This window comes from Marinobacter sp. B-21 (genome assembly GCF_056857895.1).
This window is the reverse complement of record NZ_JBSXNZ010000088.1, coordinates 1-113,574: the sequence shown is the minus strand read 5'-3', so window position 1 is coordinate 113,574 and position 113,574 is coordinate 1. Positions and strand designations below refer to the sequence as shown.

Sequence of the window (113,574 nt, the reverse complement as noted above, 5' to 3'; positions counted from 1 at the left end):
TCAGGACGTAACTGCCGATGCGACCAAAATTGAAGGCAAGCAGCATGACCGACTGCCGAAGCCGGAAGCCCCTGCCAACCGGCAGGGCCATGGAAAGTGAGGCACTGATGCCTCCGCACATTCCCAGGCAGTGAGTGCTGCCGAGCAGGCCGATCAGGAAAGCGCTTGGATAGCTGAGGTAGAGTTCCGGGCTCATCCTTGTTTCGGCTCATCCTCTCCTGATTTGGTCTTTGCGCCGGCCTCGGTTGTCTGCCCGGTGGTTTTTTTGTCCGCCGGCTTATCGGTCCGGGCTTCGTCCGGAATCATGTCCTTGTCATCATCGTAGAGTATCCGGTGGGCGGGACCTTCAAGGTCGTCATACTGGCCGTTTTTGACGGCCCATGAGAACAGTGCGATCCCCAGCGTCACCAGTATGAGCATTACCGGAACCAGGAACATTACGATTTGCACGGGTTAAACCTCGCGGAAAAGAGTATAGGGGCACGTTATCAGGCCAGCGTCCGGGCGCCAACCGGGCGATTGTCCGGATGTCCCTCGCCAGGGGCTTTGCCGAGTCTCAGGGCGTTAAGGACAACGACCAGTGAACTGAGCGACATGCCGATCGCGGCCAGCCAGGGCGGCACCATGCCAGCCGCAGCGAGTGGCAGTGCGAATACATTGTAGCCAAGGGCCCACCACAGATTCTGGCGGATAACCTTGCGGGTCTGGCGGCTGGTTTTCAGGGCTTCAACCAGCTGTAATAGTTGGCCGTTGAGCAGTACTGCATCGGCTTTCAGCTGGGTCAGGTCTGCGGCGGTGCCCATCGCAACCGAAATGCCGGCTCCGGCCATGGAGGGCAGGTCGTTCAACCCGTCCCCCACCATCATGATCTGTCGCCCCTCGGCCCTCAGCTTTTCAAGCACTGCGAGCTTATCTTCCGGGGAGGCCTGGCCGACGGCTTCATCAATCCCCAGAAGGGCGGCAATCCGATCGACATGGCCCGAGCGGTCGCCGCTCAGGAGCAGTGTGTGAATGCCTTCCTTCTGCAAAGCCCTGATGGCTGAGCGGGCATCGTCACGGGGTTGATCGTCCAGCCTGAAACAGGCCAGCCATTCCTTGTCAGACGCCAGCCAGACTTCCATACCCCTGTGCTGCCCGGTATCCGGGAAAGGCGCCCCAGTATGTTGTTCTACAAATCCCCGGTGGCCAATAAAAAGTGCGAGATCTTCCAGCTTTCCGGAAAGTCCTCCGCCAAGGTGGTTCTCCACGTGTCCGACCGCGGCGGCGGTTCGTTTATGGAAAACCCTGGCAATCGGGTGTTCGGAGTATTTTTCCAGCCCGGCAGCGAGCCTGAGGCAGGTTTGTTCGTCCATGCTGCCGACAATGTCGGTTTCCACGAGGCTCAGCTCACCCCGGGTCAGGGTCCCGGTTTTATCAAATACCACGGTATCAACGGTGTTCATCGATTCCAGGGTATGCCCCCGGGTTGGCAGGAAACCAAGGCGGCGAAGCTTGACTGTTGCCGAGGTGATGGCGGTGGGTGTTGCGAGCGACAATGCGCAGGGACAGGTAACGACCAGGACTGAGAGGGTAATGTCGAAAGCATTATCGGCACCGGCCAGCCACCAACCCACCCAAACAATGGGCGCGAGGATCAACACCCGGCCAACGAACTTGCTCGCCATTCTGTCGGCCATCCTCGCTACCTGGGGTTTCTCTGACTGTACCCGGTCCAGAATCCTCAGAATGCCGGAGAGGCGGGTCTGGGAGCCGGCTTTCACCACCCGGATGTCCAGGGGGTTTTCACCGTTGACGCTGCCGGCATGGACCGGGTCCCCGGGGAACCGGGTCTCCGGCAGATACTCGCCGGTCAGGGCTGCCTCGTTGAGGGTTGACTGGCCCCGGACAATCTCGCCATCAATAGGCAGGGTTTCTCCCGGCCGCACGCGGATCGTATCGCCTGGTTTTACCTGGTGGGCGGGCACAATCTCCGAATCATCACCCGTCACCAGCGTCGCCACGGTTGGCTGGAAGCCGGCAAGAGCATTGCCTGTCAGCCCGGCGCGATAGCGGGCCTGAACCTCAACGTAGCGTCCCAGGAGCAGGAAAAAGGTGAACATGACCACAGACTCGAAGTACACCTCCTCGCCACCAAACACGGTTACCCAGGCGCTGGCGAGATAGGCAAGACCGATGGCGAGAGCAACGGGTACATCCATGGTCAGTTGCCGGCTCAGGATATCGCGCCGGGCGTTCCTGAAAAAAGGCGCGGCACTGTAGAAAACCACCGGTGTGGCGACCAGCAGACTGAACCAGCGGAAGAAGCTGACAAACTGCGGGGACAGGTCGTTAACCAGCTCAAAATACAGAGGAAACGCCAGCATCATGCTCTGGAAGGAGCCAATGCCGGCAATCGCGAGCCGGATCAGCATGGAACGGTGTTCGGCCTTGAGGGCCTGTTCAGCTTCGTCTGCCTGGTAGGGGCGGGCGGTATATCCCAGTTCGTGGATGGCAATCAGCAGGTCGCTCAGCGGCGCCTGATTCTGGGACCAAACCAGCCTTGCCCGCTGAGTGGTGTGATTGACCGAGAAGGACACTACGCCCGGCTGCTTTTTCAGGTGGTTTTCCAGTAGCCAGATGCAGGCAGCGCAGGTAATACCACCGATCAGTAACTGGGCTTCCTGGGCGCCTTTGACGGGAGCAACAAACGATGCCTGAACCAGTGGATGGTCCATTTCTCTCAGGCGGCTCACCTCTGCAGGAGTCAGCTGCTTTGGGGTAACCGCAGCCTCTGTCCGGAATTCGTAGAACCCGGTCAGACCCTCATTGTGGATGGTCTGGCAAACCGCCTTGCAGCCCTGGCAGCAAAAATGGCGGGTGGTACCATCGAGTTCAAGGGTGATGGGCGGCTCACCGTCGGCTGGCTCGCCGCAATGAAAGCAATCCAGGGTGGTCAACCTTGGGCATACTCCGCAGCTTTGACCGTGATTCCGCTTTTCGAGGGTAGCTGGGTTTCGCCCTTCAGGCGCCATTCATTGGCTGGCCCCCGAAGGTCGTAGTACCAGCGGCCTTTAATGTCTTCATGAAGCTGGCCGACGAACTTGCCCGGGGCAATCTGTTTGAACTGGACGATACGGTCCTGGCCCGACAGAGTGGGATGAAACAGGTTAAGGACGAGATACGGAAAATCCGCAGGGCCATCAGCGGTATTCAGATTGATGGTGACGTTCCGTTTGTTGAAATCAATCTGGGCTTCCATACCCAGATTGGCAGCTTTCTCGTCCCGTGCGATGGACATATTGATACCACGACCTTGCTTGGACCAGTCGTCCGTCACTAACGAATTATCCATATTCAGGGAAACCGTAATCGCGATGGCGCAATAAACGATTGACGCAGCGGGGAACATAAGCAGGAACCAGAGCCAGGGTTGACGATACCAGGGGCCTGTTTGTGTTTCAGCAGTCATATATCAATGTCCCGTTTTAAAAATTGGAATCGCCGCGAAATGAAGGGTCAGCGCGTTGGACCAACAAACCGGCTTTCAGTTTCAAGGTTCAGAGAAGTATCTGTTTCCGATTGGGCCCTGAACAGGATTTCGCTATTCGATTCCATGATGGATTCCGGCGGCACGTCAACAACCGTAGGCACTGACCGGTTTTCCCCGTTTTCCACCGTGACTTTGGTTTCGGTAAGAATCCGGATACCTTCCATGCCGGTCACGGACAGGGAGAAGGTCTGGGGCACCTCGGACATGTTCGAAAGTTTCAGCGTGTAGGAGTTTTCAATCCGGCCTTCGCCGTTAAAGCTATAGAGGGCGCCGCGGTCACGCAGTACATCCAACTGGGCCGGAACCCGGGTTGCAATGGTAAAGATAATCGCCGCGATCATCAATGACAGCACTGCGCCATAACCAAAGGTGCGAGGCCTCATGAGCTTTGACGCCTTGCCTTCCAGTTGGTTCTCTGTGGTATAGCGAATCAGTCCCCGCGGGTAATTCATCTTGTCCATGATTTCGTCGCAGGCATCAATACACAATGCGCAGCCGATGCATTCGTATTGCAGCCCGTCCCTGATATCAATGCCTGTGGGGCAGACCTGCACGCACTGACCGCAGTCAATGCAATCACCCAGGCCGGCTTCTGCAGGATCAACGCCCTTCTTGCGGCCACCCCTTGGCTCGCCCCGGTTCGGGTCGTATGAAACGACACGGGTGTCGGGGTCAAACATCACCGACTGGAAGCGGGCATATGGGCACATGTAGAGGCAAACCTGCTCCCGCATCCAGCCCGCATTCAGGTAAGTGGCAACGGTGAAAAAACCAATCCAGAAGTAGGCCCAGCCATTTGCCTGCAATGTGAAAAGGTCGCCCAGCAGCTCGCGAATAGGGTAGAAGTAGCCAACAAAGGTCAGTCCAGTGGCAAGGGCGATCAACAGCCAGACGGCGTGTTTGGCAGATTTTTTGACCAGTTTCCCGGCTGATCGGGGAGATTTGTCCAGCTTCATGCGCTTGTTACGGCTGCCCTCGATCCGTTCCTCGACCCACATGAAGATAAAGGTCCAGACGGTTTGCGGGCAGGTATAGCCGCACCAGACCCGGCCGAACAGAGTTGTGACGAAGAACAGACCGAAGGCGGCGATAATCAGCGTGCCCGAAAGCAGAATAAAGTCCTTGGGAAAGAAGGTAACGCCGAAGAGGTGGAATTCGCGGGCTGGCAGATCGAAATAAATCAGTGGTTGCCCGTCAAGCGTAATCCAGACAAACAGGAAATACATGCCCATCAGCATGGTCAGGCTGACATTCCGGATTCGCTGAAAGGAGCCTTTAACTTCCTTTACGTAAATTTTCTTGCGGCTGGCGTAGAGTTCGACGGTTCCGGATTTATTGTTGTCGCCGGAGGGATCAGAGGATGGGTCAACCTGTTTGACCGGGATCTCACTGCTCATCGTTACCTCCAGAAAAACGGTAATGCGGGACAACAGGCCCTGGGACTGCTGATCTTTTCAAGCCTGTGCCCGCAGGGCAGACACAGGGTTGAAAAGACCGGACCGGGGCAACCCCCGGCCGGGTGACTCAGTTAGACAGGCTGTATACGTAAGCTGCCAGAATCTGAATCTGATCGTCTGAGAGGCGACCCTGCTGAGCGGGCATCTGATTCTGACGGCCATTCATCACGGTTTCCTTGATCCACTCGTAGTTGGATCCGTACAGCCAGGTGTTGTCGGTCAGATTGGGAGCGCCAACCGCCTGATTACCCTTGCCGTCAGCTCCATGACAGGCAACACATGCCTGAGCGAACACGGCCTTTCCTGCCTCGGCAGCCTCGGCGTCTTGTTCACGACCGCTGAAGCTGAGGACATAATTGACCACCTGGTCGACCTGCTCATTGGTCATGCTGGGCATAACGCCTTTCGCTGGCATGTTACCCATCCGCCCATTGTGGAGGGTCTCCAGAATCTTTTCGGGAGTTCCGCCGTACAGCCAGTCATTGTCGGTCAGGTTGGGAAAGCCAACCTGACCGCGGGCTGCAGAGCCGTGGCAGACCGAACAGTTGTTGGCAAACAGGCGCTGGCCGATTTTCATGGCATCGCTGTTTTCCGCCAGCTGCGGAACCGGCGTCTGGCCGAACTGGGCATAAATCTCGCCGTACTTGTCTTCAGCGGCGGCAACTTCGGCTTCCCACTGATTCGTGGAAGTCCAGCCCAGAAGGCCTTTCCAGTTGCCAAGACCAGGGTACAGGGCAAGGTAGCCGAGCGCGAAAATACAGGTAGCGAGGAACAGATAGAACCACCACTTGGGCAGGGGATTATCGTATTCCTCAATGCCATCAAAGGAATGGCCCATAGTACGGTCGGTTTCGCTATCGGTCGTCTGGCTTTTACGGGTTGCCCAAAGCAGCCACCAGCAGCCAAAAACGGTACCGAGCACGATCACACTGATCCAGATGCTCCAGAAGGTACTCATTGTTTCTTCTCCGTTTTTTCCTGTTCGAGCGTACGCTTTTCCACGTCGTCATCGTCGAAGGGCAGATGGGCTGCCTCCTCGTTGGCCTTCTTGCGGTGGGCGCTGTAGGCCCACCAGACGATTCCAAAAAAAACCGCCATTACCAGAAGAGTGTGAATGCCGCGTAACTCATTAATATCCATGGGTTCACCGTTTTTCTGAAATCACTGTACCCAGCTGTTGCAGGTATGCGACCAGAGCCTCAATTTCAAATTTGCCTTCAACCTGAGCGGATGCGTTGGTAATCTGCTCGTCGGTGTAGGGCACGCCCAGAGTCTGGAGAGTCTCCAGCTTCGCGGCGGTCTTGGTATGGTCTACCTGGTCCTCAAACAGCCACGGGAACGCTGGCATATTCGATTCGGGCACCACACTGCGCGGATTGTAAAGGTGCTGGCGTTGCCAGGCGTCGGAATAACGACCACCTACGCGGGCGAGATCCGGGCCGGTACGTTTGGAACCCCACAGGAACGGGCGGTCGTAAACGAACTCGCCCGCGACAGAGTAATGGCCATACCGCTCGGTTTCCGCACGGAACGGGCGGATCTGCTGGGTATGGCACACGTGGCAGCCTTCACGGATATAGATATCCCGGCCTTCCAGCTCAAGCGCGGACAGGGGCTCAAGGCCCTCCACTGGCTCATTTACGCTCTTCAGGAAGAACAGGGGGACTACTTCGGCAAGAAAGCCACCGCTGATGGTCAGGACGATCAGTACGATCATCAGACCAATATTTTTTTCAACAATTTCGTGTTTCATCTGATCTCTCTCCCGTTACGCAGGCTGTGTTGCCGCATTGTCCTGCGCAACCGCGTCTTTCTGGCGCACGGTCATGTAGACGTTATAGGCCATAACAAGCATACCGCTCAGGAAAATAACGCCACCGAGGAAGCGGACGAAGTAGCCCGGGTACGAGGCTTCCAGGGCTTCAACGAAACTGTAGGTCAGCGTGCCGTCCTGGTTAACTGCACGCCACATCAGGCCCTGCATGATGCCGTTAACCCACATGGCGACGATGTAAAGCACGGTGCCTACTGTCGCAAGCCAGAAATGAGCGTTGATCAGGCTGGTGCTGTACATGGCCCGGACTCCCCAGAGCTTGGGAATCAGGTGGTAAACCGCACCGATACTGATCATGGCAACCCAGCCCAGGGCACCGGAGTGAACATGGCCGATGGTCCAGTCAGTGTTGTGAGAAAGCGCGTTCACCGTCTTGATGGACATCATCGGGCCTTCAAACGTAGACATACCGTAGAAGGACAGGGAAACCACCAGGAAACGCAGGATCGGGTCGGTGCGCAGTTTATGCCAGGCACCTGACAGGGTCATCATGCCGTTGATCATGCCGCCCCACGAAGGCGCAAGCAGGATCAGGGACATCACCATGCCCGCGGTTTGGGCCCAATCCGGCAGGGCAGAGTAGTGCAGGTGGTGACCACCGGCCCAGACATAGGTCGCGATCAGTGCCCAGAAATGAACGATGGACAGACGGTAGGAGTAAACCGGACGGTTGGCCTGCTTGGGGACGAAGTAGTACATCATGCCCAGGAAGCCGGCGGTCAGGAAGAAGCCCACGGCGTTGTGACCATACCACCACTGCATCATGGCGTCGGTGACACCGGCATAGGCAGAGTAGGACTTGAAAGCACTGGCGGGCAGCGCCATGTTGTTGCCAATATGCAAGGCAGCAACCGTGATGATAAACGCACCGTAGAACCAGTTGGCCACATAGATGTGCGGGGTGCTGCGCTTGATGATGGTTCCGAAGAACACCAGAGCGTAACTGACCCAGACAACTGCGATGGCAATATCGATCGGCCATTCCAGTTCAGCGTATTCCTTGGAAGAGGTAAGGCCAAGCGGCAGAGTGATGGCTGCCGAAACGATGATCGCCTGCCAGCCCCAGAAGGTGAACGCTGCCAGTCCATCTGAAATCAGGCGGGCCTGACACGTACGCTGCACCACATAATAGGCGGTGGCGAACAAGGCACTTCCACCAAAGCCGAAGATGACGGCGTTGGTATGCAGCGGCCGGAGACGGCCGAAGTGGGTAAAGGGCAGGTCGAGGTTGAGGGACGGCCAGACCAGCTGTGCTGCAATCAGCACACCCAGCGCCATACCTACAATACCCCATACCACTGTCATGATGGCGAATTGTCTCACCACCTTGTAGTTGTATGTCAGGTTTGCATTTACTGTGCTCATAGCCTTACCAATGGGTTTAAAGTGGGGAAATATGCGGGCGCAAGTATGGAGAAACCATTACCTGTTTGCAATGACTCAGGTCAACTCCTGACATCCGTCAAATGCGCCGGAATCAGCAACATGGCTTCCTTTTTTTATGCCGTTATTGGAGTTGTTCAGCGCTCGGAATGTGTGTTGCCTGGTTTGCAATGATAGACCCTCAAACAGCAGAGGTGAATTCTGTGAGATTGATTAAGATCAAAGGTTGTGGAAATCGTCCGGAAGTCGTGCTTGTTTTGGCGCACGTGCCGGTGCACCGGCCCGGGAAACGCGGCTATTTGTTGATGAGTGTCTGAATGCCTGAGGGCTACGCCAATTCGGTTGCTTCAGAAAACAGCGCGCGGTTGCGGCCCTCACTTTTCGCGGCATAGAGGGCTTCATCTGCCCGCTCGAAAAGCTGATTCTGGCTTTCGCCGGCACTCAGGGAGGCAATGCCCGCACTTAGGGTGATCCTGATCTCGGTTCCATCGGGTGATGTCAGTGGTGTATTGGCGATGTCTGCGAGCAATGTCTCGCAGACTTTTCGTGCTCCGGCCGCGTCTGTTTCCGGCAGCAGGAGCGCGAACTCCTCGCCGCCAAACCGGATAGCAATATCCCGCGGGCGTTTCACATGCCGGGTCAGCATTTCGGCAATAAACTGAAGGCAGGTGTCTCCAAAGCTGTGGCCCCAGGTGTCGTTGATTGTTTTGAAATGATCGGCATCTACCAATGCCAGGGTCAGTGTATGGCCCGTGCGGCGCGCCTCGGCACATAATTCAGGGAAAATGTTATCCAGGTGCCTTCGGTTGTGCAGGCCGGTCAGGGCATCGTTCGTGCTCAGCGCCGACAGCTGGCGGTTGGCCTTTTCAAGCTCCCGCATGATGCTCCTCAGTTGTGCGGTACGCTCATGCACTTTGAACTCAAGCTCGGTGCGTGCGTTATGCTCCACTTCCAGCAACTTCTGATTGAGCAGCCGCCACCGTTGCACCATGGCATAGTTCAGAAGAATGACCTGTCCACCGACCGCAAACTGCATCAGCGCTTCCCGGGCCAGGAAGTCGGTCAGATAGCCGAACGCCGCCAGTGCATAGATCAGCCCGCCAATCAGCATCACCAGCCAGGCCAGCAGGTACCACAGGGCCGGCTGATAGCCCTGTTTCCAGCGAACAGCAGCGATGACAAAGAGGCTTGAAATGACGGTCAGTGCCAGCACGGTGTTCAGCACAATGGTTTTGCTATACGGCAGAACCAGCGTCAGCGTAAGAAATCCGACGCAGGACCAGGCCAGGGTTTTCAGCGCGGTTTCCGAGGTGGTTCCCCTGGAGACTTCCAGGAATGAACGGCCAAAAAGTGTCATGGCCAGCGCGGAAAGGGTCAGGGACAGGGGAATGGACGTGTTGGCAAAGCCAGTACTATTGGGCCAGAAATACTGATTGGCAAACCCGCCCATGGCAAACAGAAACAGCCCGAGGGCGGCCATATAAAAGGCGTTGTAAAAGTAGTAAGCCGTTCCGGAGCTGAAGAAAAGCAGCAGATTGAACACGGCAAACACCAGTAACGCCCCGTAGAACAGTCCGTGGGTCAGGGTCAGGTGATTGCTGCCGGCAATCACTTCCGCCGGGGTTTCCAGGCTCAGCGGAACATTCAGTGCTCCGCTGCTGTGAACCCTGAGGGTAATCGAGCGGGTTTCGCCGGCATCCAGTGTGACGGGCAGCAGAAAATACCGGTAGTCTATCCCACGAGAAGAAAACGGGTGCTCATCCCCGGTTACGATGGACTCTGTAGTATCATCCCCCGTTTGCCAGAAGGTGATTTCATCGAGCAGGGGGTAGTTGAGCTTCAGGTACCACAGGCTACGCTCCGCCCCGGAGTTCCGGATATCCAGATGAATCCAGTACACCGATTTCGTGGCGCTGAAGACCAGGTCCCGGCCATGTGCCGGTGTCCATGCAAGATTCTCCGGAAGTTGCTCGGGCCTGGATGCATTGTGGGCAGGTTCGCCGGGCGGCGCACTGTAGAAGCAGATGTACTGCATCAGCGAATTGCGCGCTCCGCTGTCCGTTGCCTCAAGCGTCGGACACCCGGTCCTGAGTGAGCCGGAATTTGCCGTTGCCAGGGCAGGGAACAGCGAAAGACTCAGGATGGCAAACAGGCGCATAATCAGCGACATTTGGTACTTCCTGCGGATATCAGAGCAGGAAGTGTAGCCTGAGAAGACAATCAGCGCTGTTAAACAGATTCAACTTTTGCGGGTTGGCTTTCAGTTCGTATCTTTCAGGTATTGCATGGAACAGATTCTCCAGTTTTTTGCCAGCCCGGGTTCGAAATCGAAGCCGGCCGTGAAATGGCAGACTCAGCTGCCGATGAAGAAGCGCTATGACGAGTGGGTGATCTGCCGTGATATTCTGGTAAACGGGCTCAGGGAGGCGGGCATCGGTTTTCGTTTGAAGGCCCGCCATCCCTACCATGATCGTGAGGAAACCACCTGTTTCATTGAGCGGACAGGTTAAAAGACGCTCTGCTCCAGAACAGTAATGTGCTCCTCGTGGTCCATCATGGGAACTAATTCAAGCATGAGGTCACGGCGTTCCTCGGAGTGAAACCAGCGGTCCCAGTCTGCCTCGGACCGCCAGTTTGCCAGGGTAATGCGGTGATTGGGGTCGTGACTGTCGATCAGTGTTTCTCCCGAAATGAAGCCGGGGGCGCTGACCGCCTGCTGCAAAACCATGCGAGAGCGCTCTTCGTAGGCTGATTCCAGTGATTCAGCAATGTGACGTTCAATCAGAACCCGGATCATGGCAAACCTCCACGTACTTTAACTGTTATAAACAATAATTTAGCAGGTATTTCCAAAAAATCAGCTCAAACGACAGGAGATAGGGCTTGAGAGCATCTGAGTACGACGCTGAACTGGACGCCCGTGGTCTTTTCTGCCCGGAACCGGTGATGATGTTACACAATCGCATAAACGATGTGGAGCCTGGTGGCGTCTTGCGGGTCGTTGCCACGGATCCCTCCACCACACGGGATATTCCAAGATTCTGCCAGTTCCTGGGGCATGAATTGGTCGGTCGGGCGGAGTCCGGCGATCTGTTCATCTACCTGATACGCAGAGGCACATAGAGAGGCCAATAAAGCGCGCCTTTAGACTTCCGGGCGCAGCTTCCGGAGGTGGCTCAGGAACTCGTCGCGGTTCATCTCACCCAGCACCCTCCGTTGGGGCAACTCCTCGCCGTCGCTGCGGTAGAACAGAATAGCCGGCGGCCCGAACAGGCCCAGTTCATCAAGCATGGCCTGCTGCTCGGGCGTGTTGTCCGTTATGTCGATCTGCAGCAGCGTGAAGGGGGCGAGAGCCTGAATGACATCCGGCTGGCTGAAGACGTTGCGCTCCATGACCTTGCAGGAAATGCACCAGTCGGCGTAGAAGTCCAGTACCACCGGACGTTCCTGCTCCCGGGCTTGTCTGAGCATGGCCCTTATTTCAGCAGGCTGTTCCACCCGCTGAAAATCCGCGTGCTGCGCACTGGCCGTGCCACCGTATCCGGCGGATGCGCTTGCCGTGGTAAAGGGTGCCAGTGGTTTGAACGGGTCGTTGGCGCCGCTGACCGCACCGGCAAGCAGGGCCAGGCCGTAGGCAAACAGAACCAGGCCAAGGCCTTTGCGCGTGCGTTCCCAGCCTGCCTTTGCCGCATCAAACGCCCCGATCTGAACACCGGTGATGGCAATCAGCAGCCCCCACAGCGTCAGCGCCAGCCAGCCCGGCACCAGGCGTTCAACCAGCCAGATCGCCACCGCCAGCAACATAACGCCATAGAAGTGTTTTACCGCCGTCATCCAGTGCCCGGTGGTTGGCAGCACTTTTCGGCCGCCAACAGCAACCAGGATCAGTGGAATCCCCATCCCGAGGCCAAGCGCGAAGAGCGCGATACCTCCGATGACGGCATCCTGGGTTGTAGAGATATAAAGGAGGCTGCCGGCCAGCGGGGCCGACACGCACGGAGAAACGACCAATGCCGACAGTGCGCCGATGCCGAATATGCTGACAACCCGGCTGCCCGTGAGACGATGGCTGGCATCGTTGAGAGGTTCGCGGATAAACCGGGGCAGCTGAATCTCGAACAGATCGAACATGGAGAGCGCAAATATCACGAACATCAGGGCGAATATGCTCAGCACCCAGGGCGATTGCAGTTGCGACTGCAGGTTAAAGCTGGCACCGAGCAAGCCGGTCAGAACCCCGGCTGCGGCATAGGTCAACGCCATACCCAGAACATAGCTGCATGAAAGGAGCAGGGCATGGCCGGTGGTAGAGGTATTTCTGCCGGAAACCAGCGTTGAAATGATCGGCACCATGGGCAGAACACAGGGCGTAAAAGTCAGCCCCAGGCCAAGGAGCAGAAAGACGCCGGCAATCACCAGGGTGGACTGCCCAGCGAGGAAGCCCGCAAGGCCCGTCGCGGTCTCGGTGTTCACCGGTCCCTGGTTTGCGGTGCCGTCGACACCTCCGGTGGAAACAGTCTGGGATCCGGCACTGGGGCTACCCCGGTAGAACAGGACGTCCCGGGTCTGGGGCGGGTAACACAAGCCGGCCTTTGCGCAACCCTGATAAGTCACCTGCAGTTGGGCTTCCCGAACGCCTTCGGGCAGCGTGACCGGAACCCGGGCTTCCACCGGGTCAAGGAATACGGTGGATTTTCCAAAAAAATCGTCTTCAATGTCCGTGCCGGGCCTTGAGTATACCGGGTCGCCAATGCGGACGCCCGGGTCCGTGGCCTCAACGCTGATCCTGTCACGGTATAGGTAGTGGCCAGGGGTGATTTCCCAGGTCAGCACCACGCTGCCATTGTCGGTTGCGAAGCTGAATGGCAGAGCTTCGTCTACCGGGAGAAAATCGTTGCCCTGACCGCCGAACAGGGAACTCCCGCCGGTGCCCAGTGCCCAGGCCGGGTTGGCTGTTGACAGGAACAGGGCGAATGCCAGGATCAGAGTTAGTGGGTTCGCCCATTGGCGTTTCATCTTCGTTACTGCAGAGAAAGCCGTCATTGATCGTAGAAATTCCAGGTTAGTGTCTGATTCGGCCGGACTGTCGCGGTGCGATTGCCACTGGCAGGCCGGTTTGCCACGCCTGCTGTGGACACGGGGCACCTGTCAAAGTTCCCTCTGGTATTGGCGGCAGTAAAGCCGCACAATAGCCAGCCAATGAACCACAGTCCAGATGATCTTATCATGCTGTTTAATGACCTGTTCCGGGAAGCATACCGGACCGAGTTGGTTAAAGGCAGCGATGAACCTGAATACATACCGGAGAGCGGGCCGAACCGGCCGGCACGGGTCGTTTTTGCTCACGGCTATTATGCCAGTGCTTTGCATGAAATAAGCCACTGGTGTATTGCTGGTGAGTACCGGCGCACACTTCATGACTATGGTTACTGGTACTGTCCGGATGGCCGTACACCGCAACAGCAACAGGCATTCGAGCAGGTGGAAGTGAAACCCCAGGCCATCGAATGGTTGTTTTCCCTGGCCTCGGGGTCCCGCTTCCACATCAGTGTGGACAACCTTTCCGGAGGTGGCGCCTCAAATGAAGAGCGCTTCCGCCGGAATGTGCGGGCGCAGGCGAGCGAGTTCCTGGAACGCGGGCTGCCGACCCGTGCACAGGCTTTTTTGGGTGCGCTGGCAACATTTTATGGAACCGGAGAAATCCTCGGGGAGCGCTGGCGTGAAGATGCCCGGCGCATCGCTCCGCTATAATATTCTGAATCAGGACATTTGCAGGAAAACTGAGACTCTATGACATCTGACCCAAAACACACCGGCGATCTGAGATTCAGTGATCTGAACCTCGACAAGCGTTTGCTGGATGCGATTACGGCCATTGGTTTTGAATTTTGCACCCCGATTCAGGCAGAAACACTGCCCTGGACACTAGCCTGTGAAGATCTGATCGGCCAGGCTCAGACGGGTACCGGTAAGACAGCAGCCTTCCTGATCACGGCTATCCAGAGTCTTCTGGAAACGCCGATTCCGGAAACGGACCGGTGCGCCTCAGAGCCCCGGGTTCTTGCCCTGGCGCCAACTCGCGAGCTGGCCATGCAGATTGCCAAGGACGCTGAGCAGCTGTGCCAGCACACCGGCCACAACGTAGTCACGGTGGTGGGCGGCATGCACTATGACAAACAGCGCGATCAGTTGCAGAATGAGATTGTCGATATTCTCGTTGCCACCCCCGGCCGCCTCATTGATTTCCTGGGCTCCCAGGACGTGTTCCTCGATCAGATCGATATCCTGATCCTGGATGAAGCCGACCGTATGCTCGATATGGGGTTTATTCCGGATGTGAAGCGGATTATCCGCAAGTGCACGCCCAAGGACGAGCGCCAGACACTGTTGTTCAGTGCCACCTTTAACCAGGATGTGCTGAACCTTGCATCAATGTGGACCAGCAATGCCGAGTTCGTGGAAATCGAGCCCGAACAGAAAACGGCCGAGCGGGTAGAGCAGACGGTTTACCTGGTGGGCGATGACGAAAAGCTGCCGGTGTTGGTGAATTTCCTCAAACGCCCGGAAGTGGAAAAAGCCCTGGTATTTGCCAACCGGCGTGATCAGTGCCGCGACCTGGAAGAAGATCTCAGGAATCAGGGCGTGAAAGTGGCCCTGATGTCCGGTGAAATTGCTCAGAACAAGCGCCTCAAAACCCTCGATCAGTTCAAGAAGGGCAGTATTCAGGTGCTGGTTGCCACCGACGTTGCTGGCCGTGGTATTCATGTGAACGGTGTCACCCACGTTTTCAACTACAATCTTCCGGACAATGCCGAGGACTATGTCCATCGCATTGGCCGCACCGGCAGGGCTGGCAAGCATGGGGTTTCAATCAGTTTTGCCGGTGAGGATGACTCTTTCTCACTGCCGGCCATCGAGACTTACATCAGCCAGAAGCTGAAAACCGCTGTGCCTGATGAAGCGCTCATGGCGGCCATGGACAATCCGCCGATTACCCGCAAGCGTGGTCGCCGCCCTCAGGGGCAGGGTGGCCGCGGTGGTCAGGGCGGTCGCAATCAGCGTCAGCGCAGGAACTGACAGGCCGGACATCATTATGTTGATCGTAGCAGACGAAAACATTCCGTTACTGGACTCCTTTTTTGGCGATATCGGTGAGATCAGACGTGTTTCCGGCCGCTCCATGACTGCCGGCGAGGTCCGCGCTGCCGATATCCTGCTGGTCCGTTCCGTTACCCGGGTAAACCGTGAGCTGCTTGAAGGCAGCCGCGTGCGTTTCGTGGGTACGACCACGATTGGCACCGACCACGTGGATCGGGACTGGCTCGAACAGCAAGGTATCCGGTTTTCCGCAGCGCCCGGCTGCAATGCCAACAGTGTTGCCGAGTACGTGCTGTCTGTTCTGTCTCTTTATGCCGAGAAGCGGGGGCTGATCGACTGGTCGCGGCTCAGTGTCGGTATTGTCGGTGTGGGTAACGTTGGTGGCGAGTTGGCGCGTAAACTGGAACGCCTTGGCTTTGACGTGCGGCTTTGCGATCCGCCAAGAGCAGACCTGGGCGAAGAAGGCCAGGAGTTTGTGTCCCTCGAAGAGGCCATGAAGTGCGATGTAGTTACCTTGCACACACCGTTAACCCGTGAGAGTAACCATCCGACGTTCCACATGGTTGGCGAACAGGAGCTGGATAGTCTGGGTGCAGGTCAGTTGCTTATCAACGCCGGCAGAGGCGGGGTTATCGACTCATCAGCCCTGCTGGCGCGTCTCGGTAAGAGCAATGTGCCCACCGTGGTACTGGATGTCTGGGAGCAGGAGCCAAGAATCCACCCTGAACTCGTTGATCAGGTATGGCTGGCAACACCGCATATCGCCGGGCACAGCCTGGAGGGGAAGGTTCAGGGCACGGAAATGATTTATCAGGCGCTGAGCCAGTTCCTTGGGTTGCCGGTTCGCAAAAAGGCGGGCCAGTTTCTGCCGGAGCCGGCACTTAGCAAAATTTCTTTTACCAGCTCCGCGGAGGAGGAAGATGCAATCCGCATTGCATTGAGGGCATGCTATGATCCCCGCCGGGACGATATCCGGCTTCGGAACGCCATGAGCGGTTCGGTTGAGGAGCGAGGGGCGGCATTTGACCGACTTCGTCGTGACTACCCGGTGCGTCGGGAGTGCTCCAGCCTCAAGATCCAGCTGAAGGGAACGAGTAAATCCCTGCAGGACAGTTTCCGGGCCATAGGGTTCAAGCTGAAGATCTGATCAGTAGTGTTGGCAGGAAAGAAAAAACCGGGGCAGTGCCCCGGTTTTCTGTTTACAGCTTTGCGCTCTGCAAGGCCTGGATGCGGTCTTCCAGCGGAGGGTGCGTCATAAAGAGTGCGCTCAATCCGCCCCGGGCGCCGCGGTTGATGCCGAACGCCTGCAGGGTGTCGGGCATCTGGTCCGGGACCTCACTCTCCTGCCTGAGCCGCGCCAGTGCGCTGATCATCGCCGAGCGCCCGGCCAGTTGTGCTCCAGCGATGTCGGCCCGGAACTCCCGGCGGCGCGAGAACCAGAACACAATGGTGCTGGCGAGGATCCCCAGTACGATTTCGGCCACGATACTGACTGCAAAAAAACCGAGACCATAGCCGCTCTCATTCTTGAACACCACACGGTCAACGAAAGAACCTATCACTCGTGCCGCGAATATTACGAAGGTGTTCACCACCCCCTGAATCAGCGCCAGGGTCACCATATCACCGTTGGCTACATGGCCGATTTCGTGGCCAAGCACTGCCCGGATCTCATCTTTGTTGAAGCGTTGCAGCAGGCCTTCGCTCACTGCCACTAACGCGTCATTCCTGTTCCATCCCGTGGCAAAAGCATTCGACTGTGACGCCGGAAAGATGGCCACTTCAGGCATGCCAATACCGGCGTTTTTGGCCATTTCAGCGACCGTCCCGACCAGCCAACGCTCGGCGGGTGTTCTCGGAGATTCAATGACCTTCGCCTTGGTGCTCCACTTGGCCATGGGCTTCGATAGGAGCAAGGAGACGATGGCGCCGGCAAACCCGAAGATAGTGGCGAAAGCCAGTAGCGAGCCATACTGAATGCCGTTCTGGGCCAGGTAGCTGTCCACCCCCAGCAGTCGCAGCGTGAAGCTGGCGACAAGGATCACGGCAAGGTTAGTTGCCAGAAACAGCAGAATACGCATGTTAGGTCCCTGTTCTGTCCGTCACGAAAAAAAACCGGTGTTCAGACCGATATATATGGCTCGGGTTCAATCAATCAACGCTCTTACGTCGATTTAATAATTGCCACTGTCAGCAAAGAAGACCGCCTGCATTGCCTGACTGATGCGGCCGGAGTTGCCGCTTCTGAGTACGGTGCGCACCAGGTGGATATGGGTGGAAAGATCGTCCTGAACCGAGGGGGGCAGGGTGCTGACGGATCCCCCATCCGCAATTCCCAGTTCCCGGGTCAGAGACGCCGGTGCCGGAGCGCTCAGGCGGATAAACGCACCCCGTGTCAGGACCGCCTGGTCCAGCGCTTCCTGACGAATGGTATCAACATACCGAAGCAGGCCTTCCTCGGCGAGCCAGAGCAGCGCGCCAAAGCAGGCCATATGTCGCTTGCTGTGCAGGCCGAACTCGTCGGGTTCATCGGGCCCGGCAATATCTTCAACAAACAGGTTTATTCGCCTCGGGAAGGCGCCATAAAGTTGAACAAGAGCAATTGCAGCATCCTTGTAGAATTCCTCGACGTGAAGATCCGCCATGATGAGCCCCGTTACTGCTGGTATTTGCCCAGGAAGTTTCCGAGCCGGCCCATGGCGTCTTCCAGGGTGTCCTCCCGGGGCAGGAAAACCACCCTGAGATGCTGCCTGTCATCGATATTGAACGCTGAGCCCTGTACCAGAAGGATTTTTTCCTGCAGCAGAAGATCCAATACCAGCTTTTCATCATTAACGATGGGGAAGCGCTTGGGATCCAGCTTCGGGAACAGATAGAGCGCGCCCTGGGGTTTGACGCAGCTTACGCCCGGAATATCGTTGAGCATCCGCCAGGCCGTCTCCCGTTGCTCGTAGAGCCGTCCGCCCGGGGCTACCAGGTCGTTGATGGACTGATACCCGCCCAGTGCAGTCTGGATGGCCAGTTGGGCGGGCACGTTGGCACACAGGCGCATGTTGGAGAGCATCTCAATGCCCTCGGTCAGGTCCTTGGCGCGGTGTTTGGCACCGCTGACAATCATCCAGCCTGAGCGGTAACCGGCCGCCCGGTAGTTCTTTGAAAGGCCGTTATAGGTGAAGAACAGAACATCGTCGGCCAGTGAAGCGGTGGAAATGTGCTGAGTGCCGTCGTAGAGAATCTTGTCGTAGATCTCGTCGGACAGAACGATCAGGTTGTGCTCGCGGGCAAGCTCGATCACCTGTTCAAGCAGTTCTTTTGAGTAGACGGCACCGGTCGGGTTGTTCGGGTTAATCAGCACAATTGCCCGCGTACGACGGGTAATCTTTTTACGAATATCGTCAATATCCGGGAACCAGTCCTGCTGTTCGTCACAGCGATAATGCACCGGTTTGCCGCTGGACAGGGTAACAGCCGCTGTCCAGAGCGGGTAATCCGGTGCCGGGATCAATACTTCATCGCCAGTATTGAGCATCGCCTGCATGGTCATGACAATCAGTTCGCTGACGCCGTTGCCAAGAAAGATGTCGTCAATATCGACCTTGTCGATACCTCGCTGCTGGCAATAGTGCATCACAGCCTTGCGGGCGGAGAACAGGCCCTTTGATTCCACGTAGCCCTGGGCCAGGTGCATGTTGTAGATAACGTCCTGCTGGATTTCTTCCGGCACATCCAGCTCAAATGTGGCCGGGTTGCCAATGTTCAACTTGAGGACGCGGTGGCCTTCTTCTTCCAGTCGACGTGCTTCCCGCAGAACTACGCCACGTATTTCATAACACACGTTATCCAGTTTGGCGGATTTATAGTAGTTCTGCATAGGACCCGGGCTTCCTTCTTGTGAGATCGGAAAATGACGCCTGCCAAAACGACAGGCCTTTATTCTAGCGGAGCGACGGTCGGCGGCAACAGGGGAATTATGATGAATTGTGTCGTGTTCAGGCAGATTTACAATGCAAAGCTGAACCGGTTTGTAAAAGTGCGTCCCGGGAGGCCTGCACGGACATGGTTTTTTTAACTAAATTGTGCACAATATAAATGTGGAAAAGATAAATTCATTATGGGAGAGTCTGATGGCTGGCAACACGATATACGACTTCGAAGTACGGGATATCCAGGGCAATGAGAAAAGCATGGCAGACTATCGGGGAAAGGTGCTCCTGATTGTTAACACCGCCAGTAAATGTGGATTCACACCGCAATTCGAGGGTCTGCAATCGCTCCATACTGAGCTGGGGGGTAAGGGGTTCGAAGTGCTGGGCTTTCCCTGCAACCAGTTCCTTAACCAGGATCCGGGTGATGACGACGCGATCAGCCAGTTCTGTAGCCTGAATTATGGGGTGGATTTCCCGATGTTTTCCAAGATTGAAGTCAATGGCGATGGCGCCCATCCGCTGTTCCGGTTTCTCAAGCGCGAGGCCAAAGGCCTGATGGGGTCAGAAAACGTGAAATGGAACTTCACCAAGTTCCTGGTCGGCCCCGATGGAAAGGTAGTCCGCCGCTATCCGCCCACAACCAAACCCGAGGATATTCGGGCTGACATCGAGAAGTTACTGCCGGCATGACAGCACAGAGTGACCCGTTGAGCGACATGCTGAGTGTCGATAACCAGATCTGCTTCGCATTATACGTTGCAAACCGGGCGGTAACCGCTCGTTATCGTCCACTGCTGGTGGACCTTGGCCTCACTTATCCGCAGTATCTGGTGATGCTGGTGCTTTGGGAGCAGGCAAGAAACGGACGGCTAACGAGGGTTTCTGATCTGGGAGCGCGGCTTCGACTGGACTCGGGAACCCTGACACCGTTGCTGAAGCGCCTGGCGGACCGTGGGCTGGTCATCCGACAACGGAACCTGGATGACGAGCGGGTGGTGACGGTAGCGTTGACCAAAGCTGGGCATGACTTGCGAGAGCAAGCCGGGCAGATTCCCGGGCGCCTCTTGTGCGGTATTGATGTCGAGCCGGGCCGGCTGGTTGCGCTCCGGGATGAGCTCAGGCAGGTCCTGAGTGTTCTGGAGCACCAGGTGGGCGCCAGCGATTGATCACTGCCCTGAGCTCGTCACATTTATAGGGCTTGGTGATGTAATCATTCATTCCTGATGCCAGGCAGTCCTCCCGGTCTCCCTGCATCACGTTGGCAGTAACGGCAATGATGGGCAGGTTCTTCCAGTCCGGGTTCTGGCGTATCCGTTGCGTTGCCGCATAACCGTCCATCACGGGCATCTGACAGTCCATCAGCACCATGTCATAATGCTTTCGCTCCAGCGCATGGATGGCTTCCTCGCCATTCTCTGCGTGGTCTGTCCGGTGACCAAGCTTTTTGAGCAGGCTCGTGGCCACCAGTTGATTGACCTGATTGTCTTCTACAAGAAGAATCGACAGCGGCTGATCGGTGTCGGTTTGCGATGGCTCCGGAGTGATGCCGAGACGGTTTTTCGGGGAAGCCACGCTTTCAGCGTCTGCTGGCCCGGCATCATGGACCGCCAACGGCAGGATAATGGTGAAGTGGGTGCCGCTGCCCTCCCGGGAGTCCACCAGGATCTGGCCATGCATTCTTTCCACCAACTGGCGGCAGAGCGCCAGCCCAAGACCGGTCCCGCCATAAAGTCGGGTGGTGTCCGCGTCGGCCTGGGAGAAAGGTGAGAATATCCTGTCCAGACCCTCTTTTGACATGCCAATCCCGGTATCTACCACGCCGATTCTGAGACTGCCGCCAGAATAGCCCGCCCGGATTCGGACGCCGCCCTCGTCAGTAAATTTGATGGCGTTGCTCAACAGGTTATTGAGCACCTGCCGGACCCGGGTCGGATCGCCCAGAAAACTCTCCGGGAGATCCGGATCTATTTCGTTAATCAGGTAAATATTCTTGCGACGGGCTTGTTGGGTATGGAGCGTTGCGCATTCCTCGATCAGCTGCCGGACGCTGAACGGGATGTTTTCGAGGCTAAGCTTGCCGGCTTCAACTTTCGAAATGTCCAGTATATCGTTCAGAAGCTCCAGCAGGTTCTCTCCGGTATTCAGGGCGATCTCCAGTCGGTTGCGCTCAGCGGAATCAAGATCTCCCTCCAATGCCAGACCAAGCAGCCCCAGAACGCCATTCAGGGGAGTACGGATCTCGTGGCTCATGCTGGCCAGGAAACTGGCTCTCGCCCGGGCGCGGCGTACGGCGTCTTCCTTGGCTTTCACCAGGGCGCTGTTACCCCGTTGCAGGGCCTGATTTTTCTCGGAGATTTCCCGGGTGCGGTCTTCAACTTCCTGCTCAAGCTGAGTGGAGTAGTTCTTCATGGCGCTCTCGGCATGCCGGAGTTGCGCCAGACTGGCATCCATGGTTTCAAGGTGCTGGTTGATGACGCCAACCATGGTTCCGATCTCGTCCTCCCGATGGTTGTGCGGTATTGGCAACCTGACTTTCTCCGGAGAATTTGCGCGCACCTGGCTGAGGGCACTGATGACATTGAGCATGGGGCGGGTGAGCACGAAATAGAAAATCAGAAACAGCGCGGCGGATAGGATGAGGCTTTTGAATAGCCCGCTCATGAGAGTGTAGCCGGCCCGCTCAAGAAACTGAGCGCCATAGTGGAAGGTATCGATGGTGACAACGAGTTCTCCGAGGGGCAGATCCTCAAGCTGAGGCACTCTCAGCTCATGCCTGAAAACCCGGTCTGAGCCGAACAGAAGATCGCTGACCCAGCGGTAGGGCGACGTCGGGCTGCTTTTGCTGGAAGCCGCCATGGGCTCGTTGTCGCTGTCGATAATTCGGGCGTCGATTGTCGCCGGGTGTCTGAGCAGGCCATCCAGTAATTCTTCCGCCAGCCGGATGTCGATGTTGTAGGCAATCTGGGACGCCGGGCTGGTACTGATGTCCATCAGGGCGTGGATTTCGCTTTCCAGGGATTCCCTGGCGCTAAAATAATCCAGGGTGATCTGGATAAAATTGAGCACCAGCCCCAAGGCCATGGCAACCAGTACGGTGTCACGGGTGAGTCGGTAGGAAAGCCGCTGCTTGAAGCGTTTGCTCACGGGTATGCACTGTCCCTGTTGGCGGGCCGGACCTATTAACGACCCGGTCTGTGCCTTCAGTCGTCGTAGTCGGCCTTTTTCTTCCACTCATCATCGTGGAGGAAGGTGTCCCATTCCCGGTCCAGCTGGGACTGGGATTCATGGTACTGGCCATCCTTGCCTTCTGCGCTCATTGCCTCCAGTTCCTTGATACGTGTCCGGAAGCTCTTGACCGCTTTCATGGCAAGGGGATTGTCACGGGACTTGCCCATTTCGGTGCTGGCCAGGTGATAGGCGTGGATGGCTTTGCGAATCTGGTTCTGGCGGACATAATCCCGGGCCTGGAACACATGCAGGTCCGCGTGGGTCTTGTGAACCAGAAACAGGACATACCTGAGGTTCTTCTTGGCCGTGCCAGCGTCAATCCGCCCGCTTTTATGCATCGCCTCAATCATTTTGAACAGATTCTGAAGCAATTCCTTGACGTAATTGGATTTTTCCGGGGAGTCGATCTTTACCGGCACGGTGGTGTCACGTTTTTCCATGACCTGTTTTTTCAGATCGGTTGCCGAATCCTGCCACTGTTTGACCGGGAGGCCGGACTTAAGCCCCGCGAGTTCATTACACGCTTCTTCCATGCGTTTGATCAGCACGAGCTTAAGGTCTGCGGTCAGGTACTGACCGGGGATCTCCGAGAGCAGCCGAAAGGCGCGGTTGTACGCGTCCTCCTGTGCGGTGATTTTCCGGGCCCGCTCGATTCGGGCCCGCTCTCGCATCTGGCTGATCACAATAATGACAATCGAGACGGTAACGATGGCGGCCAGCACAAGGACAATCGTAGTGGTATCCATTTTGTCAGTAACGACTCCGGCTTCAGGATCAAAGGACGGCGGGAATGCAGGCCCGGCCTCAAAATACCGATATTATTCAGCAAGTATCCGAAAGACTAACAGAAATACGGCGTTGAATCCGTTTTCAAATGTGAAAGTTCGTATTGCACATTGATTACGTGAATTTTCCGTATCATGTATATTGTCCCCGTGAATGAAGGTTCTTTTACCCCGTTATTATGGCGTTCCGGAGTTGTCTGTGGATATTTCCCGTGTTGATCTGAACCTGCTCGTTTATCTGGACGTGCTCTTGCGCGAGCGGAATGTAACCAAGGCAGCCAACCACCTGGGCATCACCCAGCCTGCCATGAGCAATGGGTTAAGGCGGTTGCGTGATCTGTTCAGCGATCCATTGCTGGTGAGAACCAGTGAAGGTATGACAGCCACGGAGCGCGCCCGGGAGCTTCAACCGCTGGTACGCGGGATCCTTTCAGATATCGAGCAGGCAGTGCAGGAAAAGACGCCGTTCTCGGCTCTCGAAAGCCAGCGGGTGTTCAGGATTATGGCCAGTGATTACGCCGAGTCCTGTTTGATGCCCCGCGTGCTCCGCCGCATCCGGCAAGAGGCGCCACAGGTGACGCTGGACGTCCTGACCCCGAGTGACGTCAGTTTTCTCGACGTCGAGCAGGGCAGGCTGGACATGGCCATTAACCGGTTCGACAAGATACCCCAGTCGTTCCACCAGAAAACTCTCTGGACCGAATATTTCGCCTGCCTGATGAATGCCCGTAATCCGCTGCTCAGGGAGCCGTTTACGCTCGATACCTACCTGGATGCCAGTCACATCTGGGTCAGTAAGACCGGCTTTGGCGTTGGCGTGGGTGTAAATCCCAAGGACGTCCAGCGCCTGGGCTGGGTTGACGAAGCCTTGTCCAGAATGGGGCGCAAGCGTCAGATTTCCGTCTTCACACGGCATTATCAGGTGGCAATGCTGCTCGCTGAGCAGCATGACCTGATTGCCACATTGCCCTCCCGCGCCGCCTGGCTTCAGAGGGACAATCCGAATCTTGTCGTCAAGGTGCCGCCGTTCGAGATTCCGCCCTTTGAGTTGAAAATGGCCTGGAGTCCGTTGCTGCAACACAATGCCGACCATCAGTGGCTGCGCAAGCTGATCGCTGAGGTTGCCAGTGAGGTGGATGCCGAATTTGCCCCGTTCGGCGCCAAGTTTGAAGCGCCGGACGCGCCACAGGCTCATCACTCAGAGCGGTAATTCCCGCAATTCCAGGGAAGGGCGGGCGGCATCCCACATTCGCTGGAAACTCTCCGAGAGCAGTTTCACCCGGCCACCGTCCGAAAACCTGGCGAAACCCTCCGGCTTGTAGAAGTCATGCCGGTACACCACACCTTCCCGATCCGCCAGAATGAACGGCTGATCCTCCACCGGGTAATCTTCATTGACCAGGCGCAGTTCCATCCGACTGGGTAACCGACGCATGAGCTCGACCAGTTTGTGGCGACGCTTCACCAGCGGTTTGTCGTCATGGATCAGCAGCCTGACCTCACTGAGCCGGTGCCGACGGGCGAGGGCGGAGATCAGCTCCCGGAAACGATGGCGGTCGTACAGATCGTGTTCCAGCAGGCGGTCGTAAAGCCAGATTCGCTGACCTGCCTGGCCAACCACGGAATCCATCAGGCCCAGGAGCCTGGCCTCGGTATCAAACAGCCAGGACTCCGTGTCATTACCCAGAATCATCGGCTGGTCTTTGCCGGCAAGGGCCTCGGCCGCGAGATCCGGTGCCAGGCAACGCATATCAAAGTGAGGAATGCCGGCATCGTCGTAGACACCCGAGCAGACATGAAAGCCTGAACGCTGGTAGAAGGGGATAGCGTGTTCCTGGGCAGAGAGCCTGAGCTCTGAAAACCGTCCCGCGGATTCATTGATCAGGTGTCGCAGCAATGCCTCGCCAATACCCTGTCCGCGGTACTCCGGCGGTATCGCCATGCGACCAATGTGGCCGGTTTCTTCCAGGGCCGGGAACAGCCGGGCGACGCCGGCGGGCGTGTTGTCAGGCAACACCGCCAGGTAATGATCGGCAATTTCGTCGGTTTCATCCCACTCCAGCTCCGGAGGGACCTTTTGTTCGTCAATGAACACCTGCTGACGAATTTCCCGGATTGATGCTGGAGCGAGTTGCCAATCGTATTTTCTGAATCGGATATTCATGATGATGCCTGATAAGGCGAGCGGGTAAGCCCTGATAAAACCGTGCGGAGCCATGGGTGAAGTGCAAAGCACTTCACGGGAAAGCCATGGACGGCTTGCCCCGGACCTTTAGCGCGACGCAGGAGCGATAAGCGCTAAAGGGCGGAGCCGAGCGTACACGGATGTATTCACAGCGTGTTTTATCAGGGCTTACCCGCTCGCCGATACCTCGACCGCCTATGTTTACTCGAAATAGACAGAGCCCTGATTGTAGAGCGTGGTCAGAAGCCCAAGCAACGCTTCGTCGTCGGCAAATCCGGCCAGTGCCGCCATATCGATGCGGGCGGAGGAACATAGCAGCGGGGCCAGAGGCCGGGCCTCACCTTTTAGCAGGAATTGTTCGCCGTCCACGAACAGCGCGGTTTCGCTTTCAAAATCGTAATAGGCGAAGCGCGAGCCTTCATTCCAGCGCATCTGCTCGCCGGCCTGAATCGCTTCCGCAATATCCCCGGCATCGGCCGGTTCGTCGGCAGGGACTACGATGTCCATACTCTTCGGAGCCGTGGAATATTGACCAAACCAGAGAGTCAGTTGCCGGCGATCACCCAGTTTCTCCCGAATAACACCTTCCAGGCGGTCCACAACGTTGGGCCGGATAGTGCCCGGGTTATCCTGAACCTGCAGGTCCGGGTCGTTGAGATGCTCGGAGGTATCGGACTGGCTGGCCAGAAAGTCGGTGAACCCGGTAAGAATGTCGTCGATGGTCGGCGCCCGGAAACCCACTGACAGGGTGATGCAGTCGTCCTCGGCAATGCCATGGTGTCCGATGCCTGGCGGCAGGTACAGCATGTCACCGGGGGACAGGGTGACGGTTTCTTCTCCATCCCAGCTACTCAGAATCCGGAGCGGGGTGCCTTCCACTTGTGGAGAGGCGTGGTCGCAGTGGCCGCCAAAGGTCCAGCGCCGGTGCCCCTGGGCCTGAAGCAGAAAGACATCATACTGGTCATAGTGAGGGCCAACGCTGCCGCCCTTGGGGGCGTAACTGGCCATGATGTCATCCAGGCGCCAGTTGGGTATGAAACGGAAGTGCTCCAGCAGATCGGCAATGTCCGGCACCCAGTGGTCCAGGCCCTGAACCAGCAGGGTCCAGTCCTGCTCTGGTAAAGCGCTGAACCGGTCCGGAGAGAAGGGGCCGTTGTGGAGCTGCCAGGGTTTGCCATCGTCGTTTTCAATGACAATCCGGGACTCCACGCCTTCTTCGCAGGCGAGGCCCGCGAGCTCATCGGCACTGACCGGGCACCGGAAACCTGGAAATGCCTGACGGATGACAAGGGGCTTCTTCTGCCAGTAGTCCCGCAGAAATTCAGAGGGTGTCAGTCCGCCAAGCATGTCCATGGGCGTGCTCCCGGTTTCAGATGTTTTGTGCTTGATCAATGGCGTTGCCGATGTAACTGCCTGGTGTCAGCGCCATCAGTTCTGCCTTGGCTTGCTCCGGAATCTCAAGGGTCTCAACGAAATTCTTGATCACTTCCGGGGTCATTGCCTTGCCGCGGGTCAATGCCTTGAGCTTTTCATAGGGCTTTTCGATGTTGTAGCGGCGCATCACGGTCTGGATCGGCTCGGCGAGTACTTCCCAGGCGTGGTCAAGGTCGTCATCAAGACGGGCCGGGTTGATTTCGAGCTTGCCCAGCCCCTTGAGGCTGGCCTCATAGGCGATCAGGCTGTGGGCAAAGCCAACCCCCAGGTTGCGGAGAACTGTTGAATCAGTCAGGTCCCGCTGCCAGCGTGAAATGGGGAGCTTGGCAGAGAGGTGGCTGAACAGGGCATTGGCGATACCAAGGTTGCCTTCGGAGTTCTCGAAGTCGATCGGGTTGACTTTGTGGGGCATGGTGGAGGAGCCCACTTCGCCTTCCACGGTCTTCTGCTTGAAGTAACCCAGGGAAATGTAGCCCCAGATGTCCCGGTCCAGGTCGATCAGAATCGTGTTGAAACGGGCGACGGCATCGTACAGTTCGGCAATATAATCGTGTGGCTCGATCTGCGTGGTGTACGGGTTCCAGTCAAGGCCGAGACCTTCGATGAATTCCCGGGCATTCAGCGCCCAGTCAATGTCGGGGTAGGCTGAAATATGGGCGTTGTAGTTGCCAACCGCGCCGTTGATCTTGCCCAGCAGCTCGGTTTCACGGATCTGTTTGACCTGCCGGCGTAACCGGTAGACCACATTGGCCAGCTCCTTGCCCACGGTTGTGGGTGAAGCGGTTTGCCCATGGGTACGGGAGAGCATCGGCTGGGATGCGTGATCGTGTGCCAGCTGTGCCAGCTTGTCGACAACCCGGTCCATGGCGGGCAGCATGCCGTGATCCAGACCCTCCCGAAGCATCAGCGCGTGGGACAGGTTATTGATGTCTTCCGAGGTGCAGGCAAAGTGGACAAACTCGGTCACCGCGTGCAGTTCCGGAACGCTGGCGATTTTCTCCTTGATGAAATACTCCACCGCTTTCACATCGTGATTGGTGGTGCGTTCGATTTCCTTGATACGCTCGGCGTCCTCCAGGCTGAATTCGCTCACGATGCGGTCGAGCACGGCATTGGCTTCAGTGGAAAAAGCAGGCACTTCGGTTACGCCGGGGTGAGCGGCCAGTTTCTGCAGCCACCGAATCTCGACGGTCACGCGGTTCCTGATCAGGCCATATTCACTGAAGATTTCACGGAAGACGCTGACTTTACTGCCATAGCGTCCATCGACCGGGGAAATGGCGGTCAGGGCGGTGAGTTCCATCGAAAACCTCTCAAGTCATCAAAGAATTGTGTCAAAAGAAAATCAGGGGGTGCCTATCATACACCAGCGCAGGCACTGAATCAGCGCTGTCAGTGGTACAGGGAGCGATTCGCTTCCTCGGCCAGTTCCCGGGCCAACAGGATGACCTTCTTGCGGGAAAAAATCAGTTGCCAGCGACGCCCGCCGGTCTGGCGCCAGAGCACCGCCGACCGTATACCCGCCAGCAGAAGAGCCCGAACCTTGGCGGCGTTCTCTTCCTGCTGCAGGACTGAGGGATTGCCGCTCACCTGGATGCGCATCCGGAAAGTGCTGATGGTATCGGCGTATACCGAGGCCAGGTTGCTGATCAGGTTGGGGTGGGTATAGCCGAAGTGGCTGGCGGTATGCCGCGCCTGGTCGATCCTGCTGCCGATGACGTCCAGCATGTCTGACCGGCGGTTCAGCCTGGATTCCAGGTGAACCAGGTTAAGGGCATAGCGAAGCACTTCGATATCCTGCTGCTTGCTCTGCTGGCTGAGCACGGAGGAAAGCGTTACCAGGCCCTCCCGGATATCCCGGAGTTCACCACCGTAAACGTCCAGGGTGTTCTCCGGATTCGTTGCAAACAGGGAGCGTATGGAGGTTTCCAGACTGGCCTGATTACACTGGCCGCTGTGGGCAATCTGCTGAACCAGGTTAGCGGCCTGGAAAACCCCGGCCAGGGCCAGGGTCTGGTCTTTCAGAGAGCGGCTCATACGGATTCTTCCTGAGTCCGGGAACCGGTCAGGCGGGCCGGCAGGGGCTCGCCATCACGCCAGGTTTCCTCAATGACACCACCGCCGAGACACACCTCGCCGTCGTAGAAGACAACCGATTGTCCCGGCGTGACCGCCCGTTGGGCATCCTCAAAATCGACCCGCAAGCCACCGTCAATGACAGAAACCTGACAGTCCTGATCCGGCTGCCGGTAGCGGGTCTTCGCCTTGCAGCGGAAGGACTCTGCGGGAGGCTGGCCGGCGACCCAGTCAATCGGACCGGATACCAGGCCCCGGGAGAACAGCAGGGGATGATGCTTGCCCTGAACGGCAATGAGCACATTGCGACTGAGGTCCTTTTCCGCCACATACCAGGGCTCATCGCCAAATTCACTGAGGCCACCGATGCCGAGGCCCTGGCGCTGGCCAATGGTGTGGTACATCAGGCCCTGATGGCGCCCGATCTTCCGGCCATCCGGTGTTTCGATATCGCCGGGCTGGGCGGGCAGGTACTGTTTCAGAAAGTCCCGGAACTTGCGCTCACCAATAAAGCAGATGCCCGTGGAGTCTTTCTTGTCGTGGGTCACGAAGCCCTGCTGTTCGGCAATCCGGCGCACTTCCGGTTTCTCGAGTTCGCCCACGGGGAACAGGGTCCGTGCGATGCGGTCGCCTGAGACCGCGTGCAGGAAATAGCTCTGATCCTTGTTCGGATCCAGGCCTTTTAGCAGCTGGGCCTTGCCCTGGGAGCCGGCAATGGGGCGCTGGCGGGCGTAATGGCCGGTGGCAATATAGTCAGCACCCAGGGTGATGGCGTAGTCCAGAAAGGCGCGGAATTTGACTTCCTTGTTGCACAGAATGTCGGGGTTCGGGGTGCGGCCTGCCTGGTATTCCGACAGGAAATGCTCAAATACCCGATCCCAGTACTCGGCGGCGAAGCTGGCGGTATGCAGTTTGATGCCGATGGCATCGGCAACGGCCCGGGCGTCCGCCAGGTCGGTCATGGCGGTGCAGTATTCGGTGCCGTCATCCTCATCCCAGTTCTTCATGAACAGGCCTTCAACCTGATAACCCTGATCCTTGAGTAGCCAGGCGGCCACGGAAGAATCCACACCGCCGGACATGCCGACGACAACGCGGGTGTTGGTTGGGCTGGTTGAAGAATGAGCTTCAGATGCGTTGGTCATTACAGCGTTGCTACCGGTTAAAAAACCGCGAGTTTACCATTTTCCTAGTACGCCGTCTTTGAATCGACGACGACGTCCAGCGGGTATTGGCGGCCGTTTCGGTAATCTTCTATGCACCGCAGTACAAGCGGGCTGCGAAGTTTTTCGCCGAGGCCACGAATCTCGTCAAGGGTCAGCCAGTGGGCGGCAATGATGCCGTCGTCCAGATGGTCTGAAACCTTCGCCCCGGCTTGGGCGACGTAACAGAAGCGATAATAGGTAACGTCATTTGCCGGCGCCTTGTAGGTGTAGATGCCCAAAAAGTGTATCGGGTCAATCTCCCAGCCGGATTCCTCCAGGGCTTCCCGGCGAACGGCATCGAGTATGGCCTCGTTTTCCTCGATATGGCCGGCGGGCTGGTTGAACACAACCTTGCCACCGCTGAACTCCTCCACCATGAGAAAACGTCCTGTCTGATCTTCAACAACAACCGCTACAGTGGCATGGGGTGTCCAGGTCATGACTTTCTGGTTCTCCGGGGTCGGGCCCCGGGTCCGGCACGACCGGGGCGGGATTTGGTGTTTGAGCTGGCCGGCAGGTTGACGGTGACTGTCCGGTGTTCACCGGATTTCAGGCCAGCCAGGGTCCAGTCGCCAATGCGGTAACGGATCAGTCGCAGCGTCGGGAAGCCGACCGCGGCAGTCATTCGCCGGACCTGCCGGTTCCTGCCTTCGGTAATGGTCAGCTCCAGCCAGCTGGTTGGAACGGTATCGCGGTGCCTTACAGAAGGTATCCGGGGCCAGATGGCCGGCGCGGGCATTCTTGTGGCTTTTGCCGGCCGGGTCAGGCCATCTTTCAGCTCAACGCCTTCCGCCAGACGTTTCAGGGCGTCGTCTGAAATCTCGCCTTCTACCTGCGCCCAATAGGTCTTGGGCATCTTGAGCGCCGGCGACGCAATCCGGTGCTGCAAGGCACCCTCGGATGTCAGCAGAAGCAGGCCCTCGGAATCATAATCCAGTCGACCGGCCGGATAGACGCCGGGAATTCGCAGGTAGTCCGCCAGCGTCGCGCGCGGCGAGTCGCCTCCAGCGGCACCATCGTCAGTAAACTGGCTCAGGACCTGAAAGGGTTTGTTGAAAAGAATGAGCTCAGCCATGCAATCGCACGTTTCCAGAAGTTGCAGAGTGCTTCAGAGAGAGTAGGGTACTTCAAAGGTAAGGAGTGACAAAGTCAGATTGCGGCGTCAAGTTGCAGCCGTTAGCAGGATCGTCAGGTTTTCAGAGAAAAAATAACACCTCCCACCAGCTTTCGCCGGTGGGGGTGTCAGGCTCCCGACGCCAGACAGGTCAGCCGTTTACTGCACGGGGCGGATAACCGTCCCGGCCGGATTCCTGTTGCCCCGATTCTTCTGCAGCGTCGCCTCCGGCACCAGTCTGGGCCTTGCTGGCGGGCTGCTCATCCGGAATGATGTTGACTGCGTGAATGCCCTTGTCGCCTGGCTTTTTATCAAAGGATACGGCCTGACCGGCTTTCAGGGTCTTGTAGCCGTCCATTTGGACCGATGAGAAGTGAGCAAACAGGTCGTCACTGCAACCATCCTCGATGATGAATCCGTACCCTTTGGCATTGTTGAACCACTTGACTTTGCCTCTTGGCATGATGAACTCCCCTGTTCTTTTGCTGTCACTGTTCTTATTCGTGGTGTTTGCCTTTCGGCCGTCGCACTTTCCGTCCGAATTACCGTCGGAATCGCGTTACACAAACATTGCATGGATTTACATTATTTTACAATGCTATTTAACTTTCGGCCAATCGTAGCGTCGAGTCAATAGTTTCTATGCCGGGAATGTGTGGTTGAACGCAGTCTGGAAGCGGTATCATGTTTGTATCAGTAAATATCCCACACGTCCTGCTTGAAAAGCTTGGGGCCGACATCCACATTTAGACAGGAGCACCGATAAACCGGTAAGCAATGATGCGGACTATCGAAAATTCTCTACTAGTATTAAATCAGGGGGAGGACGAACAGCCGGGGCGGCAGGATGGCCTCAGCGTTGCTCCCGAAAAGCCTGCTCTCAAGCGCCCGGCGCGATACAGGGTAGTGCTCCTGAACGACGATTACACACCCATGGATTTCGTGGTGGATGTGCTGATGACGTTCTTCGGAATGAACGAGGAAAAGGCGACGCAGGTGATGCTGCTCGTCCATACGCAGGGAAAAGCTGTATGCGGGGTATTTACCCGGGACATCGCGGAAACAAAGGCGGCACAGGTGAACCAGTATTCCTCGGAATGCGAACATCCGCTCCTTTGCGAGATTGAACGTGCGGACTGAAAGACGTTGGGGTGGCCCATGCTGAGCAAAGATCTGGAAATTACGCTGAACACGGCCTTCAAGAATGCCCGCGATAAGCGTCATGAGTTCATGACTGTGGAGCATTTGTTGCTGGCCCTGCTCGACAACGAATCGGCGGTGGGCGTTCTGAAGGCCTGTGGTGCAGACCTCAAGCGACTTCAGGAGGAACTGGTCGAGTTTGTTGACTCAACAACACCATTGATCCCGAGCAGCGACGGTGAGCGGGAGACCCAGCCCACGCTGGGTTTCCAGCGAGTGCTGCAACGGGCGGTGTTCCATGTGCAGTCCTCGGGCAAGAAAGAGGTAACCGGGGCCAATGTACTGGTCGCTATCTTCAGCGAGCAGGAAAGCCAGGCAGTTTATGTGCTCAAGAAACAGAGCATTGCCCGCATTGATGTGGTCAATTTCGTCTCTCATGGAATCTCCCGGGTTCAGGGCGCCGAAGATCAGGAAAGTCATGATCAGGCTTCCCATGATGAAGCCGGAGAGGAGGGTGGCCATTCCAAGCCACTGGAAAGTTACGCAACCAATCTCAATGAGCAGGCCCGCCAGGGCCGGATTGATCCACTCATCGGGCGCGAGCACGAGGTTGAGCGGGTGGTACAGATTCTGGTGCGCCGTCGCAAGAACAACCCGCTGCTGGTCGGTGAGGCCGGCGTAGGCAAGACCGCCATCGCTGAAGGGCTTGCCAAGCGAATCGTGGATGGTCAGGTACCCGACATCATTTCCGATGCCGTGGTCTACTCGCTGGATCTCGGTGCCTTGCTGGCGGGTACCAAGTATCGCGGTGATTTCGAGAAGCGCCTGAAAGGGCTGCTGGCGGAACTCAAGAAAGAGAGCCACGCGATTCTGTTTATCGACGAGATCCACACGATTATCGGTGCAGGTTCTGCATCCGGTGGCGTTATGGACGCTTCCAACCTGTTGAAGCCGATGCTGAGTTCCGGGGAGATCCGTTGCATCGGCTCCACCACGTTCCAGGAATTTCGTGGCATCTTCGAGAAGGACAGCGCGCTGGCCCGCCGCTTCCAGAAAATCGATGTCAACGAGCCCAGCGTTGAGGATACCTACCAGATCCTCAAGGGGCTGAAGCCGAACTTCGAGAAGCACCACGATCTCAAGTACACGGACAAGGCCTTGCAGGTTGCCGCGGAGTTGGCAGACCGGTACATCACCGATCGTCATCTGCCGGACAAGGCTATTGATGTGATTGATGAGGCGGGCGCCCGGCAGCGGTTGCAGCCGGAAGGCAAGCGCAAGAAGACCATCGACGTAACTGATATCGAGGATGTGGTAGCGAACATTGCCCGCATTCCGCCGAAGAATGTCTCCACCAGCGATAAGGACCTGCTTCGCAATATCGAGCGGGACCTCAAGATGGTGGTGTTTGGTCAGGATCCGGCCATCGAGTCCCTCGCTACTTCCATCAAGCTGGCCCGTGCCGGCCTGAAGGCGCCTGAGAAGCCGGAAGGTGCGTTTCTGTTCGCGGGGCCGACAGGTGTCGGTAAAACCGAGGTCACCAAACAACTGGCCAAGGTTCTGGGAATCGAACTGGTGCGCTTCGACATGTCCGAGTACATGGAGCGCCACACTGTCTCAAGACTCATCGGTGCGCCGCCGGGCTATGTTGGATACGACCAGGGAGGCCTGCTGACGGAGTCTGTCACCAAGCACCCCCATTGTGTGTTGTTGCTGGATGAAATCGAAAAGGCCCATCCGGAAGTCTTCAACCTGCTTCTGCAGGTCATGGACCACGGTACGCTGACTGATAACAACGGCCGCAAGGCGGACTTCCGCCACGTGATCCTGGTTATGACAACCAATGCCGGCGCAGAAAGCATGGCCCGTCGTTCGATTGGCTTCAGCGAACAGGACCACAGCACCGATGGCATGGAGATTATCAGCAAGACCTTCACGCCGGAGTTCCGCAACCGTCTGGACGGTATCATCCAGTTCGGCGACCTTCAGAAGGACACCATCACCCATGTGGTGGACAAGTTCCTGACCGAACTGCAGGCGCAGCTGGACGAGAAGCATGTTGTGTTGCATGTGGATGATGCTGCGAAATCCTGGCTGGCAGACAAAGGCTACGACGTCACCATGGGTGCCCGTCCGATGTCCCGTCTGATTCAGGACAAGATCAAGCGGCCGCTGGCTGAGCAGATCCTGTTCGGACGCCTGTCAAAGAAGGGTGGAGATGTGTACATCCATCTCCGTGACGATGAGCTGGTGTTTGAGTACGAGGACGAACCGGCGGAAGCCGTCTGAGGTGCTGACGTAAAGAAAAACCGCTGTCCGGTTGCCCGGACAGCGGTTTTTATGACCTGACAAAAAAAGCCCCCGAAGGGGCTTTTCAGATGTCACGTGAGCCTTAACGGGCGCGGTACACAATGCGGCCCTTGCTCAGGTCGTAGGGAGTCAGCTCAACCTTGACCTTGTCACCTGTCAGGATGCGGATATAGTTCTTGCGCATCTTGCCGGAGATGTGAGCTGTGACAACGTGACCGTTGCTCAGCTCAACGCGGAACATGGTGTTTGGAAGGGTGTCGATAATAACGCCTTCCATTTCAATGACATCTGATTTCGCCATTCAGTAGAAACCTCGTTTGGATATGCTTCTCGTGATTTTAAATTGCGCAATTCTGCCTGATTTATCCGCGTTTGGCAAAGTCAGCCGGCACTCAGTTCTCGCCAGTGCCCGTCACGGAGGGCCTCAATGGGGCGGAACCGGGATTTGTAGTTCATTTTCCGGCACTGTTTGATCCAGTAACCGAGATACAGATGCGGCAGGCCCTTGCGGCGGGCCTCGTCAATTTGCCACAGGATGGCAAAAGTACCAAGGCTGCGATCCTCCATTTCAGGTTCGAAAACCGTATAGATGGCAGACAGGCCGTCATCCAGCAAGTCGACGGCGGCCAGACCCACCAGATTATTGTCCTTGCGGATCTCCAGAAACCACGAATCGGTCGCACCTTCCACCAGAAACGAGGTGAACTGCTCCCGGGACGGCGGGTACATATCGCCGTCCTGGTGCCGCTGCTCGATATAGGTGGCGTAAAGTTGATAATACCGTTCGGAAAAGGTGGCGGGCACCAGGGTGCACTCCAGATCCTCGTTTTTCTTCAGTACCCGTCGCTGGCTGCGGTCGGGTTTGAAATCATCGACCTTCAGGCGAACGGGAATGCAAGCGTTACACTGCTCGCAGTGGGGGCGGTAATAATGGGATCCGCTGCGGCGAAAGCCTAGGGCGGTGAGCTGGCTGTAGAGTTTTTTGTCGATATGGGCCCGCGGATCCACGAACATGGTGGTTGCCTCCCGGTCTGGCAGGTAACTGCAATCGTGTGGCGGGGTTGCAAAGAACACCAGGGTTCTGAGATTGCTCATTCACGCCTCCGGCCCGGGCCATTGCCAGCGGAAGGTCCAGTCGGTTTGATCCGGTTTCTGATCGATGCTCATCCTGAGTATAGATAAAAACTCTTCCCGGGGAATAGTTTTGGCACCCATGGTCAGTAGGTGGCGGCTTTCCACCTGGCAGTCCATAACCCGGTAGCCCCAAGCCTGGAGCTGATGGGCAAGGTGGACCATCAGGACTTTGGAGGCGTTGGTCTCCAGGGAGAACATGGATTCGCCGAAGAAACACCGGCCGATGGCCAGGCCGTACATCCCGCCAGCCAGGTCACCGCGGCGGTTCCAGACTTCAATAGAGTGTGCCGTGCCCATTCGGTGCAGTTCGGCGTAGCTGGCGATCATTTCTTCTGTGATCCAGGTGCCTTCGGCCCGGGTGGAGGCGCACAGGCGGATAATTCGCCCGAAGGCCTGATCGGCGGTGACCTGAAAGCGTTGCTGGTTCAGGGTGCGGCGGAGGCTTCGGGATACGTGGATGTCGTTAGGGAACAGCACGCATCGGGGGTTGGGGGACCACCAGAGTATGGGTTGTTCGTCGCTGTACCAGGGGAAGATGCCGTTCCGGTAGGCGAGCATGAGTCTGTCTGTGGACAGGTCGCCGCCGAGTGCCAGGAGGCCGTCCGGGTCGTCCAGGGCTTCGTTGGCTGGGGGGAACCAGAGTTGGTCAGGGTCTAGCCAGGGTAGTGAGGTCATCCTGATCCGGTTGTTGCTGCGAATGTTGCGTTGGTCGCGTGTCGACCGGGCCTGGGAGTCGCGCCCGGGAGGGCCAGCCTTCTGAAACACGCTGTGAATACGTCCCTGTACGCTTGGCTCCGCCATCCATGGCTCCGCACAGTTTCAGAAGGCTGGCCCTCCCGGCCTCGATCAGCTTCCGCGTTGTCTTCTAAAAGACTAGATCAATCTTGTTGATCCAGAAACTTTTCCGCATCCAGGGCGGCCATGCAGCCGAAGCCGGCGGAGGTGACGGCTTGGCGGTAAACGTGGTCGGCTACGTCGCCGGCGGCGAAGACGCCGGGGATGCTGCTCTGGGTGGCCATGCCTTCGAGGCCGGAGCGGATGCGGATGTAGCCGTTTTCCATATCGAGCTGGCCCTGGAACAGGTCGGTGTTGGGTTTGTGGCCGATGGCGATGAAGACGCCTGCCAGTTCCCTGTCCTGAGTCGAGCCGTCTTTCATGCTTTTGATGCGCATGCCGGTGACGCCGGTGCCGTCGCCCAGGACTTCGTCGAGGGTGTGGTCCCAGACGATGTTGACGTTGCCGTTTTCGGCTTTCTCGAACAGTTTGTCCTGGAGGATTTTTTCGGCCCGGAGGCTGTCGCGGCGGTGGACCAGGGTGACTTCGTCGGCGATGTTGGAGAGGTAGAGCGCCTCTTCAACGGCGGTGTTGCCGCCGCCGATGACGGCGACTTTCTGTTTTTTGTAGAAGAAGCCGTCGCAGGTGGCGCAGGCGGAGACGCCCTGGCCTTTGAATTTCTCTTCGGATTCGAGGCCGAGGTACATGGCGGAGGCGCCGGTTGCGATGATCAGGGCGTCGCAGCTGTATTCGCCGCCGTCGCCCTTGAGGCGAAAGGGGCGGTTGCGCAGGTCAGCTTCGTTGATGGTGTCATAGACGATGCTGGTTTCAAAGCGCTCGGCGTGTTTGAGCATGCGCTGCATCAGTTCCGGGCCCTGTACGCCGTCATTGTCGCCGGGCCAGTTGTCCACGTCGGTGGTGGTGGTGAGCTGGCCGCCGACTTCAATACCGGTAATCAGGGTCGGGTTCAGGTTGGCGCGGGCTGCGTAAACAGCAGCGGTGTAGCCTGCGGGGCCGGAACCGAGGATGATCAGTCGGGAATGTTTGGTGTCGCTCATTGAAGGTCTCTCACTGAAAAAGCCGTACATTGCCCGGCCCGGTGTTCAGGGCCAGACGCTTCGGGGAAAGGTGGAAAGGCTAACATGAAAGAAGCGGCCTGCCATTCGTTTTGGGTAATACCGCTTATAAAACCTTGCTATTTACTCAAGCACTGAAACGGTGGCAAGCAGTTGTCTGACACGTTCGGTGCTTTTGCCGGATTCGCCCTGCTCCAGGCGATGTTCCGCTACTGCCGGGAAGACGGCCTGGATATCATCCGGCAGTACGTGATGCCGGCCCTCCATCAGGGCCCATGCCCTGGCAGCCCGCAGCAGGCCGAGTCCGGCTCTTGGCGAGAGCCCGTACAGCAGCCCCGGCATTCTGCGGCTTTGCTCCAGCAGGCGTTGAATATAGTCCAGCAGGGCCGGGCTGGCGGTTATCCGGGTTACGGCTTCCTGAAGGGTCTTCAGATCCTCCCGGGAGAGCAGGGTGCCAAGCTTTTCGGTCAGCACACGCCGGTCTTCGCCCTCCAGCAGTTCCCGCTCGGCTCTGGGATCAGGATAGCCCAGGCGCAGGCGCATCAGGAACCGGTCCAGTTGTGATTCCGGTAAGGGATAAGTGCCACCCTGTTCGGTCGGGTTCTGGGTCGCAATCACGAAGAACGGGTGGGGCAATGGCCGGGTTTCGCCCTCGATGGACACCTGGCGTTCTTCCATGGCTTCAAGCAGGGCGCTCTGGGTGCGTGGTGATGCCCGGTTGATTTCATCGGCCAGTACTACCTGGGCGAAGATCGGGCCTGGGTGGAAAACCAGGCTGCCGGCCTGTTTGTCATACATGGAGTAGCCAAGCACATCGGCCGGCAGCAGGTCGTTGGTAAACTGGATGCGCTGGTAGCTGAGCCCCATCACTTTGGCCAGGGCATGGGAGAGGGTGGTTTTGCCCATGCCGGGAATGTCTTCAATCAGCAGGTGGCCCCGGGCCAGAAGCCCACAGAGAGCGAGGCGAACCTGTTGATCCTTGCCGAGAAGTATCTGGTTCAGTTCACTGACAACGGTATCGACCAGTTTTTTCATTCCGGGCTCAGTCCCTCACGCGTTTGAGAATATCTCCGTAGGCGTCAATCCTGCGGTCTCTCAGATACGGCCAGATGCGACGAACCGATTCACTGCGGTTGCGATCAAGTGTTACGGCCAGGATGCATTCGGAACTGTCATCGGCCCGGGCAAGAAATTCGCCCTGGGGTCCGCAAATGAAACTGTTACCCCAGAAGCGGATGCCATCGCTCTGGCCGGAAGGATCCGGTTCGGTGCCGACGCGGTTTGGCGCCACCACAGGCAGATTGTTGGCGACGGCATGGCCTCGTTGCACGGTTACCCAGGCTTCCAGCTGCCGGGCCTGTTCGTCCGGTTCGTCGGTGACATCCCAGCCGATGGCAGTCGGATAGATGAGTATCTCGGCACCGGCCAGGGCCATCAGCCGGGCCGCTTCCGGGTACCATTGGTCCCAGCACACCAGGACGCCCAGCCTGCCCACGGAGGTATCTATGGGAGTAAAACCACTGCGGCCATCGTTAAATTGGGCGTCACCGGGGGTGAAGTAGAACTTTTCATAGAAGCCGGGATCATCCGGAATGTGCATTTTACGGTACAGCCCGGCCATGGAGCCGTCCTTCTCAAACACCACGGCGGTGTTGTGGTAAACACCGTTCATTCTCCGCTCAAAGATGGAGCCTACCAGGACAATATCCAGCTCAAGGGCGAGATCAGAGAGTCTCTGGCTGGTGGGCCCGGGTATGGACTCCGCCAGTTCAAAAACCGAGGTGTCTTCGGTCTGGCAGAAGTACAGCGTGGCGTGGAGCTCCTGCAGAATGATCAGATCGGCCCCGTTTGCTGCGGCTTCCCGTACCAGTTTTTCCGTGGCGGCGAGGCTGGCGGCCTTGTCCGGACTGCAGGCCTGCTGAATGGCCGCGATGGTGATCCGGTTGTTGCTTGAATTAATGCTCATCAGGTAACGACTCCGGCCGGAATCTGCATGGTGACACAGTGAAGGCTGCCATGCTGATGAATCAGGGCCCGGCAATCAATCGGCACAATGTCCCGGCAAGGGAAGATCTCCTTCATGACCGCAATCGCCTCGTCGTCCTGGGCAACGCCATAGACGGGAAGCAGAACCGCACCGTTAATAATCAGGAAATTCGCATAGGTGGCAGGCAGGCGTTGTCCGTCTTCATCGTGGATTGCTTCCGGCCAGGGCAAAGCTGTCAGCTTGTAGGGCGTGCCGTCGGGCTGGCGGAATTCCTGCAATTCCTCCTCCATGGCAGCCAGGGCGCTGTAGTGTTCGTCGGCGACATCCGGGCAAGCCACATAACAGATGTGGTCCGGGGCGCAGAATCTGGCCAGTGTATCGATATGGCTGTCGGTGTCGTCGCCTTCAAGATAGCCGTGGTTAAGCCAGAGAATGCGGTTGACGCCCAGAACCTCGGCCAGCAGCTGCTCAATCGCGGTCCGGTCCACGGAGGGATTTCGGGAAGGAGTCAGCAGGCACTCCGAGGTGGTCAGCAGGGTGCCCTGGCCATCGGATTCGATGGAGCCGCCTTCCAGTACAAAATCGACTTGCTGCATCGGAGTGGCGCCAAATACGCCGGCGTTGGCCAGATGCTGGTTGAGGGCGTCGTCTTTTTCGAAGGGGAACTTCCCGCCCCAGGCATTAAAGCGGAAATCGAGCAGCGCCGGGCCGTCTTCGGTTGCGATGGTAATCGGGCCATGATCCCTGGCCCAGGTGTCGTTTGCCGGTGCCGGAACGATGCGTACCCGACCCGGAAAGTCGTTTTCCTCAGCGTACCGGTTCAGATCCCGGTCAAGTTCCTGCAGGCGGGCGACGTACTCGCAGCTGATCAGGAGGTTCTCGTAGCGAAGTACGGCCCTGGCAATGTCGAGGAATACCGGCTCGACCTCATCAAGTATATCCGCCCAGTCTGTTCCGGGGTGAGGCCAGGTCAGCATTATGGCACTCTGGGGAGCCCACTCTGCGGGCAATACGCGTCTGGTTGTCACTTCGCAGCCACCTTAAATCACAAAAGACGCCATTCTAACCAAAGGTCGGCTGAACGTCAGGACATGAGTGGGGAAATTCGGGCCTTTGAGGGCCGCTATCGGCTATATCAGCGATTGTGCTTGAGAACGGTATGGATTACCCGATCATTTTCGAAATAAACGACAAAAGTCGGGTAGTGCCACTGGCTGATGGGAGGTTGGCCAACCGGACCCTGAATTTCCAGGGGGGCGCCCCAGGAAGCCCGCACCAAAGCCTGGCTCATTCCGGTGCCAGGAACGTTTGCCTGGTCGCGATCTGCCTGGGTTCCCACCGGTACGCGGATTTGCTCTGCAACCGCAGATGCGGCCGGGAAAAGGGTCAGGGTGGTAGACAGAGCCAGTACGCCGAGCAGGATTCTGTTTTTTTTCATTGATCGATCTCCATGAAGGCTAACGTCCTCTGAAAGTTTGCTCCGGAGGACATGGATAAAGCGTAATATCCGAAAAAGATTAGTAAAAGTCACCCGTTTCCCTCAGTCTACTCTTTTTGGCGCTGGCGAATCTGCCACCGCATCACATGCCGCGCGATCTGCTGCCGGTCGCCGTCATCAATCCGGGCAAACTCGGTGTGGACCCTTGCCCCACCTGAGGAGTCGGGGTGTACCTCCAGTACCCGGGCGATAGCCTGAGGCTGGAAAAGCTCTGGCGGAAGTGTCATGCGAACGGCAAGCCGGTCCCCCGGTTGCCAGGCAGGCGTACTGCTTGAGAATGACAGGCCGCCCTCGCTCAGGGTCACATCCTGCCAGTCCTCCGGTTGCAACGGATTTTGCTCAAAGGCCATAATGCGCGCAAGCATATCCAGCTTGCCGTTCAGGGATTTGATCAGTCCGGTAAGTAGCCGGTCTCTTTCGGCAAGGCTGGCAAGCTGGGACTTCACGTCCTGGTCCAGCCGCCTGAACTCCGCTTTCAGGCTCTCAAGATGGTCGCCGTCGAAAGCATCTGCATCCAGGGGTGTGTCGGGCGCAAGCTTGCGGATTTCCAGGCCGATTCGGTCTTCAATGCGGAAAAAGTCCCGGCGCTCGGGTGAATAATCCGCCGGTTCGCTGGGGATGTTGGATGACGGCATCTCGGCTCCGGAAAACTGAAATTTTATTGATACAGAGTAGTTTAGCAGTTTCCCTCTGTGCTGGAAGGTGCCAGGGAAAACCAGACCACGACAGACCTGAAGGTAGCAACAGGCTCCTCTCCATGTTCAGACCCTTATCGTTTTATATAGGCTTGCGATACACGGCGGCCAAGCGCCGGAATCACTTCATTTCCTTTATCTCCCTGACGTCGATGATCGGGTTGATGCTGGGTGTTGCGGTCCTGATTATTGTTCTTTCCGTGATGAACGGATTCGACCGGGAGCTTAAGCAGAGAATTCTCGGTATGGTGCCCCACGCCACGATTCAGGGCACAGGCCCCCTGGACGACTGGAAATCCGTGGATGCCCGGGTTGAGAAGCATCCCCGCGTGCTGGCAGCTGCTCCCTTTATTCAGGGACAGGGCATGGTCACTGGCGGTGGGAATGTCCGCGGCGTGGTGCTCAATGGTATCCTGCCGGAAGAGGAGCGCACCGTCTCCATCATTGAAAATCACATGATCGAAGGCAGGCTTGATGACCTGGTGTCCGGTGAATTCGGCATTATCATCGGTCGGCTGATGGCAGCCAGTCTGCGCCTCCAGGTAGGTGACAAGGTCACGGTGGTGCTGCCAGAGGCATCCGTAACGCCTGCGGGCGTACTGCCGCGGATCAAGCGATTTACGGTAAAGGGCGTGTTCAGCGTCGGGGCGGAGCTGGATGGCAATTACACCCTGATCCACATGGACGATGCCTCGAAACTCATGCGCACCGGAGGCAAGGCGGAAGGCATTCGCCTGCTGGTGGATGACCTGTTTGCAGCTCCCCGGGTAGCGGAAGAGGCTGCGAAGCAGCTTGGCGGGCGTTATTACGTGTCCGACTGGACCCGCACCCATGGCAATCTGTTCCAGGCCATCCGCATGGAGAAAACCATGATCGGTCTGCTGCTTATGTTTATTGTCGCCGTGGCGGCGTTCAATATCGTGTCCACGCTGGTGATGGTCGTCACCGACAAAACCGGTGACATAGCCATTCTCAGGACTATGGGGGCGACTCCGGGCCGGATTATGCGGATTTTCATTGTTCAGGGTGCGGTGATCGGTATCTTTGGCACGGTCATAGGCACCTCGCTGGGTGTGTTTGGCGCGCTCAATATCAGTACCTTCATTTCCTGGCTTGAAGGCGCGTTGGGGCACCAGTTTCTCAGTGCCGACGTCTATTTCATCAGCTACCTGCCTTCGCAGCTGCAATGGCAGGATGTCTTAATAATCAGCGGCGCCGGCCTTGCCATGAGTCTTCTGGCAACCATCTACCCGGCCTGGCGGGCTTCGAGAGTGGATCCCGCGGAGGCGCTTCGCTATGAGTAAGGAACATTCGGCTATGGTGGATTCATCCCTGGTGATTGACTGTCGGCAGGTGACCCGTACCTACAGTGAGGGCCCCGAAAAACTCACCATTTTTTCGGATATTTCTCTGGAAGTGGCGCCCGGAGAAACGGTCGCCATTGTTGGCAGCAGTGGCGCCGGTAAAACCACCCTGCTCAACCTGCTTGGCGGGCTGGACAAGCCCTCATCGGGCCAGATTTCCATTTGCGGCAAGGATATTCACCGGCTTTCCGAAGCCGGCCGCGCCAGGTTCCGTAACCGTTACCTTGGGTTTGTGTACCAGTTTCATCATTTGCTGCCGGAATTCTCGGCACTGGAAAACGTCATGATGCCCTGCGTACTGGGTGGCATGGCGGTCGCTGACGCCCGGAAGAAAGCGGAAACGCTGTTAGGCAGAGTTGGCCTTGCTGCGCGACTGACCCACAAGCCGGGTGAACTGTCGGGCGGCGAGCGTCAGCGGGTGGCCATTGCCCGGGCACTGGTCAATGAGCCGGATTGTGTATTGATGGATGAACCAACCGGCAACCTTGACGAGCACACGGGAGAAGGGGTCAGGTCGCTGATCGAGTCTCTTCGGGATCAGCTGGGCATTGCATTTGTCATGGTTACCCATGACATGAAGATGGCCCGGAGTCTGGGGCGGGTATTACGGCTTGAACAGGGTCGGCTGATTCAGGAAGTCTGATCGGTCTCCCGACGACGTTTCCGGCGATTGATCCGCCGCACCTGCCAGTCTGTGCGTATTTTCCGGCGCCACAGGAACTGGATGACCAGGTAAGCGAGGCAGGCTGACACGGTCGCAACAATGAGGGATCCAAGATACAGAGGGATGCCTATGTCCATGAGCCGTTCAGTGATCCAGGACCATGACAGCTGAAACTCGAAACTGAGAACCGGGCGGCTAAGGGCCCAGGCCCCGACTTTGTAATTGAAGTAGAAAATCGGTGGCATGGTTACCGGATTGCTGATCCAGACCAGAACAACCGACAGCGGCAGATTGGCGTTGAACCAGATCGCGAAAAATGCAGCAGCAAGCATCTGGAAGGGCATGGGTATGAAACAGAACCAGACGCCGACGAGAAAGGCGCGGGCAACACTGTGGCGATTGATATGCCAGAGATTGGGCTCGTGAAGGATATCGCCCAGAAAGCTCAGCGACTGCATCGCTTGCACTTTCTCTGGTGAGGGCAGATAGCGTTTCATGAACTTCTTCGGCATTGGAAGTTCTGCCTATAAACGGAGTTAAAAAACCGGCACATCGGATGTCGCCGGTGAATGTGACATACGGGAGGACAAGGATTGTCCGGAAGTCTGAACCGCTCGCCGTACCCGCCGGGCAGGCGCGGTGCCGCAGTCCTGGGCGTTATCGCCTTCTCTGGTGGCGTCATCTTACTGTATTGGCTGTCGATACTGCCACCTCCGCAGTGGCTGGCAGCACCCGGACTTCTGCTTTTTTTGACCCTTTGCCGTCCGGCGTCTGTCATGATCCGCCGGTTAACGGTGCTGGCTCTTGGCTTTCTGGTGGGACTTTCCTGGGCAGCGTGGCATGCCCGGAGCCAGCTTTCGGAAGTGTTGCCGCCTGAAGCCGAGGGGAAACGTCTGTCGGTATCCGGTTACCTGTGTGATATCCCGTCACCGGGAAGTTTCGACAGTTTGCGTTTCAGTTTCTGTGTTACCCGTTGGCATAACCTTCCCCCGGTAAACGTCCCGGGCACGCGTCCGCCCGAGTTGCTGCGGCTGGCCTGGTATGGTCACGCAGCAGAGAGATTACCGGGGGCCCGTTTGCGCCTGGAGGTCAAGCTCAAAAGACCACACGGGAACCTCAACCCGGTGGGTTTCCGGTATGAAAACTGGCTGTTCCGCAAAGGGTACCGGGCTACCGGAAATGTCCGTAGTGTTCAGGTGGATCCAACTGTGCCTTGTTCCCTGCACTGCCAGTACCGGAGTGCACACCTGTCGCTGGGCGACTGGGTGCAAAACCGGTTCGGCGGCACCGAACACTTCGCGCTGGCTTCCTCGCTGTTGATTGGTGATCGCGGGTACATGACACAGAAGCACTGGGACGTTCTGAAAGCAACGGGAACTATTCATCTGGTCGCGATCTCCGGTTTGCACCTGGGGCTGGTCGCTCTGGGTGCAGGTTTTTTGTGTCGGCGCCTCTTGCTGGCCTGGCCGGCCCGCCGCGTGAGCGAACTCAATGGGCGCCGGATTGTCTTTGTTTTCGTGGTGGTATCTTGCCTGGCCTACGCTCTTGCGGCCGGTTTTACCGTGCCCACCCGCCGGGCACTGGTTATGGTGATCGTGGGCGGCTGGCTGCTTCTGTTGGCCCGACAGTCATCCGTCTGGCAACCGTTTCTGGTTGCTCTGGCGGTGGTTTTGCTGCTGGATCCTCTTGCACCCCTGGGCCAGGGATTCTGGCTATCGTTCGCTGCCGTCGCGGTACTCATCGCTGTATTCTCAGCGCGGCTGGCAGGAGCCGGGTGGTTGGGTAGCCTGTTGGTTGCCCAGATCTCGGTGTTTGCTGGCTTATGGCCAGTTCTGGAAACCTTCGGGCAGGGGCAGCCCCTGGCGGGGTTGCTGGCAAACCTGATTTCCATTCCCTGGGTATCCCTGGTGGTTATGCCTCTGCTGGTCACGGGCGGGTTGATTACTGCCGCTATTCCGGAAGCGGCGAACCTGTTCGGGCCCGCATTTGATCTGGTGCTCGGTCTGCTCTGGCATTTTCTGGACTGGCTCGCACGCTGGCAGGTGCCCGAAATCGCTGCCAGCGCCGAAGAAATCGCTGCTTTATCGATGCTGTCAGTGTTTATGGTGCTTGCGCCATTCACCGGGTTTCGGCTGGTGGCGGTTGTGTCGGCGCTCGTGTGGCTGGGATCTTCATCCTCGTCGTTACCGCAGAATTCCCGGGTGGCTCAGCCCGAAATCCGGGTTTGGGATGTCGGGCAGGGCTTGTCGGTGCTTGTCCGTCACGGCCGGGAGGTCCTTGTCTACGACACCGGGCCGGCCGTGCCCGGGGTGTTTTCAGCCGTTGAGTCGACGCTGTTGCCAAATCTGAAGGCAGAGGGCATCCACAGAATCGATACCCTGGTGATAAGCCATGGGGACAGTGATCATGCCGGAGGCGTATCAGAGCTCGCGGAGCAGATCGAAATCGGTCGCGTTGTTGCCGGTGAAACCGGGGCAGTCAGGAATCGAATTCCGGATGTGCCCACCGTACCCTGTGAACGGGCCACTGAAACCTTCGGCGCCCTGACCATCGACTACTGGCAAGGGGAGGGTGTTTCCGAAGGCAACGATGCGTCCTGTGTAATCCGGATCCATCATCCCGAATCGGGTATTGAATGGATACTGCCCGGGGATATTACCGACCCCATGGAGTCGCAGTATCTGGCCTTTCTTTCGGCCGGCGGGAAATTGCGTCATTCGGGCAGTCGGGTGGTCCTCGCTCCCCATCATGGCAGCAAGACATCCTCTTCTGAAGCCTGGGTTCAGGGGCTTGATCCCGACTGGGTCATCTACACCGCCGGATACCGCCACAGGTATGGTCATCCCCATCAAATGGTAACCACCCGTTACCGGCGCTCTGGTGCGGTCTCACTGAACACCGCCTGTTCCGGCAGCGTATTGATGACTATTGCCGATAACCGGTTGGTGTTAAAGGAAATGCGGCGTGAGGCGCCGTTCTGGATAGGTGGCCCGGGACTGACCCGTGACCAATGTAAAATACCGTGACATTCCAGCTGTGGCCTCCACGGGTAGCTATGCTAAAGTAGCGCGGCTTGTAAACAATCAGGGAGACCAAGCGTGTTCGAGCTGTTGAAAGCCGGTGGCATTCTGATGGTGCCAATTGTTGCCTGTTCCGTACTTGCACTTGCCATCATTCTGGAACGTTTCTGGACCCTTCGTCCTTCCAGGGTTGCGCCGTCGCAGACCATTAACGAACTGTGGCGCTGGATCAAGAAAAAAGAACTGAATGGCCGGAAACTGAAAGCCCTGCAGGGATCATCTCCCCTGGGCCGGATTCTGGCCGGCGGCCTGATCAATGCCAAGCATGGCCGCGAAATCATGAAAGAGAGTATTGAGCACGAAGCCAGTCAGGTGATTCATGACCTGGAGCGCTTCCTGAATCCGCTGGGCACCGTGGCCACCATCACACCGCTGCTGGGGCTTCTGGGCACGGTCATCGGCATGATTAAGGTGTTTGCCGAGATTCAGCTGGCCGGTGTCGGTAACGCAGGCAACTTGGCCGGTGGTATTTCCGAGGCGCTGATTACCACGGCTGCCGGCCTGAGTGTGGCCATCCCTGCGTTGATCTGTCACCGCTACTTTATCCGCAGGGTAGACGAGCTGGTGGTCGGCATGGAGCAGGAAGCCATCAAGCTGGTTGAGGTTGTGCACGGAGACCGCGAAATCGACGTGGAAGGAGCCTGAACACCGTGAAGTTCAAGCGCCAGAGAAGCCAGGAAGTCGGGGTTGACCTGACACCATTGATCGATGTGGTGTTCCTGCTGCTGATTTTCTTTATGGTTTCCACAACCTTTACCCGGGAGAGCCACCTTCAGGTGGAGCTGCCGGAGGCAAACGGGGAACCCGCGGAGGCCTCAGAGGTCAAGCAAATTGACGTGGTGATCAATGCCGAAGGGCAGTACATCCTGAACGACCGCACGCTGGTCAATAACCGGCGTGAAACCCTGGAGCGGGGCGTGCGTGAGCTGGCGGAGGGTAACAGCTCGATGCCGTTTATCATCACGGCGGATGCCCGCACCCCCCACGAATTTGTGGTTCGTGCCATGGACGTTGCCGGCCGCCTGGGGTTTGCAAAGCTGAGCATCACCACGGAGCGGGAGGCTGAGAGTCAGTGAGGGTAACCGAGCCTCTGCCTGATCCCTCTCCGGCAGTGCCGGCCGGCAGTTGGGAAACCTACAAGCGTTTGTTGGCGTACGTGAGGCCTTTCTTGCTGGCGTTCTCCCTGGCTGTGGTCGGCAACATCATTTACGCTGCTGCATCAACTGGCATGGCGGCCGCCATGGAATACGTGATTGCGGCCATCGAGAACCCCACCGAGCAGAACCGTCTGATGCTCACCCTGGTCATCGTCGGGGTATTTTCGTTCAGGGGCCTGGGCACCTTCCTGAGCCAGTATTTCATCAGCTATGTTGGTCGTCAGGTTATCAACTCGCTGCGCAATGATGTGTTCAATCGCCTGATGACATTGCCGTCCCGGTATTTTGATGACAATGCGGCCGGGCGTCTGGTCTCCAAGCTTACCTTCAACGTCGAGCAGGTGGCGGAAGCCACCACCAACGCCGTCACCATTACCCTTCGGGAAGGTCTGACCATCATCGGTCTGCTAGGCTACATGTTTTACACCAACTGGAAGCTTACACTGATATTCCTTGCCGTCGGACCGCTGATCGGTGCGGTGGTGAGTTATGCCAGCAAACGTTTCCGAAAAATCAGTAAGCGGATTCAGGGGTCCATGGGAGACATCACCCATGTGGCCTCCGAATCCATCACCGGATACCGGGTGGTGCGGACCTTCGGTGGTGAAGACTACGAACGCCGGCGTTTTCGGGACGTTAACGACAAAAACCTCAAGCAAAGCCTCAAGATGGCATCGACTCAGGCGATCAGTGTTCCTGTGATTCAGGTACTCGTGGCCATCGCGATCGCCGGTCTGGTGTGGATGATGCTGGCCCCGGAAATCCGGGGTGGCATGACCACCGGCCAGCTCGTGGCCTTTATCACGGCGGCAACCACCATGGCCAAGCCCATCCGGCAGGTGACGTCGGTCCACGCCAAGATACAGAAGGGCGTGGCGGCGGCTTACGATGTGTTCGAAACCATTGACGAATCGCCGGAGCCGGACCCGGGCAGCTACTCCCCCGACCGTGTCGAAGGCAAGATCGAGCTCAATGATGTGTCTTTCCGGTATCGGGACCAGTTGGACAACGTACTGGAAGGCATCTCGCTGCAGATTCCCGCGGGGCAGAGTGTTGCGCTGGTCGGCCGCTCCGGAAGCGGAAAATCCACACTGGTAAGCCTGTTGCCGAGGTTCTATGAATTTACCGGCGGTGATATCCGCATCGACGGCCATTCGCTGCGGGATTTCTCGCTGAAGGCGTTGCGGGCGCAGATCGCTCTGGTCACCCAGAGCGTTGTGCTGTTCAACGATACCATCGCCGCCAATATCGCCTATGGTGCCCTCAGGGATTGCAGTCGCGATGAAATCCGGGAGGCAGCGGCCAAGGCCCATGCCCTTGAGTTCATTGACCGGATGCCCGAAGGCCTGGACACCATGATTGGTGATAACGGTGTGATGCTTTCCGGTGGTCAGCGCCAGAGGCTCGCTATTGCCCGGGCATTGCTCAAGAATGCACCGATTCTGATCCTGGACGAGGCCACGTCTGCGCTGGATACGGAATCCGAACGCCACATTCAGGATGCCCTTGAAACCGTGATGCGGGGACGTACCACCCTGGTGATCGCACACCGTCTGTCCACCATCGAAAAGGCAGACCGGATACTGGTGATGGAAAACGGTCGTATTGCTGAATCCGGCCGTCATGATGAACTTCTTGCCGCCGGTGGCGCCTACGCGCAATTGCACCAGATGCAGTTCAGTGAGCAGTCATGAGCTCGTTGGTAGATCGTCTCTGGTATGGCAGAAATCGTCCTCTGGGGTTTCTTGCACCTCTTTCCTGGCTATACCGCGGCCTCTCGGAAGCCCGCCGCCGTTCTGCGTGGGAGGCCCGGGATGTCTCGCTGCCGGTTCCGGTTGTGGTTGTTGGCAATATCACCGCAGGTGGTACCGGCAAATCGCCCCTGACCGCCTGGCTGGTTTCGGAACTGATCGGTGACGGGTGGTGTCCGGTGATCCTCAGCCGCGGGTATGGCGGCAAGGCCGCTGACTACCCCCTGGAAATTAATGCCCGAACCAGCCCCCTGGAGGCCGGCGACGAGCCTGTAATGCTGGCTCTCAGCACCGGGTGCCCGGTTGTTGTGGACCCCCGGCGCCGGCGTGCGGCGGAATATGCCCTGGACAATAATCTCGGAAACCTGTTGGTCTGTGACGACGGTCTCCAGCACTACAAGCTGCCCCGGGATGTGGAATTGTCGGTGTTCGATGGCAAGCGTGGCATTGGCAACGGTGCCCTGATTCCGGTCGGACCACTGCGCGAACCGCTCTCCCGGCTCGCCTCCGTGGATTTTGTTATTGTTAACGGCACGGATTATTCCGATCAGGTCATGGGGAGTTTTGCTGGTATAGAGCACCCACAGATCTATTCAATGGTACTCGAACCCGGAACCCTGGTTCACGTCAGGACCGGTAAACCCCGGCCCATCTCCGATCTGAAAGGGCTGTCCGTAAGGGCCGTGGCGGGAATCGGCAATCCGTCCCGTTTTTTCGATACACTCAGGGCACTGGGCGCCGTGGTTACCGAGGCAGCTTTCCCGGATCATCATCGCTTCCGCGTTGCCGACCTGAATGCCTGCCCGAATGATTTGATCGTTATGACTGCGAAGGACGCGGTGAAGTGCCGTGGCTTCGCTCCCGACAACGCCTGGAGCCTGACCGTTGAGGCCAGGTTGCCGGACCGGTTCCGGGACGCTCTTCTGGCCCGGGTTCGCCAGTGCTCCGAACAGTTAACTTCTTGATAGCGAGTGAGTAAACACCATGGATAAAAAATTGTTGGCAATGCTGGCCTGTCCGGTCTGCAAGGGAGATCTGAAGCTCAACGACGCCCGAACCGAGCTGATCTGTTATCAGGATGCCATGGCGTTCCCGATCCGTGAGGGGATTCCGGTGATGCTGGCCAGCGAGGCCCGGACGCTCTCCACCGACGAGCGCCTGCACAAGCGTTGAAACCAGAGGTCATCAGGGTAGCTACACCATGTCTTTTACTGTTGTGATTCCGGCCCGGTATGCCTCCACCCGCCTTCCCGGAAAGCCGCTGGCGGATGTCGCCGGAAAGCCCATGATTCAGCATGTCTGTGACCGCGCCGGCGAAAGTCGGGCAGGGCGGGTGGTTGTCGCGACCGACAACGAACGTATCCGGAGCGTCTGCGAAGGCTTCGGTGCGGAAGTGGTCATGACATCGCCAAACCATGCCAGCGGTACTGACCGGCTGGAAGAAGTTGCCCGGGCGCTCGGTTTTGAACCGGACCATCGTGTCGTTAACGTGCAGGGTGATGAGCCCCTGATTCCGCCGGAACTGATCAACCAGGTGGCGGACAATCTGGAGTTTTACCCGGAAGCCGCCATTGCCACCCTGTGCGAGCGCATCCACGACCCAGAGCAGGTTTTTAACCCCAACGTGGTCAAGGTGGTGTTCGACCATCAGGGCATGGCCCATTATTTCAGCCGTGCGCCCATTCCCTGGGCCCGGGACCATTGGCAGGGTGGCACGCCTTTGACCCGTGTCGACGTTTCCATGCCTGATAGCATCGGTTACTTCCGGCACATCGGTATCTACGGTTACCGGGTCTCGGTACTGGGGCAATTTGTCCGCTGGGCGCCCGCGCCCACGGAGATCACCGAATCCCTTGAGCAACTGCGGGCCCTGTATAACGGCGCCCGGATCCACGTGGATGTGGCGTCGGTGAACCCGCCCGCCGGTGTGGATACCGAAAGCGATCTGCAACGGGTGAGGGAGTGGCTGGAAAGGAGGAGCAACGATAATGGCTGAACCGGTAAAGGTGCTGTTCGTTTGTCTGGGCAATATCTGTCGGTCGCCCAGTGCAGAGGGCGTCTTTCGTGCCCTGGTTGAGCAGGCAGGGCTGGCTGAAAAGATCGACATCGATTCCTGTGGTACCGGTCACTGGCATATCGGCAAACGCCCCGATGCCCGGGCCCAGGAAGCGGCAAGGCGACGTGGCATCGATATCAGTGGTTTGCGGGCTCGCCAGTTCAGCCCGGGGGATCTCGATAGTTTCGACTATGTGCTGGCAATGGACCACCAGAACCTTGCGGACATCAAGGATGTCTGGCGTCAGAACGGGGGCACCCGGCCAGCGTTATTCCTGGAGTATGGCAGCTCCAAGCATGATGAAGTCCCGGATCCCTACTACGGTGGTGCAGACGGCTTCGAGGTGGTTCTGGATCTGATCCATCAAGCCGGAGAGGGTTTGCTGGCCGATATCCGGGGGCGGCTGACTTGAGACGGAATCCGGAGATCCGGGAGGATGTTGAGCTGGAGGCGCTGAACACGCTTCACGTGCCTGCCCGGGCCCGTTTTTATGTCGAGGTCGAAAGCGCTGCCGGGTTGACCTGGTCCCTGGAGTGGGCAGCGAAAGGGCAGTACGAGACCCTGATTCTCGGCGGTGGAAGCAACCTGGTGTTTGCCGGTGATTTCCGGGGGCTGGTTGTTCGCATGGCCATCCGGGGGCGGAGCTGGGAGCGAGTGGTTGATCACCGGGCCACGCTGGTTCTGGGAGCCGGAGAGAACTGGCATGAGGCTGTCCTGTATGCTGCCAGAGCCGGTTATCGCGGTCTTGAAAATCTGGCCCTGATTCCGGGCACTGCAGGTGCTGCCCCGGTTCAGAATATTGGCGCCTATGGGGTTGAGCTATGTGACTGCCTGGAATCGGTCACGGCACTGGATCGCACCACCGGTGAGTTGGTTGCCCTCAACAATGCCGAGTGCCGCTTCGGCTATCGCGATAGCCTGTTCAGGCACACCCCCGGTCGTTTCGTGATTACGGAAATCCGCCTGGGGCTATCCCGTAACAAGCCCCTGGCACTGGGTTACCGTGACCTGCAGGAGTATCTCGGCGATACGCCGGACTCTGCTCTGAACGCCCTGGATGTCGCCGAGGCGGTCATGGCGATCCGGAGGCGAAAGCTGCCGGACCCGGCCATCATTCCCAACGCAGGCAGCTTCTTCAAGAACCCGGTGGTGGATGTGGCGCAGTTCGATTCGCTCAGAACGCAACATCCGGATATTGTCGGTTACCCTCAGGAGCATGGCATTAAACTGGCCGCGGCCTGGTTAATTGACCAGAGTGGCTGGAAAGGTTTCCGGAATGCCCGGGTGGGTGTTCACAACCGTCAGGCGCTGGTTCTCATTAATCACTCCGGCGGCAGTGGCAGAGACATTCTGGCGCTGGCGGAGGAGATCCGGAAATCCGTTGAGAAGCGATTCGGAGTTTGTCTGGAAATGGAACCCGGCATTGTTGCCGGGGCCGGGAGCCTCTGACGGCACTCGTTCGGTAGTACCGTCAGCGTTTCAACCCGTCGTCCGACGGGTCGGGATTAAAGCCCTTTACGGGGCGAAGCATTCACCAGGAAAGGCAGTGCTTCAGCCACCGGGATATCCTGTTTTTCCTCATCCCGGCGTCCCTTGTACTCGAGGGTGCCCGCCGCAAGGCCTCGCTCTGAGACCACGAACCGGTGCGGAATACCAATCAGTTCCATATCGGCAAACTTCACACCCGGGCGCTCGTTCCGGTCATCCAGCAGGACGTCATAGCCCGCCTGGCGCAGCTGTTCATACAGTTTCTCGCCAGCTTCGGCAACCGTGGGTGATTTGTGGGCGTTGAGTGTGATGATGGCCACCTGGAACGGGGCAATGGCGTCCGGCCAGATGATGCCCTTATCGTCGTGGTTCTGTTCAATGGAGGCGGCGACGATCCGGGATACGCCGACACCATAGCAACCCATGTCCATGATCACGCTTTTGCCGTTCTCGTCCAGGACCGTCGCGTTCATGGCGGTGCTGTATTTGTTGCCGAGCTTGAAGATATGGCCAACCTCGATGCCCCGGCGGATTTCCAGGGTGCCCTTGCCGTCCGGGCTCGGGTCGCCTTCGACGACATTGCGCAGATCCTCCACGCGATCCACCGGGACGTCCCTTTCCCAGTTCACGCCGGTCAGGTGGAAGCCGTCCCGGTTGGCGCCGCAGACAAAGTCCGCCAGGTGAGCGGCACTGCGATCAACAATCACCGGTACGTTCAGCTTGACCGGGCCAATGGAGCCGGCCTTGCAGCCAATGACCTGCTCGATTTCCTCATCCGTAGCCATGGTCAGCGGCTCAGCCACGCCTGCCAGGTTCCCGGCCTTGATCTCGTTCAGGGTGTGGTCGCCCCGGAGGATCAGTGCCACCAGGCCTGAGTGGCCTTCCTCATCGGCCTCGGCCTTGACCAGCAGGGTCTTGACCGTGCGCGTGGCATCAATGCCCAGGAATTCAGACACCGCGTCAATGGTTCTCTGGTCCGGAGTGGCGACCTCTTTCAGCGCTTCAGCAGGCGCCGGGCGCTGGCCGGCAGGGGCCACGGCCTCGGCCTTTTCGATGTTGGCGGCGTAGTCGCTGTCGGTGCTGAAGACGATGTCGTCCTCACCGGAGGAAGCAAGCACATGGAATTCATGGGAGGCACTGCCGCCAATGGCGCCCGAATCAGCCTGTACCGGGCGGTAATCCAGCCCCAGGCGATCGAAAATCGCGCAGTAAGTGCGGTGCATGAGCTGGTAGGTCTCATCCAGGGACCCGGCATTGATATGGAAGGAGTAGGCGTCCTTCATGATGAATTCCCGGGCACGCATCACGCCGAACCGGGGACGGCGCTCATCCCGGAATTTGGTCTGGATCTGATAGAAGTTGGCCGGCAGTTCCTTGTAGCTCTTGAGCTCGTTGCGGATCAGGTCGGTAATGACCTCTTCGTGGGTCGGGCCAAAACAGAAGTCCCGGCCGTGACGGTCATTCATCCGCAGCAGTTCTCCGCCATACTGGGTCCAGCGGCCGGATTCCTGCCACAGTTCCGCGGGCTGAACAGCCGGCATCAAAACTTCCTGGGCACCGCTCCTGTCCATCTCTTCACGAACAATCCGTTCAACCTTGCGCAGAGTCCGTAGCCCCATCGGCAACCAGGTGTATAACCCGGCAGCCAGTTTGCGGATCATGCCGGCGCGCAACATCAGCTGGTGGCTGATGATTTCCGCGTCGGCGGGGGTCTCTTTCTGGGTGGCAATCAGGTAACGGCTTGCTCGCATCGTGTCTTCCGTTTGTCAGAAATCTGGAGTGTTAGACTAATGGACAGTCGGCGGTTGCCCCGCCGCAGCCTTTATTTGTCGTAAAGTGGTCGTTATTGTACGGAGCCTGTTGCACAAGGTACAGATGATGACCGACGAATCCATTGATGTTGCCCCGCGGCGTCGGCCGGTCCAGGCTCGCAGCCGAGCCTGCGTTCGCGAACTGGTGTCCTGAATCAGGACAGGTAGCCCAGGGGCAGGGCGGTACTGTCTGTTACCCGTCGAAGCACAAAGCTTGAATGTACACCACTGACCCCCTGAATCCGGGTGATCCGGTTGAGCAGGAAATGGTGGTAGTGGTCCATATCCGGAACCACGACTTTGAGCATGTAATCGGCATCCTGTCCGGTGATCAGGTAGCACTCCTGCACTTCCGGGTATTCGGCAACCTGTTCTTCGAAGGTGGCAAAACGCTCTGGCGTGTGTCGGTCCATGCCGATCAGTATGATCGCCGTGAGTGACAGGCCCAGCTTCTTGTGGTCCAGGATGGTCACAGTCCTGACAATGATGCCCGCTTCCTCAAGGGCCCGAACCCGGCGCAGGCAGGGAGAGGGAGAAAGCCCCACCTTTTCCGCCAGTTCCTGGTTGGTCAGGGAACCGTCGTTCTGGACCTGTTCGAGGATCCGCCGGTCAATTTTATCGATTTTGATGAGATTTTTCTGATTATGTGGCATAAAATTCCATTAATATTGTATAAATAGCAATTAATGAATTAAAAAGTACGCTTTTCAACCAAACTTCGCAATCAAATATCAACGTTATCGCGTTAACCTGTACGCACTGAGAATTTCACCCCCGAAACCGCAAGGAATAACACGCATGGCTTTCGATCATCGCAAATACGTTGCGTTCAAACCTGTTGCCAAAACCGATCGCCGCTGGCCCGACAAGGTCATCGAAAAGGCGCCGGCCTGGTGTGCGGTAGACCTTCGGGACGGTAACCAGGCGCTGGTGAAGCCCATGTCGGTTGCCCAGAAGCAGCGGATGTTCGATTTACTGGTCAAGCTGGGCTTCAAGGAAATTGAAATCGGTTTTCCTGCTGCGAGTCAGCCTGACTTTGACTTCTGCCGCAAGCTGATCGAGGAAAACCGCATTCCCGAGGATGTAAAGATCCAGGTACTGACCCAGGCCCGGCCGGAGCTGATCGAGCGCACCTACGAAGCGCTCTCTGGTGTCCGCAAGGCCATCGTGCATGTCTATAACTCGACATCGACCGTGCAGCGGGAGCAGGTGTTCGGGCTCGACCGCGACGGCATCCGTGATATTGCGGTAAATGGCGCGAAGGTGGTCAGGGACATAGCGGCACGCCATCCGGAAACGGAATGGACGTTCCAGTATTCACCGGAAAGTTTCACTGGCACCGAGCTGGATTTCGCGGCGGAAGTGATCGATGCCGTGAGCGACGTCTGGCGTCCGGACCAGGGGCAGCCGATGATCATCAACCTCCCAGCGACCGTTGAAATGGCTACGCCGAACGTGTTTGCCGACCAGATTGAATGGATCTGCGACAACATCAGGCGTCGTGAGCACATCAGTATCAGTGTGCATACCCACAACGACCGCGGCTGCGCCGTGGCGGCTGCGGAACTGGCTGTGATGGCCGGTGCCGACCGCGTTGAGGGTACCCTGATGGGTAACGGGGAGCGTACGGGGAATATGGATCTGGTCACCATGGCGATGAACCTCTATTCCCAGGGCATTGACCCCACGCTGGATCTTTCCGGAATGGCGGAGATCAGCGAGCTGGTTGAAGCCTGTACCGAGATCTCCACCCATCCCCGCCACCCCTACGCCGGGGAGCTGGTGTTCACCGCCTTCTCGGGCAGTCACCAGGATGCCATTCGCAAGTGTCTGGCGCGCCGGAAAGAAGGGGAGACCTGGAATGTGGCCTACCTGCCCATTGATCCGTTTGATGTAGGCCGCCGCTATGAGGAGGTTGTGCGCATCAACAGTCAGTCTGGCAAGGGCGGTGTCGCCTATGTGCTGGAGCGGGATTACAACATCAGCCTGCCGCGCTGGCTGCAGATCGAGTTCAGCAAGGTGGTGCAGAGAGAAGCCGAAACCAACGGCGGCGAGATCGATTCACTGACCATTCACCGGCTGTTCGAGGACCGTTACCTGAAGGTTCATGCTGACTGGGCATTGAGGTCCTACGATCTGCACCGGGACGAAGAGGGCGTTCGCGCCGAAGTGTCCGTTGGCAGTGAGTCTGCACCAGTGCGCCTGGACGGCCGCGGCCTGGGTGCCGTGGAAGCGGTGTCTGAAGCCCTGGAAGGCCGGTTCGGACTCTCCATTGCGGTTGAAGCGTATGACGAGTTTGCCCTGGGCGAAGGCACCAATGCCAATGCCCTGGCCTGTATCCGGCTGACTGCGAATGGCAAGCACTGCAGTGCGGCGGCACTGGCGGAAGATACCACCTCTGCGACGCTGCAGGCGCTGTTCTCGGCCGTGGCACAGGCGGTGGGAGCCGAAATGCCGGAGCCGGCGAGGGAGGCCGAGGTTGCGGGCGCCTGAGCCAGACCGGCGCCCGGAACGACACAAGCCGGCACGAATGCCGGCCTGTTGATTTTCCAATGCCCGTGAGGGGCAAAGGACGGAACGGAAACCCTTAGACGGGGGTTACGTTTTCCGCCTGGGGACCTTTCGGGCCCTGTGTAACGGTAAACTGTACCTGCTGGCCTTCGGTCAGGGTACGGAAACCGCTTGAATTGATTGCGCTGTAGTGAACAAACACGTCACTGCCACCGTCCTGAGCGATAAAGCCAAAGCCTTTGGACTCGTTAAACCACTTAACGTGGCCAGTTTTAGTATCGGACATTGATCTTTCCTGTCTTTCTGTAATTTGCCCTCACGGGACCTTCAAATTCCATGTGGAACCGGTGCTGAGAAATCCAGAGAGTACTGAGGAAAGGGGCAACGAAGAGCACTTCGGCAGGACGTTGAAACGCATTCACCAAATACCGCTGTATGTTCACAGCATTTTCAGTATAGACCGAGTTCGGGGGCCGTCAACGAAATTTTCAACCCTTTCATGCAGGTTTTAATTTGCCTGGAAACAACGGGTTGTGAGTCAGGACATACAGACCCATCGTCCCCGGTTTGACCGGGGACGATTACCGGTTGCCGACAGGCTGCTAGTGGCGGAATTGCTCGCTGATTTCCTCCAGTATGGCCGGGTCGTCAATGGTGCTGGGAACGGTGTATTCCTCGCCATCGGCAATCTGCCGGATCACCCGTCGCAGGATCTTGCCGGAGCGGGTTTTCGGCAGGCGTTCGACCACCAGGGCCCGCCGGAAACAGGCAATGGCACCGATCTTGTCACGCATCATCTCCACCAGCTCATCTTCCAGCTCATCGTGGTCAATGGTCGCACCATCCTTGATCAGCACGAGACCAATGGGAATCTGTCCTTTCATGTCATCGTGAGCACCCACCACGCAGCACTCCGCGACGGCTGGATGGGAGGCCACCACTTCTTCCATCTCGCCGGTAGACAGGCGGTGGCCGGCAACGTTGATCACGTCATCCGTGCGGCCCATGATGAATACATAGCCGTCATCATCAATGAAGCCGCCGTCGCCGGAACTGTAAAACCCGGAAATGGGTTCCAGATAGGTTTTGCGGAAGCGCTCGTCGTCGCCCCAAACGGTCATCATGCAGCCCGGTGGCAGTGGCAGTTTTACGGCAATCTGCCCCTGTTCGCCCGCGGGTATCTGGCTGCCGTTCCTGTCCACCACCTGAACGTTGTAACCGGGTGAGGGTACAGTCGCAGAGCCGGGTTTGGTGGCCATCATTTCGATGCCGACCGGATTGCAGCAAATGGCCCAGCCGGTTTCGGTCTGCCACCAGTGATCGAGAACCGGCAGGCCGGTATGTTCCTTCAGCCATTCGTACGTCGCCGGGTCCAGCCGCTCGCCGGCCAGGAACAGGCGCTTGAGAGAGCTGATGTCGTAGCGGGAAAGCTGGTCCGCCTCGGGGTCTTCCTTGCGAACCGCCCGGAAGGCCGTCGGAGCGGTGAACAGCATGTTTACCTTGTGATCCTGAACCACCCGCCAGAATGCGCCGGCATCGGGCGTTTTTACCGGTTTACCCTCGTAGAGAATGGTGGTGCAGCCCGCAAAGAGCGGGGCGTAGACGATGTAGCTGTGGCCGACTACCCAGCCCACGTCCGAGGCGGCCCAGTAAACATCGCCGGGTTTGGCGTCGTATACCAGGTTCATGCTGTAGTTCAGGGCAACCGCGTGGCCGCCATTGTCCCGGACCACGCCTTTCGGCTTGCCGGTTGTGCCGGAGGTATAGAGGATATAGAGCGGATCGGTTGATTTGACGGGCACCGGGTCAGCCGGTTCGGCGGCCGCCATCAGTTCGTTCCAGTCGAAATCACGGCCCGGGCTCAGGTCTGCCTTTGCCTGGGGTCTCTGGTAAACAATGCAGGTTTCCGGTTTGTGGCTGGCCTGGTCGATGGCCTTGTTCACCAGTGGCTTGTATTCGATGACGCGAGTCACTTCGATACCGCAGGAGGCGGTGATAACCGCTTTGGGTGTGGCATCATCAATGCGAACCGCCAGTTCGTGGGCGGCAAAACCGCCGAACACCACCGAGTGAATCGCGCCGATGCGTGCGCAGCCGAGCATGGCGATAACGGCTTCAGGAATCATCGGCATGTAGATGATGACCCGGTCACCTTTGGTGATGCCACGATCCTTGAGGGCGCCGGCGAAACGGGCCACCTCGTCGGTGAGTTCGTTGTAGGTGTAGGAGCGCTTGGTGTTGGTGACCGGTGAATCGTAGATCAGGGCTTTCTGGTCGCCCCGGCCGGCCCGGATGTTGGCATCCAGCGCCACGTCACAGGTGTTCAGGGTGCCGTCGGGAAACCACTGCCCGTGGCCGTTGTCGGTCGGCTGCCAGATGGTTTTCGGCGGTTCGAACCAGTCAATTTTTTCCGCCTGTTCACGCCAGAAGTCGTCCGGGTTGTCTATTGACCGCCGGAATTCTGAGTGGTAGTCCATATATTCCACCTCATCGTGCCTGTTGTTGTTTTAGTGCGTTTCCTGACAACTTTAGGCCGTTTGAAATCACGGACTAGTAGACCATTGGCTTAGTCTGGCCGGTTTATGGCTCCGTTTCCTCCGCAGATTTGACCGATGTCACCTTTGCCGTCAGCTCACCCTTGGCAACCCGGGCAGAAACGGTTTCCCCGGCACTGACCGCCGATGCCTCCCGGATGATCCTGCCATCACTATCCCGCACGATGGCGTAACCACGGCCCAGGGTCGCCAGGGGGCTCACGACATTGAGAGTCTGTGCCGCGTGTTCCAGGTTTTCCCGCCGATACCTGAGGCCCTGTTGCATCAGCGAGACCAGTTGATCGGTAATGCGGTTCACCGTAGCCTGGTTTTGCGAAAGCTGCCGGCCAGGTGATTGCATCACCAGCCTCTGGCGCAGGTGGTCATTCCTGGTACTTACCGTGCTCAAGCGCTGTCGGATAGCCTTTCCAAGCCTCAGCTCCAACTCATCCATGCGCTGGGCCTTTTCAAGCAATTCCCGTCTCGGATCCCGCAGTCGCGCGGCCAGGTGCCCGAGCTGGGTGTTGAGGCGTTTCAGGGCAAGCTCCATGGCGTTGGAGAGCCGGAACTCCCGCTCACGGAGCTGCTTCAGCCAGTCGGACTGGTCCGGTGAGATTTTTTCGGCAGCGGCCGAGGGCGTCGGGGCCCGCAGATCGGCAACGAAATCAGCAATGGTGACATCCACCTCGTGACCGACCGCGCTGACGGTGGGGATTGTGCAGGCTGCAATGGCCCGGGCCACGGCTTCTTCGTTGAAGCACCAGAGGTCCTCCAGAGATCCGCCACCCCGGCCGATGATCAGTACATCGGCAACGCCATGGGCCTGGGCCCGTTCAATGGCACGGACAATATCGGAGGTTGCTGCCTCGCCCTGCACGGCGGTTGGATAAAGGGTAACCGGAATGGCCGGGCAGCGACGTGCCAGTACCGTGAGGATGTCGTGAATGGCCGCGCCGGTTGGAGAGGTAACCACACCAATGTGTTTTGGTAGTGAAGGTAACGGTTTTTTTCGGGCGTTATCGAACAGGCCTTCGGCGAGAAGTTTGCGCTTGAGCTCATCAAAGGCCTGCTGCAGTGCGCCGAGGCCGGCCGGCTCTATATGCTCGACGATAATCTGGAAGTCGCCCCGGTTCTCGTAGAGGGTGACTTTGCCGCGGATGCGTACCTGGTCGCCTTCTTTTGGCAATGTGCGGATTCGCTGGTTCAAACCGCGGAACATGGCGCAGCGTACCTGGCATTTTCGGTCCTTCAGGGAAAAGTACCAGTGCCCGGAGGAAGGCCGTGAAAATCCCGACAGTTCACCTTCCACCCACACCTGCATAAAACTGGATTCCAGCAGGTGCCTGGCCTGGTGGTTCAGTTCGCTGACGCTGAGTGCCCGGGGGCGGGTGTCCTGAAGGGGAGATGTCACCGGTCTGACTCCGTCGTTATGCATACGCAAAAGCCGAAAAATGGGAGGTTAAAAATAGCGAAATTTCAAAAAGATGCAATCGAACGTTGAAAACGGCGCGGTTTACTGTCCCCGAGAGCCCCTTTATAATGGATCGATTAAGGATTTTGCTTTGTTGTACCGCCGCGGGTACAGCACGGAAATTCCCAACTTAGCACGTTCAAAAGGCGGATCCCAATGCTGCGAATTGCCGAAGAAGCCCTCACATTTGATGACGTTCTGCTGGTTCCCGGATATTCAGAAGTTCTTCCCCACCAGGTTAGCCTGCAGACCCGGTTGACCAAAGGTATCACTCTGAACATTCCGCTGGTGTCTTCCGCAATGGATACCGTTACCGAAGCGGACCTGGCCATCGCCATGGCCCAGGAAGGCGGAATTGGCATCATGCACAAGAACATGACCGTTGAGCAGCAGGCAGCAGCGGTTCGGAAGGTCAAGAAGTTCGAAAGCGGAGTGGTGAAAGACCCGATTACCGTGACACCGGATACCACCGTCCGCGAGTTGGTGGATATCACCATGGCCAACAACATTTCCGGCCTGCCGGTGGTCGATGGCCGCGATCTGTTGGGCATTGTCACTGGCCGCGACATCCGGTTTGAAAGCCGGATGGACACCCCGGTGCAGGACATCATGACGCCCAAGGATAAGCTGGTCACGGTGAAAGAAGGGGCCTGCCTGGACGACGTCAAGGAGTTGCTGCACCGCCACCGCATCGAAAAGGTGCTGGTGGTCAATGACAATTTCGAGCTGCGTGGACTGATCACCGTCAAGGACATTCAGAAGGCCAAAGACTACCCGCTGGCCTGCAAGGATGACCAGGGGCGGTTGCGTGTCGGTGCCGCTGTCAGTACCGGCGGCGACACCGAGGCGCGGATTACGGCGCTGGCAGAGGCCGGCGTGGATGTGCTCGTGGTTGATACCGCCCACGGTCATTCACGGGGTGTGATCGAGCGTGTTCGCTGGGTCAAGCAGAACTTCCCGGAAGTTCAGGTGATTGGCGGTAACATTGCAACCTCCCAGGCGGCTCTCGCTCTGGCGGACGCCGGTGCCGACGCCGTGAAGGTGGGTATTGGTCCCGGTTCTATCTGCACTACCCGCATTGTCGCCGGCATTGGCGTACCCCAGATTTCAGCGGTCTCGAACGTGGCGGCTGCCCTGAAGGAACGCGGCGTACCGCTGATTGCCGACGGTGGCATACGATTCTCTGGCGATATCGCCAAGGCCATAGCCGCCGGTGCCCATTGCGTCATGATCGGCAGCCTACTGGCCGGTACCGATGAAGCACCCGGCGAGGTTGAGCTGTTCCAGGGCCGCAGCTACAAGGCATACCGTGGCATGGGCTCAATCGGCGCTATGGGGCAGGGCTCCAGCGACCGTTACTTCCAGGATGCCAGCAAGGGTATCGAAAAGCTGGTGCCCGAGGGCATTGAAGGCCGTGTCGCCTGCAAGGGGCCAATGCGCAACATCGTTCACCAGCTGATTGGCGGCCTGCGTGCTTCCATGGGCTACACCGGTAGCGCCACAATGGAAGAGATGCGTACCAAGCCGGAATTTGTGCGCATCACCAACGCTGGTATGCGTGAGAGCCACGTGCACGATGTGACCATCACCAAAGAAGCGCCAAACTACCGTATCGGTTAATCATTGCCTGACCAGACGCGGCTCCCCTGAGGGCCGCGTTGTTCATTTAGCTCCGAGGACTCCATGGCCCAGAACATTCACGACCACCGCATCCTGATTCTCGATTTCGGTTCCCAGTACACCCAGCTCATTGCCCGCCGTGTACGGGAGATTGGCGTCTACTGTGAGATCAGGGCGTTTGATATTACCGAGGAAGAACTCAACGAGTTCAACCCGAAAGGGATTGTTCTTGCCGGTGGGCCTGAGTCGGTCACACAGCTGGGCGGCCCCCGGGCGCCGGAAGGCCTGTTTGATCGCGGCATTCCGGTCCTCGGTATCTGTTACGGCATGCAGACCATGGCGGAGCAGCTCGGCGGCCGGGTTGCCAGTTCCGAGAAGCGGGAATTTGGCTACGCCCAGGTGAAAGTGCGCGCCACCGGCCCGCTGCTACGGGATATCACCGATCACCTGACCACCACCGGCGATTCGTTGCTGGATGTCTGGATGAGCCACGGTGACAAGGTGGTGGCTATGCCAGAAGGCTTCGAGCTGCTGGCGTCTACCGAAAGCGCCCCCATTGCCGCCATGCAGGACCTGAGCCGGAACCTCTATGGTGTTCAGTTCCATCCGGAAGTGACCCATACGCTTCAGGGCAAGCGGATTCTCGAGCATTTTATTCTGGACGTGTGTGGTTGCGAGGCGCTGTGGACGCCGGCGAAGATCGTGGACGACGCGGTTCGGCAGATCCGGGATCAGGTAGGCAGCGACAAGGTGCTGCTGGGCTTGTCCGGGGGTGTCGACTCCTCCGTGACTGCTGCGTTGCTGCACCGGGCGATCGGTGACCAGCTGACCTGTGTGTTCGTGGATAACGGCCTGTTGCGTCTCCACGAAGGCGACCAGGTGATGGACATGTTTGCCCGCAATATGGGCGTGAAAGTAATCCGGGTGGATGCAGAAGACCTGTTTCTGTCTAAACTCAAGGGCATCAATGATCCTGAGCAGAAGCGCAAGATCATCGGCAACACCTTTATCGATGTATTTGACAGCGAAGCGGCCAACATCCGCGATGTGAACTGGCTCGCCCAGGGCACCATTTATCCGGACGTAATCGAGTCAGCCGCCTCCAAGACCGGTAAGGCGCACGTCATCAAATCTCACCATAACGTGGGTGGCCTGCCGGAAACCATGAAAATGAAGCTGGTGGAGCCGCTGCGGGAACTGTTCAAGGATGAGGTGCGCCGGATTGGCCTTGAGCTGGGCCTGCCTTACGATATGGTCTATCGTCACCCGTTCCCGGGTCCGGGCCTGGGCGTGCGCATTCTCGGTGAAGTGAAAAAGGAATACGCCGATATCCTGCGCAAGGCAGACGCCATCTTCCTGGAAGAGCTCCACCGTGCCGATCTCTACCACAAGACCAGCCAGGCGTTTGCCGTGTTCCTGCCGGTCAAGTCGGTAGGCGTGGTTGGCGATGCCCGCCGCTACGAGTACGTGGTGGCCCTGAGAGCGGTTGAGACCATCGACTTCATGACAGCCCGCTGGGCACATCTGCCGTACGACCTGCTTGAAACGGTCTCCAACCGGATCATCAACGAGATTACCGGTGTGTCCCGGGTAACCTACGACGTATCCTCCAAGCCGCCGGCGACCATTGAGTGGGAGTGACAAAAATTTTAACACATTGAAATATAATAATAAAAATTACCTAATCGATAATGCAATCTGCATTATCAATGGCATTTTTCATGGTATTATCAAGTAAGAGAAGCGTAAACTGATATCATTCCATAAGTAAATGCCGGCGGGAATGTGTTTTGGGCAGGCGCCGCAGACTATGCCTGTAGCCAGTTCTCCACTTTCAGCCCTGGCACCCGGGAGAATTCCCTGACATTGGCGGTTATAACTGTAAGGTCATTTGCGAGTGCATGTGCAGCAATCAGCAGATCATTTGGCCCAATGGGTGTTCCCTGACGTGTGAGGTGATGGCGTAATGATGCGTACTGGTGGTCGGCGGGTGTTTCCAGTGGCAGGATTTCCAGTGCCGAGAGGATCATGTCAATGCGCTCTGCAAGTTTTGCAGAGTTTGACGTGATTGCGCCATAGCGGAGTTCCGCGGCTACAATGATGCTGGTGCAGACAGTATCCTCGCCTGCCTTGGTGATCTGTGCTGCTACCACGCCTTGCGGATTGCGGACAAGATCGGACAGGATGTTGGTATCCAGTAAATACGCCAGGGATCCATTCATAGCTGCACGTCATCCAATGGAGGCAGGTCATCATCGATATCGGGGAAGGGTTCAGTCAAGGGATCCAGAGAGGCTAGCAGCGCCAGCAGCCTGCCTTTACGGATCGGCTCCACAATCAGCCGGTCACCCTCCTTGTGGATGAGTGCTTCCTCACCCTCCAACTCGAACTCGCGAGGGATGCGTAGGGCCTGGTTGCGCCCGTTGCGAAAGAGGCGTACATGGCGTTCAGAAGTTGACATTCGAATATCCTCCGGCTTATAAGGCATATGTCAAAGCATATGCCTAGGAGTCCGGTAAGTCAACCGATCCTGTAAGTGTGCGGCGTGACAGCGTTATCCCGGTAAGTTACAAGGTGATTAGCAGCACAACTGTACATGGTATCTGTCATGGTAATGTCACTTACCAATATGCTTAAGCTATTGAAAATAAAGTATAAAAATGACCAGTTTGTAATTGAGTGGGAGTAGGCCAGATCTGGCACTGGCAGGCAACAGCAGGCATGTCACCCTTAATACCTGATTGTTCAGTCAGGTAGAAAATAAGTAATGATATCCATCTCCTTGTGCGGGACGCCGATAATATCAATGCCTTTTTCACCAATCAGGTAGAAGACAACATGCTCGCCTTGAGGGAAACTGTAATAGCCTTCAGCCACATCCAGGCGATGTTTGCCCAACCGTGGATTTTCTGCTAACCAGCCAAAGCGTTTTTCGAGTGCTTTCAGGTAATTATTTCGTTGGCGTTTACCCCAGTGCTGCTCTGTATATCGGCCGATGTTTTTTAAGTCATCCTGAGCCCTCGGGGTAACTCTGAATCCGGGCATCAGACTTCGTTATCCAGATCGTTGATCAGTGTGTCCATTTTGAAATTATCAATGAACTCACTGGCTCTGGCCTGTTCAACGCCCTGCGCCAAATGACTTCGTAAAGCGTCAAGTTTGCTTTTGCGCTCTTCCATTGAGCGTAGGGCATCCCGGACAACTTCACTGGCAGAGCCGTAACGCCCGCTGGCAATCTCATTCTTGATGTAAACTTCCCAGTGCTCACCTAGGCTGAGACTTGTCGTTGCCATATTGCTCTCCAAATATTCATAATTAACAAATATGAATATATATCAAGCTGGAAAGAGAGGCAACCGTTGTTTGATCCGTCAGTTTTTCGAGTGATTAGCAACAATTTCTGAACATGATATTTTTCATGGTATTAACATTAACGGAAATCGTAAGAGTATGAAAATAAATACAAAAAACTGCTCGTTTGTAATTGAGTGGGAATAACCGGAGTCCGCATGAACAAGGGGTCAGAAGAAGGCTTTCTTCTGACCCCGGCTTAACTGACGCCAGGCCCGAAAAAGCAATGTCCCGGACAGGCGCCGATCAATATTTGAGCAGAAAATAAATCTGGGTGTCTCCTTTTCCTTTTTTTGGTCAGGCATGAGCTTGAGGCGGTTTGATCAGCGATTCAGCCGGAATACCCAAGCCTTCGTGGAGCTTCCAGATCATCTTCAAAGTCAGCGAGCGCTTGTGATTTAGGATCTCGTACACGCGATTACTTTTGCCGATCATCGGCTCCAGGTCTTTAGCGGTTAAGCCCTTGCGTTCCATTTCGAACTTGATCGCCTCAACAGGATCAGGCAAATCCATCGGGAAATGCTTGGCTTCATAAGCCTCGATCAGTGTGACCATGACATCCAGCTTTTCGCCTTCTGAGGTGTCTGGTCCAGCCATCATCAGGCTTTCAATTTCTTTTAATGCCGCTTGGTAGTCGGTATCAGTTTTAATCGGTTTGATATCCATCGTTAATCCTCCGGCAGTTAAATCGTTTGCACATCAATCTTGTCATACTGTGAGTGGGTGCCAATAAAGCGGATGTATACGACGCGATAGGCGTAGCTTATCCAGACCACAAGTCGATACTTGTTCCCCGCAATATTGAACACCACCCGGCCATCCTTGAGGATGCTTGCGTTCCTGAAGTCCTGCTTTACCTCTGCAGGTGAGCTCCAATCGGCATGTTGGGTATGACGGTGCCAGGCCAGTGTCGGCTCTTTGGCATCCTGGTACTCCGGGTTTTCTTCCCAGAAGGCTTTCAGTGTCGATAGTGCGATGATTCTCATGCTTAAAACGTTAGTCCCAATACGGGACTATTACAACAGTTTTTGGATGTACCCTAATTTGGCTGACGACCTTGGTCGTTATCCCCATACTGGAAACAAGGAATGACTCGTCCGGCACATCCGAAGAAAGAGATTGAAACCGCGCTCAAGCATGCGGAAGAGGAGGGCTGGCGAGACGGTACCGGAGGATTGATCTATGGAATACATTTTTACGCTGAAGTACTAACTGTCCGACCGCGACTGTGACCCGGATGCGCTGGTGGAGCGCCTGATCGAGGCCTCGCCGGATCTTGTCGGCTTGACGGATGTGGCGGACGTCGTGGGCGTTCTCACGTCAAGTCCCGTGAACAAGGGGTCAGAAGAAAGCTTTCTTCTGACCCCGGCTTAACTCAGGTCGTCAAAGCTGCTGGCGGCCGGATTGCCATGATTCAGGTATATGGTGCGGGTCTTCTGCTTGAGCTAACAGGTTATTGCCCGGCATCGGAGAACTGAGTATGATCCCGAAACCATGCATCGATCACAATTAACCACGCTCACGAAAATCTTCTGGGTAGCCTACCTGGCTATCGCCCTGGTGTTTATCCAGGGCGCGCGGTTGCACATGCATACTTACGATCATGAGTCGACCACGTCGGAACATGCGCATCAGGAACATGGCCACGTCGACTACGGAGTTTCGGCTAAGAAACATCCTGACCAAGTGGGTCAAATCGACCTGTCTCAACAAGGAGTCCTGAAAAAACTGCCGCCTGGATCGCTGGTCATCGCTTTGTTTTCGGCAGTGATCCTGCTTCTGCCGAGACGGCTTTGCTCCCGGATATCGTGGCGCCTCTATCGCCATGCACCATTCCTCTCTTCCGCTTTCAGTCTAAGACCGCCCCTGCGCGCACCCCCGCTCTGAGACTCTGAGACTTCCCTTTAGATGGTTTTGCCTGCGAAGACCTGCCGTTGGTCTGTGCTGAGCAATGCCGCATGGCTTTTTATCTTGAATGCTTTTCCGCGCGTGTCGTATCACCGACGCAGCGCTCAGGAGTGGGTAATGTTCAATGTTTTGTTCTTGGCGCGCCGAAAAAACCGGCGAGCGGTAGTACTGTGGTTCCTGCTGTCCTGTACTGTGCCGGTATCGGCCATGGGTCAATCGCAGGGTATATGGACACTGGAAGACAGTATCCGGCGCGTGGTCGAGATTGCGCCGGAAATCCGTGGTGCGCAGGCGGCGGTCGGTGCCCGCCAGGGTGCACTGCAACAGGCCGGTGTGTGGCCGAACCCGCAGATCGAATTGCGTGCCGACGACAGTATCGGCAAGGACGCGGGCACCGGAGGCACTGATTTTACCCAGTTTGCGATCAGCCAGCCGCTGCCGCTGAGCGGTCGTCTTGGACACCAGCAAGCGGTCGCCGGGGCGGCCCTGGACGCTGCCCGTGCTGAGCAGAGCTATCAGCAGGTCCGCCTGGAAACCCAGGTGGCGCAGCGCTATCACAGCCTGCAGCTGGCTTTGGGGCGCCTGCGCCTGGCACAGCAGCGCCTGCAACTTGCCGATGACCTGCAGAACACCGGGCGCCGCCGCGCCCAGGCCGGGGAGCTTTCCGAGCTGGAGCGTCTGCGCATGGATCTGATCCGGGAAGCCGCGCAACAGGCATTGAATAGTGCCGAAGGCGCCTATAACGAAGCGCTGAGCAGATTTCGTGTCTACTTGGGGCTATCCGGCGAGACGACACCTCAATTGACTTCCCTTAAACCGTTCGGCCTCGTCCCCGCGCTGGAACAGTTGCAAGCCGGTCTGGCGAACCATCCGGCGCTGCTCGCCGCGAAACACCGAGTCGAGGCGGCGCGATCAGGTGTGGACCTGGCCCGTGCCGAGCGCTTGCCGGATCTTAGCCTAAGTGTGTTTCGTGAGCAGGATTTACTCAACGGACGTCGCCAGGATGTCACCGGAATCGGCCTGGGTATCACCATACCTCTCTGGGACCGAAACAGCGGTCGCATCGGAGAAGCCCGGGCTCAAGTCATTGAGGGCCAGTCGGAACTGCAGGTGCTGGAACGGGATTTGGATAGCCGCCTGCGGCAGAGCTATCTGAATCTGAATCAGCTCGTTAAGCAGGGAGAGCATTACCGCACGCGGGTGTTCCAGCCTGCGCAAAAAGTATTCGAGCTGACGCGCAAGGCATATGCCAGCGGTGAGGTGGAGATCCTCTCGGTGATCGATGCCAACAACACCTATTTTGACGCCCACGAACGCTATTTGGAACTGCTGCAAGAGGCGTGGCTGGAGGCCGCGGATCTGCGCCTGGCCGCCGGTCGTGCCCTTGTCGCCACTGAACAGGATACTGATAATGAATAAGCCTTTAGCCACTCTGTTTTTCCTGCTAATCCCGGCGCTGGCGCCGGCCGCTGAACTGGTATTGACTCAGCAGCAACTGGCCAGCGCCCAGCTTGCCACCACTACCGTGACTGCCCGTGAGCTGAAACCACGCCTGGATCTGACCGCTACCCTCACCGCTGACCGGCGCAAGAGCCACCGTGTTACACCTGTCGTGGATGGCCTGGTGACCGAGTTGCTGATGGTGGAGAATGACACGGTGCATAAGGGACAGGTACTGGCCCGGTTGCGTAGCAATAGCCTGGGCCAGGCGCAGGCGGATTACCTGGAGGCATTGGCCCGCTTCGATCTGGCGCGCGCCGAGCGCGCCCGCATCGAGGGGTTATGGAAGGACGGCATCGTCGCGGAAAGCCGCTGGCTCGCGGTGGACAGCGAATACAAGCGTGCCCGTGCCACCCTGGATGCCCGCCGTCGCTTGTTATCGCTGGCCGGGTTGTCGGACGACCAGATACAGGCGCTGGCGCAAAAGCCCGACCGCCTGGCGGAGTTCGAGCTGATCAGCCCGATTGATGGCATGGTCACCGGTGTCGAGATCGAGTCGGGGCAACTGGCTACCGCTGGCCAGGCCGCTTTTCATGTCGACGACCTGTCCAGCCTGTGGGCCGAGGTACGGGTGCCGGTGGCAAGCCTGCCCCGGATCGAGCTGGGAGCGGAAGTCCTGATCCAGGTTGAGGCCAGCCCCGGGCGTGAATACCGCGGGCGGCTGCAATCTCTGGGCGGGGAAGTGGAGCGTCAAAGCCAGACCCTGGGCGGTCGAATCGTGGTCGACAACCCGGACGACGTCTTGCGGCCTGGCATGTACGCTGCCGTGACGCTGACCGGGATTTCCTACCAGGGCCTGGTGGTGCCGGCCAGCGCGGTGTTCCGGGTCGGCGAGCAGGCTTACCTGTTCGAGGTGACGGGTCCACGGCGCTTCAAGCCGGTTCCGATCGAAATCGGCACGGAGGCGGGCGACTGGATTGCGGTGCGCGCCGGTATCGCGGCCGACACCGAGATTGTCAGCGGCGGTGTGGCCGAGCTGAAATCGCACTGGCAGTACCAGGGAGGCGAGTAAGCCATGATTGCTGCACTGATTCGTTTCTCCCTGATCCAGCGGCTGATGATCCTGCTGCTCGCTGCCGCACTTACCGTCGGTGGGATATGGGCATTTCGCACCCTGCCGATCGACGCCTTCCCGGATATCGCCTCGCCCCAGGTGCAGGTGATCATCAAGGCGCCGGGCCTGTCGCCCACCGAGGTGGAAAGCCGCATCACCTTTCCCATCGAGGCGGAGATGCAGGGGCTGCCGCGCCAGACCGTGCTCCGTTCCACCACCAAGTACGCCCTGAGTTCCATCACCATCGATTTCGAGGACGGCACCGACATCTACTGGGCGCGCCAGCAGGTGGCCGAGCGCCTCAACCAGGTCTGGGGCGAGCTGCCGGCTGGCGTGGAGGGCGGTCTGGGCCCAATCACCACGCCGCTGGGCGAGGGGTATATGTACCGGGTCGAGGGGAAAGGTTACAGCAACCGGGAGCTGCGCCGTATTCAGGACTGGGTCATCCGCCCACGCTTGCGTACACTCGAGGGAGTGGCGGAGGTCAATTCCCTGGGCGGCGAGGTCAAGGTGTTTGAAGTCGTAGCCGATCCCGAGGCGCTGCTGGCCTACGGTCTGTCGATCGAGGACCTGGAGACCGCACTGGAGAATAACAACCGCAACGCCGGCGGAGACCGCATCAACCGTAACAACGAAGTATTGCTGGTGCGCACTGTGGGACAACTGCGGGATCCGGACGACATTCGGAGCATCACGGTGGCAACCCGTGACGGAATTCCTCTACACATCAGTGACGTAGCCAAGGTCCGCATCAACTCCCTGACCCGCTACGGGGCGGTCACCGCCGACGGCGAAGGCGAGGTGGTTACCGGCCTTGCGCTGTTGCGCAAGGGCGCCAACAGCCGCACCACCGTTGATGGAGTGAAACGCGAACTGGAGGCGCTCAAGACAGCGCTGCCCGAGGGGGTCCATATCGTACCCTTCTATGATCGCACCGAGCTGGTGACGCAGGCGGTATGGACCGTGGAAAAAGCGCTGGGCGAGGCCGTGGTGCTGGTGTTGCTGGTGTTGATCATCATGCTTGGCAACCTCCGGGCCGCCTTGACCGTCGCGCTGATCTTGCCGCTTTCGGTGCTGTTCACCTTTGTAATGATGCGCCTGTTCGGCGTCAGCGCCAATCTCATGTCGCTCGGCGGGCTGGCGATTGCCATCGGTATCCTGGTGGATGCCGCGGTGGTGGTGGTCGAGAACATTCATGCGCAACTCAGTCATGCGCCCAAGGGGATTGGTCGTCTGCACCTGGTCTACCGGGCAACACTGGAGGTGGCGACTCCGGTGATCTCCGCCGTGCTGATCATTATCGTGGTGTTTCTGCCCCTGTTCAGCCTGTCCGGGCTGGAAGGCAAGATGTTTACGCCGCTGGCGGTGACAATTGCGTTCGCGCTCATCGGCTCGTTGCTCCTGTCGCTGACGGTCATTCCGGTGTTCGCCAGCCTGTTGATGCGCGGTGGCGCGGAAAAGGATAACCGGGTGCTGGCTTTGCTGAAACAGGCCTATCTGCCGGTAATGCGTTGGGCGTTGAACAGCCGCAAGACCGCAGTTGGCGGTGCCTTGGTATTGCTGGTGATCGCAGCCGCACTGTTTCCCATGATTGGCAAGGAGTTCATGCCGGTCATGGATGAAGGCACCACCGTGGTTATCATCGAAAAGCTGCCCAGCATTTCGCTGGAGCGCTCGCTGGCGCTTGATGAGCCCTACCAAAAGGCCATGATGGAACTACCCGAGGTCACCGGCGTGGTGTCGCGTACCGGCGCCGACGAACTGCGCATGGACCCCATGGGCCTGTACCAGACCGACAACTTCATCATCACCAAGCCGCGCGATCAGTGGACGGTAAGCCTGGAGGAGTTTCAGGAACGGTTGCGTGAGAAGCTCGACCGCTTCGTCGGCATCGACTACGCCTTCACCCAGCCCATCGACATGCGGGTCTCGGAGATGCTGACCGGCGTGCGGGCCGCGATGGCCATCAAGTTGTATGGCGACGATCTTCCGGTGTTGGAGGAAAAATCCAAACAGATCGAAACGTTGGTCAACAGCATTCCCGGCGCCGTTGATGTCTTTCGTGCGCCGCTCTCGGGTCAGACTTACCTGCAGGTCGAGATCGATCCCCAGGCCATCGCCCGCTTCGGGATCAATGTCGATGACATCAATCGGCTGGTGGAGATTGCGGTCGGTGGTCGTGTGGTTACCGAGGTGATCCAGGGCAACTACCGGGTAGGTGTACTGCTACGCTATCCGGAAAAGTCACGCACATCCCCGGCAGACATCGGTGCGCTAAAGGTGGAAACACCGACGGGAGAAAAGATCCTCTTGAGCAGTCTGGCCAGGCTGCGGGAAGTGGATGGGCCGGTGGCGATCACCCGCGAATCGGCCAAGCGCCAGGTGGTGGTGCAGGCTAACGTCGAAGGCCGCGATGTGGTGGGTTTCGTCGACGATGTACGCGCCACACTGGAACGCGAACTGCAACTGCCACCGGGTTATTACGTCACCTATGGCGGCCAGTTCGAGAACCAGCAGCGCGCCGGCGCCCGTCTGGCGCTGGTCGTGCCGGTGGCCGTCGCGCTGATTTACGTCATGCTGTTTACCACCTTTCGCTCCCTTCGCCAGGCCGGCCTGATCATACTCAACATCCCGTTCGCCATGATCGGCGGCGTGATCAGCCTGTACCTGTCCGGCCTGTATCTGTCGGTACCGGCATCCGTAGGCTTTATCACCCTGTTCGGTGTGGCGGTGCTCAATGGTGTGGTGATGGTGACCTACTTCAACCAGTTGCGTGAAGCCGGCCGAACGCTGCTCCAGGCGGTTCAGGAAGGTGCCGAACGCAGGTTGCGCCCGGTACTCATGACCGCATTAATCGCCAGCCTGGGCCTGGTGCCGCTATTGACGGCGACCGGGCCGGGCTCCGAGTTGCAGCGCCCGCTGGCGGTCGTGGTGATCGGCGGACTGTTCACGTCGACGCTGCTCACACTGGTGCTGCTTCCTACCTTATATGCCTGGACAGAAGGGCGGGCGCAGCGACGCCTGGCTCAACCCGCAACGGAGGACCACGTGTGAAGATTCTGACGCTTATTGTGCATGCCAATACCCAGCAGGAATTGGGCGACCAACTGCGGACCCTGAGCGAGGTATCCGGCTTTACGTTCAGCCATGTGGAAGGGCACGGGGCTCAGGTGGAACGCGACCCGTTTCTCTCGGCACGTGATAAAGTGGTCGGCTACACACCGCGGGTTCGGGTGGATATCCTGCTTGATGACGCCGATGTAAGTGCCGTACTGGAGGCGCTTCGCCAGGCGGAAAACAGCGTGACCGGTGACGCTGTTTACTGGATAACGCCTGTGGAAGAAGGAGGTCACCTTTGATTGAGACAACCGATAGGCGAAAACCCATTCTCGGTCTGGCTTCCGACTCGCCGGTATGATGGCGAAAACGGCTCCCGGAACAGAAGTGTTTTCAATAGATTTTTGATCATGGTATTTTCATCGCACTTTAAATCTTCTGGAAAATCATAACCTGCTGTATTTAAGTGGTTATTTGAATAAGGGGTCAGTGAACAAGGGGTCAGAAGAAGGCTTTCTTCTGACCCCGGCTAAACTCTGCCCCCGGCTTAACTGACGCCATGCCCGAAAAGACAATGTCCCGCACAGAAGCCGATCACTATTGGATGACCCGGGCTCTGCAGCTTGCATCGGAAGCCGCGGCGAAGGGGGAAGTGCCTGTGGGCGCCGTGGTGGTGCTGGAGGGCGGGGAGATCGGGGCGGGCTTTAACGCGCCCATCTCCGGCTGCGATCCGACTGCCCATGCCGAAATCCGGGCATTGCGCGACGCCGCGTCCCGGGTTGGCAATTACCGGCTGCCTGGCGCCACGCTTTACGTTACGCTGGAGCCCTGTACCATGTGCGTGGGTGCCATTGTCCATGGCCGCATCAGTCGCCTTGTGTACGGCGCTGCCGAACCCAAGGCCGGGGCGGTGGAATCGGCACGCCGGACGCTGGAAGAGCCTCATCTGAACTGGGGTGTGACCTCGGTCGGTGGTGTTCTGGCAGATCGTTGCAGTGAGATGATCACTGAATTTTTCAGTCGGCGGCGGGCGGAAATCCGGCGCCTTCGCAAACAATCTTCAGGGAAGGAGTAGTTCCCGCCTATGAAAGTCCTCGTTACCGGCGGCGCCGGGTATATTGGCAGTCATGTGGTTCGCCAGCTGGGCCAGGCCGGTCACGACATCGTGGTGTTCGATAATCTGTCCACGGGTTATCGCTGGGCGGTCACGGCAGGGGAGCTGGTTGTCGGCGATCTGGCCGATGAAGCGGCGGTCGGGGAACTGTTCTCCCGGCACCGGTTTGAAGCGGTCCTGCACTTCGCAGCCAACATCGTCGTGCCAGAGTCGGTCGCCAATCCCCTGAAGTATTACAGTAACAACACCCGCAACACCCTGAACCTTCTGAAAGCGGTCGAGAAGCACGAAGTGCCCTACATGGTGTTTTCATCCACTGCGGCGGTTTATGGCATGCCGGAGCAGACGGTGCTGACCGAGGATCTGCCGCTGGCCCCCATCAATCCCTACGGCGCCTCCAAGATGATGAGCGAGCGGATGATCATGGACCTGGCGGCGGCCTCCGGCCTCAACTACGTGATCCTCCGCTACTTCAATGTGGCGGGGGCCAACCCGGATGGCCTGCTCGGCCAGGCCACGCCCGAGGCGACCCATCTGATCAAGGTGGCCTGTGAGTGCGTCACCGGCCAGCGCGAGGGCATGAGTGTCTTCGGTACCGACTACGACACCCGCGACGGCACCTGCATCCGGGATTACATCCATGTTGAAGACCTGGCCAAAGCGCATGTCATGGCGCTGGATTACATGGCGGACGGCGGTCGTTCGAAGGTCATGAACTGCGGTTATGGTCGCGGGTTCACGGTTCGGGAAGTGATTGATGTTGTGAAGAAACAGTCCGGCACCGATTTTCCGGTTACCGAAACCGGCCGGCGCGCGGGCGACCCGGCGGCGCTGATGGCGGATAACACTCTTATCAGGCAAACCCTGGGTTGGCAGCCTGATTATGACGACCTGAATACGATTGTTGGCACCGCGCTGGCCTGGGAAGCCATCTGGCGGAAGAAAAAAGCCAGCGACACCCATTAATTTTCTTGTTTGTGTTGGGATTTAACGGATGAAAATTACGATTTTTGGAACCGGTTATGTAGGGCTTGTGACCGGCGCATGTCTGGCGGATGTTGGTCATCACGTTCTGTGTATGGATGTTGATCAGGCCAAGATCGGGAAGCTGAAGAATGGTCAGATTCCCATCTACGAGCCAGGTCTGGACAGCATTGTGAAGCACACCGTCGAGGCAGGGCGTCTTTCCTTTACCACAGACACCGAAGAAGCCGTCGGCCACGGGACCTTGCAGTTTATTGCGGTCGGCACGCCTCCGGATGAGGACGGGTCAGCGGATCTGCAGTACGTTACTGCTGTGGCCCGGTCCATCGGTGAATTCATGGACGACTACAAGGTGGTCGTGGACAAGTCCACGGTGCCGGTTGGTACTGGTGACAAGGTCGGGGCAGCGGTTCGGGCCCAGCTTGACCGCCGTGGGCTGGAGCTTGATTTTGACGTTGTGTCCAACCCCGAGTTCCTCAAGGAAGGCGCTGCCATCAATGATTTCATGAAGCCCGACCGCATTGTTGTCGGTACCGACAGCGAGCGGGCGGCGGAACTGCTGCGGGAAGTCTATTACCCGTTCAATCGCAGCCATGACCGCATGATCTTCATGGATCTGCGATCTGCGGAGCTGACCAAGTACGCTGCCAATTCCATGCTGGCTACCAAGATCAGCTTCATGAACGAGATCGCCAACCTGGCCGAACGACTGGGCGCGGACATCGAAGCCGTCCGCCGTGGTATCGGTTCCGATCCCCGGATTGGCTATCATTTCATCTACCCGGGCTGTGGTTACGGTGGTTCCTGCTTCCCGAAAGATGTACAGGCGCTGGCCCGGACGGCCAGTGACTGTGGCTATGAGGCGCGTCTGCTGAACGCGGTTGAGGCGGTCAACTACGCCCAGAAGCACGTCCTGTTCGATAAGATCAGTCACTACTTCGGTGGCGACCTGAAGGGCAGGGTCGTGGCCATTTGGGGGCTGGCCTTCAAGCCCAACACTGACGACATGCGCGAAGCGTCCGCCCGTACCCTGATGGAAGACCTGTGGAAAGCCGGCGCCACCGTTCAGGCCTTTGATCCCGAGGCCATGGAAGAAACCCAGCGCATCTACGGTGACCAGGACGGTCTGACCCTCTGCGGTACCAAAGAGCAAGCACTCAAGGGCGCGGATGTGCTGGCAATCTGCACCGAATGGAAGGAGTTCCGTTCACCGGATTTCGAGTCGGTCGCTTCCGCTCTCCGTGAGCCGGTCGTGTTCGACGGCCGCAACCTGTACGAGCCGGACATGCTCGAACGTTATGGGCTGATTTACTACGCCATCGGCCGTGGTCGCAGCCAGTTCCATTCGCAGTAATCACATTGGCAGCAAACAAGGGGGGGGGGCGATCATGAGCGGCCCAGAGGACTTCCGGTTACACGAACGGTTAAATGCCGATACCATTGGTCTCGGCAATAGTCCGCTGTGTGAGATCCGGCTGATGAACGACAGTACCTGGCCCTGGGTGCTTCTGGTTCCGGCTGTTGCCGGGGTCCGGGAGATCTACCAGTTGTCGGCGGATCAGCAGCACCAGTTGGTGCGGGAGTCCTCGGTGCTCAGCGAGGCCATGATGGACGTGTTCGGCGGCGACAAGATGAACGTCGCCGCCCTCGGCAACATGGTGCCCCAGCTTCACATTCACCATATCGTGCGTTTCGAAGGCGACCCGGCGTGGCCAGGCCCGGTGTGGGGCACGCAGGCGCCGGTGCCTTATACCGATCAGGAGCTGGAGCTGGTCAGGAAGCAGCTTGGTCCGGTGCTCTTGGAACTCCGGTCGGGCGTCTAGCGTCCTGAACGAGCCTGGTATTTTGCCAGCGTCTGGGAACCGACCAGAATCATCCGTAGCTCGGTTTTCAGCTTAACCTTGAGTTCCTCACGCTCCTTCGGAGTCGCATCCAGCGCCTCGGCACCCTGGTTGAACACCAGCGTCACCATGGCCTCGGCCACCAGCCTCGCTTCAGAAAGCGGCTTGTTCTTTTCCTCCGCGACCCGCCGAAGGTCATCGGCCAGTTCCGTCACGAAATGATCGATCTCCGCTTTCACCGCTGTTCGAAACGTGGTTGAAACGCCCGTACGCTCACGCAGCATCAGCCGGAAAAGGTTCGAATTGTTGCCAAGATACTCCATGAACGTCTCCACGGATGTTGAAATGGCACTGCCACCGTCCCGGGCGATCCGTTTACGGGCCTGACGCATCAGTTGCCGCAGAGCAACGCCACCTTCATCCACCAGGGCCAGACCCAGTTCATCGAGCTCGGCAAAGTGTCGGTAAAAGGAAGTCGGGGCAATGCCTGCCTCCCGGGCAACCTCCCGCAAGCTCAGACTGCCGAATCCCCGATCGGCACTGAGTTGCGAGAGCGCCGCATCCATTAATGCCCGCCGGGTTTTCAGTTTCTGCTCCGCTCTGGTGGCCAAGTTCAGACTCCATCTGCTGATAGAAAAGGCAGCATTCTAGCCGGCTGCCAACCCACAGTCATCCGGTCGCCTCATTTGCGTGCCAGCACGCCTGATTTTCAGCGCCATTGTGTTTATAATGGGCGGCTTTTCCGCTATGGTCGCAACATTTTTTGAGCGGGCACGAACAACGTAGCGCCGGGTGTGGTGGGCTTTTCCGAAACCTTGCGGAGCCATGGATGGCGGAGCAGAGCGTACAGGGACGTATTCACAGCGTGTTTCGGAAAAGCCCACCACACCCGGTGCGGCATTAAAGCACCAAATTTGAACACATTAAACGTAACGGGAACCGGTATGCGCAGTCATTATTGCGGTGGGATCAACGAATCCCACATTGATCAGGAAGTCACACTTTGCGGATGGGTCCACCGCCGCCGTGACCACGGTGGGGTTATCTTCCTGGATCTGCGGGATCGGGATGGTATGTCTCAGGTGGTTGTCGACCCTGATACCCCTGAAAGCTTTGCCCTGGCGGAGAAAGTCCGTAGCGAGTTTGTGATCAAGGTTACCGGTCGCGTGCGTCGTCGTCCCGCCGGGACCGAGAACAACAACATGCCCACCGGGCAGGTTGAGCTGCTGGGCAAGGAGTTGAGTATCCTGAATGCCGCCGCAACGCCGCCGTTCCCGCTGGACGAGCATGTGGATGTTGGTGAGGACGTTCGCCTGCGTTACCGTTATGTGGACCTGCGCCGTCCGGAGATGATCAACCGTCTGCGTTTCCGCTCCCGGGTAACCAGCTATATTCGTAACTACCTGGACAGTAACGGCTTCATGGATGTGGAAACCCCCATCCTGACCCGAGCCACACCCGAAGGCGCCCGTGATTACCTGGTACCCAGCCGTACCCACGAGGGTTCGTTCTTTGCGCTGCCTCAGTCTCCCCAGCTGTTCAAACAGCTGCTCATGGTGTCTGGCGTTGACCGTTACTACCAGATTGCCAAGTGCTTCCGGGACGAAGACCTGCGGGCGGACCGTCAGCCGGAATTCACCCAGGTGGATATCGAGGCCTCCTTCATTGATGAAGAGATCCTGATGGGCCTGAACGAGGACATGATCCGCTCCCTGTTCAAGGATGTGCTGGATGTCGATCTTCCGTCCTTCCCGCAAATGCCGTATGCCGAGGCCCTGCAGCGCTACGGCAGCGACAAGCCGGACCTTCGTATTCCGCTGGAGCTGCTGGACGTGAATGATCTGGTCGAGGGTGTGGACTTCAAGGTGTTCGCCGGCCCGGCCAAAGACCCGAAAGGCCGTGTTGCCGCCCTGCGTGTACCCAAAGGTGGCGAGCTGACCCGCAAGCAGATTGACGATTACACCAAATTCGTCGGTATCTACGGTGCCAAGGGTCTGGCTTACATCAAGGTCAACGACCTGTCCAGGGGCGTAGAGGGTTTGCAGTCTCCGATCATCAAGTTCCTGGGTGATGATGTTGCCCTTGCGATTATGGAGCGGGTGGGTGCTGAAGATGGAGACATCGTTTTCTTCGGCGCCGACAAAACCAACGTTGTGAACGAAGCCCTTGGCGCGCTGCGTATCAAGGTTGGTCACGATCTGGACATGCTGACCTGCGAGTGGGCACCGCTGTGGGTTGTGGATTTCCCGATGTTCGAGGAAACCCCGGACGGTGGTCTGACCGCTATTCACCACCCGTTCACTGCGCCTTCCTGCAGCCCGGAAGAGCTGGCGGCAGATCCGGCCAACGCGTTGTCCCGTGCCTACGACATGGTCCTGAACGGTACCGAGCTGGGTGGTGGGTCGATCCGTATCCATGACGAGAAAATGCAGGAAGCGGTGTTCCGCATCCTGGGTATCGGCGAGGAAGAAGCGCGGGCCAAGTTCGGCTTCCTGCTCGACGCCCTGAAGTTCGGTTGCCCGCCCCATGGTGGTCTGGCCTTTGGCCTGGACCGTTTGGTGATGCTGATGACCGGCGCTACGTCCATTCGTGACGTGATCGCTTTCCCGAAAACCCAGACCGCTACCTGTCTGATGACTCAGGCGCCGGGCGAAGTGGACGAGAAACAGCTGCGCGAACTGCACATCCGTTTGCGTAAGCCGGCAAAGCCGGTGGAAGGCAACAAGGCCGAAGCAGGCGAGGGTAAAGACTAAGTTGTGAGCAACGGGCGCGAGGCCTTACGCTCTGCGCCCGGGCGACCGTCAGAGTCGCTGTGACCAGACAGAGGCATTGATGTGGCGATAATTCTGGGCGTTGATCCCGGATCGAGGATTACCGGTTACGGCGTCATCCGTGTGGAAGGTCGGCACATCGAATACATCGACAGTGGCTGCATCCGCGTGGGTGAGAAACCCATGGCAGAGCGCCTGCAGACCATTTTCCAAAGTCTGGCCACGCTGATCGGCGAGTATCGTCCGGAAGAATTTGCCATCGAGCAGGTGTTCATGGCGCGCAATCCCGATTCGGCCCTGAAACTGGGCCAGGCCAGGGGGGCAGCTATCGTCAGTGCCGCCAACAGCGGCCTCGCGGTTCACGAGTATTCCGCCCGACAGGTCAAACAGGCCGTTGTCGGCAAGGGTGGGGCAGACAAGTCCCAGGTCCAGCACATGGTCCAGGTGCTGCTTTCACTCTCACGCAAACCTCAGGCGGACGCGGCCGATGCGCTGGCAATTGCGATGTGTCATGCCCACATGAGTCAGAGTATCCTGCGGTTGGCCAGTGGTGCCGGAAAGGTTCGAAGCGGTCGCGTGCGACAACAGTAAACTGCTCACAAGAGCCACAGGAGATACCCCTTGATTGGTCGTATCCGAGGTATTCTGGTTGAAAAGGCTCCGGGCCAGGCGCTGATAGAGTGCGCCGGTCTTGGCTACGAAATCGACATTCCCTACACCACCTTCTTTCATCTGCCCGAAACGGGCGATGAAGTTACCCTTCACACCCATTTTGCCGTCCGGGAAGATGCCCAGAGTCTCTACGGCTTTGCCTCTCGGCTGGACCGGAACCTGTTTCGCCTGTTGATCAAGGTTAATGGTGTGGGGCCAAAACTGGCGGTGGGCATTCTTTCCGGCCTTGATGCCCGGCAGTTTATCCGCTGCGTGGAAAACCGGGACTCCGCCTCGCTGGTCAAGCTGCCTGGGGTTGGCAAGAAGACGGCTGAGCGGCTTCTTGTTGAAATGACCGACCGGATAGGGCAACTTGAAGGGCAATTCGTGCCAACGTCGCCTGATACGACAGGATTGGGGCAGGTGGCCGGACATGCGGCGTCTGCCGGGCCGGGGGCGACAGAGGAGGCGGAAGCCGCGCTGATTGCGCTGGGGTACAAGCCCCAGGAAGCGGCCAAGGCCATCAGCAAGGTGGCAGAGGAGGGCATGACCAGCGAGACCCTGATCCGGCTGGCCCTTCGCAACATGATACCGGCCTGATCACCGACACCTGTCGCGAACCTGTAGAGAGCGTAACGTGACACCCTCAAAGCCCTTTGTACAATTGGGGCAGCCTGGAACCGCGGGCGAAGGTGAGGCACGATGTTGATTCCCACACTATGGGTGATGCCATGATCGAATCCGACCGGTTGATTTCGGCCCGGGCCGGTGAATACGAAGAAGTGCATGACAGGGCGATTCGCCCGGCCTTACTGGCCGAATACGTTGGCCAGCCGACGGTCCGTGAGCAGATGGATATTTTTATTTCAGCTGCCCGTGGGCGCCAGGAAGCTCTGGACCATGTGCTGATCTTCGGCCCACCCGGTCTTGGTAAAACCACCCTCGCCAATATCATTGCCAACGAGATGGGTGTGTCCATCAAGACAACCTCGGGCCCGGTTCTGGAGAAGGCCGGGGATCTGGCGGCGATGCTGACCAACCTTGAAGAAGGCGACGTTCTCTTTATTGACGAGATCCACCGCCTCAGCGCTGCTGTGGAAGAAGTGCTGTATCCGGCCATGGAAGATTACCAGTTGGACATCATGATCGGTGAAGGCCCGGCCGCCCGTTCAATCAAGCTGGATCTGCCGCCGTTTACCCTGGTAGGGGCCACCACCCGTGCCGGTTTGCTGACATCGCCATTGCGGGACCGCTTCGGCATTGTTCAGCGCCTGGAGTTCTACAACACTGAAGATCTCACCAGTATTATTATCCGATCCGCCCGCCTGTCTTCTGTTTCTATCGATGAAGCCGGTGCGTTCGAGATTGCACGCCGGTCACGGGGCACCCCGCGGATCGCCAACCGTCTGTTGCGCCGGGTCCGTGATTTTGCCGAAGTCCGCTTCGATGGTCGTATCACCTCTGACATCGCCGATCAGGCCCTGAACATGCTGAAAGTGGACAGTCAGGGCTTCGACCATATGGACCGCCGGCTGTTGCTGGCGATGATTGAAAAGTTTGATGGTGGCCCTGTGGGCGTGGAGAGCCTTGCCGCCGCCATCAGTGAGGAGCGGGGCACAATCGAGGATGTGCTCGAACCCTTCCTGATCCAGCAGGGCTACATGCTGCGTACGCCGAGGGGCCGCATGGTCACCTCCAACGCCTACCAGCATTTCGGGGTTGTCCCTCCGAAATCGGGCAGGGAGGGCGATCTTTTTGGTTGAACAGTCGGTAGAAGCGAGTTTTGAATTGCCGGTCCGGGTCTATATCGAAGACACGGACGCGGGAGGCATCGTATTCCATGCCAAATATCTTCATTACATGGAGCGGGCCCGGACCGAGTGGGTGCGCAGTTGTGGCGTCGGTTTGAGAGCGGGTCTTGCCGAAAATATCAGCTATGTCGTGCAGAGGCTGTCCATCCACTACTCTGTAGCGGCGAAGCTCGACGACGAACTGCTGGTAACTGCTGAGCCAGTGGCTTTCGGCCGGGTGTGGATGGACTTCAGGCAGAGAGTCAGTCGCGCGGCAGACAGGAAACTGCTCTGTGACGGTGAAGTGCGGGTTGCCTGTGTCTCTCTGGACACCGGCCGGCCCCGTCGCCTGCCGGACAATATGCAGGAACTGCTGGCCAGAAATGTCCAGCCTCCTGAAACAACTAACAGAATGAGTCAGGAGTAAGAGGTGGATTCAGAACTTTCAGTCTGGTACCTGATTGCAAACGCAGGTGTATTGGTGCAGTTGGTCATGCTTTTGCTGGCCCTGGCATCAATTATGTCCTGGGCGCTTATTTTTCAGCGCCTTCAGGTGTTCCGACAAGCCAAGCGGGCGCAGCTGGCATTTGAGGAGCGTTTCTGGTCTGGTATGGATCTCGGCCAGTTGTACCGGGAAGTGAATGCTGAACCGACACCGTTTTCCGGTATGGAATCGCTGTTTCGAGCCGGCTTCAAGGAATTTTCCCGGCTGCGCCAGCAAAGCCGCGATGCCGATGCCGTGATGGAAGGCACTCAGCGGGCAATGCGTGTTGCCTTCTCCCGCGAGCAGGAGCGCCTGGAGGCCCATCTTCCGTTTCTGGCAACGGTCGGCTCGACAAGCCCCTATGTGGGTCTGTTCGGGACCGTGTGGGGCATCATGAATTCATTTCGCGGCCTGGCCCAGGTGCAGCAGGCGACTCTGGCAACCGTTGCCCCGGGTATTTCCGAAGCCCTGATTGCAACCGCTATGGGTCTGTTTGCGGCAATTCCGGCGGTTATCGCCTACAACCGCTTCTCCGCCATGTCCGATGCGTTGCTGAAGAATTATGAAACCTTTGCTGATGAGTTCTCCAGTATTCTTCATCGCCGCGTTCACCAGACTGAAAAGAGCGCCGCGTGATGGCTACACCTTTTGAGGGTAGGAGTCGGGGCAGGAGCGAAAGTTTATGAAAGGCATGGGAATGATGCCGGAACAACGGCGAAAGCCAATGTCGGAAATCAATGTGGTTCCGTACATTGACGTGATGCTGGTGCTGCTGATTATTTTTATGGTTACCGCGCCGATGCTGACTCAGGGCGTCAAGGTGGACCTGCCACAGACCACCGCTGATCCGATTCAGGCGGATAAAGACGTCGAGTCGGTAATCGTTTCAGTGGACGCTAACGGTGCCTACTACGTGGAAGTGGGCGATAAGGGCAGCGATCCGATGTCGCTGGCCGAAGTCCGGGAGCAGATCGCCAAAATTCTGTCTCAGCGCTCCTCCAGTGAAATTCTGGTCCGTGGCGATGAATACGTTGAATATGGCACGGTTGTCCGTCTGATGGCGGAATTGCAGGGTGCCGGTGCCAGCAGTATTGGCCTGATCACTGAATCACCCCGGGACGACAAGTGACACCGGTGCGGGCAGGAGTGTTGTGAGAGATAACCAGCGCGAAGTAACCACAACCGGAGTGCCGCCCTGGAAGTCGCCAGTGGTGCTTTCGGTAACGCTTCATGTGCTGATCGTCGGTATTGCACTGACAGGCTGGTCCTGGAGCTCGCCGGAACACGAACCGCCGCCCAGAAGTATCTCGGCACGCCTGATCACGCAGCAGGAACCAGAGCCAAGCCCGGTCGTGGATCCGGTAGATCAGCAAAAACGTGACGAAGAACGCAGGGCCGAGGAACAGCGCAAGCAGGCAGAGGCCGAGAAGCGACGCCAGGAAGAAAAGGCACGGCGGGTTGCCGAGCAGAAGCAGCGCGAAGAGGAGAAGCGGCTCCAGCAACACCAGCAACAGAAGGAGCGTGAGCAACAGGAAGCCGAGGCGAGGGAACGGGAGGCCCGGAAAGCCCGTGAAGAGGAAGCCGCCCGTCAAAAAGCCGAGGCTGAGGCGAAAGAGCGCGAACGCCAGAAAGCTGAGGAAGAAAAGCGGCGGCAGGAAGAGGCCAGAAAGAAGGCTGAGGAACAGAAGCGCCGGCAGGAAGAACAGCGCAAGCGTGAAGACGCGGAGCGCAAGCGCCAGGAAGAGTTGGCGCGCCAGGAGGCTGAACGTAAGCGCCTTGAGGCGGAACGGAAGCTCCGGGAGCAGCAGTTGGAAGCTCAGGCAGATGAAGCCCGGCGAGCTCGCGAGGCGGAGGCTCGCCGCCAGCAAGAGGCGGCAGCAGCAAAGGCCAGAGAAGCGCAAATGCTGTCCGAGAGTGAAAAGTATCAGGCTCTGATACGGGAAAGGCTCAGTCAGGCCTGGTATCCGCCGTCGTCGGCCACGGAGGAGATGACAGCGCGGTTGCAGATCACGCTGCTGCCCACGGGTGAACTTGCCAGTGTGAAACTGGTCAGCAGCAGTGGCAATACCGCTTTCGACAATTCAGCTCTGGGCGCTGTACGCTCCCTGAGTCGTTACCCAATACCCAACGAGCGTGATACGTTTGAACGGTATTTCCGGCAGTTTACGATTGAGTTCAACCCACGCAGGTTGAGATAAGGATACGGATAACACCATGACACAGGGGATTTGGTACAACCCGTCAAAGACAATTCTGGCAGCAATCGCTCTGGTATTCGTAGCTGTTTCAGGCGTGCGGGCAGAACTGCTAATCCGGATAACCGAGGGTGCAGATTCCGCCATACCTGTCGCTGTGGTTCCATTCGCCGAGTCCGGTCAGATGCCCGCCGGAGACAAGGTCAGCAGTATTGTTCAGGCGGACCTCACCATGACAGGCGAATTTCGCGCCCTGTCACCGGAAAAGATGCTGAGTCTGCCATCCAGGCGGGAAGAAGTGTATTTCCGGGACTGGCGTTTGCTAGGCCAGCGTTACGTGCTTGTTGGCGGGCTCAGCCGCAGTGGCGACCGGGTTCAGGCCCGCTACGAGCTCTTCGACGTAAACCGCGAGGAGCGGATTCTCGGAGAAACGGCGGCGGCGCCCGCCTCCAACATGCGCTCCCTGGCCCACCACATCAGCGACAAGGTCTACGAAGCGATTACCGGCGTGCCCGGGGTATTCTCGACCCAGCTTGCCTTTGTGACTCTGGATGCCGCCGGTGGCAAGCCGCGCTACCGTTTGCAGGTAAGCGATGTGGATGGCAAGCGGGCCCGCATCCGGCTGGAAAGTCAGGAGCCAATCCTCTCGCCGGCCTGGTCGCCGGATGGTAAAAAGCTGGCTTATGTCTCCTTTGAAACCGGAAAGCCGGTGATATTCGTGCATGAACTTGCCTCTGGCAAGCGTACCAAGGTTGCGGATTTTCCGGGCCTTAACTCGGCGCCCGCCTGGTCTGATGATGGCAGGTCGCTGCTGATGACGCTTTCCAGGGACGGTAATGCGGAGATTTACCGCATGAATCTGGAGACCCGTCAGCTGACCAAGCTGACCAACCATTGGGCGATCGATACCGAAGCGAACTGGGACGCCAGTGGCAAAGGAATTTTCTTTACCTCCGACCGTTCGGGGGGCCCCCAGATCTATCATATGGAAACACCCGGTGCCGAACTCCGGCGCATTACCTTTGGTAGTCGTTACAACGCCCGCCCGCGGGCCGATAGCAACGGAGAATTTGTCTATTACGTACATCAGCGTGACAGCGCGTTTCACATTGCCCGTACAGACCTTGAGACCGGGGAGGAAACCATCCTCACCCGGACAGAGTCTGACGAATCTCCAAGTGTTGCCCCTAATGGCAGGATGCTGATCTATGCAACCGACCAGAATGGCACCAGCGTGCTTACCGTCATATCGTCGGATGGCGGGGCTGCATACAGTCTTCCGGGCTCTGAGGGGGAGGTTCGGGACCCGGCCTGGGGGCCTCTGGTTCGCTGATTGCCATAGCCCGACCGGCTTCGGTAATTGTTCAAGAAATAACGTCAATCAACTGAAAGGAAAAGATTATGAAGTTTTCAGCTCAATCCAAGGCATTTGCACTTTTACTCTCCGTAGGCCTGGTTGCAGGCTGTAGTTCGACCGGCGGAACCGCGGAAGACGGCGAGTACGGCTCAGACGTCGGGGCTGTGGATCAGGAAGGCGGTTCTACCGTGTACGGCGGTGATGATCAGCGTGGCGTTTCCTCCTCTGCAATGACAGAAAAAGAGCGTATGGCCGCCCGTGAGCAGGCCGAGCAGGCAGCGCTGCGTGATATTACCGTGTTTTATTTTGATTTCGATACTGCGGAAATCAAGCCCGAAGCCCGTGACGTCCTGGTGGCCCATGCCCGCTACCTGGCCAACAATCCGGGCCGGAATGTTCGTCTGGAAGGCCACGCTGACGAGCGCGGCACCAAGGAGTACAACCTGGCCCTCGGTGAGCGCCGTGCCAACGCAGTTCAGCGCTTCCTGATTGTGAATGGTGCTTCACGGGGACAGATTGAAACCGTAAGCTATGGCGAAGAGAAGCCGGCAGTGATGGGTTCCAGTGAAAGTGCGTGGGCCCAGAACCGTCGTGTGGAACTCGTATTTGAGTAATCACACAGGAAGGACCATGAGACAAACACTCATGGCGACAGTGTTGCTCCCGCTTGCCTTCGGGCAGGCGGGGGCAGCCCTGGCGCAATCAGCTCAGAACGCTCAGCGTAGCGCCAACAACAGCCAGGCCACGGCTGAGCTGTTCTACATGATCCAGCAGCTTCAGGGCGAAGTCAGGCGCCTCCAGGGTGAAGTGGAGGAGCAAAGGCATCTGATTAACCGCCTGCAGGAACAGGGGCGCGACCGGTATATTGACCTGGATCAGCGTATCCTGGACCTGTCTGAGAAGTTGGCTTCGCAACCGGCTCCTGAGCCCTCAGCAGGCCCGAATCCGGCCACTTCCGGTTCGGCCCCGGCAGTCAGGGAGTATCGCCAGCCCGGTGCCGAAGAGCGCAAGGCCTACGAACAGATTCAGGATCTTATCCGCAACCAGAAGAAATATGATGAGGCCATCAGCCGGATTTACGAGTTTATCGATAAGTATCCGGAAGGCGACCTTACCGTAAACGCCTATTACTGGCTGGGTGAGGTTTATCTGGTCAAGCCGCAGCTGGAACAGGCGAAGCAGGCATTCACCATTGTTGCCACCCGTTTTGCCGATCACCGGAAAGCGCCGGATGCGCTTTACAAGCTCGGCGTGACTCATGATCGCCTGGGTGAAAAGGCTGAAGCGCAGCGCCGTATGAAAATGGTGATTGAGGATTACCCCGCCAGTAGTGCTGCAGACCTGGCAAGGAAGTATCTGGCGTCAGGAAACATCTGAGCTCTCCGTACGGGAAAAATGTTGAGAAACCTGAAAAAAAGGGGTTGATCAGCGGCCAAAAATCATTACTATATGCGCCTCGTTTGGGTCGTTAGCTCAGTTGGTAGAGCAGTTGGCTTTTAACCAATTGGTCGAAGGTTCGAATCCTTCACGACCCACCAATTACGAAATACCGGATGGGCTGAATCGTTCGGTATGGATTGAGGCCACAGGCTTTGATCAACAGTCATGGGTCGTTAGCTCAGTTGGTAGAGCAGTTGGCTTTTAACCAATTGGTCGAAGGTTCGAATCCTTCACGACCCACCAAATAACAGAAGCCTCCGGGTTTTTGTGAAAAAAGAGCCTTAGGGCTCTTTTTTTTTGCGTATACGATCTTACCTAGGTAATACTCCCCCCTGAAAATGCAACACAGAGATGCCGTAATGACACACGCTGAAGACCGTATCCTTGTCCAGGAACATCTGGCCCATGCCGCCGAGCCGAAGCCGCTCAGCGCCAGCGAAAAGGCTGACCTGGAAGCCCGTATCAAGTCCGCCCTGAAAACTGAGGATGCGGTGCTTGTGGCGCATTACTACACGGATCCGGACATTCAACGCCTTGCCGAAGAGACCGGCGGCTGTGTCGCCGATTCCCTGGAAATGGCCCGGTTTGGTAATCAGCATCCGGCGTCGACGGTGGTGGTGGCCGGTGTTCGCTTCATGGGGGAGACCGCCAAGATCCTGAATCCGGAGAAGCGGGTGCTGATGCCTACGCTTGAGGCGACCTGCTCCCTGGACGTCGGTTGTCCGGAAGACGAGTTCTCGGAGTTCTGTGACCAGCATCCGGATCGTACCGTAGTGGTTTATGCCAACACATCTGCTGCAGTCAAGGCGAGGGCAGACTGGGTAGTTACCTCAAGCTGTGCCCAGGCCATTGTCGAAGATCTTGACGCCCGCGGCGAGAAAATTCTCTGGGCGCCGGACAAACACCTGGGACATTACGTTCAGAAGACGACCGGTGCCGACATGTTGCTCTGGGATGGTTCCTGTATTGTCCATGAGGAATTCAAATACCGTGGCCTGGAAGATCTCAAGGCGCTCTACCCTGATGCCGCCGTGCTGGTGCACCCGGAGTCTCCGGATGCGGTCGTGGAAATGGCCGACGTGGTGGGTTCAACGTCCCAGTTGATACATGCGGTCCAGACGCTGCCAAATGAGAAGTTCATTGTTGCCACTGACAATGGCATCTTTTACAAGATGCAGCAACTGGCACCGAACAAGACGCTGATTGAAGCACCAACGGCCGGTAATGGCGCTACCTGTCGCAGCTGCGCCCATTGTCCGTGGATGGCGATGAACGGTCTGGAAAACCTGTTGCACGTACTGGAGCAGGGTGATCAGGAAGTTCATGTGGACCCGGCCCTGCGGGAGCGGGCGCTAAGGCCGCTGCAGCGTATGCTCGATTTTACCGCAAATACGAACCTGAAAGCCGCAGGCAACGCCTGATCAGTTGTTGAAGTGGGCGTTCAGGTGGCTGGTAATTTCTGCCAGCCGTTCGGTCACGACCTGCCTCTGGGGCGCGCCTGCGGGAAGTTTCTCCTGTGCCTGCCTCAATTGTCGCTGTGCGGCTTCCAGATCTCCCATGAGAACGTCGTATTCCGCGCGGGCCCGGTGCACGCCCACGATGTTCCGTGCCATACCCTCGGCCTCGGCGAGCTTCAGCCAGAGCTGCTCCTGGCTCGGCAGCTTGCGGGTCAGTTGCCTGAGGTATTCCGCAGCGGCGGTGCCATTGCCGTCGGCAATTTCCGTTTTGGCCAGGGTGTAGGTAATCGGATAGTTGCCCGGATTTCTTGCCAACGCCCCCATGAGGATCGCCCTGGCGTCGTCTGGCCGGTTCTGGGCAAGCCGCACTTCCGCCAGTGACACCTGGAAGGTGATCCTCCCGGGATTCCCTGCCAGCAGATCGTTCAGGATGTCAGTGGCTTTTTCATACTGCCTGTCTTCCGTGTACGCGACCGCGAGGCCATACCGGATGGCGTCGTTTCGCTGCGCATCCGGCCGTTTCAGGTAGGCTTCGAAGGTTGCGACGGCCACATCCGGAGAGGGGGCGTAACGAACCTGCAGGCGACTGCGCATCAGATGGTATTCCTGCCCGTCCCGGATATCTTTATCGGGGTACTGTTCGGCACGGTTTCGGGTGTCTGCGACCCGGCTCTGGGTCAGGGGGTGCGTGGACAGGTACTCGGGCGGCCGGTTTCCCTGCATCCGGTTCTGACGCATCATGATTTCAAACATCTCCGGCATGCCGCGAGGATCCATCCCGGCGGTGGCCAGGATGTCGAGGCCAACCCGGTCCGCTTCCTGCTCGTTGGCCCGACTGTAGGCAAGCATGTTCTGGACCGCCAGGGCCTGGGTTCCGGCAATAGCGGCAATCCCGATATCGGACTGGGTGACTGCTGACAGTACGATTCCTGCAATCATCCCCGCAATGGTCAGGGGCGCACTGGTTTCCTGCTGTTGCATGCGGCGGGCGAAATGCCGCTGGCTGAGGTGCGCAAGTTCATGGGCCAGTACCGATGCAAACTGCTGCTCGGTTGCGGCGTTGAGGAAAAGGCCTCCGTTCACCCCGACGATACCGCCTGGCACGGCAAAGGCATTAATGGCCGGGCTGTCGATCAGCGCCAGCGTAAGATCGCGGTTCTGAAGCGGGGCGGAAGGTACCAGCCGGTATGTAATGGCACCCAGGTAGTCGTAAACCAGAGGATCCGCGATGCGTGGTGTCGAGCGACGAATGGAGATCATCACCTGCTGGCCGATATCCGATTCCTGCTGGCCCGCGATCAGACCGCCACCGTTGCCACCAATACTGGGGAGTCTGCTTTCCTGGGCGTGGACTGGCCGGGAGATGATCAGCAGTGTGAGGGTAAGCAGCGCGGCGCTTCCGAACGTCAGGAATGCCTGATAGCGGGATTGGTTTAGAATCATGTAGTGCCGGTTGCCTTTGGTCTGAATCGCCGGTTTGACAGCGGGTTACGATAAAAAGTTCTGATCCCCTCCTTGAAGAGGATTGTGATGCAATACATTATCACTGTCGGCATAATGCCTGCTTGTTAAATCCGCTTATAGTGACTGTGATGGTGCCTCGTTTGTATGGTTGACCGATCCCTCGATGCCTCCGGGCTGCATTGCCCGATGCCGCTGCTGAAAACCAAACTGGAACTGAACACCATGGCGCCCGGCGAGGAGCTGGAAGTTATCGCTACCGACGCCGGTTCTGCCCGGGACATCCCGGCGTTTTTGAAGCTTTCCCCGCATACACTGATGAGCAGCTCTGAAACCGCCGGGCAATACCGGTTTGTGATAAAGTGCGGCGGCTAATATTTCGGAGTTGTCAATGATCAGGACATTACGCGGTCTCGCGCATAAATATTTCTCGGATGAAGAAGCAGTTATCCTGTTCCTGATTCTGGTAACAGGAACGGTCTTTGTTATCTGGTTTGGTGCCATGCTGGCCCCGGCCATCGCTTCGCTCATCATCGCCTTTATTCTGCAGGGGCTGGTCACCAAGCTCAACAGGCTCGGCATTCCCGAGACGGTCTCCATCCTCGGTGTGTTCCTGGTGTTCCTTGGCGTGCTTGTGGGCTTTCTGTTCGGCTTGCTGCCGCTGATCTGGGCTCAGCTCAGCGCCCTGGCCGGGGAGGCACCACGGATTATCCGCGAGCTGCAGTCCTACCTTGAGCTGTTGCCGGAGCAGTACCCACACCTTATTTCATCAGAGGCTGTCGGTACGGTTTACCAGCAGGTCAGCACCGAAGTGGGTCAGTTCACTCAATGGCTGGTGTCCTTTTCACTGTCCAGTATTCCGGATCTGGTGGCGCTGCTGATCTACATGGTACTGGTGCCCATCCTGGTGTTTTTCTTCCTGAAAGACCGGGAGGTCCTGCTTGGCTCCATTGCCAAACTGCTTCCGCCTCAGCGCCCGATGATGCTGACGATCTGGCATGAGGTAAACCTGCAGTGCGCCAATTATGTTCGCGGCAAGGCGCTGGAAATTCTCATAGTCGGCGGGGCAACCTACATTGCCTTCAAGCTGCTCGGCATGCCCTATGCCGCGCTGCTGTCTCTGCTGGTTGGCTTGAGCGTGGTGATTCCCTACATCGGGGCCGCGGTGGTGACAATTCCCGTGGCGGTAATCGCGCTGTTTGCCTTCGGCTGGGGCAGCCAGTTTATCTGGCTGATGGCCATTTACGGTATTATCCAGGCCCTGGACGGCAATGTGCTGGTTCCGGTGCTGTTCTCGGAAGTGAACAACCTGCATCCGGTCGCCATCATCGTGGCGGTGCTCTTTTTCGGGGGCATCTGGGGCCTGTGGGGTGTCTTCTTTGCCATTCCGCTCGCCACCATGCTCAAGGCTGTGTTTTCCGCCTGGCCGGTGAAAGACTCCCTTCCTCCGTCGGATAGCGAAAAGGTCTGAATGGCGTTCAAAGCCCCTTCACAGCCTCCAGCACTTCATCCGCGTGGCCCTTTACCTTGACGCCACGCCATTGGGCTCTCAGCACACCCTCCTGATCGATCAGGAAGGTGCTGCGGTCGATCCCCATGTATTCCTTGCCATACAGCTTTTTGAGTTTGATGACATCAAAGAGCTTGCACAATGCTTCGTCCTTGTCGGAAATCAGGTGGAAAGGAAACTCGTGTTTTGCCCTGAAATTCTCGTGTGCTTTCAGCCCATCCCGCGACACCCCCAGGATCTCGGTGTCCAGTTCCTCAAACTGTTTCATCCGGTCCCGGAAGTCCTGGCCTTCAGTGGTACAGCCGGGCGTGTTGTCCTTCGGATAAAAATAAATAACGACATTCCGCCCTTTGAGATCGTCCAGGCGAATGGTCTGGTCGCCCGTGGCCGCTGCTTCAAAATCCGGAACAGGTTTGTTTAACTCGACGGATGGCATGACATCTCCTTTAATTCCCTTGTGTCAGTTCGTGCCCAACATTACCATATCGGTTTTATTCGGACGGAGCTTTTATGATTACGGGTAGCCTTGTCGCACTGGTCACGCCCATGCATCCAGACGGTGAAATTCACTGGGAGGATCTGGACAAGCTGGTAGACTTTCATATTGAAAACGGCACGCACGGTATTGTAGCTGTCGGTACCACCGGTGAGTCCGCAACGCTTGACCCGGAAGAGCATTGCCGGGTTATCGGCCACATCATCAAACGTGTGAACGGCCGGATTCCGGTTATCGCGGGTACCGGTGGTAACAGCACCCGTGAAGCCATTGAGCTGACCACCGAAGCCCATAAGCTGGGTGCTGATGCCTGCCTGCTGGTGGTGCCATACTACAACAAGCCGACCCAGGAAGGCCTGTACCGGCACTTCAAGGCGATTGCCGAAGCCGTCCCGGGCATGAGCCAGATGCTCTACAACGTGCCGGGCCGGACCGCCTGTGACATGCTGAATGAGACCGTACTGCGGCTGGCGGATATCCCGAATATTGTCGGCATCAAAGATGCCACCGGTAACATCCCTCGCGGTGCCGAACTGATCGAAGCTCTGGACGGGCGTCTTGCGGTCTACTCCGGCGACGACGCCACAGCAGCGGAACTGATGCTTGCCGGCGCCAAAGGCAACGTCTCCGTTACCGCTAACGTTGCTCCGAAGGGTATGTCGCAGCTGTGCGAGGCGGCGATTACCGGCAATCGTGAGGAAACAGAGCGGCTCAACGAGTTGCTGATGCCGCTCAACCGGAAGCTGTTCCTGGAGGCCAACCCGATTCCCGTAAAATGGGCACTGCATCGAATGGAAATGATCGGGGAAGGCATTCGCCTGCCGCTGACACCGCTCAGTGAAAAGTTCCACAGCGAAGTGGAAGATGCTCTCAAGGCCTCAGGTGTACTCTGAGTTTGCTGAAATCGTCCACGACCTGGAGTAACCTGATGCAGGTTCTACAAGGAACCGGTAATACCTTCATGCTTAAACCCGTTGTTGTATTGTCCGGACTGTTGCTTGTAGCAACAGTTTCCGGATGCAGTATGGTTAAAGACCGATCCGAGCGTTATGTAAACGCGAAGGAAGGGCAACCGTTGGAACTCCCGGAAACGGCCGATGGTTCCCGCTTCAGCCAGACCATGCCAATCCGTGACGTCAGATCGGCCGACGCCAGCAAAATGTATCCATCCGCCATTCCCCGGCCACCGGATATGACCTCCGATATCCTCGATGAGAATTATGTTATCGAAGAGCTTGATGGCAGGGCCTGGCTGCTGGTGAACGATGTGCCCGGAAGGATCTGGCCGGCGGTGAACACCTATCTGGCAGAACGCGGTCTTGGCGTTGGCTTCGACAGTCCGCAACTGGGGATTCTGCAGAGTGAACTGGCCAACTTCAGCAAGCGTGCCCGTGAGTTGGTGGAATTGTCTGACGATCCCTCGGCCGGTGAGCAGAAAGTGGTCCTTCAGGTCCGCATAACACCCGGCGTTCGGCGCAAAACCACGGAAGTTCAGGTGCGCAAGCTGGAAGTTGCCGATCAGCCGGACGAGCTGATTCCCTGGACCGGCGTATCCGCCCCCCCGGAGCAGGTTCTGGCCTTGCAGAAACGCCTGCTGGCGGACATGGGTGAATTTCTCAGGGCCCGGGAAGAGAGCAAATCCTTTTCCCGTGCCGCAGCAGGAATGGTGAGGGATCCTGTTGTCCGCCTGATCTCGGAGAATGATGAGGCCGTTGCTATCCGCGTCGAGCTGGACTACGGTCGCTCCTGGGCGGAAGTCAGCCGCGCGCTTACGGATTCCGGTATCCCCATTGTAGACCTGAATCGCAGCGAAGGGTGGTTCCAGGTTGATTTCCGTACCGAAGACGAGCGCAGTCCGGGCTGGTTCAGCTGGTTCCGTGATAAGGAAGCACCCCGTCATAGCCACACGGTGAACCTGAGCCAGCGTGATGATGCAATTGTCATCTCCGCCGAGCGCCTGCCGGATTACACTGGTAGCCGGTCAGCGTCGGATTTGCTCACGCAACTGTTCGATTACCTATACTGATTCAGAAAACGGCCGCCTGATGCGGCCGCTTTCCGGAGAACCTCTGATGGAAAAACGCGAAGAACTCTATGCCGGCAAGGCAAAATCCGTCTATCGGACGGACGATCCCGAACGCTTTGTGCTGGTATTCCGTGACGACACTTCCGCCTTTGACGGCGAGAAAAAGGAACAGCTGAACCGAAAGGGCATGGTGAACAACAGGTTCAATGCGTTCATCATGGAAAAACTGGAAGCAGCGGGTGTGCCTACCCATTTCGAAGGGTTGCTGTCTTCCACCGAATCCCTGGTAAAAAAACTGGACATGATTCCGGTTGAGTGTGTGGTTCGCAACATTTCCGCCGGAAGTCTTTGCCGGCGCCTGGGTGTGGAAGAGGGCCGGGAGCTGAATCCGCCCACCTACGAGCTGTTTCTCAAGAACGATGCGCTCCACGACCCGATGGTCAACGAGTCTCTGGCGGTCAGCTTTGGCTGGGCAACCGCCGATGAGCTGGCCCGGATGAAAGAACTTACCCAAAGGGTTAACGATGTTCTGAAGTCTCTGTTCGAGCAGGGCGGCATGTTACTGGTTGACTACAAGCTCGAGTTTGGACGCAGCAACGGGCAAATTGTTCTGGGTGATGAGTTCAGCCCTGACGGCTGCCGCATCTGGGACAGGGAAACCCGCAAGAAAATGGACAAGGATCGCTTCCGCCAGGGCCTAGGTGACGTTATAGAAACTTATGAGGAAGTCGGACACCGTCTGGGAATCCAGTTCGACTGATTGAAACCGAAATCAATTTTAAGGATGTGTCATGCGTAAACTGATGCTTGCTGTGGGCGGTTCGCTGGTCCTGGTGGCCCCTCTGTCCCAGGCGGACGTGGTTGGTCTGGGGGCCAGTGTAAGTTACTGGGATTCGGATCTGTCTGGTAAGGCTGCGACGAACAACGACGTGGTCGATGTCGAAAACGACCTGAACCTGGACGGCGATTCCACTGCCAACGCCTCGCTGTACCTGGAGCATCCGGTTCCGGTATTGCCGAATATCCGGTTAAACTACACACAGGTTAAACAGAGTGGTCGAGGCGATGTAGGCCTCGCTGGCTTCGATGGCGTTACTGGTGAGGTTCAGTCCGACCTGGATCTGGAACAGCTGGATCTGACCCTGTATTACGAAGTGCTGGATAACTGGGTCAACCTGGATCTTGGCCTCACCGCGAGGGATCTTTCCGGTGAGCTTGTCGTTCGGGACGTTGACGGCAACTTTAATCCCAGCGAAACCAAAGTTGATGCCGTTATCCCCATGGGCTATCTCGCTGCCCGCTTCGATCTGCCGTTCACCGGCGTATCGGTGGGCGCGGAAGGCAACTTCATCAGCTATAACGGCGATTCGCTCCTTGATTTCAACGCCTACGGCCAGTATGAAATGGCAGTTCTGCGGTTCCGGGCCGGCTATCGCCAGATGTCCATCGATTACGAAGATGGCAACGACCGGCTGGATGTGGAAATTGGCGGGCCGTTTGTGAGTGCGGGCGTTTCATTCTGACACCGCCGTTTGGTTCAAAGGCCGGCATTTCGTTCAAAGGAGAGACACTTGAAGATTCTCGTAACCGGTACTGCGGGCTTTATTGGATCACACCTGGCTCACCGGCTGCTGGACAGGGGTGATGAGGTCATTGGCGTTGATAACGTCAATGATTATTACGATGTGAACCTGAAGGAAGCTCGCCTGGAACGGCTGACCAGCAAAGCGGGCTTTACCGAAGTCCGCGAGGATGTGTCTGACCGGGCCACCATGGAAGCGCTCTTCGCCAGGCAAAAGCCGGAACGGGTAGTGCATCTGGCGGCGCAGGCCGGGGTACGTTACTCCATCGAGAATCCGAACGCCTATGTGGACGCCAATCTGGTTGGCTTCATGAACATCCTCGAGGGTTGCCGTCACAACGGTGTGAAACACCTGGTGTACGCCTCCAGCAGCTCCGTATACGGTGCCAACGAGACCATGCCCTTCTCGGTGCATGACAATGTGGACCACCCCCTGAGTCTCTACGCAGCCTCCAAGAAGGCCAACGAGCTCATGGCACACACCTACAGCCATCTGTACAACCTGCCGACCACCGGCCTTCGGTTCTTCACGGTCTACGGCCCCTGGGGCCGGCCGGATATGGCACTGTTCATCTTTACCAGGAAGATTCTGGCCGGTGAACCCATCGATGTCTTCAATCACGGCCACCACCGCCGGGATTTCACCTACATTGATGACATCGTGGAGGGCGTGATCCGCACCCTGGACCACGTAGCCGGGCCAAATCAGGGCTGGAGTGGCGAAACCCCTGATCCGGGCACGAGCAAAGCACCTTATCGCCTGTACAACATTGGCAGTAACAATCCGGTGGAGCTGTCTCGCTTTATCGAAATTATTGAACAGCGGATCGGGAAAAAAGCCGAGAAAAAGCTGTTGCCCCTTCAGCCCGGCGACGTGCCAGCCACCTACGCCAATGTTGATGACCTGATCGCAGATGTGGGCTACAAGCCATCGACCACGGTTGAAGAAGGTATTGCCAACTTTGTGGACTGGTATCGGGATTTTTACCGAGTCTGACTGTGCAGGTGATTGAAATATAAGTCTGGTTCCCACCACGCGTCATACATCAATCACGACTGCATGCTCGGCCCCATCATCCTGAAGTGCGATGCAGCTGGGTCCGTCGATGTCGGACGTTGATTCGGTGCGGCGTTGTACCGTGATGTGGTAGACGCTCTTGCCGAAGCGGTAGTCCAGGGTGTATCCCGGCCAGTGTGGCGGCAGGCATGGCGACACCCGCAGGTTATTGCCCACGCGCCGGATTCCGAGAATACCTTCGAGAATAAAACGGTAGAGCCAGCCGGCGGAGCCGGTGTACCAGGTCCAGCCACCGCGCCCGACATGGGGAGGCTCGCCGTAGATGTCGGCGGCCAGCACGTAGGGTTCCACCTGATAGTGCGCGATCCGCTCCGCGGAATCCCCGTGTCTGACCGGGTTCAGGCAGTCCAGCACAGCGCTGGCGCGCTCGGCATCGCCCAGGGCCGCGAATGCCAGCCCGACCCAACAGGCCGCATGGGTATATTGACCGCCATTTTCACGCACACCCGGTGGATAGGCGGCGATATAGCCGGGGTCAGGCTGGCCCTGACCCCGGCCGGTGAACGGTGGCGTAAACAGAAGCACCTGGCCCGGATCCGTCCTGACCAGTCGCTCCCAGACTGCTGTCATGGCGCTTCGGGTACGGTCGGGTTCGGCAACGCCGGATAAAACCGCCCAGGACTGGGGAATGGAATCAATCTCGCATGCCTTCTGCCCCGCGGAACCCATCGGAGTCTGGTCGTCGTAGTAAGCCCGCCGATACCAGTCTCCGTCCCAGGCCTGCTGATGAAGGGCGTCGGCCAGACCGGCTGCCCGGGCGCTGAGATTGTCCGCCGTGGCCTGGTCGCCCCGTCCAGTACAGACCTGCGCGAAGCGCTGAAGGGCCTGAATCAGGAACCAGCCCATCCAGACACTTTCGCCGCGCCCACCCAGGCCGACACGATTCATGCCGTCATTCCAGTCCCCGCCGCCAATCAGGGGCAGCCCATGGGGGCCCAGGCGGTTAGCACGCTCCAGTACCCGCAAGCAGTGGTCGTACAACGAACTGGTGGCCGTTGAAGATTCAAACTGCGCATACCGTTCCGCCTCGTTGTCGGCCAGCGGATCCCCCACAAGCCAGGGCACGGGTTCGTCCAGTAGCCCGGTGTCACCGGTGGTCTCCAGGTATTCGCTGACCACCAGGGGCAGCCAGACCAGGTCATCGGAAATCCGTGTGCGGACTCCCCGGGCGTGAGGTGGATGCCACCAATGCAGAACATCGCCTTCGGGGAATTGGCGGGCGGCGGCGGCAAGAATCTGGGCACGGCAGACATCCGGCCGGGCATGCAGCATGGCCATGGAGTCCTGCAGTTGATCGCGGAAACCGAACGCGCCGCTGGACTGGTAGAGGCCACTGCGACCGTGGATACGGCAGGCCAGGGTCTGGTAGAGCAGCCAACGATTGAAAATGAAAGCAACACCGTCGTCCGGGCAGGATAATGTCTGCGCGCCCAGTGCCTGCTCCCAGTATTGGTTGGTGGCTTCCCATGCGTTGGCGACGGCGTCAGGCTGCTGGTACTGGTTGAGCAGCGCCAGGGCGGCATCGAAACTGTTTTCGGCGCCAAGGAAGAAGGTCACAGTCTGCTCGCCGGATGCCAGCAGATCCACATGCACCTGAAGCGCGGCACAGGGGTCGCGTCCCGGTTCAACGCGGTTGGTCAAACCCACCCGCTTTAAAGCGGCCGGCTTCTCAAGACCGCGCTGGCGATCCAGGAATTCGCTGCGGTCGGTGGTGTAGCCGTGGACGGGAGTGTCGGTGGCGAGAAAGGCGATTTGCTCGGGCCAGTCGGGGTTATAGGGGTTGGCTGCGATCAGCGCGCGCTGCTCGGCAAGGAAAGCCGGCTGGATATACTGACTGGTATCTTCCCGGCGGGTGCCCAGAACCCATTCAGCGTAGTAAGTCAGCGTCAGGCGCCGCTGCCGGTCCGAGCGGTTGCGAAGGGTTACCTGGACGATCTTGAGTGAGTCGTCGGGCGGTACAAAGACGGTCATCCGACTCTCGATGTCATGGCGGATATGTTCAAAGCGGGTGTAACCGGCGCCATGGCTGACTCGGTAAGTGGACTCATGGGGCACCGGGTTGGAGGTCGGTGCCCACAAGGCGCCGGTCTCCTCATCCCGCAGGTAGAGGCATTCCCCCGGCTCATCCAGAGTAGGGTCGTTGCGCCAGGGCGTCAGACGGTTTTCGCCGCTGTTCTGGTACCAGCTGAAGCCGCCGCCGGATTCCGATAGGATCGAGCCGAAGGTCGGGTTGGCAAGCACGTTGATCCAGGGTGCTGGTGTCGGCGAGCGATGACTGACCGTGATTACGTATTCCCGGCCATCGGGCGTGAAGCCGCCATGGCCGTTATCGAAACGCAGAGGTGGCAGGGGCGGGAGTGACGGCGAGCTGATCGGTGGCAGGGCATTGAGCGGTCGTACCCGTAATCTTGGCAGAGGAGACTCACCGTGCTCCAGCGTACCGAGCGCTTGGGATAGCGACGCGGTCGTGGCATCCAGCACCACGTTTGCGGCGGTTTGTAACAGAACCACTTCTTCCTTGCCCAGCGCATCGGCAGTGAGTGGGTAAACGCCGCCACGGCTGCCGACAAAGGGCTCGGCATTGTGCTGGGCCAGCAACCGCCGGACGGTATCTTGCGTGGTGCCCTCGTAACCAGTGTCCCCGGTGTTCAGCAGGATCAGGTCAACCTTGAAGTTGCGTTTGCGCCAGAACGAGTGGATTTTCAGCAGCAGGTGGGCGGTTTCGAGATCCGCCTCACGACCGATGCGCACCAGCACAATGGGGAAATCGCCGGAGATGCCCACACCCCAAAGGTTGGCCTGCTGAAGTCGATTTGCCGCCAGTATCGGTACCGGCGCCCGAAGTTTCGGTTGGTTATACAGCAGCGCGGACGTTACGGCGGTCAGGGCACGGAATTCGTCGCTGCTGAGCTTGCTGCGCCAGAGCTCCCGGCTGGCCTGGGCCTGGCCCTCATCGAAGGTTCGCTGAACGCGCGGCCAGTAAGCAAATCGTGTGGCGGTAGCCAGCACATCGTCGCGGCTGTCTCCGACGATGCGCAGAAAGGCGAGCTGGATGGACGTTCCGGGTTCGATGTGGATGGTTTTCTGCAAGACGGCAACCGGATCGAGGGTGTATCCCAGCGAGCCGGAAAGAACCTCGCCTGTTTCCAGTGCCCGCGGATGAGCGATGGAACCGCCGCGACCGAGGAAGGCAGCCCGGTCCGTTTCCATGGCATCGGGTGTCAGAACACCAGACAGGCCCATGATGACCTCACCCACCACCGGTGCCTGGTCGTCCGGGTCCCTGGTGCGACGCTCAAACAGCAGCAGTGAACGGGCAGACACGTACTCTGAATGAACGAAAAGGTTGCCGAAGGCCGGATGCTGGCTATCGGCACGGGGGTCGGCCAACACAATTTCGGCGTAACTGGTGAATCTCAGGTGTCGCGACTGATCGCCGTGATTGGTGATCGTGACGCGTCGTAATTCAACGTCGTGCCAGGGTGACACCGTTATTTCGAGCGTTTGTATCAGGCTTTGGTCGTGGCGCTGGTACTCGGCGCAATGACTATGGAAACGCACATGCTCCCGGAGGCCCTGGCCTTTCGCCGGCGCTCGTGGAATAGACCAGATATCGCGGCTGCCGAGATCCTGAACATAGAGCCAGTTTCCCCATCGCTCAAGGGTGCTGTCCGGCCGCCAGCGGGTTATGGCGTCCGACTTCCAGTTGGTGCCACCGCCACCCCAGCTCGACGCCAGGACGTTCAGCCGGCCATTAGACAGCAGATGAACCCGTGGTGTCGGGCTGTCCAGGGGAATTTCCCAGGGCGTGATGGAAGGGGCTTCCTGAGTGCCTCTGACGCTGTCTTCTTCCTCGCTGTGGGTCGGGTATTCGATGTCTGCATCCAGATCGATCCGCTCCTGCAGAAAGAGTTCACAGGCCTCCACCCGCGGGTCCCGCGAAAATCGCGATATCGCGTGTTGCGGGCTCAGGGAAATACCCAGACTGATCAGCGACATGCCATGATGGTGGGCCATGTAGCTGCGCACGATGCTGTATGAGCTGCCCACATCCATCCGGCGTTCGGTGTAATCCAGCGCTTCGAAGAAGCCATAACGCCCCAGCATGCCCAGTTTCTCCAGGTGCCGGAGATTGTCGAAGGCGGCTTTTGGTCGCCAGAACAGGGCCAGAAAGGTTGCGTAGGGCGCGATGACCCAATCCTCGATTCCCTTGTTGCTTCGAAGCGACAGTTCCGGCACACCGAAAGCGTGGTAGGCGTAGTTCTGGGCACCGTCCAGCAGGTAGTAGCCCGATTCGGAGATGCCCCAGGGCAGGCCCCGGCTTGTGGCGTAGCGGATCTGGTGGTCAATGGCACCCCGGGCACTCAGACCGAGCAGTGTTGTTGCCGGCTCTCGCATCAGCAACTGGGGCATCAGGTACTCAAACATCGTACCGCTCCAGGACAGCAACAATGGCTGCCCTTGTTCACGGGTCAGCGGGCGCCCAAGGTGGACCCAGTGGTGGGCGGAAACATCGCCTTTGGCGATGGCCAGAAAACTGGCCAGACGGGCTTCCGAGGCAAGAAGATCGTAGGCGTTGTCGTCCAGTTTGCCCAGGTCCACGTTGTAGCCAATGCGGAACACTTTTTTTTCCCGGTCGTAGAGGAAGGCCATATCGGTATTATCGAACCAGCCCTCACAGGTATCGGCCAGCTGCTGGGCCGTCACAAGCAGGGAACTGGCGGCCTCGGCTGCTTGATTGATGTTGCCTGCAAGAGGTTGTAGCCAACGTTGCAGACTGGTGGTCAATGCTCCGTCCCGGCTGGGGGCCGTGAGCTGCTCAATCAAAGGCTGAAGCCGTGACTCCAGCGTGGTCAGCTCGTGGAAGGTCGGGGGTTGCAGGAGTGACTGCTCCAGTGACAGCCAGGCCCCATATTGCTCGGGCGTCAGTTCACCCTTGTCGATGGTTGGCCAGGTGTCCGGTGCCGACCACCAGGGCAGAAACTGATCACGGCTCTGAAACATGCGTTCGAGGTGATGGTGTGACCGCTCCAGCCAAAGCCCCATGTCGGCCAAAACCTCCGGTGGCAGCGATGGGGTTTCGAGCAAAACTTCCTGCACCGCCGGGTCCAGGCCCTTGACCAGACGGTTTGCCAGTGTCTCAATCAAACCGGGCCATTGCCGGGGCGCGAGGCGGACATCCATTACCCGTTTGCGAATATCCGCCAGCGCCCTGGCAAGGTGTCGCCTTGGGGCTGTTCCCGGGTGGTCCCGGAGCGAGTCCTCAAGCACGCCGATCGCATCGAGCAGCCCCTCAAACTGGTTAAAGCGCCAGACAGGATCGTCCTCAAGTCCCGTCAGCCCCTGCTTCAGCGCCAGCAAAGAACCGAGGAGGTTGCCGCTATCCACGGTCGACACATACGCTGGCGGCAGGGTTGTGAGGTGATGGGTGTCGCACCAGTTATGGATATGGCCCCGGAAGCTTGGCAAGTTTTCCATGGAACGCAGCGTGTTGCGTGAGCGGATGACCAGTTCTTGCGCATCCACATAACCCATGTCATAGGCGGTCAGGTTGCTGACCAGCAGCAAGCCGATGTTGGTGGGTGAGGTGCGGTGAGCGACCACACCCTTGGGCTCTTCCTGGAAGTGGTCAGGGGGTAGCCAATGATCTTCCGGTCCGACAAACCGTTCAAAAAAATACCACGTGCGGCGCGCCAGTCTTCTCAGGTGCGTTCGGTCTTCGGCACGGATTTTTTCCACTGGTGGCTTTCGGTCCCGGCGAGCCAGGAAGGCTATCTGTGGTGACACCAGCCAGAGCAGCAGAATGGGGATGGCGTAGATCAGCGTCATGGGCGTGCTGGCGGCCAGCAGCGGTGTGATGACCAGCGCGCTGACCGGCCCTGCCCACATGGCACGCCAATATTTCCATTGCGTGGACGTGCCGGTACGCCCGGCCTCCAAAGCTGCCGGTGCCCATTCCAGCAGGCGCCGGTGACTGACGCGGCTGCGGTACAAGGAGCGAATCACGGCATCCAGGGTGAGAGCGGCTTCCTGGGGCAGAAAGGCGACAACGAGCAGCCATCGCTTCAGATCCCCCTTCAGGTTCTGAATCTGTTGCGCTGCCCGCCGCCTGCGGACGGTGGCATGGGCCAGCCCAACAATGCCCGTCAGACTTGGAACCAGCAGGGTGAGCATGGCCAGAGCCGTCCAGTGAAGCGGTGAGCCGGGAAGCGCAAACCAGCCCAGTAGCAGCAGCAACAAAAGCCAGGGCGCCTGAAGACTGCGCAGCAGATTGTGAACCAGCTGCCACCGGTGTAACCCGGACAGTCGGTTGGGTCTGCGCTCTCCGGTTTCCGTGGGAACGGTTGGCCAAAGCCAGGGCACCAGCTGCCAGTCCCCGCGTATCCACCGATGCAGTCGCCGGCCGAAGGACAGGTATTCGGGTGGGTATTCCTCGTACATGACAATGTCGCTGACCAGTGCGGTGCGCCCGTGAATGCCTTCGAAAAGATCGTGGCTGAGTACCGTGCCTTCCGGTACCGCATTGCGCAGGCTGGCCTCGAACGCGGCTACGTGGTAGAGACCCTTGCCTGTGAAAATGCCTTCGCCAAACAGGTCCTGATAGGCATCCGAAACGGCCAGGGTGTAAAGGTCCAGGCCCCGGTCACCGGAAAAGATTCGGGTGAAAATATTTCGGGTAGCGGTCATGGGATTGATTTCAATACGGGGCTGCAGAATGCTGTAACCGGAGCGGATTACGCCGGTTTCTTCATCCCATACCGGCTGGTTCAGTGGATGGGCGATGGTGCCAACCAGGCGCCGCGCCCCGTCTACAGGCAGCAAGGTATCGGCGTCCAGGGTAATGACGTAACGCGCCTGTCGCAGCCACTTGACATCACCAGCCATGTCGGTGAAAGAGCCGCGCTCACCGGTCAGTATGTAGTGATTAAACTCCTTGAGCTTGCCGCGCTTACGCTCCCACTCCATCCAGATGGCGTCTTGCGGGTTGAGGCTTCGGGACCGGTGCATCCAGAAAAACGGGGCGTGGCCATCATCGTTGTAATGTTCGTTCAACGACGCGATGCCTGCTCGCAACCGGGCCAGCAGCCCCTTGTCCCGCGGTGTGGTTTCTTCGGCGGCGTCGAACAGGCCGGTGAGCAAGCCAAAACGCAGCTGGTTGTCGGGATTGGCAAGATAATGACGCTCAAGCTGGTCAATGGCGCCCTGAATGTCCTCTCTCCCGCCGATGAGCAGGGCCATGCATACGACCGCCTTGTGATCAGCATCAATGCCGTCGGTGAAGTCGAGCTTGGGCAGAACCCTTGCTGGCACGGTCAGAGTGGCTAGCCAGTTCACCAGAATCGATGCCAGCACCAACGCGGGTACCGCCACCACCAGGGTGACCGGTAGCGCCTGCCAAAGACCGCCCTGGATGAACGCGTAGGCAGTGGGGATGGCAAACAGTATAAGCGCTGTCAGTGACAAGCAGCCGAAATAGAGCGGTTGGCGATGACGAGCCAGCCAGCGCTTTAATTGGCCTACCCGGTCCGGACGGACATCGATCTGCCGCTCCAGTATCCGGTACCCTTCACCGAGCAGGAAGTAGCCGATGTGACCGGATGCGGGCGTGGATGCCCGGGCTACCTCGCGGGCGTCCCGGGCGAGGCTCAGCACGCATCGTGCAACTGCAAGTTCATCTGTTTTGCTGCGTCGGGCCAGCTGTTCAATCCGGGTACGGTAGCGGTTCCGGGTGCTGAAATCCATGCGCCCGTAGGCCCCTGCCGGGTCCTGCCTGAGCAAGGCCTCGACCTGGGACGTGCGTTCGAAAAATCCTTGCCAGTTGGTGCGCTCAAGCCGATGCAGGGTGAGGATGCCATCGGCCACCACGTCACGGCTTTCAACATCGACCATGCCCCGGTGTGAGTCACGGGAGGCCAGGTCAATTGATCGCTGCTGAACCGTCTCCATGACCAGCATCAGGGCCTGGTAACGCAGAAGCAGCGGCAGCGCCCAGAGTTCGGCTGTGTTCAGGGGTGCGGTATCTTTTTGTTCCAGTACCATCGCCTCGAGGACGTTATCGTCAAACCGTTGCTCCGAGCGCTCCAGTGCCACGCGTGCCATTTCCTGAACGCGGGTCGGGCCTGCCAATGGCCCGGACACAAGTATGGGCAGATGGGCAACAAAGTCGGCCGACAGGTCCCGCCGTAACATGCGCAGAACCCGGCGTATCAGGTATTCGTTGTCGATATACCAGTCGATCCAGGGCGCGGCGGCGGAGAGATCGCTTCTCAGGGTATAGAGTTCCAGATGGATTCGGTCCAGCTGGTGGGCATAGCGACTCAGTGTCTCGTCCAGTGTCCGGTGAGCCTGGCGTGTGCCCGGCCCGATGGCTGTCCACGGGCTCTGCTGAGCACCTGGCTCATCGCTCAGCGTCTCCCCGGCATCGGCGCTGCCATCCGGCCGCCGGCTTTTTTCGTTGTGTAGGGCCATCAGTGCCCCCAGGCTTCACGCGCGGACTTTTCGGCAAAGGTGAGTTCGATTTCATCGGGTTCGAGATCCTGAAGCACCAGCAAGGGTGTTTCACCATAGACCAGCGCATTGAGGGGCAGGGCGCCCAGTGGCCAATGGCTGACGCAGGTGTTCCCATGGGCGGCCATCACCACCAGGTCGGACTGACCCTTGCGGGTTATTTCCCAGAGAGCCGCTATGGGGGAATCCCGAACGTCAACTCTCGACTGAACGTGAAGCCCCTCATTTTTCAGGCGTTCTGCGATGTGTGACAGGTTATCCTTGATGCGCGCCCTGAATTCGGATTCCAGCGCCCTGACCGTATCGAGCCGTGGGTCGTCCCTGGCAATCTGATAGCGATGGCCAAGCGAGGGTACGAAGGAAACCAGATCAACAGTGCTCTCATTATGGCGAGAGAGCATTTCAACCAGGGGCAGCACGTACTCGGATCGGCTGCTGCCATCGAGCGGGACGGTCATCCGGTTGTAGTGGGACTCCTGCAGGGGGTTACACTGATCGCTCAATGCACGTACCAAAAGAAACGACACGTGGGCCTGAAGGATCGACTTGTGGGCCACACTGCCGAGCATGTAGTGGCTGATGCCACCAAAGCCATGGCTGGTCATTACCAGCAGGGTCTGACCGTCTTCCCTGGCAAAATTGATGATTTGATCGACCGGCTCGCCTTCCAGTGTGGCTGTCTCGATCTCAAGCCCCAGAGCGCCCAGTCTTGAAACCACTGAGTCGAGATACGCGGTGGCTTCTGCCTGCAATGCATCCCAGGCCACGGGGTCGGCAGGGTAGTGATAGTGACTGTCATTTTCCTGCTGCAGGACGCGAATTAACGCGAGTTTTATGTCGAGAGCCTTGGCCAGATTGATGGCATGAGGCAGCGCCCATTCAGCCAGACAGGAGCCGTCCAGCGGCACAACGATGCGTTGAAACATAGCAGTGTCCCTCGCTCAGCCTTCAGAGCACCGGCACAGGGAATAATCAGACGACAAACTTGATGGGAGGTGCTTCCTGCAAAATGCCCGGTCCACTCCTTAGTATTGAAGCATTGGATCCATGGAATGACTCTAACACTTATAGCCGCAGTGCTGGTCCGTTGCAACGGTAATTCACCCATTCTAAATGGGGCCGACGCCGCTTGCTGTACAGGAAAGCATGGGTATCAGAGATCAAGAAAAACAGCAGCTAAGGCTGATACTGCATTAGGTCGGTATTGAGGAGATTTGCATAGAAGAGCTGCAGGATCAACGTAACTTGTTGAAAATTGGTAGGACCACCCAGATTCGAACTGGGGACCTCTACCATGTCAAGGTAGCGCTCTAACCAACTGAGCTATGGTCCTGTGTCCTGCAACGGGGACGCAATATACTGATTCCTCCGATGCTGGTCAACCACTTTTATGTGGTTTTCCGGCTCCGCAGCTTTTCCTTGATGGCTTTGCTCAGCACCGCCCACCGGTTCACGATAAGTGCCGCGAAGATCAGGCCGCATCCACCGAGTTGGATACGGGTCATGGTCTCATCGAACCAGCCTGCAGCGAACAATGCCACCCATACCGGCTCCAGAACAAGAATAACGACACCATGGCTGTTTGCGGACAGGCTCTGGGCGTAGGTCTGGATCAGGAAACGTCCGGCGGTACCTATCACCGCGCTGGCCATAACCCACCAGATCAGCAGAGGGTCCGGCTCGCTCAGGGTGGGCTGCCACTGCTCAAGAATCATGGATTCTACGAGGGTCAGCAGGCCGACTGTGAGCAGTGCCAGGGCGGTCAGGGGCAGGGCGGGCACCCGGTGCTTTTCCACGGTTTCGCCAAGCCGGTTCACCACTGTTCTCCGGTTGGCAGCCCGGGTGTTGAGGGTGAAATACAGGGCGAAGATGGTTGCCGCCATCACGAAGAAGATCTGGCCTGCTTCCGGCCGAAAACCGTTTTTCAGCGAGAGTAGGGCAAGACCGCCAACGGCGATGGGTATTGCCAGCCAGGTGCTTGGTGGCTGCGCTTCCTGAAATACCAGCCGGGCAATGATGGGCACAATAACAACGCCCAGGCTGGTCAGAAACGCGCCTTCACCCAGGCTGGTGCCATGAAACAGACCCATCACCCAGAAGGTCATGGCCGTGCCGAACACCAGGCCCACACCGATACTGCGGCGGATCTGATCCAGACTGAGGGCCATCAGGGAGCGGCGGGCAAAGAAAGCGAGTATCCCGCCGGCAATCAGGAATCTGGCTGCCATAAACATCAGCGGAGGCATCAGCAGAACCGCTTCTTTGGAAAACATCCAGCTGATGGCGGCAAACAGGGTAACAACAACCAGTAACAGATCGGATTTGTGCGCGTCAGACATCGGGTAATCGCTTTGCCGGCAACCGGAGAGTCAGTGGGAAGCGCACCAATGTATAGTTTGCGAACTAAAAAGAAAAGATGGGAAAACTACCGAGACCGAAAAGGCTCGTCCCTGAGCCGCAGTGTTCCTGATTGAACCGCTGTTTCAGTGGCTTTAGTTGTTGAGGGTGCTGTACACAAGGTTGGACATGTCGGTCTGGTCTGAACCCGGAACCTCAATATACCGGTCACCGGACCCCCACCATTGCCACCAGGCCCGTTGATTGTAGGTACGGCTGGCGAAATCCACCCGCAGGCCATTCAGCGTGGTGTTGTTCACCACCGGCACCGAAATGTTCCCGGTCTCGGACCCGAGCACACCGCTGTGGGTGACGCCCTCGTTCATCAACACCGGGTAGTGGTTGTAGTACAGCCCATCAGGACCATTCTGGCTGGTGACTTTACCAGCGAGGCTGAGGCTCGAAGAGCAGGAATCGATCCCTTCCGCCGTGGTGGCACCGCAGGCCGAATGTGTAGGCACCACTCCGTCGTCGGTTCCGGCGATAAATGGCTTGGTGATGCCACCGTAGGAGGAACCACCCGCCACAAAACGCAACCGCGGAATCGAATTCGGGCCCACGGCCAGGTTGCGGGCCGTGTTGGTTTGCAGATCGTTCACCACACCCAGTTTGCCCGGTTCAGGTTCAATGCCGGTGAACGCCTCCACAGCTGCCCGCAGGGGCCAGTTGTACCAGCTGTTGTTATAGGCAAGACTCATGGCGAGGTTCGCCAGTTCGGTACCACCTCCGGCGCCTGAATAGTCCAGGGCTGCCAGGATTTTCAGGGGTTGCAGGCCTTCGGACTGAAGCCAGCGGGCCTGGTTTTCCAGCAGGTAGCGGGTAACCAGATCGCCGGTGGAGTGAGAGACGATGACGCAATAGTCATTACACAGGCCCTGTTGGCTGATCTGTCGCACTTGCTCATAGGCCTGCTGGGCAATGCCACCCTCGATTCGCCCATTGCTGCCCCAGTCTATGCGGGCTTCGGCACGGGACAGCCAGAAGGTTCGCCAGTAGTCCTCGCCGGCATCTTTGACTTCCTGGAGGTTTGCCGGAGGGTTCGCCAGGTCTTCCTGCTGGAAGCCGTGCACCAGGATTACGTTGTGCCCGGCCAGCCGGGCCTGGGCGGTTCCGGCAAACAGGCTGCCGGTGATGGCGACCGCCAGGGCCGCTTTGCAGGCACTTCCGATCTTTGTTGTTGTCATGCTAGCTCCGTCTTTGCTGAGTTGTTGTTGTGAAAAGACGCTTCTCCGCCAATTTCGGCGGTACAACCCGGGGTCAAGCCGGTGCAGGGCCGGGGCCCTGCGATCAGAACTTGTCGGCAAGCTGCCGGAGCAGCGCCGCCCGTTGTTCCGATTCAGGGTTCACCGCCGGCGTATCCGTCAGGTTGTCGAGATCCGGGGGTGTGAATACGTAGCCTTTCCTGGGCCCAAACGCATAGTTGGTCCGGTCGCCGGGTCTGGCGGGCAGCTGGCGTATCTGGATGTGGCGCAGCTGGAACTGACCAGCCTCAGTCTCGTTGGCCAACACGGTGCCGTGGGCTTTGAGGTTGACGGTGTCTGATGTGCCGTCCAGCCGCTGCTCCACCTGCAACTGGGCGACAGGCCGCTGACCCGAATACAACTGGGCGGAGAGCGCATAGAAACCAGGCTCCTCGGGCGAGAACCTAACCGGAATGATCAGGTTGTTGTCACTCACGTAAGGCTCGCCGAGCCCCCCGAAATCGCCGAGATAAGGCTCGATGGTAAGCGGTGATGCGTGACGAACGGGCCGCGCGTCCAGGCGTGCCTCGACGATCAGGCGGTATTCTCCGGGCTCCTCGCTGGCCTCCAGCGTTCCCTCAAAATAGCCCGCCGAGCCGGCTTGCTCCAGGGTGATACTGGCAACAGTCTGCCGGCTGTCCGGCTTTTCAAGAGTTGCTGTGAGCGAGCGGCCAACAACCTGGGCGCCCTGGATGGCGGCGGCGACAAGAATCGTCTCGCCCCGGGTGAACCGGTATTTCTCGAGTGTGACGGTAAATTGCCCATCACCCTCCAGCGGGAGGCTGACCGGCTCGTAGCGATTGCCCTGGTAGGCGGTTGCCTGAGCGTCGCTGAGCGGGACGGACCAGGCAGGGTAGCGAGTAGACTGTTCGTACTGCTCGGCAACACTGGCCAGCATAAAGCCAAGGGCGTTGCCTGAGGGTGGTTTCGGCGCCTGGTCAGTGGAGGGTAAAACGACAGGGGCTGTGGAGGCGGCTTTCTCCACAGGTGCGGAGGGCGCTCCGGTGGCCAGGGTGGTCAACCATCGAAACGCAGGGCGATTCTTGTCAGACAGGATATACCCCATCCCGACCACGCTGGTGGATACCAGTGTCAGAAGCAGTAGCGCCTTTCGGGTCATGCATCAGGTCTCTTTCTTGTTCCAGCGCCCCTAAACATAACGGGCTTTGCGGCGCACACCAAAATTCTGGCCGGTTTATGGAACAGAATCTGCCCGGATTGAGCGGCGGGTCACATTCCCGGGCCGTTGAGTTTCATGCCCGCTGTGCCAGTGCCCGGCGCTGGCAGTGCTATATCCGGTACAGGCAGATTGTGCGCTAAGCGGTTTGTGCGTTACATTTCCGGATTGATTCACTTCGCAGGGCATTTACCGGGGCTGGGGTCCTGGTTTGAATGACGAGGTACATGGCCATGCAGCACTTGCAATTCATTCAGCACTGGGAGCCAGGCAAGCCTGAATACGACGGGCAACTTGAACTGCCTGGAATTGCCCTCGATAAAAGCGATGATCTGCTGTTGTCGCTGGATGAGTTGGAGGAAGAACTTGAGCGGGTGCACCTGACAGCAGAGGAGGTGGAACTGCTTCGCCGGTTCCGCAGGACAACCGCGGAAAACCGGCGAATGATTCTTCAGATCCTGGGCCGCTGATCCGGCCCGGAGCTTTTACTTACCTTTCTTGTAAATGTTCTCGTACACGTAGTTGGTGGCTTCCACAAAGCCGTCGATACTGCCGCAGTCAAAACGGCGGCCCTTGAACTGATAGGCCAGTACACAACCGTTTTTGGCCTGCTCCAGCAGAGCGTCGGTAATCTGTACTTCGCCGTTCTTGCCAGCCGGTGTTTGCTCGATAATGTCGAAAATGTCCGGTGTCAGAATGTACCGGCCGATAATGGCCAGGTTGCTGGGCGCGTCGTCCGGAGCCGGCTTCTCAACCATGTCGGTGATCCGGTAAAGCCCATCCTTCATGGATTCGCCGGCAATCACACCGTATTTGTGGGTTTCGTCCGCAGGTACCTCTTCAATGGCAACGATAGAGCAACGGAACTGGTTGTAAAGCTTCACCATCTGCGCCAGAACACCGTCTTCCCCTTCGGGGCCGATGCAGAAGTCGTCTGCCAGAACCACCGCAAACGGGCTGTCGCCCACCAGATTACGGCCGGTGAGGATCGCGTGGCCCAGGCCCTTCATTTCATTCTGACGGGTAAAGGCGAAGGTGTTGTGATCAATCAGGTCACGGATTGAGGTCAGCAGGTCTTCCTTACCGGAACCGGCAATCTGGTGCTCAAGCTCATAGCTGATATCGAAATGATCTTCAATCGCCCGTTTACCCCGGCCGGTTACAAAGCCGAACTCGTGGATGCCCGCTTCCGCAGCTTCTTCGACGCCGTATTGCACCAGCGGCTTGTTCACCACCGGGAGGATCTCCTTGGGCATGGCCTTGGTTGCCGGAAGAAAGCGGGTGCCGTAGCCGGCAACAGGGAACAGACACTTCTTGATCATAACGCTTGTCCTTATATTCGCTTGGGTCACCGCCTGTTGCCAGTCGGTCGTCCGTGAAAGGGACTCATTAAGTGTGCCAAGTGTAACCAAGTTGTTGGCCTAAATGGAGGCCCCGGTACTGAAATGTAAAGTTTGGTAAAAAAGGGCACCCGGTCACCTTCGGGGTTGTGCATTGATTTGCATAGAAAAAACTTGCAAATACGTCAGTAAGATACTGTATTATTGGAATATTTAGTTTGTAATTTTTGGCAACGGCAACTGGATTTATCGTCCCGGGTACAATACATTCCCCGCATGAAAAGTTATTTAGCCCGAACATTTCATAAACACCCCAAGCAGCAGCCACGAAATTTTCTCGGTTAGCCCATTACGCCCAGATATGAGAATTATTAGTAGTATGCGCGCCAATGTCGCTCTGATGTCATCCAGTCACCGGCCTTAAGTGTT

Annotated in this window: 107 protein-coding genes, 3 tRNA genes and 1 pseudogene (1 of these 111 only partly in view); 55 read left to right on the top strand and 56 right to left on the bottom strand. The window is 58.0% G+C overall.

Annotated features, from left to right (window positions below):
* The 10 genes from AC13C0_RS18660 to AC13C0_RS18615 form a co-directional block, all read right to left on the bottom strand.
* Positions 1 to 196 carry the 5' end (the start) of a sulfite exporter TauE/SafE family protein gene (locus AC13C0_RS18660; protein ID WP_117617442.1) on the bottom strand. The gene continues 494 nt to the left of window position 1, outside the view, so the window shows 196 of its 690 coding nt (coding positions 1-196); the start codon lies at positions 194 to 196; the stop codon falls past the left edge of the window.
* Positions 193 to 450 (bottom strand): cbb3-type cytochrome oxidase assembly protein CcoS, encoded by a 258-nt coding sequence (gene ccoS, locus AC13C0_RS18655; protein ID WP_117617441.1) that lies wholly within the window; start codon positions 448 to 450, stop codon positions 193 to 195. Before ccoS ends, AC13C0_RS18660 begins: the two co-directional genes overlap by 4 nt.
* Positions 451 to 488: 38 nt before the next feature.
* Positions 489 to 2,936 (bottom strand): heavy metal translocating P-type ATPase, encoded by a 2,448-nt coding sequence (locus tag AC13C0_RS18650; protein WP_341582144.1) that lies wholly within the window; start codon positions 2,934 to 2,936, stop codon positions 489 to 491.
* Positions 2,933 to 3,448, bottom strand: a complete 516-nt coding sequence (locus tag AC13C0_RS18645) for a FixH family protein (RefSeq protein ID WP_341582143.1) — start codon at positions 3,446 to 3,448, stop codon at positions 2,933 to 2,935. The genes AC13C0_RS18650 and AC13C0_RS18645 overlap by 4 nt, the downstream gene beginning before the upstream one ends.
* A gap of 47 nt (positions 3,449 to 3,495) precedes the next feature.
* The gene (gene ccoG / locus AC13C0_RS18640) at positions 3,496 to 4,926 is read right to left on the bottom strand and encodes a cytochrome c oxidase accessory protein CcoG (RefSeq protein ID WP_341582142.1); all 1,431 of its coding nucleotides are present in this window, start codon (positions 4,924 to 4,926) and stop codon (positions 3,496 to 3,498) included.
* Positions 4,927 to 5,053: 127 nt separating this feature from the next.
* Positions 5,054 to 5,944 carry a cytochrome-c oxidase, cbb3-type subunit III gene (gene ccoP, locus AC13C0_RS18635; protein WP_482954876.1) on the bottom strand — a complete coding sequence of 297 codons (891 nt, stop codon included), beginning with the start codon at positions 5,942 to 5,944 and terminating at the stop codon, positions 5,054 to 5,056.
* Entirely contained in the window at positions 5,941 to 6,126 is a 186-nt protein-coding gene (locus AC13C0_RS18630; RefSeq protein WP_117617436.1) for a cbb3-type cytochrome oxidase subunit 3, read from the bottom strand. Before AC13C0_RS18630 ends, ccoP begins: the two co-directional genes overlap by 4 nt.
* A 4-nt stretch (positions 6,127 to 6,130) precedes the next feature.
* Positions 6,131 to 6,739, bottom strand: a complete 609-nt coding sequence (gene ccoO / locus AC13C0_RS18625) for a cytochrome-c oxidase, cbb3-type subunit II (protein ID WP_341582140.1) — start codon at positions 6,737 to 6,739, stop codon at positions 6,131 to 6,133.
* A 15-nt stretch (positions 6,740 to 6,754) separates the two neighbouring features.
* Entirely contained in the window at positions 6,755 to 8,185 is a 1,431-nt protein-coding gene (ccoN, locus tag AC13C0_RS18620) for a cytochrome-c oxidase, cbb3-type subunit I (RefSeq protein WP_341582139.1), read from the bottom strand.
* Positions 8,186 to 8,531: 346 nt separating this feature from the next.
* Positions 8,532 to 10,373: a sensor domain-containing diguanylate cyclase gene (locus tag AC13C0_RS18615; RefSeq protein ID WP_482954875.1), complete on the bottom strand. Its 1,842-nt coding sequence runs from the start codon at positions 10,371 to 10,373 to the stop codon at positions 8,532 to 8,534.
* Positions 10,374 to 10,557: 184 nt separating this feature from the next.
* Between AC13C0_RS18615 and AC13C0_RS18610 the strand changes: the two are divergent.
* Positions 10,558 to 10,713: pseudogene (locus AC13C0_RS18610) on the top strand (23S rRNA (cytidine(2498)-2'-O)-methyltransferase RlmM); the annotation flags it as partial.
* Here AC13C0_RS18610 and AC13C0_RS18605 read toward each other — a convergent pair.
* Positions 10,710 to 11,000: an antibiotic biosynthesis monooxygenase family protein gene (locus AC13C0_RS18605; protein ID WP_341582137.1), complete on the bottom strand. Its 291-nt coding sequence runs from the start codon at positions 10,998 to 11,000 to the stop codon at positions 10,710 to 10,712. The pseudogene AC13C0_RS18610 and the gene AC13C0_RS18605 overlap by 4 nt on opposite strands.
* A gap of 86 nt (positions 11,001 to 11,086) precedes the next feature.
* Between AC13C0_RS18605 and tusA the strand changes: the two genes are divergently transcribed.
* On the top strand, positions 11,087 to 11,326 hold the full coding sequence (tusA, locus tag AC13C0_RS18600) for a sulfurtransferase TusA (RefSeq protein WP_117617431.1): 240 nt from the start codon (positions 11,087 to 11,089) through the stop codon (positions 11,324 to 11,326).
* Positions 11,327 to 11,347: 21 nt separating this feature from the next.
* Here tusA and dsbD read toward each other — a convergent pair whose 3' ends face one another.
* Positions 11,348 to 13,219: a protein-disulfide reductase DsbD gene (gene dsbD, locus AC13C0_RS18595; RefSeq protein ID WP_482954874.1), complete on the bottom strand. Its 1,872-nt coding sequence runs from the start codon at positions 13,217 to 13,219 to the stop codon at positions 11,348 to 11,350.
* Positions 13,220 to 13,429: 210 nt separating this feature from the next.
* Here dsbD and AC13C0_RS18590 point away from each other — a divergent pair, with 210 nt between their 5' ends.
* From AC13C0_RS18590 to pdxB, 3 genes are read left to right on the top strand one after another with little or no spacing between them, the layout of a single operon-like run.
* Positions 13,430 to 13,954, top strand: coding sequence for an elongation factor P hydroxylase (locus AC13C0_RS18590; protein ID WP_482954873.1), 525 nt, complete (start codon positions 13,430 to 13,432; stop codon positions 13,952 to 13,954).
* A 39-nt stretch (positions 13,955 to 13,993) separates the two neighbouring features.
* Entirely contained in the window at positions 13,994 to 15,280 is a 1,287-nt protein-coding gene (locus tag AC13C0_RS18585; protein WP_117617429.1) for a DEAD/DEAH box helicase, read from the top strand.
* 16 nt (positions 15,281 to 15,296) lie between these two features.
* Complete coding sequence (pdxB, locus tag AC13C0_RS18580) at positions 15,297 to 16,448, top strand: 4-phosphoerythronate dehydrogenase PdxB (protein ID WP_117617428.1); 1,152 nt, start codon at positions 15,297 to 15,299, stop codon at positions 16,446 to 16,448.
* A 52-nt stretch (positions 16,449 to 16,500) separates the two neighbouring features.
* Here the strand turns inward: pdxB and htpX are convergent, their stop codons facing one another.
* The 3 genes from htpX to AC13C0_RS18565 form a co-directional block, all read right to left on the bottom strand.
* On the bottom strand, positions 16,501 to 17,382 hold the full coding sequence (gene htpX, locus AC13C0_RS18575) for a protease HtpX (protein ID WP_117617427.1): 882 nt from the start codon (positions 17,380 to 17,382) through the stop codon (positions 16,501 to 16,503).
* 93 nt (positions 17,383 to 17,475) lie between these two features.
* Entirely contained in the window at positions 17,476 to 17,946 is a 471-nt protein-coding gene (locus AC13C0_RS18570; protein WP_117617426.1) for a hypothetical protein, read from the bottom strand.
* Positions 17,947 to 17,957: 11 nt separating this feature from the next.
* Complete coding sequence (locus tag AC13C0_RS18565) at positions 17,958 to 19,172, bottom strand: pyridoxal phosphate-dependent aminotransferase (protein WP_117617425.1); 1,215 nt, start codon at positions 19,170 to 19,172, stop codon at positions 17,958 to 17,960.
* Between the two features lie 253 nt (positions 19,173 to 19,425).
* Between AC13C0_RS18565 and AC13C0_RS18560 the strand changes: the two genes are divergently transcribed.
* Together AC13C0_RS18560 and AC13C0_RS18555 are read left to right on the top strand one after the other, a co-directional pair.
* A complete protein-coding gene (locus AC13C0_RS18560) occupies positions 19,426 to 19,917 on the top strand; it encodes a glutathione peroxidase (protein ID WP_117617424.1) in 492 nt (163 codons plus the stop codon).
* Complete coding sequence (locus AC13C0_RS18555; protein WP_482954872.1) at positions 19,914 to 20,393, top strand: MarR family winged helix-turn-helix transcriptional regulator; 480 nt, start codon at positions 19,914 to 19,916, stop codon at positions 20,391 to 20,393. The genes AC13C0_RS18560 and AC13C0_RS18555 overlap by 4 nt, the downstream gene beginning before the upstream one ends.
* On the opposite strand, the gene AC13C0_RS18550 is transcribed toward AC13C0_RS18555, so the two are convergent.
* On the bottom strand, positions 20,344 to 22,371 hold the full coding sequence (locus AC13C0_RS18550; protein WP_482954871.1) for an ATP-binding protein: 2,028 nt from the start codon (positions 22,369 to 22,371) through the stop codon (positions 20,344 to 20,346). The two genes, AC13C0_RS18555 and AC13C0_RS18550, sit on opposite strands and share 50 nt — an antisense overlap.
* Before the next feature lie 56 nt (positions 22,372 to 22,427).
* Positions 22,428 to 23,201: a hypothetical protein gene (locus AC13C0_RS18545; protein ID WP_117617422.1), complete on the bottom strand. Its 774-nt coding sequence runs from the start codon at positions 23,199 to 23,201 to the stop codon at positions 22,428 to 22,430.
* A 238-nt stretch (positions 23,202 to 23,439) separates the two neighbouring features.
* On the opposite strand from AC13C0_RS18545, the gene AC13C0_RS18540 reads away from it, so the two are divergent.
* The gene (locus AC13C0_RS18540) at positions 23,440 to 24,450 is read left to right on the top strand and encodes a LysR family transcriptional regulator (protein ID WP_117617421.1); all 1,011 of its coding nucleotides are present in this window, start codon (positions 23,440 to 23,442) and stop codon (positions 24,448 to 24,450) included.
* Here AC13C0_RS18540 and AC13C0_RS18535 read toward each other — a convergent pair.
* The 8 genes from AC13C0_RS18535 to AC13C0_RS18500 all read right to left on the bottom strand — a co-directional run bounded on the left by AC13C0_RS18535 (position 24,439) and on the right by AC13C0_RS18500 (position 31,717).
* A complete protein-coding gene (locus AC13C0_RS18535) occupies positions 24,439 to 25,404 on the bottom strand; it encodes a GNAT family N-acetyltransferase (protein WP_117617420.1) in 966 nt (321 codons plus the stop codon). The genes AC13C0_RS18540 and AC13C0_RS18535 overlap by 12 nt on opposite strands.
* 222 nt (positions 25,405 to 25,626) lie before the next feature.
* On the bottom strand, positions 25,627 to 26,778 hold the full coding sequence (locus tag AC13C0_RS18530) for a JmjC domain-containing protein (protein WP_341582131.1): 1,152 nt from the start codon (positions 26,776 to 26,778) through the stop codon (positions 25,627 to 25,629).
* Between the two features lie 16 nt (positions 26,779 to 26,794).
* Positions 26,795 to 28,162: an adenylosuccinate lyase gene (gene purB, locus AC13C0_RS18525; RefSeq protein WP_117617418.1), complete on the bottom strand. Its 1,368-nt coding sequence runs from the start codon at positions 28,160 to 28,162 to the stop codon at positions 26,795 to 26,797.
* A gap of 89 nt (positions 28,163 to 28,251) precedes the next feature.
* Positions 28,252 to 28,896, bottom strand: coding sequence for a high frequency lysogenization protein HflD (gene hflD / locus AC13C0_RS18520; protein WP_117617417.1), 645 nt, complete (start codon positions 28,894 to 28,896; stop codon positions 28,252 to 28,254).
* A complete protein-coding gene (gene mnmA, locus AC13C0_RS18515; RefSeq protein ID WP_117617416.1) occupies positions 28,893 to 30,080 on the bottom strand; it encodes a tRNA 2-thiouridine(34) synthase MnmA in 1,188 nt (395 codons plus the stop codon). The genes hflD and mnmA overlap by 4 nt, the downstream gene beginning before the upstream one ends.
* 44 nt (positions 30,081 to 30,124) lie before the next feature.
* Positions 30,125 to 30,580: an NUDIX hydrolase gene (locus tag AC13C0_RS18510; RefSeq protein ID WP_482954870.1), complete on the bottom strand. Its 456-nt coding sequence runs from the start codon at positions 30,578 to 30,580 to the stop codon at positions 30,125 to 30,127.
* Positions 30,577 to 31,215, bottom strand: coding sequence for a pseudouridine synthase (locus AC13C0_RS18505; RefSeq protein ID WP_117617414.1), 639 nt, complete (start codon positions 31,213 to 31,215; stop codon positions 30,577 to 30,579). Before AC13C0_RS18505 ends, AC13C0_RS18510 begins: the two co-directional genes overlap by 4 nt.
* Positions 31,216 to 31,405: 190 nt before the next feature.
* Positions 31,406 to 31,717 (bottom strand): cold shock domain-containing protein, encoded by a 312-nt coding sequence (locus AC13C0_RS18500; protein WP_117617413.1) that lies wholly within the window; start codon positions 31,715 to 31,717, stop codon positions 31,406 to 31,408.
* Between the two features lie 317 nt (positions 31,718 to 32,034).
* On the opposite strand from AC13C0_RS18500, the gene clpS reads away from it, so the two are divergent.
* Both clpS and clpA read left to right on the top strand, forming a co-directional pair.
* Positions 32,035 to 32,394, top strand: coding sequence for an ATP-dependent Clp protease adapter ClpS (gene clpS / locus AC13C0_RS18495; protein ID WP_117620266.1), 360 nt, complete (start codon positions 32,035 to 32,037; stop codon positions 32,392 to 32,394).
* 18 nt (positions 32,395 to 32,412) lie between these two features.
* Complete coding sequence (gene clpA / locus AC13C0_RS18490; protein WP_117617412.1) at positions 32,413 to 34,683, top strand: ATP-dependent Clp protease ATP-binding subunit ClpA; 2,271 nt, start codon at positions 32,413 to 32,415, stop codon at positions 34,681 to 34,683.
* 103 nt (positions 34,684 to 34,786) lie between these two features.
* Here clpA and infA read toward each other — a convergent pair whose 3' ends face one another.
* The 9 genes from infA to AC13C0_RS18445 form a co-directional block, all read right to left on the bottom strand.
* Positions 34,787 to 35,005 carry a translation initiation factor IF-1 gene (gene infA, locus AC13C0_RS18485; RefSeq protein ID WP_014421226.1) on the bottom strand — a complete coding sequence of 73 codons (219 nt, stop codon included), beginning with the start codon at positions 35,003 to 35,005 and terminating at the stop codon, positions 34,787 to 34,789.
* A gap of 80 nt (positions 35,006 to 35,085) precedes the next feature.
* Positions 35,086 to 35,799, bottom strand: a complete 714-nt coding sequence (locus AC13C0_RS18480) for an arginyltransferase (protein WP_482954869.1) — start codon at positions 35,797 to 35,799, stop codon at positions 35,086 to 35,088.
* Positions 35,800 to 36,513, bottom strand: a complete 714-nt coding sequence (gene aat, locus AC13C0_RS18475) for a leucyl/phenylalanyl-tRNA--protein transferase (protein ID WP_117617410.1) — start codon at positions 36,511 to 36,513, stop codon at positions 35,800 to 35,802.
* A 203-nt stretch (positions 36,514 to 36,716) separates the two neighbouring features.
* Positions 36,717 to 37,670, bottom strand: a complete 954-nt coding sequence (gene trxB, locus AC13C0_RS18470; RefSeq protein WP_482954868.1) for a thioredoxin-disulfide reductase — start codon at positions 37,668 to 37,670, stop codon at positions 36,717 to 36,719.
* 141 nt (positions 37,671 to 37,811) lie between these two features.
* Positions 37,812 to 38,723 carry an AAA family ATPase gene (locus tag AC13C0_RS18465; RefSeq protein WP_117617409.1) on the bottom strand — a complete coding sequence of 304 codons (912 nt, stop codon included), beginning with the start codon at positions 38,721 to 38,723 and terminating at the stop codon, positions 37,812 to 37,814.
* Positions 38,724 to 38,730: 7 nt separating this feature from the next.
* Positions 38,731 to 39,654 carry a carbon-nitrogen hydrolase gene (locus tag AC13C0_RS18460; RefSeq protein ID WP_117617408.1) on the bottom strand — a complete coding sequence of 308 codons (924 nt, stop codon included), beginning with the start codon at positions 39,652 to 39,654 and terminating at the stop codon, positions 38,731 to 38,733.
* Positions 39,654 to 40,703, bottom strand: coding sequence for an agmatine deiminase family protein (locus tag AC13C0_RS18455; protein WP_117617407.1), 1,050 nt, complete (start codon positions 40,701 to 40,703; stop codon positions 39,654 to 39,656). Before AC13C0_RS18455 ends, AC13C0_RS18460 begins: the two co-directional genes overlap by 1 nt.
* Before the next feature lie 107 nt (positions 40,704 to 40,810).
* Positions 40,811 to 41,113 (bottom strand): hypothetical protein, encoded by a 303-nt coding sequence (locus tag AC13C0_RS18450; protein ID WP_117617406.1) that lies wholly within the window; start codon positions 41,111 to 41,113, stop codon positions 40,811 to 40,813.
* 107 nt (positions 41,114 to 41,220) lie between these two features.
* A complete protein-coding gene (locus tag AC13C0_RS18445; RefSeq protein WP_117617405.1) occupies positions 41,221 to 41,808 on the bottom strand; it encodes a PilZ domain-containing protein in 588 nt (195 codons plus the stop codon).
* Between the two features lie 122 nt (positions 41,809 to 41,930).
* Between AC13C0_RS18445 and AC13C0_RS18440 the strand changes: the two genes are divergently transcribed.
* Together AC13C0_RS18440 and AC13C0_RS18435 are read left to right on the top strand one after the other, a co-directional pair.
* The gene (locus tag AC13C0_RS18440; RefSeq protein WP_482954867.1) at positions 41,931 to 43,172 is read left to right on the top strand and encodes a lipoprotein-releasing ABC transporter permease subunit; all 1,242 of its coding nucleotides are present in this window, start codon (positions 41,931 to 41,933) and stop codon (positions 43,170 to 43,172) included.
* A gap of 13 nt (positions 43,173 to 43,185) precedes the next feature.
* Positions 43,186 to 43,875 carry an ABC transporter ATP-binding protein gene (locus AC13C0_RS18435; RefSeq protein ID WP_117617403.1) on the top strand — a complete coding sequence of 230 codons (690 nt, stop codon included), beginning with the start codon at positions 43,186 to 43,188 and terminating at the stop codon, positions 43,873 to 43,875.
* Here AC13C0_RS18435 and AC13C0_RS18430 read toward each other — a convergent pair.
* Complete coding sequence (locus AC13C0_RS18430; protein ID WP_117617402.1) at positions 43,863 to 44,408, bottom strand: DUF2062 domain-containing protein; 546 nt, start codon at positions 44,406 to 44,408, stop codon at positions 43,863 to 43,865. The two genes, AC13C0_RS18435 and AC13C0_RS18430, sit on opposite strands and share 13 nt — an antisense overlap.
* A gap of 81 nt (positions 44,409 to 44,489) precedes the next feature.
* Here AC13C0_RS18430 and AC13C0_RS18425 point away from each other — a divergent pair, with 81 nt between their 5' ends.
* From AC13C0_RS18425 to murB, 9 genes are all read left to right on the top strand, one after another.
* Positions 44,490 to 46,922, top strand: a complete 2,433-nt coding sequence (locus tag AC13C0_RS18425; RefSeq protein ID WP_482954866.1) for a DNA internalization-related competence protein ComEC/Rec2 — start codon at positions 44,490 to 44,492, stop codon at positions 46,920 to 46,922.
* Between the two features lie 72 nt (positions 46,923 to 46,994).
* Positions 46,995 to 47,621 (top strand): MotA/TolQ/ExbB proton channel family protein, encoded by a 627-nt coding sequence (locus tag AC13C0_RS18420; protein ID WP_482954865.1) that lies wholly within the window; start codon positions 46,995 to 46,997, stop codon positions 47,619 to 47,621.
* A 5-nt stretch (positions 47,622 to 47,626) separates the two neighbouring features.
* Entirely contained in the window at positions 47,627 to 48,052 is a 426-nt protein-coding gene (locus AC13C0_RS18415) for an ExbD/TolR family protein (RefSeq protein WP_482954864.1), read from the top strand.
* Complete coding sequence (msbA, locus tag AC13C0_RS18410; protein WP_482954863.1) at positions 48,049 to 49,827, top strand: lipid A export permease/ATP-binding protein MsbA; 1,779 nt, start codon at positions 48,049 to 48,051, stop codon at positions 49,825 to 49,827. The genes AC13C0_RS18415 and msbA overlap by 4 nt, the downstream gene beginning before the upstream one ends.
* Positions 49,824 to 50,849: a tetraacyldisaccharide 4'-kinase gene (gene lpxK / locus AC13C0_RS18405; RefSeq protein ID WP_341582121.1), complete on the top strand. Its 1,026-nt coding sequence runs from the start codon at positions 49,824 to 49,826 to the stop codon at positions 50,847 to 50,849. The genes msbA and lpxK overlap by 4 nt, the downstream gene beginning before the upstream one ends.
* A 19-nt stretch (positions 50,850 to 50,868) precedes the next feature.
* Complete coding sequence (locus tag AC13C0_RS18400) at positions 50,869 to 51,057, top strand: Trm112 family protein (protein ID WP_117617397.1); 189 nt, start codon at positions 50,869 to 50,871, stop codon at positions 51,055 to 51,057.
* 28 nt (positions 51,058 to 51,085) lie between these two features.
* Positions 51,086 to 51,880 carry a 3-deoxy-manno-octulosonate cytidylyltransferase gene (gene kdsB / locus AC13C0_RS18395; RefSeq protein WP_341582120.1) on the top strand — a complete coding sequence of 265 codons (795 nt, stop codon included), beginning with the start codon at positions 51,086 to 51,088 and terminating at the stop codon, positions 51,878 to 51,880.
* A complete protein-coding gene (locus AC13C0_RS18390; RefSeq protein WP_341582119.1) occupies positions 51,873 to 52,352 on the top strand; it encodes a low molecular weight protein-tyrosine-phosphatase in 480 nt (159 codons plus the stop codon). The genes kdsB and AC13C0_RS18390 overlap by 8 nt, the downstream gene beginning before the upstream one ends.
* Positions 52,349 to 53,389, top strand: a complete 1,041-nt coding sequence (gene murB / locus AC13C0_RS18385) for a UDP-N-acetylmuramate dehydrogenase (RefSeq protein WP_341582118.1) — start codon at positions 52,349 to 52,351, stop codon at positions 53,387 to 53,389. The genes AC13C0_RS18390 and murB overlap by 4 nt, the downstream gene beginning before the upstream one ends.
* A 56-nt stretch (positions 53,390 to 53,445) precedes the next feature.
* On the opposite strand, the gene AC13C0_RS18380 is transcribed toward murB, so the two are convergent.
* Both AC13C0_RS18380 and AC13C0_RS18375 read right to left on the bottom strand, forming a co-directional pair.
* A complete protein-coding gene (locus AC13C0_RS18380) occupies positions 53,446 to 55,179 on the bottom strand; it encodes a proline--tRNA ligase (RefSeq protein WP_117617394.1) in 1,734 nt (577 codons plus the stop codon).
* Between the two features lie 215 nt (positions 55,180 to 55,394).
* Positions 55,395 to 55,892 (bottom strand): Lrp/AsnC family transcriptional regulator, encoded by a 498-nt coding sequence (locus AC13C0_RS18375; protein WP_117617393.1) that lies wholly within the window; start codon positions 55,890 to 55,892, stop codon positions 55,395 to 55,397.
* Positions 55,893 to 56,037: 145 nt separating this feature from the next.
* Between AC13C0_RS18375 and leuA the strand changes: the two genes are divergently transcribed.
* Positions 56,038 to 57,732 carry a 2-isopropylmalate synthase gene (gene leuA, locus AC13C0_RS18370; RefSeq protein ID WP_482954862.1) on the top strand — a complete coding sequence of 565 codons (1,695 nt, stop codon included), beginning with the start codon at positions 56,038 to 56,040 and terminating at the stop codon, positions 57,730 to 57,732.
* A 94-nt stretch (positions 57,733 to 57,826) separates the two neighbouring features.
* Here leuA and AC13C0_RS18365 read toward each other — a convergent pair whose 3' ends face one another.
* From AC13C0_RS18365 to xseA, 3 genes are all read right to left on the bottom strand, one after another.
* On the bottom strand, positions 57,827 to 58,036 hold the full coding sequence (locus tag AC13C0_RS18365; protein ID WP_048494874.1) for a cold-shock protein: 210 nt from the start codon (positions 58,034 to 58,036) through the stop codon (positions 57,827 to 57,829).
* A 316-nt stretch (positions 58,037 to 58,352) separates the two neighbouring features.
* Positions 58,353 to 60,227 (bottom strand): propionyl-CoA synthetase, encoded by a 1,875-nt coding sequence (locus AC13C0_RS18360; protein ID WP_117620263.1) that lies wholly within the window; start codon positions 60,225 to 60,227, stop codon positions 58,353 to 58,355.
* Positions 60,228 to 60,330: 103 nt separating this feature from the next.
* On the bottom strand, positions 60,331 to 61,719 hold the full coding sequence (gene xseA / locus AC13C0_RS18355) for an exodeoxyribonuclease VII large subunit (RefSeq protein ID WP_117617391.1): 1,389 nt from the start codon (positions 61,717 to 61,719) through the stop codon (positions 60,331 to 60,333).
* 192 nt (positions 61,720 to 61,911) lie between these two features.
* Here xseA and guaB point away from each other — a divergent pair, with 192 nt between their 5' ends.
* Together guaB and guaA are read left to right on the top strand one after the other, a co-directional pair.
* Complete coding sequence (guaB, locus tag AC13C0_RS18350) at positions 61,912 to 63,375, top strand: IMP dehydrogenase (RefSeq protein WP_117617390.1); 1,464 nt, start codon at positions 61,912 to 61,914, stop codon at positions 63,373 to 63,375.
* A 63-nt stretch (positions 63,376 to 63,438) separates the two neighbouring features.
* A complete protein-coding gene (guaA, locus tag AC13C0_RS18345; protein ID WP_117617389.1) occupies positions 63,439 to 65,016 on the top strand; it encodes a glutamine-hydrolyzing GMP synthase in 1,578 nt (525 codons plus the stop codon).
* A 167-nt stretch (positions 65,017 to 65,183) separates the two neighbouring features.
* Here the strand turns inward: guaA and AC13C0_RS18340 are convergent, their stop codons facing one another.
* The 6 genes from AC13C0_RS18340 to AC13C0_RS18315 form a co-directional block, all read right to left on the bottom strand.
* Complete coding sequence (locus tag AC13C0_RS18340) at positions 65,184 to 65,597, bottom strand: type II toxin-antitoxin system VapC family toxin (protein ID WP_117617388.1); 414 nt, start codon at positions 65,595 to 65,597, stop codon at positions 65,184 to 65,186.
* On the bottom strand, positions 65,594 to 65,836 hold the full coding sequence (locus AC13C0_RS18335) for an antitoxin (RefSeq protein WP_117617387.1): 243 nt from the start codon (positions 65,834 to 65,836) through the stop codon (positions 65,594 to 65,596). Before AC13C0_RS18335 ends, AC13C0_RS18340 begins: the two co-directional genes overlap by 4 nt.
* A 284-nt stretch (positions 65,837 to 66,120) precedes the next feature.
* Positions 66,121 to 66,420 (bottom strand): type II toxin-antitoxin system RelE/ParE family toxin, encoded by a 300-nt coding sequence (locus tag AC13C0_RS18330; RefSeq protein ID WP_117617386.1) that lies wholly within the window; start codon positions 66,418 to 66,420, stop codon positions 66,121 to 66,123.
* Complete coding sequence (locus AC13C0_RS18325) at positions 66,420 to 66,668, bottom strand: type II toxin-antitoxin system ParD family antitoxin (protein WP_117617385.1); 249 nt, start codon at positions 66,666 to 66,668, stop codon at positions 66,420 to 66,422. Before AC13C0_RS18325 ends, AC13C0_RS18330 begins: the two co-directional genes overlap by 1 nt.
* Before the next feature lie 355 nt (positions 66,669 to 67,023).
* Positions 67,024 to 67,392, bottom strand: a complete 369-nt coding sequence (locus AC13C0_RS18320; RefSeq protein ID WP_117617384.1) for a helix-turn-helix domain-containing protein — start codon at positions 67,390 to 67,392, stop codon at positions 67,024 to 67,026.
* Between the two features lie 17 nt (positions 67,393 to 67,409).
* On the bottom strand, positions 67,410 to 67,712 hold the full coding sequence (locus AC13C0_RS18315; protein ID WP_117617383.1) for a type II toxin-antitoxin system HigB family toxin: 303 nt from the start codon (positions 67,710 to 67,712) through the stop codon (positions 67,410 to 67,412).
* Between the two features lie 508 nt (positions 67,713 to 68,220).
* Here AC13C0_RS18315 and AC13C0_RS18310 point away from each other — a divergent pair.
* The 9 genes from AC13C0_RS18310 (at position 68,221) to AC13C0_RS18270 (ending at position 78,166) form a co-directional block, all read left to right on the top strand.
* A complete protein-coding gene (locus AC13C0_RS18310) occupies positions 68,221 to 68,613 on the top strand; it encodes a hypothetical protein (RefSeq protein WP_162893685.1) in 393 nt (130 codons plus the stop codon).
* A 228-nt stretch (positions 68,614 to 68,841) separates the two neighbouring features.
* Entirely contained in the window at positions 68,842 to 70,053 is a 1,212-nt protein-coding gene (locus AC13C0_RS18305) for a TolC family protein (RefSeq protein ID WP_482954861.1), read from the top strand.
* Complete coding sequence (locus AC13C0_RS18300; protein WP_482954860.1) at positions 70,046 to 71,146, top strand: efflux RND transporter periplasmic adaptor subunit; 1,101 nt, start codon at positions 70,046 to 70,048, stop codon at positions 71,144 to 71,146. Before AC13C0_RS18305 ends, AC13C0_RS18300 begins: the two co-directional genes overlap by 8 nt.
* A gap of 3 nt (positions 71,147 to 71,149) precedes the next feature.
* The gene (locus tag AC13C0_RS18295; RefSeq protein WP_117617379.1) at positions 71,150 to 74,242 is read left to right on the top strand and encodes an efflux RND transporter permease subunit; all 3,093 of its coding nucleotides are present in this window, start codon (positions 71,150 to 71,152) and stop codon (positions 74,240 to 74,242) included.
* Positions 74,239 to 74,547 (top strand): DUF3240 family protein, encoded by a 309-nt coding sequence (locus AC13C0_RS18290; protein WP_162893682.1) that lies wholly within the window; start codon positions 74,239 to 74,241, stop codon positions 74,545 to 74,547. The genes AC13C0_RS18295 and AC13C0_RS18290 overlap by 4 nt, the downstream gene beginning before the upstream one ends.
* 272 nt (positions 74,548 to 74,819) lie before the next feature.
* On the top strand, positions 74,820 to 75,320 hold the full coding sequence (gene tadA / locus AC13C0_RS18285) for a tRNA adenosine(34) deaminase TadA (protein WP_117617377.1): 501 nt from the start codon (positions 74,820 to 74,822) through the stop codon (positions 75,318 to 75,320).
* 9 nt (positions 75,321 to 75,329) lie between these two features.
* A complete protein-coding gene (gene galE / locus AC13C0_RS18280) occupies positions 75,330 to 76,325 on the top strand; it encodes a UDP-glucose 4-epimerase GalE (protein ID WP_117617376.1) in 996 nt (331 codons plus the stop codon).
* A gap of 28 nt (positions 76,326 to 76,353) precedes the next feature.
* Entirely contained in the window at positions 76,354 to 77,697 is a 1,344-nt protein-coding gene (locus AC13C0_RS18275) for a UDP-glucose dehydrogenase family protein (RefSeq protein WP_341582110.1), read from the top strand.
* A gap of 34 nt (positions 77,698 to 77,731) precedes the next feature.
* A complete protein-coding gene (locus AC13C0_RS18270) occupies positions 77,732 to 78,166 on the top strand; it encodes an HIT domain-containing protein (protein ID WP_341582109.1) in 435 nt (144 codons plus the stop codon).
* Here the strand turns inward: AC13C0_RS18270 and fabR are convergent.
* Positions 78,163 to 78,795: an HTH-type transcriptional repressor FabR gene (gene fabR / locus AC13C0_RS18265; protein WP_117617373.1), complete on the bottom strand. Its 633-nt coding sequence runs from the start codon at positions 78,793 to 78,795 to the stop codon at positions 78,163 to 78,165. The two genes, AC13C0_RS18270 and fabR, sit on opposite strands and share 4 nt — an antisense overlap.
* Before the next feature lie 333 nt (positions 78,796 to 79,128).
* Between fabR and aspS the strand changes: the two genes are divergently transcribed.
* From aspS to nadA, 14 genes are all read left to right on the top strand, one after another.
* Positions 79,129 to 80,937: an aspartate--tRNA ligase gene (gene aspS / locus AC13C0_RS18260; protein ID WP_117617371.1), complete on the top strand. Its 1,809-nt coding sequence runs from the start codon at positions 79,129 to 79,131 to the stop codon at positions 80,935 to 80,937.
* Between the two features lie 81 nt (positions 80,938 to 81,018).
* Entirely contained in the window at positions 81,019 to 81,546 is a 528-nt protein-coding gene (gene ruvC, locus AC13C0_RS18255; protein ID WP_117617370.1) for a crossover junction endodeoxyribonuclease RuvC, read from the top strand.
* A 30-nt stretch (positions 81,547 to 81,576) separates the two neighbouring features.
* Positions 81,577 to 82,206: a Holliday junction branch migration protein RuvA gene (gene ruvA / locus AC13C0_RS18250; protein ID WP_117617369.1), complete on the top strand. Its 630-nt coding sequence runs from the start codon at positions 81,577 to 81,579 to the stop codon at positions 82,204 to 82,206.
* 131 nt (positions 82,207 to 82,337) lie between these two features.
* Entirely contained in the window at positions 82,338 to 83,369 is a 1,032-nt protein-coding gene (gene ruvB / locus AC13C0_RS18245; RefSeq protein WP_117620262.1) for a Holliday junction branch migration DNA helicase RuvB, read from the top strand.
* On the top strand, positions 83,362 to 83,823 hold the full coding sequence (locus AC13C0_RS18240) for a YbgC/FadM family acyl-CoA thioesterase (protein WP_117617368.1): 462 nt from the start codon (positions 83,362 to 83,364) through the stop codon (positions 83,821 to 83,823). The genes ruvB and AC13C0_RS18240 overlap by 8 nt, the downstream gene beginning before the upstream one ends.
* Before the next feature lie 3 nt (positions 83,824 to 83,826).
* On the top strand, positions 83,827 to 84,516 hold the full coding sequence (gene tolQ / locus AC13C0_RS18235) for a protein TolQ (RefSeq protein ID WP_117617367.1): 690 nt from the start codon (positions 83,827 to 83,829) through the stop codon (positions 84,514 to 84,516).
* 46 nt (positions 84,517 to 84,562) lie between these two features.
* Positions 84,563 to 85,009 carry a protein TolR gene (gene tolR, locus AC13C0_RS18230; RefSeq protein ID WP_117617366.1) on the top strand — a complete coding sequence of 149 codons (447 nt, stop codon included), beginning with the start codon at positions 84,563 to 84,565 and terminating at the stop codon, positions 85,007 to 85,009.
* Positions 85,010 to 85,088: 79 nt separating this feature from the next.
* Positions 85,089 to 86,078, top strand: a complete 990-nt coding sequence (gene tolA, locus AC13C0_RS18225) for a cell envelope integrity protein TolA (protein ID WP_341582764.1) — start codon at positions 85,089 to 85,091, stop codon at positions 86,076 to 86,078.
* A 16-nt stretch (positions 86,079 to 86,094) separates the two neighbouring features.
* Positions 86,095 to 87,408: a Tol-Pal system beta propeller repeat protein TolB gene (tolB, locus tag AC13C0_RS18220; RefSeq protein ID WP_482954859.1), complete on the top strand. Its 1,314-nt coding sequence runs from the start codon at positions 86,095 to 86,097 to the stop codon at positions 87,406 to 87,408.
* A gap of 68 nt (positions 87,409 to 87,476) precedes the next feature.
* On the top strand, positions 87,477 to 88,046 hold the full coding sequence (pal, locus tag AC13C0_RS18215; protein WP_117617363.1) for a peptidoglycan-associated lipoprotein Pal: 570 nt from the start codon (positions 87,477 to 87,479) through the stop codon (positions 88,044 to 88,046).
* A 16-nt stretch (positions 88,047 to 88,062) separates the two neighbouring features.
* Complete coding sequence (gene ybgF / locus AC13C0_RS18210) at positions 88,063 to 88,809, top strand: tol-pal system protein YbgF (RefSeq protein ID WP_117617362.1); 747 nt, start codon at positions 88,063 to 88,065, stop codon at positions 88,807 to 88,809.
* Positions 88,810 to 88,894: 85 nt separating this feature from the next.
* Positions 88,895 to 88,970: transfer RNA gene (locus tag AC13C0_RS18205), tRNA-Lys, on the top strand.
* A gap of 69 nt (positions 88,971 to 89,039) precedes the next feature.
* Positions 89,040 to 89,115 (top strand) — tRNA-Lys (locus tag AC13C0_RS18200).
* A gap of 116 nt (positions 89,116 to 89,231) precedes the next feature.
* Positions 89,232 to 90,293, top strand: coding sequence for a quinolinate synthase NadA (gene nadA, locus AC13C0_RS18195; protein WP_117617361.1), 1,062 nt, complete (start codon positions 89,232 to 89,234; stop codon positions 90,291 to 90,293).
* Here the strand turns inward: nadA and AC13C0_RS18190 are convergent, their stop codons facing one another.
* Positions 90,294 to 91,772 (bottom strand): M48 family metalloprotease, encoded by a 1,479-nt coding sequence (locus tag AC13C0_RS18190; RefSeq protein WP_482954858.1) that lies wholly within the window; start codon positions 91,770 to 91,772, stop codon positions 90,294 to 90,296.
* 165 nt (positions 91,773 to 91,937) lie between these two features.
* Here AC13C0_RS18190 and AC13C0_RS18185 point away from each other — a divergent pair, with 165 nt between their 5' ends.
* Together AC13C0_RS18185 and AC13C0_RS18180 are read left to right on the top strand one after the other, a co-directional pair.
* Positions 91,938 to 92,165, top strand: coding sequence for a sulfurtransferase TusA family protein (locus AC13C0_RS18185; RefSeq protein ID WP_117617359.1), 228 nt, complete (start codon positions 91,938 to 91,940; stop codon positions 92,163 to 92,165).
* A gap of 16 nt (positions 92,166 to 92,181) precedes the next feature.
* Positions 92,182 to 93,261 carry an AI-2E family transporter gene (locus AC13C0_RS18180; protein WP_117617358.1) on the top strand — a complete coding sequence of 360 codons (1,080 nt, stop codon included), beginning with the start codon at positions 92,182 to 92,184 and terminating at the stop codon, positions 93,259 to 93,261.
* A gap of 7 nt (positions 93,262 to 93,268) precedes the next feature.
* Here AC13C0_RS18180 and AC13C0_RS18175 read toward each other — a convergent pair whose 3' ends face one another.
* Complete coding sequence (locus AC13C0_RS18175) at positions 93,269 to 93,736, bottom strand: peroxiredoxin (RefSeq protein ID WP_482954857.1); 468 nt, start codon at positions 93,734 to 93,736, stop codon at positions 93,269 to 93,271.
* Positions 93,737 to 93,810: 74 nt separating this feature from the next.
* Here AC13C0_RS18175 and dapA point away from each other — a divergent pair, with 74 nt between their 5' ends.
* The 5 genes from dapA to AC13C0_RS18150 all read left to right on the top strand — a co-directional run bounded on the left by dapA (position 93,811) and on the right by AC13C0_RS18150 (position 98,401).
* Entirely contained in the window at positions 93,811 to 94,689 is an 879-nt protein-coding gene (gene dapA, locus AC13C0_RS18170; protein ID WP_482954856.1) for a 4-hydroxy-tetrahydrodipicolinate synthase, read from the top strand.
* A gap of 131 nt (positions 94,690 to 94,820) precedes the next feature.
* A complete protein-coding gene (gene bamC / locus AC13C0_RS18165) occupies positions 94,821 to 95,822 on the top strand; it encodes an outer membrane protein assembly factor BamC (protein ID WP_227539431.1) in 1,002 nt (333 codons plus the stop codon).
* A 46-nt stretch (positions 95,823 to 95,868) separates the two neighbouring features.
* Positions 95,869 to 96,582 (top strand): phosphoribosylaminoimidazolesuccinocarboxamide synthase, encoded by a 714-nt coding sequence (purC, locus tag AC13C0_RS18160; protein WP_117617354.1) that lies wholly within the window; start codon positions 95,869 to 95,871, stop codon positions 96,580 to 96,582.
* A gap of 31 nt (positions 96,583 to 96,613) precedes the next feature.
* Entirely contained in the window at positions 96,614 to 97,345 is a 732-nt protein-coding gene (locus tag AC13C0_RS18155; protein WP_482954855.1) for a TIGR04219 family outer membrane beta-barrel protein, read from the top strand.
* 48 nt (positions 97,346 to 97,393) lie between these two features.
* A complete protein-coding gene (locus tag AC13C0_RS18150) occupies positions 97,394 to 98,401 on the top strand; it encodes an NAD-dependent epimerase (protein ID WP_117617352.1) in 1,008 nt (335 codons plus the stop codon).
* Positions 98,402 to 98,443: 42 nt separating this feature from the next.
* Here AC13C0_RS18150 and AC13C0_RS18145 read toward each other — a convergent pair whose 3' ends face one another.
* From AC13C0_RS18145 to AC13C0_RS18120, 6 genes are all read right to left on the bottom strand, one after another.
* Positions 98,444 to 106,951: a GH36-type glycosyl hydrolase domain-containing protein gene (locus AC13C0_RS18145; protein ID WP_482954854.1), complete on the bottom strand. Its 8,508-nt coding sequence runs from the start codon at positions 106,949 to 106,951 to the stop codon at positions 98,444 to 98,446.
* Positions 106,951 to 107,916, bottom strand: a complete 966-nt coding sequence (locus AC13C0_RS18140; RefSeq protein WP_482954853.1) for a universal stress protein — start codon at positions 107,914 to 107,916, stop codon at positions 106,951 to 106,953. The genes AC13C0_RS18145 and AC13C0_RS18140 overlap by 1 nt, the downstream gene beginning before the upstream one ends.
* Positions 107,917 to 108,246: 330 nt before the next feature.
* Positions 108,247 to 108,323 (bottom strand) — tRNA-Val (locus AC13C0_RS18135).
* Between the two features lie 55 nt (positions 108,324 to 108,378).
* Positions 108,379 to 109,329, bottom strand: a complete 951-nt coding sequence (locus AC13C0_RS18130) for a DMT family transporter (RefSeq protein ID WP_117617349.1) — start codon at positions 109,327 to 109,329, stop codon at positions 108,379 to 108,381.
* Positions 109,330 to 109,482: 153 nt separating this feature from the next.
* Positions 109,483 to 110,571: a hypothetical protein gene (locus AC13C0_RS18125; RefSeq protein ID WP_482954852.1), complete on the bottom strand. Its 1,089-nt coding sequence runs from the start codon at positions 110,569 to 110,571 to the stop codon at positions 109,483 to 109,485.
* 103 nt (positions 110,572 to 110,674) lie between these two features.
* Positions 110,675 to 111,748, bottom strand: coding sequence for a hypothetical protein (locus AC13C0_RS18120; RefSeq protein WP_339750322.1), 1,074 nt, complete (start codon positions 111,746 to 111,748; stop codon positions 110,675 to 110,677).
* Between the two features lie 290 nt (positions 111,749 to 112,038).
* Here AC13C0_RS18120 and AC13C0_RS18115 point away from each other — a divergent pair, with 290 nt between their 5' ends.
* Positions 112,039 to 112,275 (top strand): hypothetical protein, encoded by a 237-nt coding sequence (locus AC13C0_RS18115; RefSeq protein WP_303286420.1) that lies wholly within the window; start codon positions 112,039 to 112,041, stop codon positions 112,273 to 112,275.
* Between the two features lie 15 nt (positions 112,276 to 112,290).
* Here AC13C0_RS18115 and galU read toward each other — a convergent pair whose 3' ends face one another.
* Positions 112,291 to 113,127, bottom strand: a complete 837-nt coding sequence (gene galU, locus AC13C0_RS18110; RefSeq protein ID WP_117617345.1) for a UTP--glucose-1-phosphate uridylyltransferase GalU — start codon at positions 113,125 to 113,127, stop codon at positions 112,291 to 112,293.
* Positions 113,128 to 113,574 lie beyond the last annotated feature (447 nt).

What these genes read in the sequence shown, in the direction of transcription:
- AC13C0_RS18645 (WP_341582143.1), bottom strand. Translation starts at nt 3,448, where the DNA reads ATGACTGCTGAAACACAAACAGGCCCCTGGTATCGTCAACCCTGGCTC.
- ccoG (WP_341582142.1), bottom strand. Translation starts at nt 4,926, where the DNA reads ATGAGCAGTGAGATCCCGGTCAAACAGGTTGACCCATCCTCTGATCCC.
- ccoP (WP_482954876.1), bottom strand. Translation starts at nt 5,944, where the DNA reads ATGAGTACCTTCTGGAGCATCTGGATCAGTGTGATCGTGCTCGGTACC.
- AC13C0_RS18630 (WP_117617436.1), bottom strand. Translation starts at nt 6,126, where the DNA reads ATGGATATTAATGAGTTACGCGGCATTCACACTCTTCTGGTAATGGCG.
- ccoO (WP_341582140.1), bottom strand. Translation starts at nt 6,739, where the DNA reads ATGAAACACGAAATTGTTGAAAAAAATATTGGTCTGATGATCGTACTG.
- ccoN (WP_341582139.1), bottom strand. Translation starts at nt 8,185, where the DNA reads ATGAGCACAGTAAATGCAAACCTGACATACAACTACAAGGTGGTGAGA.
- AC13C0_RS18615 (WP_482954875.1), bottom strand. Translation starts at nt 10,373, where the DNA reads ATGTCGCTGATTATGCGCCTGTTTGCCATCCTGAGTCTTTCGCTGTTC.
- AC13C0_RS18605 (WP_341582137.1), bottom strand. Translation starts at nt 11,000, where the DNA reads ATGATCCGGGTTCTGATTGAACGTCACATTGCTGAATCACTGGAATCA.
- dsbD (WP_482954874.1), bottom strand. Translation starts at nt 13,219, where the DNA reads ATGAAACGCCAATGGGCGAACCCACTAACTCTGATCCTGGCATTCGCC.
- AC13C0_RS18590 (WP_482954873.1), top strand. Translation starts at nt 13,430, where the DNA reads ATGCTGTTTAATGACCTGTTCCGGGAAGCATACCGGACCGAGTTGGTT.
- AC13C0_RS18585 (WP_117617429.1), top strand. Translation starts at nt 13,994, where the DNA reads ATGACATCTGACCCAAAACACACCGGCGATCTGAGATTCAGTGATCTG.
- pdxB (WP_117617428.1), top strand. Translation starts at nt 15,297, where the DNA reads ATGTTGATCGTAGCAGACGAAAACATTCCGTTACTGGACTCCTTTTTT.
- htpX (WP_117617427.1), bottom strand. Translation starts at nt 17,382, where the DNA reads ATGCGTATTCTGCTGTTTCTGGCAACTAACCTTGCCGTGATCCTTGTC.
- AC13C0_RS18570 (WP_117617426.1), bottom strand. Translation starts at nt 17,946, where the DNA reads ATGGCGGATCTTCACGTCGAGGAATTCTACAAGGATGCTGCAATTGCT.
- AC13C0_RS18565 (WP_117617425.1), bottom strand. Translation starts at nt 19,172, where the DNA reads ATGCAGAACTACTATAAATCCGCCAAACTGGATAACGTGTGTTATGAA.
- AC13C0_RS18560 (WP_117617424.1), top strand. Translation starts at nt 19,426, where the DNA reads ATGGCTGGCAACACGATATACGACTTCGAAGTACGGGATATCCAGGGC.
- AC13C0_RS18555 (WP_482954872.1), top strand. Translation starts at nt 19,914, where the DNA reads ATGACAGCACAGAGTGACCCGTTGAGCGACATGCTGAGTGTCGATAAC.
- AC13C0_RS18545 (WP_117617422.1), bottom strand. Translation starts at nt 23,201, where the DNA reads ATGGATACCACTACGATTGTCCTTGTGCTGGCCGCCATCGTTACCGTC.
- AC13C0_RS18535 (WP_117617420.1), bottom strand. Translation starts at nt 25,404, where the DNA reads ATGAATATCCGATTCAGAAAATACGATTGGCAACTCGCTCCAGCATCA.
- AC13C0_RS18530 (WP_341582131.1), bottom strand. Translation starts at nt 26,778, where the DNA reads ATGGACATGCTTGGCGGACTGACACCCTCTGAATTTCTGCGGGACTAC.
- purB (WP_117617418.1), bottom strand. Translation starts at nt 28,162, where the DNA reads ATGGAACTCACCGCCCTGACCGCCATTTCCCCGGTCGATGGACGCTAT.
- hflD (WP_117617417.1), bottom strand. Translation starts at nt 28,896, where the DNA reads ATGAGCCGCTCTCTGAAAGACCAGACCCTGGCCCTGGCCGGGGTTTTC.
- mnmA (WP_117617416.1), bottom strand. Translation starts at nt 30,080, where the DNA reads ATGACCAACGCATCTGAAGCTCATTCTTCAACCAGCCCAACCAACACC.
- AC13C0_RS18510 (WP_482954870.1), bottom strand. Translation starts at nt 30,580, where the DNA reads ATGACCTGGACACCCCATGCCACTGTAGCGGTTGTTGTTGAAGATCAG.
- AC13C0_RS18505 (WP_117617414.1), bottom strand. Translation starts at nt 31,215, where the DNA reads ATGGCTGAGCTCATTCTTTTCAACAAACCCTTTCAGGTCCTGAGCCAG.
- AC13C0_RS18500 (WP_117617413.1), bottom strand. Translation starts at nt 31,717, where the DNA reads ATGCCAAGAGGCAAAGTCAAGTGGTTCAACAATGCCAAAGGGTACGGA.
- clpS (WP_117620266.1), top strand. Translation starts at nt 32,035, where the DNA reads ATGCGGACTATCGAAAATTCTCTACTAGTATTAAATCAGGGGGAGGAC.
- clpA (WP_117617412.1), top strand. Translation starts at nt 32,413, where the DNA reads ATGCTGAGCAAAGATCTGGAAATTACGCTGAACACGGCCTTCAAGAAT.
- infA (WP_014421226.1), bottom strand. Translation starts at nt 35,005, where the DNA reads ATGGCGAAATCAGATGTCATTGAAATGGAAGGCGTTATTATCGACACC.
- AC13C0_RS18480 (WP_482954869.1), bottom strand. Translation starts at nt 35,799, where the DNA reads ATGAGCAATCTCAGAACCCTGGTGTTCTTTGCAACCCCGCCACACGAT.
- aat (WP_117617410.1), bottom strand. Translation starts at nt 36,513, where the DNA reads ATGACCTCACTACCCTGGCTAGACCCTGACCAACTCTGGTTCCCCCCA.
- trxB (WP_482954868.1), bottom strand. Translation starts at nt 37,670, where the DNA reads ATGAGCGACACCAAACATTCCCGACTGATCATCCTCGGTTCCGGCCCC.
- AC13C0_RS18465 (WP_117617409.1), bottom strand. Translation starts at nt 38,723, where the DNA reads ATGAAAAAACTGGTCGATACCGTTGTCAGTGAACTGAACCAGATACTT.
- AC13C0_RS18460 (WP_117617408.1), bottom strand. Translation starts at nt 39,654, where the DNA reads ATGAGCATTAATTCAAGCAACAACCGGATCACCATCGCGGCCATTCAG.
- AC13C0_RS18450 (WP_117617406.1), bottom strand. Translation starts at nt 41,113, where the DNA reads ATGAAAAAAAACAGAATCCTGCTCGGCGTACTGGCTCTGTCTACCACC.
- AC13C0_RS18445 (WP_117617405.1), bottom strand. Translation starts at nt 41,808, where the DNA reads ATGCCGTCATCCAACATCCCCAGCGAACCGGCGGATTATTCACCCGAG.
- AC13C0_RS18440 (WP_482954867.1), top strand. Translation starts at nt 41,931, where the DNA reads ATGTTCAGACCCTTATCGTTTTATATAGGCTTGCGATACACGGCGGCC.
- AC13C0_RS18435 (WP_117617403.1), top strand. Translation starts at nt 43,186, where the DNA reads ATGGTGGATTCATCCCTGGTGATTGACTGTCGGCAGGTGACCCGTACC.
- AC13C0_RS18430 (WP_117617402.1), bottom strand. Translation starts at nt 44,408, where the DNA reads ATGCCGAAGAAGTTCATGAAACGCTATCTGCCCTCACCAGAGAAAGTG.
- lpxK (WP_341582121.1), top strand. Translation starts at nt 49,824, where the DNA reads ATGAGCTCGTTGGTAGATCGTCTCTGGTATGGCAGAAATCGTCCTCTG.
- AC13C0_RS18400 (WP_117617397.1), top strand. Translation starts at nt 50,869, where the DNA reads ATGGATAAAAAATTGTTGGCAATGCTGGCCTGTCCGGTCTGCAAGGGA.
- kdsB (WP_341582120.1), top strand. Translation starts at nt 51,086, where the DNA reads ATGTCTTTTACTGTTGTGATTCCGGCCCGGTATGCCTCCACCCGCCTT.
- AC13C0_RS18390 (WP_341582119.1), top strand. Translation starts at nt 51,873, where the DNA reads ATGGCTGAACCGGTAAAGGTGCTGTTCGTTTGTCTGGGCAATATCTGT.
- AC13C0_RS18380 (WP_117617394.1), bottom strand. Translation starts at nt 55,179, where the DNA reads ATGCGAGCAAGCCGTTACCTGATTGCCACCCAGAAAGAGACCCCCGCC.
- AC13C0_RS18375 (WP_117617393.1), bottom strand. Translation starts at nt 55,892, where the DNA reads ATGCCACATAATCAGAAAAATCTCATCAAAATCGATAAAATTGACCGG.
- leuA (WP_482954862.1), top strand. Translation starts at nt 56,038, where the DNA reads ATGGCTTTCGATCATCGCAAATACGTTGCGTTCAAACCTGTTGCCAAA.
- AC13C0_RS18365 (WP_048494874.1), bottom strand. Translation starts at nt 58,036, where the DNA reads ATGTCCGATACTAAAACTGGCCACGTTAAGTGGTTTAACGAGTCCAAA.
- AC13C0_RS18360 (WP_117620263.1), bottom strand. Translation starts at nt 60,227, where the DNA reads ATGGACTACCACTCAGAATTCCGGCGGTCAATAGACAACCCGGACGAC.
- xseA (WP_117617391.1), bottom strand. Translation starts at nt 61,719, where the DNA reads ATGCATAACGACGGAGTCAGACCGGTGACATCTCCCCTTCAGGACACC.
- guaB (WP_117617390.1), top strand. Translation starts at nt 61,912, where the DNA reads ATGCTGCGAATTGCCGAAGAAGCCCTCACATTTGATGACGTTCTGCTG.
- guaA (WP_117617389.1), top strand. Translation starts at nt 63,439, where the DNA reads ATGGCCCAGAACATTCACGACCACCGCATCCTGATTCTCGATTTCGGT.
- AC13C0_RS18340 (WP_117617388.1), bottom strand. Translation starts at nt 65,597, where the DNA reads ATGAATGGATCCCTGGCGTATTTACTGGATACCAACATCCTGTCCGAT.
- AC13C0_RS18335 (WP_117617387.1), bottom strand. Translation starts at nt 65,836, where the DNA reads ATGTCAACTTCTGAACGCCATGTACGCCTCTTTCGCAACGGGCGCAAC.
- AC13C0_RS18330 (WP_117617386.1), bottom strand. Translation starts at nt 66,420, where the DNA reads ATGCCCGGATTCAGAGTTACCCCGAGGGCTCAGGATGACTTAAAAAAC.
- AC13C0_RS18325 (WP_117617385.1), bottom strand. Translation starts at nt 66,668, where the DNA reads ATGGCAACGACAAGTCTCAGCCTAGGTGAGCACTGGGAAGTTTACATC.
- AC13C0_RS18320 (WP_117617384.1), bottom strand. Translation starts at nt 67,392, where the DNA reads ATGGATATCAAACCGATTAAAACTGATACCGACTACCAAGCGGCATTA.
- AC13C0_RS18315 (WP_117617383.1), bottom strand. Translation starts at nt 67,712, where the DNA reads ATGAGAATCATCGCACTATCGACACTGAAAGCCTTCTGGGAAGAAAAC.
- AC13C0_RS18310 (WP_162893685.1), top strand. Translation starts at nt 68,221, where the DNA reads ATGCATCGATCACAATTAACCACGCTCACGAAAATCTTCTGGGTAGCC.
- AC13C0_RS18305 (WP_482954861.1), top strand. Translation starts at nt 68,842, where the DNA reads ATGGGTCAATCGCAGGGTATATGGACACTGGAAGACAGTATCCGGCGC.
- AC13C0_RS18300 (WP_482954860.1), top strand. Translation starts at nt 70,046, where the DNA reads ATGAATAAGCCTTTAGCCACTCTGTTTTTCCTGCTAATCCCGGCGCTG.
- AC13C0_RS18295 (WP_117617379.1), top strand. Translation starts at nt 71,150, where the DNA reads ATGATTGCTGCACTGATTCGTTTCTCCCTGATCCAGCGGCTGATGATC.
- tadA (WP_117617377.1), top strand. Translation starts at nt 74,820, where the DNA reads ATGTCCCGCACAGAAGCCGATCACTATTGGATGACCCGGGCTCTGCAG.
- galE (WP_117617376.1), top strand. Translation starts at nt 75,330, where the DNA reads ATGAAAGTCCTCGTTACCGGCGGCGCCGGGTATATTGGCAGTCATGTG.
- AC13C0_RS18275 (WP_341582110.1), top strand. Translation starts at nt 76,354, where the DNA reads ATGAAAATTACGATTTTTGGAACCGGTTATGTAGGGCTTGTGACCGGC.
- AC13C0_RS18270 (WP_341582109.1), top strand. Translation starts at nt 77,732, where the DNA reads ATGAGCGGCCCAGAGGACTTCCGGTTACACGAACGGTTAAATGCCGAT.
- aspS (WP_117617371.1), top strand. Translation starts at nt 79,129, where the DNA reads ATGCGCAGTCATTATTGCGGTGGGATCAACGAATCCCACATTGATCAG.
- ruvB (WP_117620262.1), top strand. Translation starts at nt 82,338, where the DNA reads ATGATCGAATCCGACCGGTTGATTTCGGCCCGGGCCGGTGAATACGAA.
- tolR (WP_117617366.1), top strand. Translation starts at nt 84,563, where the DNA reads ATGAAAGGCATGGGAATGATGCCGGAACAACGGCGAAAGCCAATGTCG.
- tolB (WP_482954859.1), top strand. Translation starts at nt 86,095, where the DNA reads ATGACACAGGGGATTTGGTACAACCCGTCAAAGACAATTCTGGCAGCA.
- pal (WP_117617363.1), top strand. Translation starts at nt 87,477, where the DNA reads ATGAAGTTTTCAGCTCAATCCAAGGCATTTGCACTTTTACTCTCCGTA.
- ybgF (WP_117617362.1), top strand. Translation starts at nt 88,063, where the DNA reads ATGAGACAAACACTCATGGCGACAGTGTTGCTCCCGCTTGCCTTCGGG.
- nadA (WP_117617361.1), top strand. Translation starts at nt 89,232, where the DNA reads ATGACACACGCTGAAGACCGTATCCTTGTCCAGGAACATCTGGCCCAT.
- AC13C0_RS18190 (WP_482954858.1), bottom strand. Translation starts at nt 91,772, where the DNA reads ATGATTCTAAACCAATCCCGCTATCAGGCATTCCTGACGTTCGGAAGC.
- AC13C0_RS18185 (WP_117617359.1), top strand. Translation starts at nt 91,938, where the DNA reads ATGGTTGACCGATCCCTCGATGCCTCCGGGCTGCATTGCCCGATGCCG.
- AC13C0_RS18180 (WP_117617358.1), top strand. Translation starts at nt 92,182, where the DNA reads ATGATCAGGACATTACGCGGTCTCGCGCATAAATATTTCTCGGATGAA.
- AC13C0_RS18175 (WP_482954857.1), bottom strand. Translation starts at nt 93,736, where the DNA reads ATGCCATCCGTCGAGTTAAACAAACCTGTTCCGGATTTTGAAGCAGCG.
- dapA (WP_482954856.1), top strand. Translation starts at nt 93,811, where the DNA reads ATGATTACGGGTAGCCTTGTCGCACTGGTCACGCCCATGCATCCAGAC.
- bamC (WP_227539431.1), top strand. Translation starts at nt 94,821, where the DNA reads ATGGTTAAAGACCGATCCGAGCGTTATGTAAACGCGAAGGAAGGGCAA.
- purC (WP_117617354.1), top strand. Translation starts at nt 95,869, where the DNA reads ATGGAAAAACGCGAAGAACTCTATGCCGGCAAGGCAAAATCCGTCTAT.
- AC13C0_RS18155 (WP_482954855.1), top strand. Translation starts at nt 96,614, where the DNA reads ATGCGTAAACTGATGCTTGCTGTGGGCGGTTCGCTGGTCCTGGTGGCC.
- AC13C0_RS18145 (WP_482954854.1), bottom strand. Translation starts at nt 106,951, where the DNA reads ATGGCCCTACACAACGAAAAAAGCCGGCGGCCGGATGGCAGCGCCGAT.
- AC13C0_RS18140 (WP_482954853.1), bottom strand. Translation starts at nt 107,916, where the DNA reads ATGTTTCAACGCATCGTTGTGCCGCTGGACGGCTCCTGTCTGGCTGAA.
- AC13C0_RS18130 (WP_117617349.1), bottom strand. Translation starts at nt 109,329, where the DNA reads ATGTCTGACGCGCACAAATCCGATCTGTTACTGGTTGTTGTTACCCTG.
- AC13C0_RS18125 (WP_482954852.1), bottom strand. Translation starts at nt 110,571, where the DNA reads ATGACAACAACAAAGATCGGAAGTGCCTGCAAAGCGGCCCTGGCGGTC.
- AC13C0_RS18120 (WP_339750322.1), bottom strand. Translation starts at nt 111,748, where the DNA reads ATGACCCGAAAGGCGCTACTGCTTCTGACACTGGTATCCACCAGCGTG.
- AC13C0_RS18115 (WP_303286420.1), top strand. Translation starts at nt 112,039, where the DNA reads ATGCAGCACTTGCAATTCATTCAGCACTGGGAGCCAGGCAAGCCTGAA.
- galU (WP_117617345.1), bottom strand. Translation starts at nt 113,127, where the DNA reads ATGATCAAGAAGTGTCTGTTCCCTGTTGCCGGCTACGGCACCCGCTTT.